Genomic DNA, 115,343 nt, shown 5'->3' with positions numbered 1-115,343 from the left:
ATAGCCGGCAGGAATTTTTATGTAATCCATGTTGAAGAACGTGGTGTCGAACGGAACATCATCGAATGGAAAATTCGCATACTCGAGTACATCGAAAGAACGGAGCGCTTCTTTTTTACTGTAAGACGATTGCATGAACAATTGAAATCCCTGCATGTCGGCTTCCAGTTCCTGTTCCTGATTATAAGAAAGTGCGGAACTCTGCAGGAGATAATAAGGAGTGTTGTCTTTGTTTTTTAATTCTTCGCGATTGAGATAACCTTTCAGCATGTGTTCATTGCGATAGTGCGTGATCTCGTGGCAAAGAATAAAAGCAAGTTGCGCTTCGTTCTCCAATTGCGCGAGAAGCCCTACTGTAATAAGAATAGTTCCGGTTGCAGAAGTGTAGGCATTCGGATCGGCAGATTTGTAAACGTAAAAGTGAAGCTGGCTCCTGGTTACCGAATCATTCTTCAGCACTTCATCGCCAACTTTCTGTACATAATTGCTGAGTGAATCATTGTAAAGCACGAAGCCGGAGAAAAATCTTTGCTGCGAATAATAACTCATCTCCCGCATGAATTCCTGTTCCATTTCTGTTGGCGGATCGCCATTCGCTTTACGCTGCGCGATCTGCTGATCGACGAGTGTATGGCTGGCACAACGATAAAAAACAGGAATGGGCCCGTTTGGCTGTAATGGAAGAATGTTCTGCGCGTTCGACACGTAAGCCGACAACACGATCATGATGGAGAGAGCAAATCTGCGCATGGGGGAGCGTTTTATGAAGTACCTAAGTTAATGAATTGAACGAAGAACGAGGGAAATAGTTATACGTCGGCCATTGTTGTTGTGAATTATTAAGACGCCAACTTAAAATTATTTTCATAAGATCTGATTCATAGCCCACCGATTAATCGGTGGACTCTACAGGATGCACCGAAGCCACATTTTTCATAATGCATTTACCGTATCAGGCGAATTTTTTCAGCGATCCGCCTTCCACAAATAAACGTTCAATTTTCTTTTCTATTGCAGGATCTTTTTCAAGTGCGGGTGCATGGTGTTTTTTTGTGCGGGAATCAATGATAAGTGGCCCGCGGCAACCCCAGTGTTTATGTTCGGTGAACGAATCAACGCCGTAAATGTCGTGCGATGGATTACTCTTCGTGAAAGTGGCCCATAGCCAGTTGTTCAGTGAAGCCGTTGTGAAATTCACATTATCGCACAGCACGATCATCATCACGCCGGAAAGTTTTTCTTTCTGCGAAGAAAGCGCCGAAGCAAGGCCTGAAATTTCTTTTTCTGCATTTTCATTTCCGGAATGCGGAGGGCTTTGCAAGCAGATAATTCCGGGAAGGATCAATTTCATTTCAGTAAATCCAACGGGTAAATTCAACGATGGAATATTTTCACTGAGCGTTCTTCTTTTTTCCCCCGCAGCGGCAAGAACTACTTTCGATCCGGTATTCAGTCCTGTTCCGCTGTAGTCGAGTGTGTCAATGCTCGTGTGCGTGTGAAAATGTATGTCGCGTGTGAGATCGGTGCGCTCCAGCACATGGCGGAAAAAGGCAGGAATATTTTTTGTGTCAATATTTTTATCCTCCTCTTTCGCTGTGATAAAAAGATATTTTGCTAATGAAAGTTGCCCGCTTCCGAGAATGTGATTGGCGATGGTGAGAATTTCTGAAGGAATTTTTTCTTTGAGGTAAGGCGTGTAACGTTCACTTCCCAAAGCAAGGAGCAGGGGATGAACACCGGCAGCATCCACGGCATTCACCGAATGCAATCCGGGAATTTCATCTGCGAGCGCATTACCCGCGAGCTCATGCACGAGCATGCCGAATAGCGTGTCTTCCTGCGGCGGACGGCCCACAACGGTGAATGGCCAGATCGCATTTTTTTTGTGCCACACTTTATGCACGCGCATCACGGGGAAAGGATGCTTCATGCTGTAATAACCGAAGTGATCGCCGAACGGGCCTTCGTTTTTATTTTCTCCGGTGTAAACCTCCCCGGTGATCACAAAATCCACGTCGCCAAGAATTGTAAAATCATCTTTCATTCCATAGCGGACTTTTCTTCCGCCGAGTACTCCCGCAAAAGTCAGTTCAGAAATTCCTTCGGGCAAAGGCATCACGGCAGCAAATGAAAGCGAAGGCGGGCCACCTGCGAACACAGAAACTTTCATCGGAATTCCTTTCGCATTGCATTTCGACTGGTGAACGCCAATACCGCGATGCAATTGATAATGCAAACCCACTTCTTTGTCCTGCAAATATTCGTTTCCACTCAATTGAATTCTGTACATGCCCACATTCGAATGCATAATGCCGGGCTGATCTATGTCTTCGGTGTAAACGATCGGCAGCGTGATGAACGCTCCTCCGTCTTGCGGCCAGTGTTTGATCTGCGGCAGATCGGAAATTTTTATTTCGTGGTAAAGAGAAGGAAGTGAATTTGTTTTTTCAGGGACCGCTTTCATTGCAGAAAATCCTGCGCTTATATTTCTGAACGGATGCCGCAGCGCTTCCATCGGATCTTTCCGCAGGCGGATCAGTTCTTTTACTTTATCCATTGTTCCTCGGAAAATAAATTCTACACGTTCTTTCGTTCCGAAAATATTGGAGGCAGCGCGGAACTTTGTTCCTTTCACATTTTCAAAAAGCAATGCCGGCCCTCCCGCTGCATGCACGCGCAGATGAATGGCGGCCATTTCGAGATGAGGATCCACTTCTTCTTTCACACGCACCAGGTGCCCGTGTTTTTCCAGGTCATTGAGGCAATCTTCCAGCGAGGAATAAAACATGAGACAAAGTTATCTTTTTAGGCATGGAGAATTGTAGTTCAGTTTGTATCGAGAGCCCCTGCGGGATGAAGAATACTATCAAACGGAGCCGCTATCGCACTGCAATTCTTCATTAGCCCTCATCATATTTATTCTAATTTTGAAACATCGTTCCAATGTTACGCCACTTATTTTTTTTCATTTTGTTATTGGCTGCCATCACTCTTGATGCGCAGAAAAACAAAGCCGACAGTCTTGAGAAGCTGCTCGCGCAGAAGTCGGACGATTCTTTACGTCTTACACGCCTTCTTTCACTGGCAAAATTCGAATTGAACCTCGATGGTGAAAAAAGCATGAAGTATGCGCGGGAAGCAATGACTCTCTCTGCACGCGTTGATGATGATTACAAAAAAGGGATGGCGCTTGTTTCTGTCGGGAATGTTTTCCTCGTCGTTAATGGAGATGCAGATTCGGCGCAGAAATATTTTTATGATGCATTGAAGCTGGCCAAATCATCGAACCTTCGTTTTCTGCAGGGGAATGTGCTCAACAATCTCGGAAGCGTGGCGAAAATGAAAAATAAATTATCGGATGCGCTCGATGATTACAATGACGCATTGTTTATCCGTGAAGAGTTGCATGATTCATCCGGCATGGCTGCCACGATGAGCAATCTCGGTTCCATTTACGAAGCGAAAGGGGAGTACAAAAAATCGCTGGAATATTATTTTCGTGCATTACCATTGAAGGAAAAAGAAGGAAATAAAAATTCAATTGCGAATACGCTTGTGAATATCGGCAACACCTACATCGACATGAACAAACCGGAAAAAGCGCTGGAGTTTTTTATGAAAGTAGATTTGTTGGAAACGGAAACAGGAAATCTCAGGATGCAGGCAGGTAATGTGAACAGTATGGGCATTGCGTATTATGAATTGCAGAAATTCGACAGCGCAGTTTACTCCTACGATCGGTCATTGAAAATAAGAGAAGAGTTGAACGATTCAGCGGGAATGGCGGAATGTTTTAATAATATCGGCAATGTTTACTACGCCCAGAAAAATGCAGCAAAGGCGCTTGAGTTTTACAGGAAGTCAATGGATCTTTCCGCTTACATCGACGATGACCACAAACTTGATTTCACCTGCAATTTTGCAACAGGGTTAAGTCTCGCCGGCAAAAATGATTCTGCGCTCGCGTTGATGGAAGACGCGAAAAAAATAAACAATGCGTTTTCTGTTCCCGGTTTTCGTCTTTCTATTCTTGGTGCTTATGTTGACATCTACGAAAATGCAGGACGATATAAAGATGCACTGAATACGCTCCGCGAACGGGTTTCGCTTAATGATTCCGTTTATAAAAGTGAAAGCATGCGCCAGGTAGATGAACTGGAAGTGAAATATGAATCGACAAAAAAACAAAGCACGATCGATATGTTGCAGAAGGAACAGGAATTATTGCAGAAGGACAAAGAGAAAGAAAAAGTTTTCAATTACGGGCTCACTGCAGGATCTTTGCTGCTTTTGTTCGTGATCCTTATCGTGCTGCGGAGCAACAGGCAGAAAAAGAAAACGAATAAAATGCTCGCCGGGCAGAATAAGATCATCGCAGAAAAAAATAAAGATATCACCGACAGCATCACGTACGCGCGCAGGATACAGCAATCCGTTCTTCCCGATGAAAAAATTCTGAAAGAAAACTGCAGCGACTATTTTATTTTCAATCGCCCGAGAGATATTGTGAGCGGCGATTTTTACTGGATGGCAAAAAAAGCAGAAAGAATTTATGTGGCTGTTGCCGATTGCACAGGGCACGGAGTTCCGGGTGCATTGGTTTCCGTAGTTGGATTGAACATGCTGAATAAGATCATCGAGGAAAATGAAATGCATGATCCGTCTGATATTCTCGGGAAGCTTCATGTGCTCGTGATCAATTCGCTGAACAAGGATGCAAGTGCGCGCGACACGCGCGATGGAATGGACGTTGCGCTGGTGTGCATCGATAAAAAAGCGGGGACAATATTATTTTCCGGGGCGTCACGCCCGTTCTATTATTCTGATAAAAACGGATTTCATTCCATTCGCGGCGATCGTTATTCCATAGCCGGCGAAAAAAAGACGGATGGGCCTCCATTCGAGCAACATGAAATTAAAATGGAAGAAAATTTCGAATGCTGGATATCTTCCGATGGTTACGCCGACCAGTTCGGTGAGAAAACGGGGAAGAAATTTCTCGCAAAAAAATTCGGACAGTTGCTGGTTTCCGTGAGTGGTTTACCAATGAAAGAACAGGGAGAGAAAATAGAGAACGCTTTTCTCGAATGGAAAGGAAGCGCGGAGCAGGTGGATGATGTTTGTGTAGTGGGAGTGAGGGTGTGATCATTCTCTCCCGCAGATTTTTTTATAATCGCAGTTCCTGCATCGCTTCAATCAAAAAAATGTAAAAGACGAGGTTGTATTATTTCACAATCACAATCTTCTCCTCATGCAAAATCTCTTTCCCCGAAATAATTCTGTAAAAATAAATTCCATCTGCAAGATTTAATTCCAAAGGAATGGTTTGATTCCCTTCGGGAATAGAAATAGTTTTTTCAACTTCCTCTCCGAGCAGATTATAAAAATGAATTTCTGACTGTGACGGAAAAACACCAGAAAGCTGAAAATTTCCATTGGAGGGATTGGGTGAAATATTGAATAATTCAGAAGAATAAAATTGAATTCCTGACCAGCCACAATCAATAACCGATACATCATCTATATAAAAGTAACACCAATGATTAGGTCCCAAATTACCCAAAGTATCTGTTTGATCATCCGGATAAAAATTACCTATCGTGAGATATTTTTCTCCTCCCCCCGATAAATAAATTCCTGAAATTCTTATCCAGTTGACTGTGTCTTGTATGACTGTCACTGAAGAATACTCAATTTGCGGCGTTGCAGTAATTGTGTCATTGAGAGTCTGAGTTATCTGTTGTGTGGATAATAATGCGCCAACTCTATTAACAGCCCAAAAAGAGCTATCTGCAAATGATATATAAAATTCAATGCAATAATTTTTTCCCTGCACCAATGTATCACTCAATTTTACTTCAATATACTCTCTCACATTATCACCATAGTTATAAGCAAAAGCAGCGAAGCCCGCATATCCATTTCCAGAATGAGGCATTTGGAACCCCGTCCAATTTTGTGGGATGGCCATTGAGTTCACAAGTGCACAAGTATTATATAGATCAGGCGAGGACCCCCCTGGTTGAAACCACGGTGTTGCAAAATTCAACTCTCCTTGATTATTAGGACAACTACTTAGAGTTTCAAAATCTCCGTTAGGTACAAGATTCATCTGCGCATTCATAACGGATGCAGAGAATAAAAAACAAACAAGTAAAACTTTTCTCATTTAATAAATTTAAGAAATCTGCCCTCATTCTTCGACTTCGTTTTAGAACAAAGGCGGGATATTCATTTATTCCTGTCTGATAATGATGAGCCGATTCGTTTCTAGTAACCGTCCCGAGATTTTCTAAAAAAATGAACCCGAAAAATATTATTTCACGATCACGATTTTCTCCTCATGCAAAATCTCTTTCCCCGAAATAATTCTGTAAAAATAAATTCCATCTGCAAGATTTAATGAAACAGAAACCGATTTATTTCCTTCTGGCATTTCAACAGGTTCAGAAACTTCTTGCCCCAACAAATCATAAACATGAAACACTGCATCCGCGGGAAAATTTCCGGTCAACTGAAAATTGCCTGAAGACGGATTCGGAAATAAAGTGAAGGAAGAATAAACAGGTTCTACAACGCTGTCAATAGAATCGCAGAAGAACAAAGAAATGTCATCAACGTAGTAGTAGCAAGGATTTCCTGATGTCACTCCAGTTGGAGCAAAAGTGGTTTGGGCATCTGATCTAATATTGCCGAACATGAGATACTTTTCTCCCCCAACAGCAATAAAACTGTCTCTAACCATCATCCAATTTGTAGTATCAGCCAACTGATTTCCTGTTGGATTGCCAGCGGTAAAAACTAAACCTGGGACAGGACTTGCTCCATACTGATAATAATGAATCGAATCATTACTAAGACTAATTCCTAAGCCATCGCTTGACATCTGCGAATTTTCAGTCAATGAAACGTAAAATTCCAAACAGTATTTTTTTCCGGGCATCAAACTATCTGCAAGTTTGACAGCCATGTATTCTCGTCCGTTCATTCCTGAATTAAAGCCTGCGTAATGAGTTCCTGAGTGTGGCCACTGATAACCATAGCCAAAAGGAATCCCCCCCCCCCCCCAAAATGTATTCGCCAACGTGCAACCTGCTATCGTAGTATAAATGCCATAATAATCAGGACTTCCAAATGAAGGAGGATACCAGTTAGCGGGCATTACTCCGCTACTCATTGTACAGATTACCGAATCCTCAAAATCTCCATTTGGAACAAGATTCATCTGCGCATTCATAACGGATGCAGAGAATAAAAAACAAACAAGTAAAACTTTTCTCATTTAATAAATTTAAGAAATTCCGCCCTTTTCTCAAAATGAAAAGGGCGGGACTCTGTTTTACTCTTGTCTTATTATCACCAATCGGCCTGTTGAAATAGCAACGCCGTTACAAATCACGGAATAGATATACGTTCCGCTTGGCAGATTTGATGCATCAAACGTGTAAGTTCTAATGCCACCTACCAATTGCCATGCCGCGACTCTCCTTCCTGTGAGATCATACAGATTCATTTGCCCGTCTTGTCCATCAGGAAGGTCAAGGTTAAAAGAAAACTTTCCTGTTGTAGGATTCGGAAACACATGACTTACGGCTATTTCCTGAGAATTTTCAATCGGTTGATAAGCAACACGAACATTACTGCTGTCGTGAATTTCTATTTCCAACATATTTCTTGCATCAGTTACACCCATTCCACCGGAAATCATTCCCTGTTTCGCAATGTTATAAAGCGTGCCTTGATCTGCGTCAGACAAATTGAAATCGTCATTCGCCCAGGTATTGAGAAACACACGCATCACAGTTGCGCGGTTGCGATCAAATATGCTCAGCGTTTGCGGATCGTAACTTTGTACTGCTGCAACATAAGCATCCGCAGTTGAATAATCTTCGGCAGCTATTGCATCTTCAGCATAAGCAAGATATTCGATGTTTGATTTAAACATGGTGTTCATGAAATTCTGATAGTAAACATCGTCGCTTGTTCCCAATGAAAGCCACGCTGGATTATCATGAAGCATTCTGTATGCGAAAACCTGCGCATCATAAATGTAGGCATCCGATAATGTGTCGTAAGTTCTCGGATTTTTGCAGATGCCTGAAAGCAAATAATCTCTCAATGCAATATTTCCAACAGGAGCCGGTGCAAGGAAACTGCTGCATTGATCAACACCACCTACACTTGTATTACTATTATAAAAACTACCCAAAACCACTTGACCAAAAGTAGGGCTGGTTGGATTGTAATACCAATGAATTCCATTTCCATTTATCTGTTGAATTTTTCCACCAAGATCAGTTTGAATTGAAGCTGTCCAAACATTTCCTGTTGAAGTTGGAATTTGAGAAGTTCCAAAAAGGATCTGATCGTTCAATGAAACAGGATTGTCGATGATGCCAACTCTGCCGAAATTAATTCCGTAGAAACAATTTTTCAGTTTGTTACAGGCAAGTAAGGAAGGATTATCTGAACCCTTGAGAAAAATTCCGCTTCCGACATTGATGCAGGAATCCTGCGTGATGGTATCGTTCTTGCAGTTCTCAATATAAATTCCATAAATAGTATTGTTCGTGTTTACTGCTGCCCCGGTATTTTTGATCCTGTTATTTCTCACTTTCGCATTTACGCATTGGTCTATGTGAATTCCTGTTGCAGGCAGCGCCACCGAATACGGTTGACCGGCAATAAAAGTAATAGGCCCGTTGTCAGTGATCTTCGCATTGTTCACGCGGCTCACCCAAATTCCATTTCGCATTTTTTTGATGCTGTTGTTTTGAATGGCAAGGTGAGTGGTTGCGACCATCGCGTTCGCGCAATAAATTCCGGTCTGCCCGAAATTACTTGCAATGAGATTCGCCGTTTCATTTATCACGTTGTTGGAAATCGTGATCGTGCTGTTGTTGGTTTGAACGCAACTGATATTCGTTCCTGTGCAATCGTGCAGTGTATCAAGATTCACAAGTATGGTGCGATTGTAATCTGCCAAAGAATAAATGCTGATCACGTAACAGGAATCAAACCTGTTACGCTCGCAACTCAAATTCATTCCTGCGGTTGCTTCAACGCCATAACTGCTCCACTTAAAAATATTCGCTGCTTTTTTTGTACCGGCTCTTCCCACCGTGAGTTTATTAGTTGATGTTCCGAACGAAGTATTCGTGGCATAAACTGCGATTCCTCCAATAGGCGCAACGTGCGCGAGCGTTGGCGCGGTGAAATAACGGAAATCATTATTCCACACATTCGTATTTGATCGTACGGCGTAAACTCCGAAAGTTGTGCGCTCAAATAAATTGCGGTAACTGTAAAGCGTACTATCACCAATAGTGAAATTCGTCACCGTGTCAATGACAATTCCAGCGTATCCAACCGAAGCCGAGAATGGTGAATCAAGAAAAGCGCTGTTATTCGACACACCGACAGTTGCTCCCGACTGGCCATTTTTATCACATGAAATTATTGTGTTGCGGATTGTCCCCGGATGAGTGCCATTATAAGGATGAATAAGAATAGCAATGTAATTCTTATTCAATTTTACCTGACCACTACTTCCATCAACAGTGAATTTTCCGCCGTGCGTAGAAACGATTGCATTCATTGCATCTTCAATCGTCGTTCCTTTATTCACTTTCAGTTCCGATAAAGGATTTGTTCCGTCAACATAAATTCCATCCCACATTTCCCCACACAATCCATCGTAAAGCCGCGTAGGATGAACACTGTTCCCTTGTTTGGTAAGCTCAAAACTTATTCCGGAACGAATAATAATTTTTGCATTCGGCCCCATCCATATATCGCAGCCAATGAATCTTGTTTTCTGATCAATGACTAAAACTCCGTTGATAGAAAAATTTCTGTTGACTGCATCCCATGATTGATTTACGACATTAAAAACAAGTAATCCCGGATGTGAAATCAGAAGATGCGAGGTGCTGTCATTTGAAATTGTGGAATCGAGATAACCTTTATATACACAGCACGGGGGAACATAAATCGTAGCATTTCCCATACAACCGTTAGAATCAGTTACACTTACAGAAACCGGCGCACTCACCTGATTAAAATTCTGCGGGTAACAAACCTGGAACGTGCTGCAAGTGTCACAAGAGTTAGAAGTATTCGCAGACCAACTGTAAGCAGAATAGCTTTGAGATGTTGTGAAGTTCAAACACCCTGCACACGTGGTGGCTCCGCCGACAGGAAGAATAATACTTGGGTGAAGCGGATTGACAATGATCCAAACACGATCAGTATCACTGCATCCGGTAACAGTATTTGTGGCAGTGAAAATATACTGCGTGGTCATTGAAGGATTAACGACTGTCGTCGTACAATTTGTACAAATGATCTGATTGTTCATCGTCGCCCAGGAAGTGGTGTTGTATGTTCCTTGCAGCGTTCCCATAAGAGTCGCAGATTTTCCGAGACAAATCGTTTGGTTGGTTCCGGCATTTACATTTTTCGGGCCGGGAAGCCAAATCAGTTTTGTCGTGTCGTTGATAGTACACCCGTAATAATTCGGAAGATGGATTATTGATTTATAAATTTCAGTATCTCCCGGAAGCGCATAAACAGTATCGTTATTATTCGTCAGCAATCCTCCGGTAGCAATGGGATCGGCGAGCCATGTGAAAAAATAAGCGTTAGCAACATTTGTTTGCGCGATCAACCGAACAGTATCTCCGTTACAGACCGGATTCGGAGTTACAGAAACGAAAATCGAATCGGGATACGGTTCAATTCTAACATCATCTATATAGTAGTATGAACCGTTTACTCCTGTGGTCTGAAAATGTGTAACGGAACCCGCATCTGAAGTAAATTGACCAATTGTAATCCATGATTCGGTTCCTGTTGCAGTATAAGTTCCACTAATAAGAACCCAATTCATTGTATCAGTAATGAATGAGGAATTTACAACTTGTGGTATGACATTGATGAAGTTCGCATTGTTTTGCGTTAGAATTCCAGAAGAAAGATACGCTCCGAGATTTTTTGAACCCCATTGAGCTTTATCGGCCAGACTTACACGAAAAGAAATTTTGTATTGTTTTCCTGCAAGCAGATTGGAGATTAACGGCTCCGATACGTATTCTCTATAATCAGGATCGGCAGGATTGTTGGAATCGCCACCCCAATAACACAGGATGCCCGCATAGCCGCTATCGCTTAACGCGCTGTTACTTGTGTACGAATTTTGCCAGCCAAAATTATTTGATGGAATATCAACGGGAGTTCCACCGTCACTGGAAAAATAATCCGGAGTGGAAATTATGGTGCCTGTAAAGGCAGGCCTTTGCCAGGGACAAGCGTAAAGAAGTTTATTAAGAGTCGTTGGATTGAAATAATTATACTCAAAGCCACCATTACAAACTAACTCGCACGTGTTGGTGCTATCATACAAAACCGACGGACATCCTGTTCCGCAAAATACAACCATAAAAGACGATTTGAAGGAAATACAATTATTCGCCGTACAACTTACCGTACCAACCTTGCGAACATAAATCCAATAAATACTGTCGGTAGATAATGCTGTATCAACTAACGTATTTTCATCGCCGGTTTTCACTCCTGAATTCACGAAAGTAATATCACCCCCGGTAGATTTCCAGAAGGCAACGCTATCGAAACCGGAAGAAGTGGTATTACTCAGATCAAATTCAAGCGCTGAAAGTGGAGCGGTAAACTTAAACCAGTTATCAGAATTTGAACTCGTAAATGCAAAACATGAATCGTTTTGTCCGAGAGTGATGTAAGATGAAGGAACAGACATGGTCTGCCCGAAATTCACTCGCGGCGACAATAACATTGTCGCAAGCAGGAATAAATACGTGTGTATTCTGATTTTTCGGGATCGGTTTTGTTTGAGGGTCATTGGTTTTATTTTTAATTATTGAAAGCAAACAAAAACAGCATAAGCTATTCATGCCTGTGAGAATTCTAATAAAATGCGATCCGACCACGTGAGAAAAATCCTCGTCAACTACCAAACATTTCCGGTTTTAAAGCGGAAGAACTTTGTTACTGTTTCATCCTGATTAAAAAATCAGAAAGAAAAAAAATCAGGTGAGCGCCAAAAGGGTCTTCTTAGCGTCACCCCTGAATCCCGCGTTTTAAGCGAGACAGGATCGGCCGCGCGGGGGATGCGCGCCTATCCTATTAAAAATATTTCTTGAACTGTTGTTTCTAATTGTGATGTTAACAAACATAATAAAAAAATAGAATATCAACGCATCCGTTGAAAATAATTTTTGACTTCTGACCTCCCTTTGATGTCTGCAATGACTGGCAATGAACAAAGAGAGGTTTCTGAAAAAACTTGGCAATAGAATTGTTGAACTAAGGGAAATGAAGGGATTTTCTCAAACTCAACTCGCACACGCGTGCGGGAAAGATCCCCAGAGTATAGAACGTGTTGAAAACGGTAAGATCAATCCGTCTGCGTATTACTTATTGGAAATTGCCAAAGCACTTGATATTCCCTTGAAAGATATTCTCGATTTTTAATATTCATTCCCTCCCACAAATATTTTTATAATCGCAGTTCCTGCATCGCTTCACTTCAGGGGTCTGCGCGAATGATCTGCCAGCATCCAGGATTTCACTGATAATTTCTTTCAGCATTTCCCCGAATTGATCGAGCATTGCAGAGTCTGGCAATTCTCCGGCGGCCGTCTGCACATGCATGAGTCCTTCTTTCAGGTTTCTGAACGAAATAATTCCGGAAATAATATTTTCTGTTTGCGGATTATTTTTCTTGTACAGCCATGCGTACGTCATGAGCTGGAAACTTTTCGCGAGAAGAATATCATTTTTCAGTTCGGAAGTTTCCTCAAACCTTAATTCTCTCCATTCTGTTTTTCCTGTTTTGTAATCAATGATGCGAACGGTGCAATCGTTTTTGTCAATGCGGTCAGCTTTACCGGTTACAAGTATTTTTTTTCCGTTGATCTCGAGTACTGCCTTAAGTTCTTTTTCCAGTCCCTCGAGTTTTAATTTTTCCGAAGCAGAATTCTCCAGTTCTTTTCCAAGAAAAGACTGAACGTAACGCAATGCAATTTTTTTCGCAAGCAAATTTTTCCCGGTAGAAGATCCTTCCGATCCGAATTCACGGCGGAATGCAGCATTGCAAACTTCTTCCGCACGTACAAGCGCCTGCGTGTAAAAAGCAGTGTCAAGATTTTTGCCGAGTGCCGGTTTGTACAATTCCTCCAGTGTCCGGTGAATGATCGTTCCCATCGTGTTATCACCAATGATCTCTTCCACATCATCGCTTTCTTTAATGTGCGCCACGTAACGGAAATAAAACCGGAGCGCACATTGCAGGTAAGTATTGAGCGAAGAAGGAGAAAATCCTTTCTGTGAAACAGCATCCAGCTTTTTCCGCACATCATTATCTTTCGGGATCACGATCGGCGCAAACACTGTTTCTCCTTCCGGATCTCCGGCAGCGAAAACAGTTTCATGAATTGTTACTTTTTTATTAACGAGCGGGAGTTCGTGCAGCAATTGCGTTACAAAACGGCTTTTCTCTTTATTCCCGAAAAGATCCGTGTCTGTATTATAAGTGATGAAAATATTTTCTGCACGCTGCAGGAGCCGGTAAAAATTATAAGCGGTCACGGCATCGCGGTCGTGGAAAGTGGGAAGGCCGAATGCTTTTCTCAATTCGTAAATAATGAAAGTGGAATTATTCTTTGCAGCAGGAAGAATATTCTCATTCGCGGAAAGTAAAACCACATTTTTGAAATCCAGCGTTCTTGTTTCAAGAAATCCCATGACCTGGAGCCCTTCCAGCGGCTCGCCATAGAAAGGAAGACTCGCCGCGGCAATCTGCTGTTCGAGCACAGCGCGAAAAACTTTTGTATCCTGCCCCATCGTGTAAGAAGAAAAAAGTGTTTGCACCCGGTGCAATAATTGCCAGAGCAGAAAAATATTTTCCAGTTCCACGTGTTTGTTCTCTTCTTCCCCTGCAAAAGCAACGCGCAGTTCCGAAATGATGCGGAGAAAAGCGAAAATCGCTTCCTGCACATTTTTCCAGGTGTGCAGGAAAAGTTCCGGAACACCGGAAGAAATATTTTTTTTCTGTAAAACTTCTTCCAGAGAAGAACGCGTACAGAAGACGGAATTACTTCGCGTGAGAAAAGAAGTAAGTTCCGACGGAATATTTTTATTGGCGCACAGCGAACGGAAATAAGGATGACGGAAAATGCGTTCGAGGTCTGCGTGATAAAATTTTAATTCTCCTTCGCGGGAATGAATATTGAACCGGTCCGCATTTTCGTGCAGGCGGAAAATGGCATTCACAAAACCCGCAACCGGCATATTCCTGAATGGAAATCCCATGGTGATATTGATGGGGCCATGGCCCGGAATATTATTAAGCAATGGAAGAAGAAGATTCTCGTCGGCGAGAACGATCGCGGTCTCCGGCGAGTAACGGATATTTTCCGGCACCTGGTCAATGAACCACGCCGCCGCTTTTGCCTGCGATACATTCCGCGCAACGCCCGCCACCGTAATTTTTTTTTCTGACGATGATAAATGGTCTTCCACGTGAATGAAATCCTGCGGTTGCCCGTTCTTTGCTGCAAAAAGATTTTTCCGGTGATCGCGCAGAAATTTTCCCGCTTCCTGTGTTTTATCTTCGAGGTAATAACGATCGGCATCCCAGAGAATTTCTGCAAGGCCGGCACCGCGCAGAACGGTGATCATTTTTTCTTCCGCAGGCGTTAGCGCATTGAACCCGGTGAAAATTATTTTTTTCCATTTGTCTCCGGGAATGAGCGAAGAAATATTTTCTGCTACATAACGCGAGGCAAGCCCGGTATTTGCAAGTTTCTTTTTTTCCAGCGCATTCCTGAATCCGCCATACCATTTCCCGATGGAAGCCCAGAAATGCACATATTGTTTTTGAAAATCGGTGAGTTCCGTTTGTCCGAGACTCCAGTTCTCAATATTCCTTATGTCGGAAAGATTTCCGAAAAGTTTTTTTGTATCGGCAAGATGGGCATCACATTCGTTGAAATCGGAAAGGAGGGAAGGCGCCCATTTGCAGAAAAGATCGAACGACTCTGCTTTTTCTTTTTCCGAATCACGATAAACTCCGTAGAGAATAAAAAGCTGTTCGGCAAGATCTGCTTTTTTCATTCCCGATAATTCCCAAACGAGATCTTCGATCGCATAAATGTCGGGCGACCATACGGGCTCTTTTATTTTCGAAGCAATTTTTTTTCCAAGGAAAAGTCCCGCACGGCGGTTAGTAGTAACCACGCAGGTATTTCCCGGATCTCCGTTGCTGATCCTGAGAATATATTCTGCGACCTTATCAAGAAAACTTTCCATCCGATAAACTGTACATTTGAAGAAGCAAGACAAAGCTAATTCAGACCTCTCAACATCGATCACATTGTAACGGGGAAATTTTCTTTTTTCATTCAACTTTTATTTTTATGCCGGTTCCCGAAATAAAATTTCCTGTTTACAGAAAATATCTCAACGGCAGATCCTTTTTCCGGATAGACAGTATGGAATCGTTCGAGGAGATCCGCCAGCTTGGTACAAAATGGATCATTGAAAAACATGAAGTGAAGATCCTTCCCGACCGGAATCTTGTTCACGACCTGGTTTATGATTTTGAGAAATTCGGTGTTGAAATAAAAGCGGGTGAGTATGAGCAAATGCGATTTAAGGCCGGTGAAAAATGAACAAAAAAGCCCGTTTATTGCCTTTGGCTCGTAATTTCTGCCATTCCCTAATCCACAAAAACTTCGTGCAACAATCTTCGTTAAATTTAATCAGAAAACGAACTTAAAATTTTCGGGCGGCAAGCACGGACACACCGAAAACCCCATTCACAAAACCCCTCGTGTCCCTACATCAAAATGTTCTGCAGCTCTGCGGAACATTTTGTTTTTAATCGTTTTGCCATTTATAAACCCGCTCGTAACGTGTGCTGTCTTTTTTCTTAGTCTCGAATTTTCCGTCGCCGGTGATCTTCGAAATGAATGTCACTGAATCTATAATCGAAGGGCGCGTGATATTGTCTTTGCTTTCGCGATCGTACACGTGCAGCACGTAGGAATCAACTTCTCCGTTCTTCATCGTGGAAAAAAGATAGGGGCAATTCAGCATCAGTGAATCGCCGATCTCATCGGGGCCACCGCATTCACCACCGCTAAGCGAAAGTTTGGAAGCGACGTTTCCTTTTTTATCAAGCAGTAACATCATCATTTCATCATAATCATCGCCGGAAGCTTTGATGATGATGGGTGTGAATCCATTCATGGTATCCTGTTTCGAAATAAAATAAGCATCTACATAAGAGATCACATAATGTTTATCCACATCGCCCATCACCGGCAGAAGATATTTTTCCTTCTGCGCCGAATCGAGACGAACGAATTTTATTTTTTTAGTTGAATCCTGGTAGCAGGAATAATTATCATCGGGATCGTACCAGAAATTAAACATGGGCATGGTGTTCGGCATATTTTTCATTCGGAAAAGACTGTCGGGAATGACCGGTGGAAGCGAAGCCGTTTTCTTTTCTTGCGGTTGCGAGCAGGAAAGAAATGAAAAGAAAATGACGGTGAAAAGTGAAAGTGCAGAGATGAATTTTTTCATGGAAATAAAATTAGTGAAGATTTTTGTCAATGAATTTATCGGCAGGTAAAATATTATGCGGAATAAAAACCTGAAGAGAGCAAAGTGAAAAACGTTGCGCATGAGCAGAGCAAATTAATCAAAAAACAGGTTTCCCCGGTTTTCCGGAATGTACAATCCAAATTCAAAAATCTAAAATTTCATTCCCATCCCTGCACGAGCACATCCACGAGGTGCATCAGTTTCATTTGTTTATTCTGTTTTTTGATGAGGCCATCGAGATGCAACAGGCAACTGAGATCGGTGGAAATAATAAGTTCTGCTCCGGCTTCTTCCGCATGTTTCAATTTTTGCTGTGCCATTCCGCTTGCGAGATTCTCATATTTGGTGGAGAACATTCCGCCGAAACCGCAACACACATCCCACTGATTCATCTCCCGCAATTCGAGCCCGCGGACTTTCGAAAGCAACAAACGTGGCTCGCGATGAATTCCCTGCGCACCTGCCGGCTCGGACAAGCCATTCGGACGGGGGACGGACGGGGATGCGCCGCCCAGACGGGCATCATTCGCGTGCGCATATTCGCGCAATGCGCTGCAGGAATCATGATAGACTGCAACGCCTTCCATCTTCGCACCGAGATCGGTTATCTTTAAAACATTCACGAGAAAATCAGAAAATTCAAATATGTTCTTCTGCACCTGTCTGCACTGATTATGAAGAACAGAATTCTGAAAAAGATCGCCGTAATGATTTTTCACGAAACCTGTGCAAGTTGCAGAAGGAGAAACAATATAACGGTCGTTCTGAAATTCTTTAATGAATTTTTCTCCCACTTCTTTGCAATGATCCCAGTAACCTGCGTTATGCGCCGGTTGTCCGCAACAGGTTTGTTCATGATCATAATTCACACCACAGCCCACGCGCTCTAAAACTTTCACCATGTTCAGCGCGGTGTCGGGAAAAAGCTGATCAACAAAACAAGGAATAAAAAGATCGACTATCATTTAGAATGGAGATGGGAGGGAGGAATTTTGATTTTAGAATTTTGATTTTGAATTTTCAATTCTATCTCACCGCTGCTGATTTCGGAACACGAAGTAAAAGTAAAAATCCGAGAACAAAAGTCACCACAATGGACAAAACAGAATTTCTTATTCCGCCGGTTACGCCTTCGATCAAACCGAAAGTAGTTGTTCCGATTGCGAGTCCTATTTTTTCACTTACATCGAAGAAACTGAAATAGGAAGCGTTGTCCTCTGTTTCGGGAAGCATTTTGGAATAAGTGGAGCGAGACATGGATTGAATTCCTCCCATCACGAGTCCAACGCTTGCTGCGATAACATAAAATCCCATTGGTGTGTAAACAAATTTCCAGGTGCAGAAACAGATAATGATCCAGAGGAGAATTACAAAACCAATTGTTTTCAAATTCCCGACCACGCGCGATAATCTCGACATGATGACGGCGCCGGCAATTCCGAGAAACTGGATGAGCAAGATGGAAATAATGAGACTTTGTGTTTTATGACTGTCGGCGAGATTCTCAGTACCATCATAAATTTCGTAGAGATAATCCTTGTATCCTTCCGACAGACGAAGATCGCCGGTGCCTTTACCGTCTTTGTCAATATCAGATTGCAACCGGCCGATGTTGGTTATTATCGCAGTTTTTTCGGAAGCAGGAGAAAGTGTGTCGGGCAATTTTCTGTTCAATTTGATCAGGGCAAGAACATCACCGTGAATATCTTTCGTGTCAATTTTTTCATAACCGCCGGTAAAAATATTTTTCGGATCGGTTTGCACCTGCTTAATTGCATTTTCAATATCTCCGGATGATTGCCAGTCGATCGCTTTCGTTGCGAAGAGAACCGCCATGATCATTACGGTTTGCACACCCATGTTGTACATGAAATACGATCCGAGAAATCTGCGCAATTGTTTTCGCGTGAGAATATCGCGGAATACGATCATGAGTTCTTTGTAACCTTTCGTCACAATATTTCCACGCCTGGAAGCCTCGTTTTCTCTTTTTGATTTCGGCAAGCGACGGAAAGTGATCTGCGCAAAACCGATCCACCAGATGCCTACGAGAAGAAAAGTATATTTCACTTGCGGAATAACATGCGTGAAAACGGCGAGAACAAGAATGAGAATGAGCAGCAGCGAACTTCCGATGTATCCCATGGAAAATCCTTTCGCACTTACGCGGTCCTGGTCTTCTGCCGGAGCAATCTCAGGGAGATAGGCATTATAAAAAACGAGACTTCCCCAATAGCCGACGCTTGCAAAAAGAAGCGCGAGCATGCTGAGGAGAATATGCGTGGTGCTGAAAAAACTCAACAACATGCAGCAACCTGCGCCGAGAAAACAGAAAAACTGGAGAAATCTTTTTTTGCTCCCGGAATAATCGGCAATGCCGGAAAGAACAGGAGAAGAAATTGCAACGAGCAGATAGGAAATTGCCGCCACGTAAGAATACAATTCGCTATTGGTGAAATGCCGCCCGAACACATCGATCATTCCGCCGAGATCTGCCTTCGTCACCTTATCATAATAGATCGGGAAGACGGCGGAAGAAATTACCAGTGGATAAACGGAATTCGCCCAGTCGTAAAATGTCCAGGCGCGAATAATTTTGGGATCTCCTTTTTCAGACATGGTTTCAAATGTAGCAAGACTAATTTTTTTATGGGAGGTATCGGAACAGAGTTATGAATTGGTTTTCAACGAAAGTGAGGTATTGAAGTATTGAGGTATTGAGGTATTGGGTTATTGAGTTATTAAGGAGTTACTCGGACACCTGATGACTAAATAACTCAATACCCCAATAACTTAATACCTGCTGGAAAAAAATCTGAAATGAAATAACACGATCATTCCTCTTCCTTCGGAAATTTATAATTCTTCACTGTTTCATAAGCAGTATCGGCCGCGCTGTGTTCCGTTTCTTCATAGTAAAGACAGAAGGTCCATTCATTGCCATTGTTGCCGGCAAGTTCACGTTTCGCCAGATCGATCCGGTCTTTATCGCGATAAAAATCCGCAATTCTCCAGCCCCTAATATTTTTTACGCAGATGATCGCCGATTCGAGGCGGAAATCATGCGACCACGCGTAGGACATTGATCCGCTCATGAAGATCACACGAACGTGTTCGTTTATTTCGAAAATATCATCCACGCTCCTATCGGTCATCATTCCATTGTAAGGATTGCTGTAAACCCGGCTTACATAACTCTTTTTTTCTTTTTCGATATCACGACTCCCGATCCAATACGTAGTGTCGGTGAATTTATAACTGCCGTACATCACTTTGAGAAGGGTGCTGTCGTCGAGATTGGGAAGAATGTAACCGACGAGATCTTCATCTTTTATTTTTTTTGAAAGTGAAATGGAATCATTGAGCGCTCTCCACGCCGAATCATTTTTTTCTTTTCGATCCTGCATGCTGAGAGAAAAATATTGCCAGTGAAAATCATGATTGGGGATCGGCGAATGAGAAGCAGACGTGGTGTCGCTGACGGAAGGATCATTCTTCGTTCGCAGTGCGCAAGCTGAAAGGAGTACTGCAAAAATGAAAAACGGAAGGAAATAATTTTTCATGACTGAATGAAATTACCATACCGCTTTAAAAAATATTTCCTGCCTTGATAAGTGTTGGTGGTTATTGATTAAGTGCGATTAAGGTGTTGGGTTATTGGGTTAACTCAATAACCCCAATACCCAATCAACTCAAAAGAACTCTTCTTTAAATCCAACCAGATATAATTTCTCCGTGGTCCTCGTCAAAGCCGTGTACAGCCATCTCAGAAATTCCGTGTTGATCATTTCATCGGTGAGATAACCCTGCTCCACAAAAACAGATTTCCATTGTCCACCCTGCGCTTTATGACATGTGACCGCGTAACCGAATTTCACCTGCAGCGCATTGTACCACGGATCTTCTTTCATTTTTTTATAACGTGCGCTTCGCGAAAGATCGGCGTAATCGGCAGCAACACTTTCAAATAGTTTCTGTTGCTGTTCCGTTGTGAGTGCAGAAGCTTCGGTGTAAATGGAATCGAGGATGATGCGCACATCGAGTTCCGGCTCATCGGGATAATCAAGCAATTGCAAAACAATATCCGCAAAACGGAATCCGTGCATGGAATGAAATTTTTTTATGCGGATAATTTTCGCGGCATCTCCATTGGCAATAAATCCTGCTTTCGATTCTTCCGGCAGCCAGAAATAATTATTCTTAACGATCATCAACTGATCGCCGGCCGCAATTTCTTCTTCGCGCCAGAGCAGGCGTGCGCGAATCTGTTGGTTGTAAATATTTGCGCGCTTGTTCGAACGGCAGATCACGATCGTTTCATCGTAACCATAATTCCGGTAACTCGCTTCGATATCTTCGATCAGTTCCTGCCCGTTCACGCGGATCATGTCGGGATAATTTTTGAGAATGAATTTCGGCAATGAGTTTTCACCTTTAGCGATGCTCAATCGCAGATTTGTTGCATTGAGTAAAACACCGGAATCAATTTCCTGCCGCACCACTTCATTTAATTCCACAATGTGCACCGGAATTTTAAAATTCTTTTTCAGGTATTCCGGATTCAAGGCCGGGCTTGTGTTCAAACCAACGGGAGGAAGCTGCGCCGTATCGCCGACAAAAAGTAAACGGCAATTCTCATCCTGATAAACGTAGTAGAAGAGATCTTCAAGTAAACTTTGCGGATAAAGATTTTTTTCATTGGCACTTTGCCCGATCATGGACGCTTCATCAATGATGAAAAGTGTATTCTTGTGAGGATTCGCCTGCAGAGAAAAAAAAGTTCCTTCTGAATTTCCCGAAGCGCGATAAATTTTTTTGTGAATGGTCCACGCTTCTTTTCCCGAATAAGAAGAGAGTACTTTTGCTGCGCGCCCGGTGGGTGCAAGTAAAATACTTTTTCTTTTTATTGCAGGCAACGCATGCACAAGCGCGCTCACGAGACTGGTCTTGCCCGTGCCCGCGTACCCGCGCAGGATCATGATGCGATGCGGATCGGGATCGAGAAGAAATTTTTCAAGTTCAAGTGCAGCTTCTCTCTGGCGCGTGGTGGCTTCGAAGGGAAGTTTTTTTAATATTTCAAGATGGAATTCCAATGAGTAGGATTACCGGTTTTTACGCTCGCCTGCTTGCCCGCGCATACGGGCGGGAATGACGCAGCCGGGTATGGAGAATACTGATTACGGATTGAACAAATGTACAGAACCATTCTTGTCATGCGCACCCATTTTTCAATCCCATTTGCTCATTACTTTCATCCGTAAATCAGTTTTCATTTGTAATCAGTAGTGTCCGTACTATCTGTAATCCTCCCTTTCTTATCTTCGCTGTCCAATGTCAACCCGCGTATTTTCTCCTTCCCTGTCTATTGCCGATCCGCAGTTCGATCCGGCGCATTGCGAAAAATATTGCCTTGTGCTCCAGGCGGGAGATGACCAGTTTGCTTTTGCGGTGCTCGATAATATTGCCAATGAATTCCTTGCATTCGAACACTATCGGTTTGCAAAAATAAATTCAGAAAAAAATCTCGCTGAGCAGATCGAAAAACTTGCAACAGAACATGAATGGCTTCACAACGGATTCAAACGCGCGGATGCGATGATCATCACCGAACGATTCACGCTTGTTCCTTCCGGATTTTATGATCGCTCAAAGCAAAAGGAATTTCTTTCTTTCAATCATCCGCCGGCAGAGAAGGATGTGTTGCTGCATGATGAGTTGAAAAATACAGATGCTGTGAATGTTTATTCCGTGGATGCTCCAATGGAAAAAGCGCTGGAAAAAATAGCGAAGGGAATCAGGATGCATCATCATCTCACGCCGCTGATCGAAAAAACAATTGCGGTGAATAAAAATAAAAAAGAGCGTCGCGCGCTTGCAAGTGTTCAGCCCGGGCGTTTTGATCTTGTTATTTCTGAAGGAGGAAAATTATTGCTCGCCAATACTTTTTCATTCCAGACCAGCGAAGATTTTATTTACTACCTGCTTTTTTCCTGCGAACAACTGAAAATGAATTCCGACCAGCTGGAACTGGAGATCGTGGGCGAAACCGAAAATGATTCGGCGATCGCACTCATGGCGCGCAAATACGTGCGCAATGTGAGTTTCGGCTCGCGGCCAGCCGGTGCAAATTTCGCAGCAGGATTTTCGCAGATCCCCGCACATTATTTTCATTCACTTTTTTCACTTCCTTATTTTTCATGATCCGTATTATCGGCGGTCAACATAAAGGAAGAAAAATTTCTGCGCCTTCGAATCTCCCGGTTCGCCCTACTACTGATTACGCGAAAGAAGGCTTGTTCAATTTGCTGAACAACCGAATTGATTTCGAAAAAACAAAAGCGCTCGATCTTTTTGCGGGCACGGGCAACATCACGTACGAACTCGCGTCGCGTGGATGTCCGGACATCGTAAGTGTCGATTCCGATTTTCACTGCGTTCGTTTCATTACAGAGACCGCCAGGAAACTGGAAATGCCACAGGTGAAAGTCACGAAGATGGATGCTTATGTTTTCATCCGGAAAAAATTCTCGAAGTGGGATCTCATTTTTGCCGATCCGCCATACGAGCAAAAAGAAACGGTTTCACTTCCGGAGCTGATCTTTAAAAATGAAATTCTTAATGAGAATGGATTACTGATCATCGAACATTCGGCCCGCATGGTGTTTCCACCCAATGAAAATCTCCTCGAAACGCGTTCTTACGGCAAGGTTAACTTCAGTATCTTCGGGTAAACCGTTCGAGGTTCAAGGTGCAGGTCATTACTATTTTTAATGGCGATCCTGTCCAATGAAAATTGAAAAATCCAAAATGAAAAATCCAAAATGAAAATAGCTGTCTTCCCCGGTTCATTCGATCCGTTCACACGCGGACACGAATCCATTGTGAAAAGAGTGCTGCCACTGTTCGACAAAGTGATCATTGCCATTGGCATCAACAGCCACAAATCTTATTATTTTCCATTGGAGAAAAGAAAGCAATGGATCTCACAGACTTTCAAAGGAGAATCAAAAGTTGTCGTCGATTCCTTCAACGGCCTGACCATCGATTATTGCAGGAAACAAAAAGCAAAATTCATTGTACGCGGATTGAGAACCACCACCGATCTTGAATTTGAAAAAGCCATCGCGCAAATGAACAAGAAGATGGCAGATGATATTGAGACCATTTTTATTTTACCGACGCCCGAACTTTCCGCAATAAATTCAACGATTGTGCGTGATATAGTGAGGAACGGGGCCGATGCTTCTGCTTTTGTTCCCGATGGAGTTAATCTTAAAGAATAACGGCACGTGCTTTGAATAATCGTCGTATGCAGTTTTCAGTTTTCAGTTTTCGGTCTTCGGTACTTCGCAGATGCTTTGCAATTTTCTGCGCAGTGCTATTCCCCGCAATGCTGATCGCGGATAACACCTGTACATTATTCGGCACGGCTCCCGGCCGCGATGGAAATGTGATCGGCGTTTACATGATGGACGATTACATCACGGGAACAGAAATAAAATTGGCGGAAGGAATTGTGGGCGACAGCGGAAAATTTTCACTCACCTTCGAACTGAATGAAATTTCGGATCTAACAATACGCGTAAAAAAAGTGCACGGATCAGTTTACGGTGAGCCGGGAAGAAAAGTGGAAATGATCGTTCCCGATCGCGATTATAAATCGCAGGTGAATCCTGATGTTGATTACACCATTCCAATCCAGGTTTTCATTGACGATTCGACCGACATGAATTTTCTTGCCGATGATTTTAATTCGCATTTCACCGAATTCTGGAAAAAAAATTACATGGCTTTCGTCACGAAAGATTCTACAACGGCGATCGACGGATTCCAGAAACAGATGGATGAGTATTACAAATGGGTAAAGAATCCGTATTTCAAACCGTGGATGGATTACCAGTTCGCTTCATTTGAAGATGCAACTTTTCACAGCCAGATCATCAGCGATAAAAAATATCTCGAAGGAAAAAAGATCTATTATCACAATTCCTCGTACATGGAATTCTTCAATAATTTTTTCAAAGATTATCTCTACAAATATTCTGTGACGAAACAAGGTGAAGGAATTCTTTACGCGATCAACGACATGGTGAGTTACGATTCGCTGATGGGCGCCATGAAACGATTGCCCTACCTGCATAATGATTCATTGCGCGAGCTCGTCATGCTTAAAGGTTTGTTCGAAGTGTATGACAATCCTGCTTTCAGTCCGCGCAACGTTATCGCGATCGCGCAGCAGGCGTCCACGCGCAGCAGGGTGAGCGAGCACAGGCGCATTGCGCGCGACATCGTGGCGCTTTACACCAAACTGAAACCTGGAACAGCAGCGCCGCATTTCATTGCGCTCGATAAAAAAGGAAGAGAAATAAATATTCTCGATACGCTGAAAGGAAAATATGTTTACCTCTATTTTTTCCAGACGTGGAATTCGCATTCTATGGATGAACTGGTTTACATGAGCGATCTCCAGAAAAAATACGGCAGGAAAATTATGTTCGTGAGTGTTTGTCTCGACGAGGATACGAACACGTGGAAACAATTCCTGAAAGCAAATCCGAAATACAACTGGACACTTTTGTATTACGATCATTTGCAGAAAACAAAAGACGATTACAATTTATTTGTTGCACCGGCAGGATTCATCATCGATCCCGATGGAAAATTATACCGTTCCCCGGCTGATAATCCAAGCGGCGATCTTGAGTATGATCTTTACCGCATAGCGAATCCCAAAGCGCCTGCTTTTGTAAAGCCGCCGGATAGATAGAATTGTGATGTGATTCATTCGGAGATTTGGAATTAGGAATTCTTCCTGCGTTGAAGTAACTTTCAGGACTGCTCATTGTGCATTATTCATCACCCCATTACCCAAAACTCAATAACCCAATAACCAATACTCATCACTCATAACTACCTTCACCGACTCATACGTATTCTCCATCGCTTTCTTCACTTCATTTTCATCCAGCCATTTTACATCGGTGATGCCTTCTTCTTTCTGCGGAATTAAATTTCTTTCATCATCACATTTCATTTCAAACCAGGAAGTTTTCTTGAGAACAATTTTTCCTTTGAGGAGGTACGTGTGGTAAGTAGGGGAGAGTTCCTTTGTAATTTTCAGATGAGCAATGCCACATTCTTCTTCCACCTCACGTATAGCTGCCTGTTCCGTGTCTTCCCCTTTTTCAATTTTTCCTTTTGGAAGATCCCATTTGTTATAGCGGAAAATGAATAATATTTTCCCATCTTTATTTTTTACACGTCCACCCGCTGCCTTTATATATTTCAATTCTTTCTTCAGTTGTTTGAGTATTTTTTCAGGATCGCCAGTTATGAACCATGCGCTTTTGTAAGAAAAATTCCCGGAGTGTGCTTTACGGATTATTTCCAGAAGTTCTTTTACATTTTCACTCTCGCAGCGAATAATATTTTTTTCAATGGAAAATGAATCCGATTTTTCAGCAATATGAAGCGGAATGTTGTTGATGAAGATTTTATACATTTGTCGCCAATGGTTACCAACTCAGGTATAGCAGCGAAAGTTGCAGAATTCCTTCTTCAAATCAAAGCCGTAAAACTTCAACCCAAAGAACCGTTCACCTGGGCTTCGGGATGGAAATCACCGATTTATTGCGATAACAGGAAAACACTTTCTTTTCCTAAAGTGCGCACCTACATCCGCCAGCAATTCGTGCAGGTGATCAACAGTAATTTTCCGAAACCCGATGTGATTGCAGGCGTGGCCACGGGCGCCATCGCGCACGGCGTACTCGTTGCAGAAGAAATGGGATTGCCCTTCGTTTACATTCGCCCCGAACCGAAAAAACACGGATTGGGAAATATCATTGAAGGAGAAATAAAAGCAGGGCAATCTGTAGTGGTCATTGAAGATCTTATTTCCACGGGTGGCAGCAGTTTGAAAGCAGTAGAAGCATTGCGCGATGCGAAATGTGAAGTGAAAGGAATGGCAGCCATTTTCACTTACGGATTTCAGAATGCTGCCGATAATTTCCGTGATAATGATATTCACCTCGTCACACTTTGTGATTATTCTTCTCTCATCCTGCAGGCGCTTAAAGATAATTTCGTGAATGAATCTGATCTTGAAACACTGGAAGCATGGAGAAAGGATCCGGCAAGATGGGGGTAGATTACAGATCTTCGGAATACAGATTACTGATCCGAAAGATCAATGAATAAAATCACGATTTATTTTTCATCATTCACAATCAAACAATCTGTAATCTGTAATCTGTATTCCCCAAAATCCGTAATCCTCCCAATGACAACTATAGAATCTGACACCACCGCAATAAATAATTCCCAGGAGAACGTTTTTAATTTTCTCTCCGACTTCAATAATTTTCAGAAGCTCATGCCTTCAACAGTCACTGACTGGAAATCCACGAAGGACACCTGCTCTTTCACAGTAAGCGGAATGGCGCAGGTAACGCTGAAAATTGTTTCCACCACTCCACATGAAAAAGTAGCAATGGCCAGCGACGGCGGAAAAATTCCATTCACATTCACACTCGATTCCATCATAAAAAAAACAGGCGACAATTCCTGCACCGGCCAACTCATTTTCAATGGCGATATTCCTATTTTCATAAAACCCATGGTCACTGGCCCGCTTACGAATTTCTTCAATGTGCTCTCGAAGAAAATGGCGGACATAAAATAGTTGTCAGTTGTCGGTATCAGTTTTCAGTGGTTCGTATTTACTTTATTTTTTTAATGACAACTGACAACTGACAACTGATACTGACAACTGATTTTTGGAGCAAGAACTGAAGTGTTTCAAAAGAAGTTTGCTCCGGCTATCGCTATTACTCCTCGCCAGGTGAGTGCGCATTGAACTTCCATCCGCTGCGGGGTAAAGCGCTTCTATCCGGGCTAAGAAATTCACTGCATCACTTTTAATTCACACTTTGCGCAAAAAAAAAACCTCGTAAATATTCGTTACTCGCATATTCGTCCCGAACATGTTCGGGATAATTCGATCCCCCGTAGTACCTTTGCCTTCTATAAAAACCACTCTCATGCCGAAAGGAATCTACCACGTCCCGAACCCGATCAATGAACCGATAAAAAGTTATGCGCCTGGTTCTGCAGAAAGAAAAGAATTGCAGGCCATGCTAAAAAATCTGCGTTCAAAAGAAATAGAAGTTCCCATGTACATCGGCGGAAAAGAAGTGAAGAGCGGAAATAAAGTTCGTATGGCGCCACCGCACGATCACAAACACACGCTTGGTTATTTTCATAAGAGCGATAAGAAACATGTGAAGCTCGCCATCAGCGCTGCAATGGCTGCAAAGAAAAAATGGGCTGATCTTTCCTGGGAACACCGCGCAAGTATTTTTCTGAAAGCCGCCGATCTCATTGCCGGACCCTATCGCGCAAAACTGAATGCAGCAACTATGCTCGGCCAGAGTAAAAATGCTTACCAGGCCGAAATCGATTCTGCCTGTGAGATCATCGATTTTCTGAGGTTCAATGTAAAGTACATGTCAGAAATTTATGCCGAGCAGCCCAACTCCGCTCCCGGAATGTGGAACCGGCTCGAATGGCGGCCGCTCGAAGGATTCATTTACGCACTCACTCCTTTCAACTTCTCCGCTATTGCAGGAAATCTTCCCACATCCTGCGCAATGATGGGAAATGTGGTGGTGTGGAAACCTTCCAACACCGCTGTGTATGCTGCGAATGTACTCATGGAAATTTTTACGAAAGCAGGTGTGCCCGACGGAGTCATTAATCTTATTTATCCCGGCGGACCCGATGCAGCTGACGTAATTTTTTCTCATCCCGATTTTGCCGGAATTCATTTTACAGGATCAACTTCTGTTTTTCAGAATATCTGGAAAACGATCGGAAATAATATTCACGTTTACAAAACTTATCCGCGCATCGTTGGAGAAACAGGAGGAAAAGATTTTATCCTCGCACATCCCAGTGCGGATCCCGCTGTTGTTGCCACCGCAATTTCGCGCGGAGCTTTCGAATACCAGGGACAGAAATGTTCTGCAGCATCGCGTGCATACGTACCGAAAAATATCTGGAATGAAGTGAAAGAAAAGGTTCTTGCCGATCTGAAATCGATGAAGATGGGACCGACAGAAGATTTTTCCAATTTCGTAAATGCAGTCATTGACGAAACTTCTTTCAATAAACTTGCTGCTTACATTGATCATGCGAAGAAAGATCGCAAGGCAGAAATTATTGCCGGCGGAAAATGCGATAAGAGCAAAGGATATTTTATTCAACCCACCATCATTCGCGCAAAAGATCCGATGTATGTAACGATGTGCGAAGAATTATTCGGGCCGGTACTCACGGTTTATGTTTACGATGATAAAAAATTCGAAGAGACAGTGAAGCTTGTTGATCGCACTTCCATTTACGCGCTCACGGGCGCAATCATTGCGCAGGACCGCTACGCGATTGAAAAAGCAACGAAGATGCTTTCGAATGCTGCAGGAAATTTTTACATCAACGATAAACCAACCGGAGCAGTTGTAGGGCAACAACCGTTCGGTGGCGCACGCGGATCGGGAACTAATGATAAAGCCGGTGCGAAGATCAATTTGCTTCGCTGGGTTTCACCGCGTACCATCAAGGAAACATGGGTTCCACCTACAGACTACAGGTATCCTTTTCTCTCGGCAGACTGATTTTCCAATGAAATTCAATTTCCCCGCCCTGTGGTGGGGATTTTTTTGTAAAAAACGTCAACTTAATATGTATATAATTAAATCCATATTATATTTGCCACTGTTCCCCCGTAACGAATGACAATCATGAAATGTCTTTTCACCTCGGAAACTGTATCAAAAAACATCTCAAACAAAACGGATTAAAAAAAACAGAGTTTGCAAAAAAGATCGGACAGTCGCCACGGCAGTTGTATCACCTGCTGGAATGCCGGTCGATGGACACCGAGATCCTGGCAAAGATCTCGAAAACGCTGGGAGTTGATTTTTTCAGTTTTTACCAGCATCCTGAATACAGTCCTGCAACAAACGAAAAAACTTCCGGCGAAATAATGAATGAGATTGGATCGCTTGAAAAAGAAATGGAAATGATCGCAAGGCACAATAATTATTTGCGTGAGATCATTCAGTTGTATGGTGAAATTCATGGAAGTCATTTACCATCCGGTTATGCATCAAGAAAAATAAAACAATTATCACCCCGATTTAAAAGCAGCGCGACATCAATAAAAAAGAAAAAACAAAAATTCAGTTTCAATTAACGCATCCTAAAAAAGACCCTAATGGCATTACACATCGGAAAATTAGTTCGTCAGCACCTTGAAGAGGTGGGAATGACGAAAAGTGAGTTTGCACGGCGCATCGGCACTTCACCCCAGAATATTTATGGAATATTCAAAAGAAAATCATGCGACACGGAATTACTCCGCGAAATTTCGCGCGTACTGAATTTTGATTTTTTCCAGTACTATTCCACCAACGCGCTGGTCGTAGAAGAAAAGAACGGAAATAAAACAAGTGTTTTCACCGCTGCCGATCTCAAAAAAGAACTCGAGTTAAAGACGCGTGAACTCGACGTCGTCAGAAGTGAAAATGAATATTTAAAAGAAATTCACCGGCTGATGAAAGAACGAACTCCGGTTCGTGCCAAATAAAAAAAAATCCCCGCGATTACTCACGGGGATTTTTCTTAATGATTAAGCCATTTTTTATCTCAGGTGAATCGTGTACACATGATTATTGATCGTCACGGTAGCAAGATCATCGCAGGCGCCCGTTCCGAAATCCACAGTACGCATCGGTTTGTTATCGGGCGTCAGTTCGAAAGTTCCCTGTGTAAAATACCTGCGGCATCCTAAAGACATATTGCGAATGAGCGGACTCGTAATGTTCACTGTGAAATTGTGTCCGTCGGCTCCCGTTCCGGTTGCTGATCCGGTTATAGAATACATATCGTCGCTCCAGTTCATGGTGCTTTCTCCAGCGGTCCATTCGCGAACACGATTGCTGTTCCATGTGATCGTTCCTCCGTTATTGGCAAGAATAATCTGTCCGTTCACGGTGATCGTGTAGGTGAGATGTCCGGCAGCATTATGTCCGTTATTCACTACAGTTTTTGTTCCGAGCACCTGATTGTCATTCACAAAATAATTATTGAACGTAATAGTATGCGTGGAAGCAGAATCGCGGTAATGGCCGGAATAAATTACAATGATCTCTCCCCTGCGGTTACGTCCGTCATTGCCGGTACAATTTGTTGATCCGAAATTGATGAAGATCGTGTCGGCATTTGCAGTGTTCAGTGAATCGAATGTTACGGTAGCGCAACTGGTGAGAATACCATCGTTGTCACCAATGCGGTAACTGCTCACACTTCCGTTCCAGCCCGCCTGGTCAGAAATATTAGTCACGTCATTGAAAGTAGTTTCTGCAAATGAATTATCTCCGGCTGCAGAAGTATCATTGTCTTCATCATTTTTTTGCATCCGAAAAATGCAACAACGGAGATCGTCGAAGCGAGGACGGCTAAAGAAATAAAACGATTGGCTTTCATGTGAAATGGTTTTTGTTTGAGTAAGTGTTGGTTTGCGTTATATAAGACGGTTAAGAGGGGCAAAGGTTTAATGATCCTGAAAAAAATTTCACTGAAAATTAAGAAAATTCATCCAATCGCCTGCATTTAACATTTGCGTCTCATCTCAGAAAGCGTGATAGCCGCCGCAATGGCAGCGTTCAGTGATTCAGGTCCGGCACGTTTTTCTCCACGCAAACTGAATGATGGAATGGTGATGTGATGCTGAATGAAAGATTCCGTTTCTTTCCTGATCCCCGAAGATTCATTGCCGATTACGATTATTCCTTTTGTTCCGAAATCTGTTTCATAAATGGATTTTCCTTCGAGAAAAGTGCCGTAAACCGGAAGATGTTGCGAAATATTCATTCCGTTTTTCCCGAAAAATTCTTCCGGAAGGATCTCGTGAATGTGAACGCGGATCAATGATCCCATAGACGCCTGTACCACTTTCGGATTCCATACATCAGCACAATCCGGTGAACAAATAATATGCTGAATTCCGAACCAGTCGGCAATTCGGATCAGGGTTCCCATATTGCCGGGATCGCGCACTCCGTCGAGATAAAGTGAGAAATTCTTTTTCAGTTTTTCTGAAGTGAGTTCCTGCGCGGGAATGCGCGCAACGGCGAGCACATCTTGTGCGGTAACGAGTGAAGATATTCTGGATAATTCCTCCTCATTCACAGTCACCACTTCGTCTGCGCGTTCAAGTTTCAAATGAAAATCTTTTTGCCATGCAACAGTTGCATACACACTTTCCACGTGAAAGGAAGAATCGAGTAACTCGGGTACAATCTTTCTTCCTTCGGCAACAAATAATTTTTGTTCGTTCCGGAATTTCTTTTGCCGGAGTGAACGTAAATGCGTTAAACGTGATCTGGAGAGCATGCGCTTTTACCTTATGGAATCGGGGGAATAAGTTCTTTCGTAACGGCGAGGCATTATCTTTGCGAATGTACGCCTAACATTCGGCATAAACCATTGTCCAGTATTTCCCGATATAAACTACTCCTCCTGTTCGCAGCCGGTGCTTGTCTTTTTTACCAATGCACTACGCGGCGCATTGGCGGACACGGTGTGTTGCTGAAAAAAGTGATCGTGAAATGCGAAGATCCGGACATCAATAAAGATGAATTGTACGGATATCTCAAACAGAAACCGAACAGGAAACTCGTCGGGGTGAATTTCAATTTACCCGAAGCACTTTCTTTTATTCACATTCTTCATCGCCGCGCAGTTGGAACGAAAGGATTATTCACCAATGGAGCAGGGTTCCCGTTTTATCTTCACATTCACAATCTTGTTGATTCCACACGCGAACTGAAAAGAGAAACACGGCGCGATCTGCGTTATGATAAAAGAAAAACGAAGTATGATAATACACCGAAGAAAAGTATCGGCCACCAGCGTAAACCTCCGAAAAAACACCAGACCATTGGAGAATTCCTCTGGAAAATAGGTGAGCCGCCGGTACTGATCGATGATGCGAAAACCGCGCGCTCCAATAAACAACTCGCACTTTACCTCGACAACAAAGGATATTTTCACAGCACGGTCACCGACACACTTATTTATCCCTGGATGCAGAGGAACCGGAAGAAAAAAGCAATTCTATGTTACCTGGTCAAACCTGCACCGCCATATACGATCAGGAATGTGGTTTGGGATATACGTGATCCGAATATTGCTTACGATATTCAAACCGATACTTCTGCTGCTGTTTGCCTGGTAAAACCGAATTCGAAATTCGATATTGATACCATGGAGGCCGAACGTGATCGCATCACGCGCATTTTACGCAACGATGGCTATTATCTTTTCACGAAAGATTATGTGCGCATCTCCAATGATTCCGCGCTCGGCACACATCAGGTGCGCACGAAGATCATCATCAGTAAACAGGAATTCCGTTTGTCCGACACTACGTGGGGAGAAGCCAATCACCAGCGATTCGATGTGCGCAACATCATTGTGAAGAATATGACAGGAACCGGTTTCACGAAAGAAGATACGATGCAGTATGATTCCACTTTGTTCCGTGAAATTTATTTTCTGCGCAACACAGGAATGCGGAATGGCATCCCCATAGAAAAACAATTGAAATTCAAACCGGAAGTTCTTGCATCGCGCATTGCATTTCACTCCACGCTTCTTTACCGGCAAAGCGATTATGAAGCGACTTACGGACAACTCACGCGGCTGAATGTTTTCAAACAAGTAGTAATAGACCCGGTGATGATTCCCGACACATCGAAAACAGGAAATGACAAGCTTGATATACTTGTGAAATTATATCCCGTGAAAAGGATGACTTTCATTGCGCAAACTGAGTTGACCAACACTGGCGGAAATTTCGGAATGGGCGGATCTTTTTCTTATGTGAACAATAATGTTTTTCATGGAGCAGAAATTCTCAACATCAGTTTAAAAGGAGGAACAGAAGCGCAACATTCTTTCGGCGATACACACGGAAGTTCCACCACCAACCAGCTTGCGTTCAATACTGTTTCTGCAGGATCGGAAGCAACGCTGAATATTCCGCGGGAATTTTTTCCGTTCAGTTATCTCGTGAATAAAAACAGGACCGAAGATCAGCGCAAAACTGTGGAAAGAAGAACTGTTTTCCAGTCGGCATTCAATTACCAGAAACGCCAGGATTATGATCGTTCACTCGGAAATCTTTCTTACGGTTACACTTTCCGCTATAAGAAATACAATAAGTTCGGATTGTTCCCGGTAGAAATGAATGTTGTTAAAGTTATTCCCGGCCCCGGGCTCACGGAATTACTTTCGCACAGTGATCAATTGCTGCGTTATCGTTTCACCGATCATTTTATTCTTGATTCAAGATATTCCTGGTTATATAATTCTCAAACTGCAGATCCGAACCAGAGAAGGACCACTTATTTTAAACTCGATCTTGAAGCTTCCGGAAATTATATGCGCGCCATTTACAAACTCACGAACCGTCCGCTGGATTCTAATAATTCGTATCATTTCGCAGGAATTCCTTTCTCGCAATACCTGCGCGCGTACGCTGATTTTCACAAGTACTGGCGCGTGGGCGATCATGAAGCGATCGTCATCCGCATGGCTTCGGGTTTCGGTTTACCACTGAAAAATTATCCGACGCTTCCTCTTGAAAAAAGTTTTTATGGCGGTGGTGCGAATGGTATCCGTGCGTGGGAAGCGAGAAGCCTGGGCCCCGGAACTTATTTCCCGCCTTCTGATCAGCGCTATGCACAGTTCGGCGATATCCAGATCGAATACAATGTGGAGATACGTGTGAAGATCACCAACTCACTCAACGGTGCAGCATTCGCCGATGGAGGAAATATCTGGATCCTGAAAAAAGATCCGCAACGGCCCGGCGCAGATTTTGATCCGAAAAAATTCATCAATGATCTTGCATTCGGCCCCGGTTTCGGTTTGCGTTATGATCTCGGATTTTTTGTGGTGCGTCTCGACTGGGCATTCCGCATCCGCGATCCTGCTTATCCTTATGGTGAACGCTGGTACATTCCCGGCCAGCGAAAACTCGGAAGTAATTTGAATTTCGGGATCGGTTATCCTTTTTAGAATTCGAATCAAAAAAATGTTCGTCTCCGGTTTTACAATTGTCTGCAATGCAATAAAGTTCGATTACCCGATCGTTGAAGCGATACGTTCCATTCTGCCTTTGTGTGATGAAGTGATCGTTGCCGTAGGAAAATCGGAAGATGAAACATTGCAGCTCATAAAAAATATCGGCGATAAAAAAATAAAGATCATTGAAACCGTGTGGGACGATTCTTTGCGCGAAGGCGGGCGCGTTCTCGCAGATGAAACGGATAAAGCGTACGGGGCAATTTCAAAAAATGCGGACTGGTGTTTTTATATACAGGGCGATGAAGTGATCCACGAAAAATTTCATCCTGCAATAAAAATGTCTATGGAAAAATGGAGAAGCGATAAAAGTGTGGAGGGATTGCTTTTCAACTATGTGCATTTTTATGGTTCTTATGATTATGTCGGCGATTCGAGAAAATGGTACAGGAAAGAAATTCGTGTTGTGCGTAAAAATGATGAAATAGTTTCTTATCGTGATGCGCAGGGATTCCGCAAAAAAAATAATTCAAAGTTGCTGGTGAAACAGATCGATGCTTCCGTTTACCATTACGGTTGGGTGAAACCTCCGCAGGCACAGCAGGCCAAGCAGGAATCATTTCATAAGATGTGGCACGATGATGAATGGATGAAAAAAAATATTCCTGTCGCCGGGATATTTGATTATTCAAAAATAGATTCGCTCGCAGAATTCCATGGCACACACCCGGAAGTGATGAAAGAAAGAATTCAGAAACAAAACTGGAAATTCAATTTCGATCCGGCGAAAAAAAAATGGGGAATGAAAATGCGCTTGTTGATGTGGATTGAAAAAACATCCGGCTGGAGAGTGGGGGAATATAAAAACTATATTCTGAAGTAGATTATGGGTATCTCTAAAGACCTAATTATTAAAAAAAATATATCGCCACAAAGGCACTAAGAAACACTAAGAGAAAAACTTTATTAATCTTTGTGTCTTGGTGCCTTAGTTGCAAAAAAACAGCTATTAGATATCCCCTTATTTTAGTTCGTAATTGACATTGGCATTTGTCATCAGGATTTTGTTTAAATATTATGACCAATGACTTAATCTACTGACGAACGTTCTCCCTGAAATAAATAATCATATCGGTCCTCGGCATTTCTCCTTTGAATCCAAGATTACGCAGCATCATCACGATCTGTCCGCGGTGAAAGGAACTGTGATTCATGATGTGCATCAGGATCTGATCATTGGGAGTATCGTAAGCTGTTCCGTCGAAAGTTTTAAAGGAAGTTTTCGCGGAGAAAAAATTTTCTTCCTGTTTTTCAATAAATGCAAGAAATTCCTGTGAACCATTGGTGAATTCTGCCGGATGAACTTCAGTGGAATATTTTTTCGAGGGAAAATCAGCGGGTGAAGTTCCACTCAGGCGCGACAACCAAACAAATTCTGCATCCCAGATATGAAAAGCAGTTTTTCTCAGCGATGGAAAACTACTCATCACCTCTTTATCGATCCATGTTTGATCAATCGTTTTCAGTAAACCCGCGAGTTGTTTATTTGCCCACAGGTTGTATTTCACGTAGTCATTGAGTAATTCCGATGAGTTCATTATTCATAAGTTTAATTTCCCTGTTATTGGGGCAATGAGGATGGAGGTATTCTGGCGTTGAGTATAGAGATTTCATGTAAAAAATATTCCAACCAACTTACCCCTGTACCTATATCCCCGTATAATTATGCGGAGAAATATTTTTCAATTCTTTTTTTACTTGCTCCGAAATTTTCAGTCCGTCGATGAATTTGTGAATGGAATCTTTCGTGACCGTTCCGTTTCCTCTCGTGAGTTCTTTCAGCGATTCGTATGGTTTTTCAAATCCTTCCCTTCGTAGAATGGTCTGTATCGCTTCCGCAACAACGGCCCAGTTTGATTCAAGATCATGATGAAGCGCCGGCTCATTGAGAATTAATTTCCCCAAACCTTTCTGCAGGCTTTTCAAAGCGATCATTGTGTGCGCAACGGGAACGCCTATATTCCGCAGCACGGTGGAGTCGGTGAGATCGCGTTGCAATCTTGAAACAGGAAGTTTTGCGCTCAGGTGTTCGAACAATGCATTCGCAATTCCCAGATTTCCTTCTGCATTTTCAAAATCGATCGGGTTCACTTTGTGCGGCATCGCCGATGAACCCACTTCGCCTTCTTTTATTTTCTGTTTAAAATAATTCATTGAAATATATTCCCACACATCACGCGAGAGATCAATGAGAATAGTGTTGATCCGTTTCAGCGAATCGAAAAATGCTGCCAGGTTATCGTAATGCTCGATCTGCGTGGTGGGATGCGAACGATGCAATCCAAGCGAAGCAACGAACTCATCACCGAATTTTTTCCAGTCCACAGAAGGATAGGCAACATGATGTGCGTTGAAATTTCCTGTTGCCCCGCCGAATTTTGCGCTGAACGGAATCTGCATCAGTAATTTCAATTGCGCATCAATGCGCGAAGTGAAAACGCCGATCTCTTTTCCCAGGCGCGTGGGCGACGCGGGCTGCCCGTGTGTGTGTGCGAGCATAGGCACATTCTCCCACGCGATGCTCATGCGCTTGAGTTCATCGAGTACTGTTTTCAATTCGGGCAATAAAATATTTTCAAACGCCTGCTTCAGCAGCAATGGTGTTGCCGTGTTATTGATGTCCTGCGAGGTCAGTCCGAAGTGAATGAATTCTTTTTGCGACTTTAATCCCAGTGCATCGAATTTTTCTTTCATGAGATATTCCACCGCTTTCACATCGTGATTCGTGGTCTTCTCAATCTCTTTCACACGCACGGCATCTTCGTGTTTGAAGTTTTGAAAAATATTTTCACGAATGGATGCAAAATTTTTTTCCGTTACATCTTTCAGTTGCGGAAGAGGAATCCTGCAGAGCGCAATAAAATATTCTGCTTCCACGAGCAGGCGATAGCGGATAAGCGCACGTTCGGAAAAATATTCAGCGAGTTCTTCCACCTGCCGTCGATAACGGCCGTCAATGGGAGAAATAGCGGAAAGCGGATCAGAATGCATAGGAATTCATAAGAGAGAAAGGCGAATTTACGAAGAAGCCAGCAATAGAAAGAACAGGAAATTCCCTTTGTTTTCATTGAGAATCCTATAAGTAGTTAAGAATCAGTTGTGGATAAAAGTAAATGGGTGTTAACAGGAGAAACACTCCGGTTGTTATCTTCGTTTAATCTATGCTCCCATGATGGGTGCACCGTATGAACGAAATGGTTTTGCTGGTAGATACCTACGATCGTGTGAAAGGCACGATGGATAAGTTGCAGGCTCATCAGGAAGGAAAGCTGCACCGGGCTTACTCTGTTTTTATTTTTAATTCCAAAGGAGAATTGCTCATGCAACGGCGTGCGCTCGATAAATATCATTCGAAAGGATTGTGGACGAATACGTGTTGCTCTCATCCGCGCCCGGGCGAACTCACGCATGAGTCGGCCGTGAAAAGACTGAAAGAGGAAATGGGAATCATTACGTCCATCACCAAATTATTTCACTTCGTTTACATGTCGCCGATGGAAGATGGATTATTCGAACACGAATTCGATCATGTTTTCATTGGCACATCTGACGCTGTTCCGAAAAAAAATGAGAGCGAAGTGGTGGACTGGAGATGGGCATCGCCCGAAGAGATCACTGCTGAAATGGATAAGAACCCGGGAGAATTTACACTCTGGTTCCAGCTTATTTTCAAAGAGGTGCTGAGAAGGATGAAAGAGAAATAAAAAAATCCCCACGATTACTCACGGGGATTTTTCTTTTCATCAAAATTATTTTACTGTATAATTAATTTCGAAGTGGTAACTGAACTTCCGGTTTTAACTGCAACTACATAAATTCCATTTGCAAATTCACTGGTGTTGATCGGAAGATAATTTGCGCCGCTCAGCATTCCGTAATCGCGCTGCGCAATAATTTTTCCGGTAACATCGGTGATCGTCATGGAAACATTTTCCGGTTTGCTTAACACCACACTTGCATTAGTAGATCCGTTGGTTGCCGGATTCGGATAAAGTTCCACTGCTGCATCGGGCTGATCAGGAGAAGTGATTCCAGTAACTGTTGTACCGTTCAGAAATCCGTTTGAGATAGCTTGTGTAACTGTAGAAACAGAACCGTTATCCACATTTGCACTGGGCAACACCAGCATTCCTATGATATGCATCTTCGCAGGATTCCAGTTTGCAGGAACAGCAAATTTGAAATCGAAAGTAATATTCTGATTTGCTGTTATTGATGATGGAAATCCGGCGAAGCCCAGGAACGAAGGTGAAATAGCGCGTGCAACGTGATTGTATTGTATTTGTGAGTAAGGAACAGGATTCGTCAAAGCTTCGAATCCGCCCATTGGCCCGTTTGCCCCACCTGCATACGCGTTGTTTTGGCTCCATGTTCCGCCGGTTCCTGAAACAGAATCTTCGGTGAGCACGCAAACAACTTTGTAACCAGTTCCCGACATTGCATTCGGAAAATTGTAAGTGAGAGAAACATTCAACGTATCGTTCGTTGCATTCCACATTGCACCATTGGTGAGTGTTGCTTTCGGCGTGATCACAACGCGCGTGAGGAAATTGGTTTCTACAACAGAAGGATCTACAGGCGCAGTCCGGTCAACAAAAACTTTTGGGAAAGCAGTTGACGCAAGTCCTGCATCGTAAGGAGGAACGGTCATCGGATCATTCGCACTGTTGTGCACTGCAATTCCAGCCCAGTATCCGTCGAAATCGTTGCTCATGTAATCCATGTAAACAGTTCCGCGTACGCACCACGGACACCATGTTCCGGTTGCCTCTTCACCTATTACAACTTTTCCCGGTGCAGGAACGGTTGTAATATTTGCATTCGTCCACGTGGTATCATCACTGTTATCATTATCGGCACCCATTGCATTTACATTCGAGATCACTGCATACATCGGCAAATTTCCTGCAACCAAAGTCGCCGGCGAATTGAAAACAAAAGTCCGTGATCCGAGTGAAGGAATATTTACACTCGACACCGATTGATTATGATTGATGCTGTTGTAATTGTAAGAAAGATCGAATGAAGTGATCGCAGTAGTTCCGAGATTGCGAACAGTAACAGCCATCGGACGTGTTTGTCCAACGAGGCCGGTAATATTCACCGGAGTTTTCGTTGCAGGATTCAGTACACCTATTGCAGAAAGTCCGGCGTTGAGCACAGGAAGTGTGTAAGGTGTGTAAGCATAACTCACATCGTCAACATAATATCCGGCCTGATTATTTCCACCATTCGCTCCGTTGTAAGCGAAAATATCAATGGCAGCAACATGATCGATCGTATTGTGGAAGGAACCCTGCAGAACATTATTTATGTAAAGCGCCCAAACGTTTGTATTGAGATTGATATCCCAGCGCATATTGAACCATTGGTTCGTCGGATAAGTTCCGGTGAGGAAAGTTCCGCTTGTATTGGAAACGATCAGTGTTCCGGTCTGGATCATGTAGCACTCGAATGCAAATTCATTGCCGAGTGTAACAGCGCCCTGGAAATTATAATAAGCGCCTTTACCTGATTCAACAAAAATATTCATCTGGTAAGTGAAATTTCCGGAAGTGTATTGTCCGCCGAAAGGAAGAACGCAATCCTGCGGACCGCCCGTGGAAGTATCGGACTGCCAATAACAGGATTTAGATCCCGATACAGTGGTATTCATCAGATTTTCTACCTGTGTGTCTTCTGTTCCTCCGGTAACTCCATTCCACGTTGTCCAATTAGGTGAAACAGCACCGATATAATCGCCCACATTATAACTTTCAAAATCTTCGGAGAATGATGCTTGTGCCGACATCACTGTGCCCACAGTGAGTGTAGCGATAAGGGTGTAGATTTTTTTCATGATTTTGTTTAAATTTCATCCTTCTGTTTTGTTATGCGCCATTTTTGTCCATCCTTCCCTGCCCGCCCACGCACGACCCATTTTCCTTTAGCAGGCGGGGTTGCATTTCTTGGCCGTAGTCGCTCCACTATGGCCTGCAAAATGCGCCTCGGCTGAACAAAAATGGCATCATAACAATTCCAAAAAATGAATTTTAAACAGCCTCTAAAGAAAAGTTCAATTAAATATTACACTGATACTTTCGGTTTGCTTCGGGGGCATTCATTTTTCCACAATGATCTTTCCATTTGTTGAAAAACTATCCGGGCATTTATTGATGCAAAAACAATTTCACTGACTTATTGAATTACTTTTACATCCCTGCATCACCCGATGGAAAATTTTGTAGTCTCAGCCCGCAAGTATCGCCCCGCAACTTTCAATACAGTTGTCGGTCAATCTTCCATTACCAATACGCTGAAGAACGCGATCCGCAATAATCATCTTGCCCAATCATTTTTATTCTGCGGCCCGCGTGGCGTAGGCAAGACCACGTGTGCGCGCATTCTCGCGAAGACCATCAATTGCACCAATCTTACTAAAGAAACCGAAGCGTGTGATAAATGTGAGAATTGCACTTCGTTCAACAGCGGACAAACAATGAATGTGTTTGAATTGGATGCTGCATCGAACAATGGTGTTGAAGATATCCGGAATCTTGTGGACCAGGTTCGCATTCCACCGCAAATGGGAATGTACAAAGTGTATATCATCGACGAGGTGCACATGTTGTCGGCAGGAGCTTTCAATGCTTTCCTGAAAACGCTCGAAGAACCGCCGAAGTATGCGATCTTCATTCTTGCAACAACAGAACGACATAAGATCATTCCAACTATTCTTTCACGTTGCCAGGTTTTTAATTTCAACCGCATACAGATCGATGATATTGCAAATCACCTCGCGTTCATTGCGAAAAATGAAAATGTAAAAGCAGAACAGGATGCATTGCACATCATAGCGCAGAAAGCAGACGGTGCTTTGCGGGATGCCTGTTCCATTTTCGACCAGGTGGTGAGTTTTTCAGGAAATGAACTCACTTATAAAAATGTGATCGAGAACCTGAATGTGCTCGACTATGATTATTATTTCAAAGCCGTCGATCTTCTTCTTGCTGAAAATATTCCGGGAACGTTGCTGTTGTTCAACGAAATTCTTTCCAATGGATTCGATGGACATAATTTCATTTCGGGAATGGCGGAACATTTCAGGAATCTTCTCGTGTGCAAAGATCAGCAGACACTGGAGTTGCTGGAAGTGGGGCAGAATATCCGTGAGAAATACAAAGTGCAATCGGTGAATTGCAGCGTCGATTTTCTTCTGCGCGCGCTCGGACTCACCAACAAATGCGATGTGGCCTACCGGAGTTCGCGCAATCCCAGGTTGCTGGTTGAATTCTGCCTGATGCAGCTCACCGCGATCAACAGGGTTACCGCCACTGCAGAAAAAAAAAATGACGATCCCGAGTTGATCTTTGGTACACGCGCTGCAGGATCCCCGAAAAAGAAAGCAGCGATCCCCTTAACTGATAATATTCCGGAAGCTGAAAAAGTTCAGCCGGTTGTGTTACAACACAAACAGGAAGCAGAGCCGCCCGCTGAAACGCAAACAACTTCCCGGAAAATAAATCTTCGAGCTACATCGAGTATTGCCGGAATGCTCAATGCCAGCCAGGAGAAGACGGAAAAGAAGGTGGTGGAAGAAATAAAGACCGGTGGTGTTCAGCAGGATTTCTCCCAGGAAGAACTTGAAAAAGTATGGAAATCCTACGCCGGTTTTCTCCGTAATAAAGGCAAAGAGTCGGATTATGCTTTTCTTACCATGAACAAGCCGGTGAAAGTAAATGCAGCGCTTATTTCTTTCACGGTGTTCAACAAAGCGGCAGAGACCAACATCAATGAGGATAAAACAGAATTGATGGGATACCTGAGGCGCATGCTGAAAAATAATTCTTTCAATCTCGAGATCATCGTGACTAAAGACGAGAGTGGTTCAAAAATTTATACGTCGGCCGATAAATACAAACATTTTGTAAAAATAAATCCGGCGCTTGATAAATTGAGGACGCAGTTCGATCTTGATGTGGAGTATTAGGAGTACGAAATACCAAAAGGTACTAAAAGTTACGAAATGCAGATGAATACGAAATCGATTTCATCCTGTACAGATTTAGTACACATTAGTATTTCGTAACTTTTAGTAGAGTTTTCGTATTTCGTACTATAACATGATGACCGCCCACATTCTTCCCGTTTTGCCTTTATCTCTCCGGTAAGAAAAAAAATCTTTTCCGGTTGTACATTTTTCCAATGCCCAGGTATTTTCACTGGTAATTCCGCATTCAGCAAGCACAAATTTATTAGCAGCAAGAAGATCGAGATTTTTTCCTGTATGAATTTCATCCGGAAACCCCGCGTCAAGAAATTGCTGAACGATCTCTTCGCTCACTTCATAATTTTCACAGGAAATTCCGGGGCCGATCGCCGCACATATATTTTTTCTTTCGGCGCCGAGTTTTTCCATCTCAATCACCGTGTTCCGCGCAACGCGTGCGAGTGTTCCGCGCCATCCCGCATGTGCAGCGCCGATGATATTTTTTTCTGCATCGTGAAAAAGAATCGGGTAACAATCGGCTGCACCGATCGCAAGTGTAATTCCTTTTTCATGCGTAACAAGTGCGTCTCCCGTTTGATTTCCTTTTTTTGCGAAACAAACTTCATTGCCATGAACCTGGTTGAGTCGCGCCACATTTTCCGGATCCATTCCTGCATGAAGCAATGCCCGTTTCCTGTTCTCCGAAATATTTCCGGGATCGTCATCGCTTCCCCCGAAGTTGAGTGAATCGAATGGTTGAGGAGAAACTCCACCATGACGCGTGAAAAAAGCATGAGTAGTTCGAAGGAGAGGCGATGTGTAATATTTCATTGTGCGAAGTTGAAAAAAAACTTCGGAGACAAATGACCGGATATCGGGCCATAAAATTTTCCGTATAGGAGAGCAGGCGCAGGATATCGAAGAATAAAGACAGGCCGTTAACCAATAATTTATAAATAATCGATTAAATTGTAGCATTAATTCAAAAACACACTTCGAAATAATAAATTAAAATAAATGATAACATTAAAATAGTAAATTACATTAGTTTTGTAATAATATCTTATTGTAGCGCTAAACCGCACATCATCGGTCCTGGTAATTCAAACCCGTCAAATACTCATTGACAGATGATAGTTCTGGAATTCAATTTTCAATTTACATTCTGCATTATTCTGGTAGTGCTTTGCGTTACTCTGGCGATTTTATTGATCAATGAAATGAGAAACCGGAAAAATGCTGAAGATGAATGGCCGCGATTGAAAGCCGATCTTGAAAACAGAATCGCCGAACGAACAGATGAACTCAGAAAAAATGAAGGGCGTTTCCGCACGCTGATTGAAAATAATTACGATGCGATCACGCTCAACGATAGCAGGGGGATGCCTTTATACCAGAGCCCTTCAACAGAAAGAATGCTCGGATGGACACTGGAAGAGCGAAAGGAAATTCCAGGATTTTCTTTCATGCATCCTGATGATCGTGAACGGTTGCTGAAAATATTCAACGAAGCTGTAGCCAATCCCGGACAATCAGTTCACAGTACACACCGCCTGCAACATAAGGATGGTCATTATATCTGGACAGAAGGATTCATCACAAATATGCTGCACAATAAAGATGTTCGTGCGCTCGTGTCGAATTTCCGCGACATCACTGAAAGGAAAAATGCAGAAGAGGAAATTCGCACGATGAATGAAAAGCTGGAACAGAAAGTTGCGGAGCGAACAGCTGAACTCGAAAAAAAGATCCGGGAGTTGCAGGAAAGTGAAGAGAAATTTGAAAAAGCTTTTCGGGCAAGCGCAGCAGGCATCACCATTACACGTATGTCAGACACCACTTATCTTGATGTGAACGATGCGTTCGCGAAAATGACCGGCTATTCACGCGAGGAACTCATCGGCCACACTTCTACTGAACTCCGGCTTGTTGCAAATTTACCAAAGCGCGAAGAAGTGCTAAAGCAATTGAAGGAAACCGGTTCTGTGAAAAATTCTGAAATGACTGTTCGCAATCGAAATGGAGAACTTATTGAAGTAATGACAGCCATTGAAACAATTTTTTACAATGGAGAAAAATATACGATCAATATTATTTACGATATCACCGACCGGAAAAAAGCAGAGGAACAATTGGAAGCAGTGAATAAAGAGCTGGAAGCATTTACTTTTTCCGTTTCGCACGATCTTCGCGCGCCCCTTCGCGCGGTGAATGGTTATGCGCAGATGCTGAAAGAAGATTACGGATCAAAGCTTGACGAGGAAGGAAACCGCATCATCGATACGATGCGTTACAACGCCGCAAAAATGGGATCGCTTATTGATGACCTTCTTGCTTTTTCGCGACTGGGAAGAAAAGAAATACAGCGGGCAGATGTTGACATGAATGAACTGGTGGAAGGTGTGCTTCTCGAAGTCGGGAAAGCAAATCATTACAAAGCGTCGGTAACCACCGGGAAACTTCATCATTTGAATACCGATTATGGTTTGATGCACCAGGTGATGTTCAACCTTGTTTCGAATGCATTCAAATATTCTTCGAAAAAAGAAAATCCTGCAGTAGAGATTTCTTCCGGAGAAAAAAACAATGAAATTATTTTTTCGGTGAAAGACAATGGAGCCGGATTCAATATGAAATATGCTGAAAAACTTTTCGGCGTTTTCCAGCGTTTGCATTCGGAAGAAGAATTTGAAGGCACCGGTGTTGGCCTTGCTATTGTTCAGCGGATCATTTTCCGTCAGGGTGGCCGTGTATGGGCCGAAGGTGAAACCGGCAAAGGAGCCACATTTTATTTTTCATTACCAAAAAACGGGCAACATGCAACAGAATATTGAAATAATTCTCATCGAAGACAACAAGAGTGACGCCGAACTGATCCTTCGAGCGTTGAAAAAAAATAATCTCATCAACCGGATCATTCACCTGAAAGACGGAGAGGAAGCGCTCAATTATTTTTTCGGGAATGAAAATTCACCGGCTAAAAATGATGCAACGCCAAAAGTTATTTTACTTGACCTGAAAATGCCGAAAGTGAATGGAATAGAAGTGTTGAAGAAAATGAAAAGTAATGAGCGCACAAAAAAAATTCCTGTCGTGGTACTCACTTCTTCGCGCGAAGATCCCGATATCCGCGTATGCTACGAACTGGGAGTGAACAGCTACGTGGTGAAGCCCGTGCAATTCGATCAGTTCGTAAAAGCAGTAAGTGAATTAGGATTATACTGGACGCTCATCAATCAACCGCCAAATTGAATCGCTATGAAAGAAAAAATAAAAATACTTGCTGTCGAGGATAATCCTACTGACGCTGAATTGCTGAAACGCCATCTTGAAAAAGCCGGATTCAATTTCGATTGGATGCACGTTACCACAAGAAAGGAATATGAAAGAGCGCTGCCCGAATTCAAGCCGGATCTTGTTCTTGCCGATTATCACCTGCCATCGCTTAATGGCCTTGAAGCTTTCCGCATTCAGCAGAAAAAATTACCAGGTATTCCTTTCATCATTGTTTCTGCAACCATCGGTGAAGAAAAGGCAGTGGAACTGATCAAGTCCGGTGTTACTGATTATGCATTAAAGGATAAAATTTTCACACTCGGGCCAAAGATCGAAAGAGCAATAAAAGAACATGAAGAAGAGATTGAAAAGAAAAATGCCGACAGGAAAATAAAAGTGCAGCATGAAAAACTGAATGAGATCGCTTTCCTTCAGTCGCACCAGGTGCGCAGCCCGCTTGCGAGCATTCTCGGGCTCATCGAACTCATTGACTTCGGGAACCAGAAAAATCCGAAGAATGAAAAAGTATTCAGTAACCTGAAAGTAGCCCTAAAAGATTTTGATAAAGTCGTGCGCAAGATCGTTGACAAGACCAATGATATTGAAAATACTGAGTACGATTCATAATTTTATTTCACTTTCTTCTTTTTATCAATTCCAAAACTCCATTGATGAAAGTAAGAGGATGAACAGGATTTCCAGGCACATACAGATCGATTTTATAGTTATCGAGGAAACTCCTGTTCAACGCAGGACTGTCAATGAAAATTCCGCCACTGATAGCATCTGTTCCCGCAAGAATTATGATTTTAGGTTCAGGAATTGCGTCATAACAATTCTGTAACGGAGCCGCCATATTTTCAGTGATGGGCCCGGTGATCACAATACCATCGGCATGACGCGGTGAAGCAACAAATTCAATTCCGAATCTTCCCATATCAAAATTCACATTGCCGCATGCATTCAATTCCAGTTCACAGCTATTATCCCCTCCTGCAGAAACCTGCCGCAGTTTCAATGAACCACTGAAATATTCTGAGATCTCTTTCCGCACAATTTCCCGATTTAGCGTAATTAATTTATCGTCTCCTTCTTTTACAATTAATCGTTCACGATCATTCGTGGATAGTTTGTAATCTTTCGTGAATTTTATTTTGTCGGGGAAAGCGATCGCACATTCTCCGCAGAAAGTACATTTTCCGAGATCAATGCTCACAGGATTAAGTGAAATAGCTTCAGTAGGACAAATTTCTGCGAGAGCTGTAGTATCGGTTTTTTCATTGGAGATTTGTGGCCTTCCCCTGAAAATTCCGGGCACTTCTGCTTTTGTTACATCGGGAATGTATTGCTTTCCCTGGTGGATCAGTATTTTAAAATTTCCAAACATTTTTTTCTTTTTTAAAGATCATGGCCGCAATAACTCAGGTCAAAACTTTTATTGCAAATGGGAAAATCAGAGATCTCATTATTGCGAACGGCTAAAGCCAAGGCAAGCCAGTTATGCTGCGATGGATCTTTTATTTTATAATGCAGTAATTCTCCTTTTTCATCGGTGATGGCGCAATGGCAAATTTCACCTCTCCATCCTTCGACAAGTGAAAGCGAGAAAGAAGATGGCGAAGGTGATTTTAATTCCTGCCGGCTTTTATTTTCTGTAGGAATATTTTTCAGCATTTCTTTTATGTAACCGATCGATTGTAATATTTCTTCCCTGCGTATCTGTGTGCGCGAGTAAACATCGCCGTGATTTTTTATTGCGGGATCGTGATTCAATTGCGGATACAGGTCGTGCGGATGCGTGCTGCGTATATCACGTACAATCCCCGACATTCTTGCCGACATGCCAACTGTTCCTGTAGCAAGGGCCTGCTCATTACTTACCATTCCTGTCTTTTCCAATCGCGATAAGACACTCGGCAATGTTTTGAATTCACGATACATTTCATTGAAATCGGGCTCAAATTCTTCAAAAAGATTTTTCAGTTGTTCCCCGTTTTCTTTTGTGAATGGGAAATTATTTTTTCCCGCACGTATCAGTCCTTTCGATAACCGGTTCCCGCACCACAACTGTAAAAAATTAATAACCGGCGTTCGCAATCTTCCGAAAACTGAACTGCCAAGCTGGTAAGCGATGTCTGTGCAAATCGCGCTCAGGTCGCCGGTGTGGATAGCAATGCGTTCCAGTTCCAGCGCCAGCGTGCGCACGAATTGAAGATCTTCTTCTGCACGGTAGCCGCACAAACTTTCCCGGAGATTTACAAATGCAGTAGTGTGTCCAGCCACGGTATCGCCGGCAATATTTTCTGCAAGGGTCGTTCGTTGCAAGAGTTTTTTCTTTTTCAGAAATAATTTTTCAATTCCACGATGCTGGTATCCGAGTTGAATTTCCAGGTGGAGGATCTGTTCTCCATTGCAGGTGAAACGAAAATGCCCGGGTTCAATTATTCCGGCGTGAATTGGGCCAACTCCTACTTCATGCAGTTCTTCGCTGTCTATCGAATAGAACGGATAATTATCAATCCGGGAATTTTTATCAGCGCGGTCAAATGGAAAACGCAGCGGTTTCAGCCAGGGATGATCGCTGTAATTGATGCCATAGTTTTCGTGGATCTCTCTCTCGAATGAGTGAAAAGCAAGATGATGTTTTGTAAGTGAGGGCAATGTGGAATCGGAAAGTACAACGGTGGAAAAAACAGCAATGGTATGTTCCATGTCATTCGCGATGCAGGAAATCAGTTTGAGTTTATTTCCTTCGGGGAAAGCAAAATAATTTACACAATGATTGTATTCCTGCTGAAGGAGAGAAATATTGTGTGCTGAAAATTGTGCGTAATCGAGCACAGGTATCTCACCGAGAGCAATGGTTTGATTGTTTTTAATGCTTGTATCTTCTGTCATGTTCAATGTGGTAAATGGGTGATTGCACTATTGATAAGTTGTACAAATTCCGCCGGGGGATGGAGCCCGAGATAGATCACGAGTGCGAGTAAAATAAAATGGCTGTACGATTCAACGGCAGGAATTTTTTCCACTTTCTCGTCATTAAAACCAACCGGAGGAATAAAAAGTATTTTTAAAATATTTTTTCCGAACGACCAGATGATCAGTGTAAGAAGAAGCAGGATAAAAGCGAGTATCCACCAGTTTCCTGATTCGAACAAAGAACGGAAGACGAGGAATTCACTTACGAACATTCCTGATGGAGGCATTGCGGTGACAATGAAAAAAGCAAACAACAACACCAGCGCACCGGTGAGATTGTATTTGAAATAATTTCCAATGTCGTAAATGCTTTTGCTTTTATAAATCCGGTAGATCTGACCGGTTTGAAAAAATAAAGTCGGCTTGGTGAAAGAGTGAAGAACAAGATGAAGGATCGCAGCATAACGGCCTATTCCCCCTGCAGCCAGGCCGATCACCACCAATCCCATGTGATACACGCCCGAGTACGCGAGCATGCGTTTGATGTTTTTTACACGGAGCATGTACACCGTCGCAACAAAAACAGAAAGAACTCCGGAGATGAGAATAATTTTATTCGACCAACTGTAGATGGAAGTGTGACTGATGATTTCGTAAAAACGAAAGATGCCGAAAAATCCTACAGTCATGAGTACACTTCCTATCAGCGCTCCTGCAGGCGAAGGCGCTTTGTCTTTTGCATCAATGCCCGCTGTGTACATCGGAACCAATCCGGCTTTCGCTGTGTAACCGGTGAAGATGAAAAGGAAAGCGAGTTTTAACCAGAAGACATTTAGAACCGGGGCTTTTTCGATCAGCGACTGGTAAGAAAGATTTTTCAATCCTGCTTCCTGTAAAGCAAGCGTCAGAAAAAGAATACCGATGAAAACAAGTGTAATGCTGATCGAGCAGACAAAAATATATTTCCAGGTGCCTTCCAGCGTGCGCACATTTCTCCTGTGATAAATAAGAGCGGAAGCACTCAGCGTGGTGAGCTCAACAAAAACCCAGGTAACACCAATGTGGCTGGCAAGATAAGCCGCACTCAGCGACGCAATGAGCAACACTGTTGCCGCATGATAAATTCCGCGCTCACGCGGAATGTCGCGGTTATGTTTGAAATAAATATAACTGTGATAAAAAGCGGGAATGCACACAATACTCAATACGACGAGGAAAATAACGGCCAGCGAATCCGGCATAAAATATCCCGAATCTTCAATGTTCAGGTGCCTGTATTCGTAAATAGTAAAGATCCATTGCAACAATAAAAAAATTCCGGATAGCAGGTAGTTCACGGTTTTATTCCGGTTGTAGAATAATAACACGCCGATGACAAATGCTCCAATAAGATAAATTCCAATCATAATTTCAGTTCATTAGTCTTTTAAATTTCTGAGTTGCTCTACATCCTGTTCTTTCAGAACATCGCCGATCTTATTTACAAAAATTCCGAGCAGGAGCACCCCCACAAAGATGTCGAGCAGGATTCCGGTATTCACCAGCATTGGCATTTCATTTCCTACTGCAAGAGAAAGAACAAATACACCATTCTCGATGACCAGGAATCCCATGACGTGTGTGATGATCTTTCTTCTGGTTGTGATGATGAAAAGCCCGGTAAAAAGCGCGGACAAAGCCACTACGAAAAATATTTTCCGGAGATGAGGATCATGAATTGTATTCGACAGCAGGAATGAACCGAGGATGATGATGGTGATGATGACGAGTGAAATAAAATTGGGAAGAAAAGGTTCTGCCTCCCGGGTGATATTGTTCTTGTTGATGATATAATTCAGGAACAATGGAATAACTATAGCTTTAAATACAATAGTTTCCATCAGGACAAAAACAAGGTTAATGGTATTTATTTCTATCAGCTCAATAAAAGCCACGCCGAAAAGCAACACCCCCTGTATCGCAAGAATGGAAATGTACGTATAGAGCCGCTTCGCCACACCGATATAGATGAGCGTGATCAGGAAAGTAATCAGCAGGATGTTGGTCATTGCATTTAAGTATTAAATAATTTTCCCGAGCATCAGTAATACACCCAGGAAAATGAGCAGTGAAATGGAAGTGAGTGTGAAAATGAACTGTGGGTTGTGGTTCATCCTGAAACGCGCCATGAACGATTCGATGATCCCTACCCCGATAGCGAACAGCGCCTGCGTGGCAATGAAAATGGGAATGGAATAATACAATTCATGACCGGGTGTAAGAAAAAAATTGGCGATGATGGCGCCGTACATGGCGAATTTCAGGTTGGTGGTATAAAAAATCAGTCCGAGATCGAATCCGCTGTTATCAAGGATCATCACTTCGTGGATCATCGTTAATTCCAGGTGTGTTTTCGGATCATCTACCGGCATTCGGCTGTTCTCTACCATCGCGATGATGACAATGACAAAAGCAGCCAGCGTTCCCACAGCATAAGAAATGTAGGAGCCAAAATGGAGAGTGCTGAAAATTTCAAAAAAGGAAGTGTGCCCGGTCAGCAAGGCAAATGATCCCATGAGAATAAAAAATGCGGGTTCCACCAGCAAGGAATAAAGCGCCTCACGGCTCGCTCCCATTCCTTCAAAACTGCTGCCGGTGTCGAGCGAAGAAATGATCATGAAAAATTTTCCGAGTGCCAGTGTGTAAGCGAAAAAAACAAAATCTCCGTTGAAAGAAATCAATCCACGCTGGTCGCCGAAAGGAATGAACAGCACTGCTACCAGCACCGATGAAAAATAAACAGAAGGTGCAACCTGAAAAACAAAACTGGTTGTCTTGCTGTACACGGCGCCTTTCCTGAACAGGCGCCAGATATCTTTCAGCGGCTGAAAAATTCCCGGACCTTTGCGCCCCGACAAAATACTTTTTGTGCGGATGATGATTCCCGTAAAAAACAAACTGGTAATGATGATCAGAAGCAAACTCGTGACAGGCATGGTTAAATCTGTTTAAATAGTTGAATTATGTAATGAGCCACATTCAGCAGCAATGGAATTACAATTGCAATAAAAATGAAGATTACTCCATAAAGGATATAGAATTGAGGATTTCCATTCTGTAAAAAACGAAATCTTCTCATAAAACCTTTCAGGTACCTGATCGGAGTATCTATCAGTAAAGCCTCCATCCGGTCATAAGGATGTGTAACGGTGTGAACCGGTTCCGGAAATATGCCCTTCATTTCAGTTTCCTTTTTATTCATCATCAGAACTGGTTTTACCAGCTTACGGTAGGAACGAACAAAAGAATTAGCGGTGTACTGGAGTTTCGGTGTCGGGGCAACATATCCGCAACCCCACGTAGGAGCGCTTGAAATATTTTTCGAAGCTGTTATTTTTTTTCGCACTAAGAAGGTGAGCGCAGAGAGAAGGATCAATCCTGCAACCGAAATGCTGATCTTCTGCAGCGTGGAAATAAATGCAGAAACGGAAGCATCAGCAGGTAGCCCGCTTGTAAAAAGTGCAAGTGGTTTTTCAATAACGCCAACGAAAAATTGTGGAACTATCCCGATGAGAATAATAAGAACTGCAACAAGATATTTCGGAAAAAGTTTTGAAAACTCAGCTTCTTGAACCTGCGCTTGATGCGGATGGCGTTCAGTTCCGAGAAAAATAACGCCGAATGCTTTTGTGAAACAGAGCAGCGCCAGTCCGCCGATGAGTACGAGCCCGCAAATGGAAACGATCATATTCATCGCCAGCGAAAGTTTGTCGAGATGAATGGCGTGGAATAAACCTGAGTAAATAAGAAATTCAGAAATAAATCCGTTGAATGGGGGAAGGCCGCAGATGGCCAATGCAGCAACTAAGAAAAGAAAAGCCGTATGCGGCATTTTCCTGATCAATCCACCGAGGTGTTCAATATCCATTGTATGCGTGGCCTGGTAAACCGTTCCTGCGCAGTAAAACAAAAGTGATTTGAAAAGAGAATGATTCAGTGTGTGCAGGAGCGCGCCCGCAAAACCTGCAAATGCCAGATAAGAATTATGCATTCCAATTCCTATTGCACCCAACCCGATTCCTATTCCGATAATGCCGATGTTCTCGATGCTGTGATACGCCAGCAATTTTTTTACGTTGTGCTGCACAATCGCAAGCATCACCCCATACACTCCTGAAATTACTGAAATGATGAGCACCGTGTAACCCATCACGAGATAATTTCCTTTTATCAGCAACAGCATTCGCAGGATCCCGAAAATCCCGAGTTTGATAATTACACCCGACATTATTCCTGAAATGTGTGCCGGTGCTGCAGGGTGCGCATACGGAAGCCAGGTGTGAAACGGAACAAAACCGGCTTTGATCCCGAATCCAATGAAAAAGCAGGAAAATAAAACAAAACTTACAGCGTGTGTCACTGCAGAACTGTACTGTGTGATCGCGTTGAAATCATAAGAGCCGGTATGAAAATGAATCCAGATAAAACCGATCATCAGGAAAACAATTCCTATGTGCGCCTGCACGAGATAGTTGATCCCCGCTTTTATCGTTTCAATTTTGTGGTGTTCAAAAATTACCAGAAGGAAAGAGCAGATCGCCATCATTTCCCACACGCAGAGAAAAGCAAGAAAATTCTGAACGCAGAAAATCCCGATCATAGAAAAATGGATCACTATATAGCTCACGAAATGCAAAGAAAGATTGGCCCGCTGTCCTTTATACTGTTTCATATAACGCCTTCCGTACAGGATGCCGGTAAGCAAAGTGAAATTCGTCAGTAAAATAAACCACGCGGCAAGCGCATCCACTCTCACGGGGATATTCCCGAAAATATATCCTCCATAAATATTTTCCTGGCAGGGTTGTCCGCAAAAAACTTTAATAGCGATAAATGAACTCAATCCTGCATTTACCAATACACCAAGCGCAGCCATGCTCCCTTTCCATCCTTCGTTCACGAAGATCGTGAGGAAGAGAAAAAGAACGGTCACCAGGAATATCCAGTTACTGAAACTCATTTATAACCAGTTAAAGAATGTTGCTGCGATCAGCGCCACAATAAAGAAAAATCCGTAAAGCACGTACGTCTGAATTTTTCCATTATGGATGAACGCGAAATAGTTGAAGAAACCGATGATGCGGTTGTTTGCTTTGTGAATAATATTGGCCTCAAAAAATTCGATGTAGTGCGAAGTGAATTTTCTTTTTCCGGGGAAAACAGTCTGTGCATCCATTTCGGCATATTTCTTTTTTTCCGAAGTAATGAAACTCAGAAGTTTTGCCAGCGATTTGGAAAATGATTTGCCCGTGTATTGCATTCTCCTGTTTTGTGCAACATATCCGCAACCCCACGTGTTATAATAAGAGGATATTCTGCGTGCAGTAATATTTTTTCTCGCCAGGAAAATCAGGAATACAATTCCTGCCATGATCAACGAAACTTTTCCGACCATGGTCATCGTTTGCAGGGAAAGCGAAACAAAATTCCCCGGGGAAAAAGCAGGATCAAATACGCTCACGATTGAAGTTACCGAGTGCAGAACAATACCCGGAAAAATTCCGATGAAAAGCATGACCGAAAAAATAAGATAGAGCGGCAAACGCATGATAAAAGAAACTTCTTCCGGCTCATGTTGTAATTCCGTACGTGGCGAACCGAGAAATATTGTTCCGAATGTTTTTGTAAAGGTGAGCAGGGAAATTCCTCCAACGATCGCAAGTCCCGATATGCTAAGGATCATGAGCGAACTGAATTGAATATTATCGGATTTGATTCCCTCGATCAACCCGGAATAAATAAGGAATTCAGAAATAAATCCATTCAACGGTGGAAGCCCGCAGATGGCGAGCGCTCCCACGAGAAAGAAAAAAGCAGTGGAAGGCATTTTTTTTATCAGACCGCCCAGTTGCTCCATGTTTCTCGTGTTCGTTTGACGATAAATATTTCCTGCCGCGAAAAACAGCAGCGATTTATAAAGTGAATGATTCAGCGTATGAAGCAAAGCGCCGGCAAATCCGATATACATGATAAAATTATTCCCGCTTCCTTTCCCGATCAATCCAAGTCCGATGCCCGTACCAATGATCCCGATATTTTCTATTGTGCAGAAAGCAAGCATGCGTTTGAAATCGGAATGTACAGCGGCATTGAGAATCCCGTAAAAAGCAGTGAGTACAGATAACACGAGGATAATTTCTCCGGCTCTCAGCAAATCGGAACATAGATAGGCGCTCATTCGAAGCAAACCATAAATGCCCATCTTGACAATGACTCCCGACATCACGCCCGATATGTGCGAGGGCGCTGCAGGGTGCGCGTGCGGCAGCCAGGTGTGTAAGGGAACAAATCCTGCTTTGATGCCGAACCCGAGAAAAAAAAGTACACACAACCATCCTGCACGGTGATGATGAAAAAATGAGGCGACGGAATTAAAATCAAAAGATCCTTCTGAAAAATAAATCCAGATGAAGGCGATGGAAAGAAACACCACTGCAAGATGCATCTGCACAAAATAATTTACACCTGCTTTAATAGTTTGATAACGCTCGTGTTCAAACAGGATCAGCAGCAAGGAAGTCAGCGACATGATCTCCCACGCAATTAAAAAAGCAAGTCCGTGCTGCAGCATGCAAACCCATAGCATGGAAACCTGGAACAACACAAATAATATCCAGTGTAAAGAAATATTTGCTTTTTGATCTTTATAAGGTTTCATGTAACCGATTCCGTACAATGCACCATTCACGCAAGTGAAATTAATAATGAGCATGAACCAGGCGGAAAGCCCGTCGATCCTAAGCGGAACATCACTGAAAAAAGAAATTCCATAAAGGTGAATTTCCAAAGGTTTACCGGCCAATGCATGTATGGCAGGAACAGAGGTTACCACTGCATTCAGAAGTACCAGCACAAAACCTGCAACAGAGCGATAAGCTGCGGGAAGGAACGGGATCAGCACGATTCCCGCTCCGCAAAAGATCAATGACCAGGAAATAAATTGAAAGTTTTCCACACAAAATATTTTACCGGAGTTTTTCTGTTGACATTAAGTATGGATGGATGTGGAATTAAAACAAGCGAATGTACAGGCGAAAATTATTTGTCAGAGACAAATTCGCAGAAAATTAGGAACTGTATATGGTTGATAAAGCAATTTACGCTGTCAATGTGTCACCGTTTTCCTATTGGCATTACCTTTGATCTTGCAATAACTCAATTCTGCATGTTGTGATCAACAATGAATTATCACAACTGAAAACCGGAAACAGTAAACACAAAACACCATGTCAACAGGAACCATCAACGTACAAACGGAAAATATTTTTCCGATCATCAAGAAATTCCTCTACTCCGACCACGAAATTTTTATGAGAGAATTGGTTTCGAATGCCGTTGATGCTTCGAAAAAACTGAAAGCGCTGAATTCACTCGGGGAATTCGCCGGCGAATTAGGATCGCTTGCAGTTACCATTAACATTGATAAAGAAAATAAAACGATCACGGTTTCGGATAACGGAATCGGGATGACAGAAGAAGAGGTGGAAAAATACATCACACAGGTTGCATTTTCCGGCGCCGAAGAATTTGTGCAGAAATACAAAGACAAAACCGATGCGGTGCAGGGAATCATCGGGCACTTCGGCCTCGGATTTTATTCGGCATTCATGGTGGCGGCGAAAGTCGAACTCGTTACAAAAAGTTATAAAGACGATTCTTCTGCCGTGAAATGGAGTTGCGATGGAAGCCCTAATTACACGATAGAACCTTCGGAAAGATCCGGGAGAGGAACCGATGTGATCCTGCATATTGCTGATGATTCAGCGGAATTTCTCGAAGAGAACCGCATTGAAGAAATTCTCACAAAGTATTGCCGGTTTCTTCCGGTGGAAATCCGTTTCGGAACGCATGAAATTGAAATTGTTCCTGCTGAAAAGGATAAGGACGGGAAAGAACTAAAACCAGCGGAAAAAGAAACGGTTCCTGCCGTGATCAATAATCCGAATCCGGCGTGGACTAAAAAACCTGCTGAACTTACCGACGATGATTATAAAAAATTCTATCGCGAATTGTACCCGATGAATTTTGAAGAACCGCTTTTCTGGATCCATCTCAATGTAGATTATCCTTTTCATCTCACAGGCGTACTTTATTTTCCAAAAATCAAAAAGAGTTTCGAAGTTCAGAAAGAAAAAATTCAACTCTACAGCAATCAGGTTTTTGTAACGGATAATGTGGGCGAGATCGTTCCCGATTTTCTTACGCTGCTCCGCGGCGTCATCGATTCGCCCGATATTCCGCTCAACGTTTCCCGCTCTTATCTTCAAAGCGATTCGAACGTGAAGAAAATTTCTTCACACATCACAAAAAAAGTAGCGGATAAACTGGAAGAACTTTTCAAAAAAGACAGAACGGATTTTGAAACGAAATGGGAAGACATCCGCATTTTCGTTCAATACGGAATGATCAGCGATGAAAAATTCTACGAGAAAGCATTGAAATTCGCATTGCTGAAAAATACAGAAGGAAAATGTTTTACGCTGGAGGAATACCGTGAAAAAATTTCTGCCACGCAAACCGATAAAGACGGCAAACAGGTTTTCCTCTATGCATCGAATGCCGATGAGCAACACAGTTTTATTGACGCGGCGGGATCAAGAGGATACGATGTGCTCATTCTCGACAGCATGATCGACGCGCATTTCATCAATCACGTCGAATCGAAAATGGAAAAAGTTTCTTTCGTGCGCGTGGACAGTGACACGGTGGACCGGCTCATTAAAAAATCGGACGATCTTCCTTCGAAACTTTCCGACAAAGAACAGGAAGAAATAAAAAACGTGATCGAAGCGGTGATGCCAAAAGAAAAATTCAACGTCACATTCGAAAGTCTTCTGGACACAGACGCACCCATGCTCGTTACGCGACCTGAATTCATGCGCCGCATGAAGGACATGAGCGCGCTCTCGGGCGGGAGCAGGAATATGTTCGGCAACTTTCCCGACATGCATAATCTTGTGGTGAATGCCAATCATCCACTCGCTTCAAAAATTCTCAATGAAAAAGATGAAGTGAAAAAAAAGGAAATTGTAAAACAGGCAACCGATCTTGCTTTGCTCGCGCAAGGATTACTAAAGGGAGAAGAGCTGACGAATTTTATCAAACGAAGTGCGGAGAGGATTTGAGTAAGCAGTGGCAGTTGTCAGTGGCAGAAAGTAGTCGAAAAAAATTTCTCAATACGCATAACCCATGACTCAATACCCATAACCAGGCACATGCAAATTATTTTCCGGAGGATTTTTCTCTCAGCAGCAATAATATTTTTCTCCTGCAATTTATGCGCTCAATTCTGGAAACACACCGGCAATTTCGGGCTTCGTGCAAGCTACAACTACGATGGCCACTGGAGTTCCATTGGCATTGCTCCAATATATTTTCAGCGTTTCAAACAGGCAAGTGATACTTCAGCCGACATGACGATCGCTTCAAGGATATTCGGAATAGGAGCGGAGTACAGGATAGGCGCTCCGAAAATGATCCAGGAATATTATGCCGATGCTTCTTTTCATTTCCTGATTGCAGGCGTGCGCGCGAAAGCTGCGGTTTTTATTTCCGGAACCAACATCACGTATGCGTTCGTGCCCGCGATAGGTTTGAGTATTTGCGGATATATTTTTGTGAGCGGGGAATATGTTTTTCCAATGCAGAATATTGATCCCGTCGGTGTGAAAGGATCACGGTTGGAAGTGGAATTCAATTATCCTTTTCACAAACCCAATAAAAAATTCTGGCACCCTTACCCGGTTCGTGAATGAAAATTCCAAACAACAAATCCCAACAAACAAAAGCAACACAACAAACACAAGCAACCAACATGTACCGTCGCGATTACATTCTGAAAATGATCGAAGAATTTGCAAGAGCGATCGCAGTTTCCATTGGTTTGAAAGATTCCGGAAGAGACAGTGAAGCGCTGGAAGAATTGCGGAAAGCTTACAGTACGTGGTACGGACTGAACTCCGGAGATTTTTTGTCGATGAGTGAAAAAGAATTTCTGGAGTTGCTGGTGAACGAAAAAAAACTTTCTGTTTCGCAGCTGGAAATTCTTGCGAAAGCGCTGATGACGGAAGGAAATATTCTTGGAGTTCACCCGTTGTCATTGGAGAAAGACCGTTTCAGGAAAGCGTTGTGCCTTTATGAATTCGCCGATAAAACTGACACCGCCACTTTTTCTGCAGAGCGAAAACAAACGATCCTGTTGCTGAAAGAAAAGGTGTACAATGAAAAACCGTGATTTTATCCTGAAGGAGTTATCATTGGCGACCGGATTAATATTGCCACAGATTAAATTCTCATAACTCATAACCCGCAACCCATAACCAATCTTTTTCCCTATTTTTGTTTTAACCCTCACAAAAAAGTATTTATGAAAAAAATTCATCTCCTGCTTCCTGCTGTTTTATTGCTTTTCACCGGAAAGATCCATGCGCAAATGGATGTAGAACTTGTCAATTCCGGTACGATCCTCTTCGAAGGTGCGCTCGATTATGCGCTCGGAAGTTATTCCAAAGCAGAAGAAGTTTATAAGAAAGTCGGCGCGAACGATACGAATTATGCCGAGGTCTCGCGTGATCTTGCACTCGCTTACAGCGCCGATAAGGAAGATAGTTTGTGCGCATACACCTGTAAATACGGACTCGATCTTCATACGGAATATGATCCCGATTTTTATAATCTCCTCGGAAATTCGCTGAAGGAAATGGGTAAATATGATTCTGCTTTTCATGTACTCGATCGTGCAATTAAACTTTATCCCTACTATTATCTTTTTCATTACACCAAGGGAATGGCTTATGTGAAAATGAATAAGTATAAAGAAGCACAGGAATGTTTTCAGGATGCGGTGAAGTTGAATCCTTTTCACGCCGACAGTCATTTCATGTTGGGAAAAACATGTTCTGAACAGGGGCGAATGATCCCTGCAATTCTTTCCTATGAATTTTACCTGTTGCTCGATGCCCAATCGGAACGTTCGCAGAAAGTGGTTTCTTCACTCGAAGATATGACCACGGGAGATTATCAGCCCGACCCGGATCTGAAACTCAGCATCAGTGAAGCAGGCGACGATTGTTTCAGCGACATCAATGACATGATCGCTTCCGGAAAAGCGTACGATAAATCGTACAAGAATAAAACGAAGATCAATTTGAAATTAGTGAAGCAGATGCAAATGCTTTTTGAACAATTGAAATATAAAGACGGAACCGGCAACTGGTGGATGGAAAATTATGTTCCGTTCTTTAATGCCCTGCAGGCGCAGAATTATTTTACGCCGTTCATTACTTTATCGCTTGCTCCTGTTGCATCGAACAATACGACGGTGATGAAATCATTCAAGAAGAACAAAAAGAAGATCACTGAATTCTCCAAGTGGGCGGTAAAATATCTCAAGCAGAATATGAAACATCCTGTGGTCGACCTGCTCAGCGATAAAACGAATCCCGATTATACGTTCAATGATGATTATTCCATTGGAGGAGTCGGCCATTCCGATGCGAAAGATAATCCGGTAGGCGAATGGATTTTCTTCTGGGAAAAATGCGGAGCTGTTTTTTCAAAAGGAAGTTACAACGCGCAGGGCAATAGAGAAGGAGAATGGAATACGTATTATCGAAACGGGCAACTCATGGAAAAAGCAACGTATGTGAATGGCTTGAAGGAAGGGCCCAGCGAACAGTACCATGAAAATGGATTGCTCGCATTCAAGTGCACGTACACGAAGGATATGGTCGATGGAGAATACACGACTTACGCGATCCACGGTGGAATAAAAGAAAAAGCAAGCATGAACAAAGGTGTTTTCGAAGGAGACGCGTTCACTTATTTCAGCAATGGAGCGGTGCGCGCTTCTATGCACTATAAAGCGGGAAATCTCACTGGCGAATTCGATCTCTATACGCTCGACGGAAAAATTTCTTCGAAAACAAATTACCTCATGGGCAAGCGAAACGGAACCGCTACGGAGTATTTCTCCAATGGAAAAACAAAAAGCGAAGGCGATTACAAGAATGATGATGCCATTGACGAATGGAAAATTTATTTTGAGAATGGGAACATTCAGCGCGAGGGAATGTTCAAGGAAGCCGGCAACCGAGAAGGTGTATGGAAAGAATATTACCGCAATGGAAAAGTTTCTGCCGACGCAACTTACAAGAGCGGAAAATACAATGGGAAAGTAAATCAATTTGACACCGACGGCGTCCTCTATGAGACCGATCTGTATTCTTCCGGCACACTGAAAACGGTCACTTACTTCGACAAATCTGGAGGAACCATTGCAGAATACGAGATGAAGGAAACCACCACGGTGAAAGAATATTTTCCGAATGGTGCTGTGTCGGGAGAAGGAGATTACGTGGACGGGCACCGCGATGGCGACTGGAAAATTTATTCTGCCAATGGCGGATGGCTCAGGGCGAAAGAACATTATCGTTATGGTTTTCTGAGCGGCACACGTAAAGAATATTTCCCGAATGGAACTGAAAAAGAAGAATCCGATTATTTCTACGATTCGCAGGATGGGTATTACAAATCCTGGTACTCCAATGGAAAACTCGAATCGGAAGGAAATTATTCCGGCGGAGAAAAAGCCGGCGACTGGTATTATTACAATGAGCGCGGAGGATTCAATTCGCATAAATATTACATCAATGGAAGTGAACACGGACTGCAGATCTTCTTCGATAAAAAAGGAAGAAAGAATGAAGAAGATTTTATCAAGGAAACTTTTCTCTGGTCACGCACGCGTTTCGATTCTACCGGCGCTGTGATTTATAAATGGGAATCTGATAATGGTACAGGCAAATTCGATTTCCCTTACCCGGGCGGAAAAGATTTTGTGGTCACGAATTATAAGGACGGTTACCGCGAAGGAGAATTACACAAGTACGCTTTTGACGGGCAGGACCTGATCCTTTCAAATTATATCAATGGTGTTCAGTTCGGCGTTCGCAAGGAATTTTACCCGGTCACCGGAAAACCTTTCCTCGAAACAAATATGGATTACGACAATCGCAATGGCAGTAGCAATGCATGGTGGGAGAATGGAAACAAACGATGGGAAGAAAATTATTACGACGGCGATCTCAATGGCATGCAGAAATATTATCACGAGAACGGGCAGATCTTCAAACAGGGAACCTGGGAAATGGGAAATGTGAATGGTGAACTGGAATATTATTCCGACAACGGTTCGCTGCAATATGCGAGGTATTACAAAGATGGAAATGTACTCGGCTATTCTTATCCTGATAAGGACGGAAATTTATTAGCCCCGATGATCAAACTGAAAGATGGCAGTGGCGATTTCACCGGCTACTACCAGAATGGCGATACTTCCATCTGCGGAAAATATGACAATGGAAAATTAACCGGCCACGTGGTCACGTATTATCCGAATGGAAAAATTTCTGACGACGAGAATTATGATCATTACGATTATGTGGGTTCACAGAAATACTATTATTCCAATGGAAACCTCCACAAAGAACTCAACTACTTCTGCGATCAGCTCGATGGCGTTCAGAAATATTATTATGAGAACGGGCAACTCGAGCACACGGAGTATTATATCCTCGGTGATAATTTTGGCGTGTGGAAATTTTATTCTCCGGCCGGCCAGGAGATCCGCTCGCAAACCTGGTATGACGATATGCAACTCGCAGAAACCATTACGCGTATAGACACGCAGGCCGATCATCCGAAAAAAGATATCAAAAAGGGCGGCGGAAAATAATTGCCGCACGTGCGCGACTAAGAAGTTGTTGTAATTTTTTTTTCAATGGTAAAATTCGGAAAGTGGATCGGTGGCGGATTGGGTTGGGCGTTCGGCGGGCCTATCGGCGCTTTGCTTGGATTTACTGTCGGCGCCATTCTTGATTCAGCAACCATCACTGTTTCTTCCGGAAATTTTACAGGAACAGATGCAGACATGCATTATGATCCTACTGCCGCACGCGGCGATTTTGCAGTGAGTCTTCTCGTACTCACCGCAGCCGTAATGAAGAGCGATGGAAAAGTTTTAAAATCAGAACTCGATTTTGTAAAACGTTTTCTCGTTGCACAGTTCGGCAATGAACAGGCGCAGCGTTTGCTTCCTGTTCTGAAAGATCTGCTCAACCGCGATATTCCCGTGCACGAGGTGTGCGCGCAGATCAGGCGCTACATGCCCGAGCCGCAGCGTTTGCAATTGCTGCATTACCTTTTCGGAATTTCAAAAGCAGACGGAGAAGTTCACCCGAAAGAAATTTCCGCCATTTCCGATATTGCTTCATCTCTCGGAATTTCGAATGACGATTTTCTTTCCGTGAAGTCCATGTATGCGCGCGATGCCGGTAACGATTACAGCATTCTCGAAGTGGATGCGGAGGCAACGGATGAAGAAGTGAAAAAAGCATATCGCAAAATGGCCGTGAAATATCATCCCGATAAAGTGGCCGACCTCGGAGAAGAAGCTCAGAAAAATGCGAAAGAACAATTTCAGAAAGTGCAGGAAGCGTATGAGAATATCAAGAAGGTAAGGGATTTAAAGTAGTGAGTTATGAGTTCTGAGTTATGGGTTTGAGATAACTCATAACCCATCACTTCATCAGCAGATCTATTCCATCCACCAGTTCCGGTTCTACAATGGTAATGCAGTCATGGGAATAAGATTCGAACCATTCACTGAGTTTCTCATGCGGAATGAATTTCACCCCGTCGTCAAATGGTTCCGGTTGTTCCACATCATTCAATAATAATCCCATCTGTTGTTTCCCTGTTTTGAAAAATATTCTCGCCGGTGATCCGGCATACAAGACTTCTGTCATAATTATTTGTTTTACGATACAATATTAAAAATGTAGTATTATGTCATCGTTATGGAAAAATGAACCCCTCATTATGAATTCATCTGACAGTCCGTCACCAAAATCAATTCTGGAACAACAATTGACAACTTAGCACATGCCCGGATTGAAAAAACATCTTGTACTTCTCAACGGATTATTTCCATTCACATTCGTTGTGTTGCTCTGGCTCATTCAACTCGCCCAGGGATTTCTCCAGCAGGATTGGGGAATTTATTCCGTGAATCCAAGAACAGCAGGCGGCCTCATCGGCATTTTCACTTCACCATTGCTGCATGCCGGATGGAAACATCTCATCGGCAATACGGTTCCATTACTCGTCCTCGGATTTTTGCTTTTTAATTCTTACCGCGAAATTGCCGGAAAAGTTTTCTGGCTCATTTATCTTCTCAATGGAATTCTGCTCTGGCTCTTTGCGCGCAGCGCCATTCATCTCGGTGCGAGTGGAGTGGTTTACGGCATGGCCTCCTTTCTTCTCTTCAGTGGATTCATTCGCCGTCACCAGCAACTGGCCATGCTTTCTTTTCTTGTCATCTTTCTTTACGGAAGCCTGGTGTGGGGAATTTTTCCGTTCGATCCGCACGTTTCCTGGGAAGCACATCTCTACGGCGGACTCACGGGGCTGGTTCTTGCAATTGTATTGCGGAAAGAAGGACCGCAACCGAAAAAATATTTCCAGGAAGAAGAAGAAGAAACTGAAACAAATCCGGAAAATGAGGCCGGCACCAATGAAAAATTCCCTTCTGAAAATGATAATAATTCACAAATGAAGATCATTTATTCTTACAAAGAAAAAAATGAAAATACGAATGCGGACGAGGATGCGTTATAGTTTCATTAACTTAGTGAAACACTAAAGGAGAAACATGTTCGTGGTAAATATTTTTCATCGGAAAGTTTTGTGGTGTTGTTTTATTTTTTTTATTCCATTTAATTTTAATGCGCAGGAATTCAAAAACGGTAATCTCGAAGGTGAAGTGCATGAAAAATCGGAATTGCCGAACAACTGGGAGAATATTCCATACGATGATCCTGTTTGTCTTGCCAATGAGCCCGGGCGCGATTCCCCCGATCTTACGAGTGAGGATCAACCGAGTGTAGAATACGGCATCAATGGAAAACCATATTCAGGAAAAACTTTTGTGAGCGGGTTGCATGGCCTCGCCGGAACTTCTTATTTCCAGGAAGGCATCATGCAGCAAGTAGATGGATTCATTCCCGGTGAAAAATACACGATCACTTTTTACCAGGGAATTGTTCAGCAGGATAATGCACTTGATCAGAGCGGCTCCTGGGAAATTTATATTGATACAGCACTCGGAGGTATTTCTGAAAGATCGAAAACCAATGATTCCTGGAAGGAACTTGCATTCGCCTGGGAAAAAAGGCAGATCACTTTCACAGCCACAAAAGAATCGCATCTCATAAAATTTCTTCCCCTCGATGATGATAGCGATCACGAACTTTCGGAGAAAAATGAGAATGGCGCATTACGAATGGGGATTGATCTCATCAGTATTTCTCCGGCAAAAACACTTCCGATCACCGTGAGCGAAAGCCCTGTCGCCGGATTTGTAACCATTCACAACAAAGGAAAACTTCCGGCCGATCTCGGGATTTACAATGAGAACGGAGAAATGATCCTGGAAAAAGACAAACTGCCGCAAGGGGATAGCGATGTTGATGTTTCCATTCTTACACCGGGAAAATATGATCTTCAATTCACACAGAATTCGATTGTTTTCAAGATCAGTTATTTGAAAAACTGAGGCGTATCTTTTTCCATGAAAAACGTTATAGCAGTAAATTCACACCGGATGAAAAAAATTCTACTTACTTCCCTTTTTATTCCCGCTCATTTTTTTGCACAGGTTTACGGAACAGATGTGCGCTATGCTTCCGATTACGTTAAAAAAAACAATATCGGCGAACAGAAAACCACAGTGCTCGTTACGTATTATAAAAAAAGATCTCAGCGCGATTCCACTTTGCTCGATACGGCGGTTATCCAAACGGGAAAGTATGATAAGAATGGTAATATCGCTTCCGCTGATTACCGCAGCATTCTCGACAAGGCGAATTACCACTCACATTCCGATTATTTTTATTTGAATGGAAAATTGACAAAGTCCGTTACAAAAGAGAATGATGTTTTTAGTGACAGTACTCTTTTTTTTAATTCAGGAAATACGGATTACTCTTATCGTCCCGGTTATTTGGTCATTCATGAAAGATATGGTGATACGCTGCTTGTCGAAAAAAGAATTACCGGAAACGATACGGTCATTCACCGTCATACAGAACCGTCTGAAAAAAACAAAACGCATTGGGATGAAGAATACACCGGAGCTTATTCATCACGAATAATTCATTCCGACAGCCTTCATCATTGTGATTCTTGTTTTTTCTATGATGAAAAATCAAAATTGATTTTAACGATCATTGATTATTATGACAAGCAGGGAAGAGTAACCTGTTCCGATTATTATAATCGCGGAGTGAAAAATTTATTGATTTACTCAGCGAGATATAATTTAAATTATAACATGGCCACTTATATAGGCAGAAACAAAAATGGAGAACGCTCTTGCCGGATCACGAGAAGTTATAATGAGAAAGGGCAGCTAACGGAGATCAAACATACTCCGTCGAAACAATCGCAGGGAATTACAGATATCCGTTATTCTTATAAGTATTATTGAAAGCGGCCACCATTTTATTCTTCGCGTCATTGCGCCTTATACCAATATACGAAGGCGCAAAGGCAAAACGAAATTTTAATAACCGCCACCACCAATTATTTGATCTTCACTCTACCTTGATCTATAATCGTAATTTCACGCCCTGTGAATTTACTCTCGGTAGAAAATATTTCGAAATCTTATGGCGAACGCGTTCTTTTTAAGGAAGTGAGTTTCGGCCTTGAAGAGGGTGAACGTGTGGCGCTCATTGCAAAAAACGGTGCAGGAAAATCTACGCTGCTGAATATTCTCTGCGGAAAAGATACTCCTGACAGGGGGAAAGTGGTGCTGCGGAAAGATCTGCGCATCGGGATGCTGGACCAGGAACCGGAATTCGATGAAACAAAAACGGTGATCGAATCTGCGTTGCTCGGTGAATCGGAAGTTTCGAAAATGGTGCGCGAATACGAGATCGTGCTTGAAAAAACCAGGCACGATGAATCTGTTTCTGCACAGAAACGTTTGCATGAATTGAATGAACTCATTACCGCACTGAACGGATGGGATCACGAGAATGATGTGCGCACGCTGCTTTCAAAATTGGGATTCACGGATCTCGCTCAGAAAGCAGGAACGCTTTCCGGCGGACAGAAAAAACGTCTCGCGCTTGCGCAGTTGCTCATTTCCGAACCGGAATTTCTCATTCTCGATGAACCGACGAATCATCTCGACTTCGATATGATCGAGTGGCTCGAAGGTTATCTCACTTCGCGCGGGCACACGCTCCTGCTCGTTACGCACGACCGGTATTTTCTCGACCGTGTGTGTGAACGCATTATCGAGATCGACAATGAACAGCTTTACAATTACGATGGTGACTTTTCTTTTTTCATTGAGCGAAAAGCAGAACGGGAAGAGCAGGAAGCAAGTTCGCTGGAGAAAGCAAGAAATCTTTACCGGCGTGAGCTTGTGTGGGTGCGCAAGATGCCGCGTGCGCGCGGAACAAAACAGAAAGCAAGAAAAGATGCGTTCAAAACTGTTGCTGAAAAAGCACGAGGGAAGTTGCCAGAAGAAGAATTGAAACTCGAAGTGAAAATGTCGCGCATGGGCGGGAAGATCATTGAGATGATACGCGTGAATAAAAGTTTCGGCGAAAAAAAAATACTTCAGCAATTCGATTACACTTTCAAGCGTGGAGAGAAGATTGGCGTTATCGGAAAGAACGGATCGGGAAAATCCACTTTTCTCAATATGATACTTGGAGCAGAACCGCTCGATTCCGGAAAAATACAACCGGGAGAAACAATCGTGTTCGGTTATTATTCGCAATCAGGAATGGTATTGAAAGAAGACAAAAGAGTGATCGAAGTGGTGAAAGATATTGCAGAATATTTCCCGTTGGCGGATGGCGCGAAACTTTCTGCCTCGCAGATGCTGCAGCGATTTCTTTTCACACCGCATTCGCATTTCAGTTTTGTTTCTTCATTGAGCGGCGGAGAAAAAAGAAGATTATATCTTCTCACGATTCTCATGAAGAACCCGAATTTTCTTATTCTCGATGAGCCAACAAATGATCTCGATATTCTTACCCTCGGAATTCTCGAGGAATTTATTGCAGATTTTCCGGGATGTGTACTTATTGTTTCGCACGATCGTTATTTCATGGATAAGCTCGTCGATCATCTTTTTGTTTTTGAAGGCGATGGTGTGGTAAAAGATTTTCCGGGAAATTATTCGCAGTGGAGGGAATTCAATAATTCAAGGATTCCCGTCGTGGCGGCCAGGCAGGATTCAAAGATTGAGAAAGAAACGGATGTTGAAAAGGAAGTTGCCGCGAAAGCCGGGAATACCGATCTCTCTTCCAGGAAGAAACCCTCTTTTAAGGAAAAATTCGAATTTGAGAAGCTGGAGAAGGAAATTCCATTGCTGGAAAAAGAAAAAAAATCGATCACTGAAAAACTTTCTGTAATTTCCGATCATGAAGAACTGATAAAACTTTCAGAACGATTTGCAGTTATCGAAAAAGAACTGGAAGAAAAAAGTTTCCGCTGGATGGAATTATCAGAATTAATGCCATAAAAAAATAAAAATGAAAAAAATTCTCCCCTTATTTTTATGTATCGGATTTATCCGCTGTTCCGACGCACCGAAAACAAATGCAACAACCGGCTCCTCCACTGAGATCGAGAAAGCAACGCTTGCCTGCTGGAGTAGCAACTGGTCGCGCGAACCGGGCTATGATATTTCCATTGGATTGAACCTGATGGACGATTATCTTTTTGCAAAAGGATATCTCGGCAAAAGAACCGTGGCCGATTACAAAAGATTCCTGACCAGCGACCAGGTAATTGAAATTCCGGATTCCGTTGCAGGAAGCGAAAAAATGCGCCTCGCGCTGAACAGTGATTTCGGAAGTGAACCGAATGTTGCCGGAATGATCGCCTGCTGGAAAGCAAACTGGTTCGGGAAAATAAGCACGATCGATTCCACAGACGTGATCGCGCGTACAGGTAAACTCGTGCAGGAACTTTCGGAGTCCGGCCCGCCCGATGTGACCACCGCTGCACAGAAATTTTTCACAGGGCTCACCGACGCCGATATGAAACGACAGCTGGTAAAAAATATTTCCTATTTCATTTTCTGGAAAAATCAAAGCGGGCAAACGCACATTATCATTTCACATCCTGATGTGATGAGTGGTGATAGTGCGACGATAGATCTCGATAGAAAGATCAAATGAGATTTTGAATTTGGTTTTTAATTTTTTCCAGCAATGCCATCCATCAAATGGACATCACGCGAATTTATTTTTGATTTTCCGCCGGGGAATTTTCCTTTTATTCTCGAACGCCTGTACGGGACAGCAGCGAGAATTGAAGAGATGACAAAAAACAGCTCATTGGAAATTCTCAGGAAGAAAAATAATAATTCGTGGAGCATACTCGAACATATAGGCCATCTCATCGGCCTCGATGAATTGCATGACGGGCGCATCGATGATTTTACCAGTGAAAAAAAAGAATTACGGCCTGCCGACATGACGAATAAAAAAACGCAGGAAGCAGATCACAACAAACGCGATCTTGCAGAATTGATCAAAGAATTCCGCGAAGAACGGCTTAAATTTATTTCTCGATTGAAAAAACTTTCTCCCGCGCAATCCGCGCTGCACCCGCGCCTGAAAAAAAATATGCGCGTCGTCGATATGGCGTATTTCATTGCAGAGCACGACGATCATCATCTTTCCATCATCAGGGAATTGATCAATTCGTGAAGACGATTTTTAATTTGAGCAAAAAAAATCCGGCATCACAAATTGTAATGTCGGATTTTTCATAAAATTTCTCAATCAGAAAAAATGCAAGATCAATTACAACTTCACTTTTTTTATCATAGAATAATTGTAATGGCCATTCATTGCAGGACGGAACCCGATCATTGGTGATGCATCTGTAAATCCGACATATTGTTCCGGTGCTTCTATCCTGATATTATCCACATAAGAATTCCAGTTTCCGCCCATAGCACGTGGAGCACCGTGTTGATCGGAGCCGGCTTCAAGTGTCCAGACCATTTCCGAAACATCTCCAAGCATGCAGTATTGTCCGGTTGAATTCGGGTTGTAAGAATACACAGGGCAGGTGAGCAGGCTGTCGATCGCGAGTCCGGCTGTAGTAATAATTTCCCTGTTAAATCCGGCTTGTTTTAGTTTCTGATAACCTGCGCAAATGTGTTTACCCGCAAAATAATCTTTTGAAGAAGTATAATTGAAATCGCAGAGGAAGCATCCGTTCTTATTCTGCACACTGTCCGGCACAAATTTTCCCCACGGATATTTCATCGCAGTAGAATCGCATCCTCGTGCTGCGTAGATCCATTCGGCATCCGAAGGCAACCGGAAATCGGGCAACGCATCTCCGCTCCACTTTACCTGTTTTGAATTAATGGCTCCCTTCATTGATTCTGTCAGCCACTCGCAATAAAGTTCGGCTCCTTTTCGCGTCATGCTCACCGCGGGAAAATCATTGTACTTCGCGCTTGTGAAATACACCTCTTCAAATTCGGGAATGCCTGCAGTTTTCCATTGGCCTTTTACCGGGGCCGCCAATAAATATTCGTCATCCTTTCCTTCCACAAGAAGATCATTCAAAAATGTCCTGTATTCAAGATTAGAAACTTCCGAGTTCTCAATGGAAAAACCATCGACGTTCACCATTTTTCCGTTCACGATGGTTTTTCCCGGCGGTAAATTTCCGTACGTTTTTTTTCTTGCAATGTTTTTCATCATTTTCATTTTGTCTTTCCCGGTTTGAATTTTCTGTTCCTCGGTGAGTGTTGGAATATCTATATACTGCAGAGAATAATCTTCCTTCATGTGCGAATCGTTCATCACGTAATGTTGTTCGCCATGCTGCGGTATCTGTTCGGGAACATCGGTGCTGTCTTCCAATGAATCGAACAGCGCAAGAATTTGCGGATTCGTGACCGGAAGAGGATTCTCTGTGATCGGTGGTTCCGGTGTTTGGTGATCCGTTGCAGCGCCTGATGACAGGATCAGTCCTTTGTTCAGTGAATCGTTGTGAGAGATCGCTGCATTATTTCCGTGATGAAAGAAAAAGAAAATCGTCGTCGCCGTCAATAAAATTGCGATGAGAATAAAAATATTCATTCTCCATTTGTTTCCGCCTTTACGGAGATCATTTACAAGTTTTTCAATGATCGCGCGGTTATCAGCTACAGAAATCTCTTCTGCCGGCTGACTGAAAACTGAGTTTGCCATTTTTTCAATATTTTTTTCGTTGAACAATTCTTCTTTACCGAGCAGCGCATGGCGGAGCAGGACATCGAATTGATGATCGCTGATAAAATTATTTTCCGTGGTTTCCATGTGTGCCTGTTTTAGAAGTGTAGATTTTTCCGATTAATTTTTCCGAAAGTTTTTTCTTCAGCCGTTGATAGTAAACTTTCAATTGTTCTTCCGGTTTGTCAATGAATTTTGCGATCTCCGCATACGGAACATCCTGGCTCCGCATCAGCAGCAGGATTCTCTCCCAGTCTTCGAGTTGATCAAGCTCGCACACGAGGAGATGCAGGACCGGAGAAATACTCGTTTCGCTTTCGATCACCGCTTCAGAAAAATTCTCATCCAGCTCTGTTATTTCTCCGGGAAGATTTTTCCTGTCACGGTAAAAATTCCTCAGATAATTGATGAAAATAGTGAAGACAAATGCCGAGAATTTTTCTTCGGAAGCAAATTTGTAACCGGGATAAGTATCGATCACACGATAGAGCGTTTTGTACACAACGTCCCACGAGTCGTCCTCATTCATTTTCCATTTATGCTTCGCGAATAAGAAAAGTTTTTTCCCGTAACGCTCGTAAATAGTTTTTACAGACGCTTCACTTCTTCCGGACAGAAGCTGATAGGTGGGATTTTGTTCTTTCATGCTAATATGCCTTCAATATAAGAACACGATTGGGTAACAGGGGAATATTGCTAATGAGGAAATGTGCTGATGTGGTAATGGTTTCCCTGGAGTTGTAATATTGGCACATTACCACATTACTTTGTATCTTCGTTTTCCACCTCAATTTTTTTTTCCTTTTAAAAGATGGCCTCTCCCGTGAGTGAACAACGTGCAAAAGCAGCTGTGCCGGTATCTGTAGCGCTGAAAGCTTTCGAGCTTATGTGTACCGCAAAAGCAATGACCGAAATTTATGAAGCGCACAAAGAAGTAACCGCAAAATATGTACACGCTACTTCACGCGGACATGAAGCCATTCAGCTCGCTCTTGGATTGCAACTGAAAAAACAGGATTTTCTTTCTGCGTATTATCGTGACGACAGTATTCTTCTCGGAATAGGAATGGAACCGTATGAGTTGATGCTGCAATTAATGGCGAAACGCGACGATCCTTTTTCCGGTGGAAGAACTTATTATTCGCATCCTGCATTGCGCCGTGATGATAAACCGAAAATTCCAATGCAGAGTTCCGCTACAGGAATGCAGGCCATTCCGAGTACAGGTGTTGCGATGGGATTGAAATATCTTGAAGAACAAAAGATCGCCGAAGATTTCAAAGGAGAAAATCCCATCATCGCGTGCTCGCTCGGGGATGCGTGCATTACCGAAGGAGAGGTGGCCGAAGCTTTCCAGATGGCGGTGCTGAAAAAATTACCGATACTCTACATTGTGCAGGATAATGAATGGGATATTTCTGCTACCGCGAAAGAAACGCGCGCCATGGATGCGAGCGAATACGCGCGCGGATTCAAAGGGCTCGAAACAAAAACCATTGACGGAACAGATTTCATGCGCTCGTATGAAACCTTGCGCGATGTGATCGCGGTCATGCGCAAAGAGCGTCGGCCGTTTCTTATTCACGCACGAGTTCCATTGCTGAATCATCATACATCAGGCGTGAGAAAAGAATGGTACCGCAATGATCTCGATGAAGCTGCACGGCGCGATCCTTTTCCCAAACTGAGAAATCAACTTATAGTTGCCGGGCTTGATGCAAAAGATCTTGATGAAATAAAATTAAAAGCAGAAAAAAAAGTTGCTGAAGATTATGATCGCGCATTGGCAGCAGAAGATCCGCGTCCCGAAGATCTTTTCAATTTTGATTTTGCTCCAACACCGGTGACAGAAGAAAAAGGTGTGCGTGAACCGGCAGGAAAAGAAAAAACAGTGATGGTGGATTGCGCACTTTTCGCTGTGCAGGAAATTCTTGCCAAACACCCGGAAGCATTGCTGTACGGACAGGATGTGGGCGGAAGATTGGGCGGAGTTTTCCGTGAAGCAGCAACACTTGCGCAAAAATTCGGAGACAATCGTGTTTTCAATACGCCGATACAGGAAGCGTTCATCATTGGTTCTACAGTGGGAATGTCGGCAACAGGATGCAAACCCATTGTAGAAGTTCAGTTCGCAGATTATATCTGGCCGGGATTGAATCAGCTTTTTACGGAAGTGAGTCGATCGAATTATCTGTCGAATGGAAAATGGCCGGTGAATTGCGTGATACGTGTGCCCATAGGCGCGTACGGAAGCGGCGGGCCTTATCACAGTTCTTCCGTTGAATCTGTTCTGTGCAATATCCGCGGAATTAAAATTGCTTATCCTTCTACCGGCGCCGACCTGAAAGGACTTTTGAAAGCGGCGTTCTATGATCCGAACCCGGTGGTTGTGTTGGAACACAAAGGACTTTATTGGTCCAAAATAAAAGGAACAGAAGAAGCGAAAACGATTGAGCCCGACGAAGAATACATTATTCCATTCGGAAAAGCGAGAATGGTACAGGAAGTTTCTGCTTCGGAAAAAAATTCCACACTCACGATCATCACTTACGGAATGGGCGTTTACTGGGCTAAGAATGCTTCGAAGAATTTTCCGGGAAAAATCGAGATCGTCGATCTGCGTACACTTGTTCCGCTTGATGAAGAAACGGTTTTCAATTCCGTGCGCAAACATTCACGTTGCCTGGTATTGACAGAAGAATCCTACAACAATAGTTTCGCGCAGGCGCTCGCAGGAAGAATTTCTAAATTCTGTTTCGAATCGCTCGATGCTCCTGTGGAACTTGTGGGCGCCGAAAATCTTCCCGCTATTCCGCTTAATTCTATACTCGAACACACGATGCTTCCGAATGAAGAAAAAGTTTCTGCGGCGATTGAAAAGATCCTTGCGTATTAAAAAAATTATTCTCTAAAATTTTCTCTGTGTTCAATAAAATAAAGATCGATCGGAAATTCTGGATCAACGTCACCTTCTTTGCTCTCGGTGGAATTCTATTGGTTTATCTCTGGTTCAAGTATCGGGTTCCACCGGCCATTACAACAGATATGGAATTCAAAACCCTCGATGGCACACCGGTGAAGCTGAGCGCCTTTAAGGGAAAAACAGTCTTCGTGAATTTCTGGGAAACCTGGTGCGGCCCATGCGTGGAAGAATTGCCCACTATAGAAGCGGCGCGCATGCAACTCGATTCTTCAAAAATTATTTTTATTACCGTTTCAGAAGAGGATCCGGCGAAGATCAAAAACTTTTCTGCACAACACGATTATCATTTTCAATATCTCATCTCGCAGAAAAAATTTCATGAACTGAATATCAATACGTATCCTACCACTTACATCATTGACAAACACGGGCACGTGGCGTTCTCAGAGATCGGCGCGGCTGACTGGAGTGATGTGTCAACACTTGCGCGGATAGAAGAGATCATGCAGTAAGCAGAAGGCGGCAGCAGCATTGAAAATAATCTGTGCGTAATCTGTGGGAATCCCCGCCTGCCGAAGCAAAAGCCAATGAGCAGGAGGGCAAGAGTGGCAATATTATTTTTCGTGTACCAATCATTATTTGGGAAAGAATGCTTTCAGCAGAATACTGCATCAATAGTTTTTGTTCAATTACATCCGATAATTACCACTTATCAACTCCATTGGCGGCTTAACAGAACTTAAGAAAAAACAGCACGCTTTTTGAGTAATTTCGTTGTTATACAATAAACAATTTCATGAAAAAGTTCCGTGTAGTCATTTTCGCAGTCCCGGTCGTTCTCGGCCTTGCAGCATATACTTTTCTCGGTACGCGTTGTGCGAATGCTTTCAAACCTGCTGATGAAATAAATTCACCGAAAGAAAAAGCCATTCTCGATATCTCGATGAAAGTGCTGGAAACATTTCACTACAACCCCGTAGCGATCAACGACGATTATTCACACAAAGTTTTCGACACGTACATCAAGCGCACCGATTACAGCAAAAAAATATTCCTGCAAAGTGATATTGATGAGATGAAGAATAAATATTACAGCGACATTGATGATGAGGTGAAGAGTGAGACGTTCGATTTTTTCAATCGCGAAATCGATATTGTAAAACAGCGCGTGAAAGATGACCGCACTTACTACACTGACATTCTTTCCCGTCCTTTTGATTTTACAGCCAAAGAAAATGTAGAACTCGATCCCGACAAATCCGGTTTTCCGAAAGATCAGAATGATATGAAAGAAGCGTGGAGAAAATATCTCAAGTACCAGGTGATGGTTCGCTTCGTCGATTCAAAAAAAGAACAGGATAAAAATATCGCCGACGGGAAAAAAGATTTTACTCCGAAAGCCGATTCAACAATGGAACGTGAATCGCGCAATAATCTTCTGAAAACAGAGAACGATATTTTCGATCGCCTCGATAAAGTGGATCGCGATGACCGCATGTCGGTTTATCTCAATGTCGTTGTCGGTGTTTTCGATCCGCACACGGAATTTTTTGCTCCCGCTGCGAAAGATGATTTCGACATCAGCATGTCGGGCCAACTCGAAGGAATAGGTGCAACGCTCCAGGAAAAAGACGGTTACATTAAAGTCACGAGCATAGTTACCGGAAGTCCTTGCTGGAAAGAAGGAGAACTGAAAGTGAATGATCTCATTCTGAAAGTTGCGCAAGGCGATAAAGATCCTGTTGACATCAGCGGCATGCGCGTGGATCAGGCGGTGAAACTCATTCGCGGAAAAAAAGGAACTGAAGTGCGGCTCACTGTGAAAAAACCGGACGGATCCATTGTCGTCATTCCACTGGTGCGCGATGTGGTGATTCTCGATGAAACTTTTGCGCAGAGTATGATCATCGACCAGGGAAAAAAGATCGGCTACATCCGGCTTCCTTCTTTCTATGCCGATTTTACAAAAGACAAAAGCGCCGGCCACCAGTGTTCCGATGATGTGAAAGCAGAATTGCTGAAACTGGAAGATGCAAAAGTTACCGGTGTAATTCTTGATCTGCGTGACAATGGCGGTGGTTCACTTTCCGAAGTGATCAAGATGATGGGGCTTTTCATTCCCGACGGACCGGTTGTGCAGGTAAAATCGCGCGACCAGGGCGTTACTCCTTACGATGATCCTGATAAAGGAAAAATAGTTTATGATGGGCCACTCGTAGTGCTCATCAATGACAACAGTGCATCGGCTTCTGAAATTCTTGCTGCAGCAATACAGGATTATCATCGCGGCGTGATCATTGGTTCTTCCTCTTCTTCATTCGGAAAAGGAACGGTGCAGAATTTCTATGATCTTGATCGCGGGCTGGCAAAAGGAAGTGAAAATCTCATGCCACTCGGTTCATTGAAAGTAACGATCCAGAAATTCTATCGCGTGAATGGAGGATCTACTCAACTGCGCGGCGTTACTCCCGACATTCGTCTTCCCGGTTATTATGATTATGATGAACAGGGAGAAAAAGATCTCGACTACCCGCTCGACTGGGACCAGATTCCTCCGGCGATCTACATGATGTGGAAAAAAGAACCCGATTACAACAAACTGAAAAATAACAGTTCTTCCCGCGTGGCCGCGAGCCCCGAATTCACGCTCATCAAAGAAAAATCGGATCAGTTGAAGGGAGAGAAAGACAATACACTCAAGTCACTTTATCTTCCCGATTATCAGGCGTCGCGACAGGCGATGGAGGAGGCGAATAAAAAATTCAAACCGCTCGAAGATCCGATCAAAGGATTGAATGTGTACATGCTCGATGTGGATAAAGCAGCGCTGGCCGGCGATACGGCAAAAATGGCGCGCAAGAATGATGCGATCGATAAAATGAAAAAAGATCCGTACATCAGCGAAGGAGCGAATGTGATCCGCGATATGAAATGAGTCTTTGGTCATTTGTCATTGGTGTTAATATTTAAACAAGTCACTAATGACAAACAACAAATGACCATTCTCTAATGACCAGTAACAAATCTCAGATTTACAGGCAACTTTTCACTCTTATTTCGCATCTTTAGTAGTAGAAGAAGCTATCCGACTTGGCAACCGATGATCACATTCTGGAAGGATGTATTTCGGGCAAACGCGAATTCCAGGAGATGTTATACAAAAAACACTCAGGAAAAATGTTTGCTTTATGTTTAAGGTATTGCCGTAATCGTGAAGAAGCGGAAGATGTGTTGCAGGAAGGTTTCGTCACGGTTTTCAAAAGTATTCATTCGTTCCGCCGCGATGGTTCGCTCGAAGGATGGATAAGGCGTGTGATCGTGAATACAGCGCTCATGCACCTGCGCACGAAAAAACGGGAACCCGATTTCCGCGACATTGATGATCTTTCTTCCAATTATCATCCTGAAAGTTATTCTAACACTGCTGATGAAATAAATGCAAAAGAACTGAAGAAAATGCTCAACACACTTCCCGAAGGTTACCGCGTCGTGTTCAATCTCTTTGCGATCGAAGGTTATTCGCACAAAGAGATCGGGGAGATGCTTGGCATCAGTGAAGGAACATCAAAAAGCCAGTTGTCAAAAGCACGCGGTTTCCTCCAGGAAATGCTGCGTAAGATCATGAAAGAAAAAATCACAGAAAATCCAGCGCGATGAAAGAAAAAAACTACACACATGAAACTGACCGGCTCTTCGGACAGAAATTATCGGAGGAGGAAGTAACCCCGCCTGATTCGGCCTGGAAAAAAATCGAATCGCGGATGGATGATACGCAGAAAAAACCTTCGGCATGGGTCTGGTGGTTATCGGGAATATTGTTGGTGGCCGGCATTTCCGCAATTTTTTATTCCGGTGAAATAAAAAAATATTTTTCCGGCGATAAAGTTTCTTCTCTTGCCGGCTGGAATTACAATGATCCCGGGACCGGCGTTACTTCAAAACAGGATCTTCCATCCGGTCAAACAAAACCGGGTGACATTACCACAACAAATAATAATGATGCCCGTAACGTGAACGCAAATAACGATGCAGTTAATTCTTCCAATGGAAATAATGTCAGCGGAAATAATTCAGTTCACAACAATGACAAGCCTTCGCTTCCTGCTAATGATGCTTCATTGGTTTCGAACGATAAGAAGAATCATAAGTATGCGCAACCTACTTCGAATAAAAGGAAATTCGATCCGAGTGATGAAGATTCCGATGCGCTTACTCCTGGAAAAAATCACAGACATACAAATACGGCCGATTCAAATTCCCCGGGCAATTCTTTCGCTTCTTCTGCCAATGCACATTCCATTTCTTCGGGCGATAATTCAAAATCAAATTCGGACCAGGAAAACCAGGTGAGAATAAGAATGACACTCGGCGCGCAGGAAAGGCGTGAAGACAGCCTGAAAAAAATAACGCAGATGGAACAGCAGCAGAAAATGTATGCGAGGCAGCAGCACATTGCTGATTCAATTTCAAATTCAGTATTGCACCGCGACAGTCTCCTGCGCGCAGCCGCGAATAAGGACAGCATTCCTAAGTGAAATTCTTCTGCGGCTTAGAATAATTCCAATGCTTCAAATAATAAGATGAATATTTCGTTCCCGGAATTTTTTCTCAATCGGTGATCCCTGCCCGACTTCGTTATTCCCGCCCGTATGCGCGGGCAAGCAGGCGGGTGTATTTCCGCAGCATTCGTAATCAGTACCCTGTTTTTTTTTCACGGAGTTGCTCGTGCAGCACGTTCATAAGTTCCTGCGTGAATTGTTCAAGATCATCGGAAGCATTTTTCAGGTAGGAGAAGATTTTTTCCTGTTCCTTCGGACTCAGTTGATGCATATTCTTTAGATAATCGCTTACTAATCCTTTAATGGTGGAGATGGGTGCACGCACGCGATGCGAGATCATGGTGATCATGTCTTCCAGCGAACGCAGGTATTGTTCGCGTTCCATTTCCATTTGCTTTTTATCGTTGATGAGTTGGCGAAGAAATAAAAACCTTGCTATAGAACCACTGTGGTCAACCACGGGGATGATCATCGTATCTACCCAGAAAAAACTTCCATCCTTCGCCCTGTTTCGGATCTCTCCGTGCCAGATCTTCCCACTCCGGAGTGAATTCCACATTTCGATAAAAAATTCCGGGGGATGAAAACCGGAGTTCAGGATATTGTGATCTTTCCCGATGAGTTCTTCCCTCGTGAATTTGGTGGTGCTGCAGAAAAGTTCATTCGCGTAAATGATGATCCCGTTAATGTCAGTGATCGAACAGATCATGCTGGAATCTACCGCACGGTCCAGTGCGCGAAGATTTTTAAGAATTTCTAGTGAAGAAAGTTTATCCACAAATCGTCATTAAGATGTCAGTTCCGGTCAGTGCTTTCAAAAACAAACCATTTGATAAATGGTGTGTATATCTGTTTGACATCTCTTTCAGCTTTCATAAATTGTAGAATAAATGTGAGCGTGAAATTAATAAAATACCTCATAAAAGTTGTATTAACTGATAGATACCATATATGTGGTAACACGTGTCGCGTTTCTTTAGGAATTTTCGGGAATGGATAAGCACCACATCATTCTTCTTTCTATAGGAAATAAACTGACTCAGCTGAGGAAGAAAAAAGGATATAAAAGTTACGAATCATTTGCAGTAGAAAATAATCTTTCCCGGATGCAATACTGGAGAATAGAAAAAGGAAAAACCAACATCACCATAAAAAGTCTCGCCCGCATCCTGGAAATACACGGTATTACGATGGAGGAGTTTTTCAGGAGAGATAAATTCTGAGTAGTACGAAATACGAAAAATTTACTAAAAGTTACCAAATTGTCTCGCGCAAGATTGCTTCGGGTAGTGGGTTAGTTTGAAAATTCTTAGCGCCTTAGCGTCTTTGCGGTTTAATAAAAGAATGGTTTAGGAACCGCCCTTCAATTCTTCAGGGCAGGCTGCGGCGCCAAGGCGCGAAGTGGAATCGGAAAAGAGCAAACTGAGCCACTACCTTGCTTCGTGTTGCTCGCAATGACTCCGCACGTTTTCGTATTTTGCCTGCCTGCGGTAGGCAGGTAACTTTTAGTAAATTTTTCGTATTTCGTATTTCATCAATTTCGTAGTTCGTACACATAAAGAACGCCCGATCTGTTCTCCCAAGCAGATCAGGCGTTACACACCGATTTATTCCTTCAGCAGCGTCAAAGAGAAGAAGGCTACCCTTTTTGCCCGCCACTTTCCGGTAAGCCAACCGGTTTGTTAAACACACGTAAACAGAGTACTTTTTTTACAGTTATTTCTAATTGTGTTGCCCTGTTTAATTAGTAGATGCAGGAAATTGGGTATAGGTTGCATGGGTTTGAAAAAAAATCAGGAATTTTTACAAAAAACAAGCACGGCCTTAGCCGGATAATTCCCATTGAACCCGTTTCATCTCGTTTCCCTACTTTTATAGAGGCAAAATCAACCTCATGAAACTTTTCACTTCTTTTTTCCTCGCGGGAATATTTCTTGTCCCCCTTTTTTCGCCGGCTCAAATGGCTTTTCAGAAAAATTTTGATGTCGCCAATGATGATGAATTCCTTTGTGGAATTTCTACCCTCGATGGCGGTTACCTCGCTTGCGGATATTCATCCGGTTCACCTTATGGCGGACTCGCTGTGAAGATGGATAATTCAGGAGCAGTGCAATGGTCGAGAACGGTGGGCGGTGTAAAAATTTCTCATGCGTTGCAAACCAATTGGGGGGCCTATTATCTCGGTGGCGGAAATGTCGTGAGCAGCAATTACCAGTTTTATCTTACCAAGATCGATGCAAATGGAATGATCCTTTGGTCGAAATGTTATGGAAAAAATGCAGAGCCCGATGAATTGCATTCACTCGCCCGCACACCCGATGGCGGACTCATCATGTCGGGTTATGCCGATACTATCAATGGCGCAGGATTTAAACCGATCGCGTACGTTATAAAAGTCGATTCGAATGGTGTTTTGCAATGGTCGAAATATATAGGAGGAACTCAGGGCGAAGAATTTTTTGCGGCGAAACCTGTTTCTACCGGCGGCTATTTGTGCGCAGGTTATACGGCATCTTACGCATCAGGTGTGGGAACGGAAGCGTATCTCGTGCGGCTCGATAACAATGGAAATATTCTCTGGGCGAAATCGTTCGGGCAGAATCAGCGGTTCGATCGCATTTATGATTTCCAGGAATATCCCGGCGTTGGATTTTATTTTTCCGGCGAAGGATTGTACAATGCCACGATCGATAATATTTTTCTCGCGAAGACCGACACTTCCGGGAATTTCCGCTGGCAAAAAAATTACGAGGAATATGATGGCGCCTGGACGTTACTGAAAACACAGGATAATAATTTACTCATCGGCGGATATTATATCAATCAGTCGCTGGGATTGTATAACGATAGTTATCTCATTAAAACAGATACGAGCGGAAATATTTCATGGAGTAAAGAATATGGTGCGCCCGGTGTGGACGATAAATTATTTACGGTTGCCGAATGTGCCGATGCAGGTTTTTTCATTGCAGGAAGTAATTATGGTGCAAGCAACGGCCGGTCGAGCTGGTGCGTGAAAACAAATTCACTCGGGCAAAGCGGCTGCCGCGATTCTGTTGTTACCATTCCTGTTACAACAATTCCTATTGTTACGTACACCGGTGGAAATGCAAATGCAGAATATTATTCCACTAATCTCGGAATACCGGGGCAACTCACCGCGAATATGGCCGCGACCGTTTATTGTTCGGGGCCTACCGGGGAAGACGGGTTTAATGTTCAGGGTTCTGAGTTCAATGTTTTTCCAAATCCGGCAAATGATGTTGTGAATATTTTTGCCGGAGAAAATTCTGAAATTACAATCGTTGATATGCAGGGAAGAGTAGTGATGAGAAAAAATATTCCTGCCGGGAAAAATGAAATTGACATTGCGGAATTTTCAGAAGGGATTTATTTTTTGATAATGCGGAATGGGAATAAAATGGAAGAAGAAAAATTGTTGATTGTCTCTAAGTAAAAAATTATTCCAGGAATAAATTCAGTACCCGGAATTCATCGAATACGCCTTTTGCCGTATCAGTCTTCACAAAATAATCTCATCGCTGCACCGTTATTTCTATATAGCTTTCACCGTAAAACGAAATAAAACTTTTCAGCGATGCGTATCTCCCGGAATATTTTTATGCTCTGCACAGGCAGCATTACTTTTTTTTCCTTCACCGGATCGAATGCACCGGTTCCCTTCCGGCAGGTACTCGATGAAAAAAAGATCACGATGAAGATCATTCCTACAGGAACTTTCGAGGGGAATTCCATCAATTTACAAGTGACCAATATTTCCGGCGGATTGCTGAATGTGGAATTGCCCCGCGGAACAACTTTTGTTCCCGATGATAGTAATGAACAAACACTCGTGATGCCGGATCAACAGGTTTTCGTGCTCGGAAAATCAGAAACAAAAATGATCAACATCAATGCGTTCTGTACCGAGGCAAATGATAATTGCCCTTCTTTACAATCCACGTTCACCATTTCAAACACGCAGAATTCCAGTCTTCAGAAACTTGTTCATTATCTCGATTCCGCAAAAGTGAATGATATCGGTCTTATTCAGTCAGGCATCTGGTGTGTGACCGACAGTGAAAGTGTGTCGGATATTTCCGGTGATGAAGAAACAGCCGGTGCCTTGCGGAAATATGTTTGCTCACTAACGGGGCAGAAAGAAACCTGGTACAATACCAAAGAGTATATCACCACGAATGAAGAGAACCAGATTGTGCGTGTGCCGGATGAAGTGAAAGGCACAATAGAATTCCATTCTGATGATGATGTGGAATTGCAGGGAAAAATTGTGGACGCCACCGGCCGCGTACTTTTTCAGAATCCAAATAAAACACATTGTGAAGCAGGCGACATCACTTTTGATTTTGAATTGAAAGTGCAGGGATGGAAACCGGGAACGTACGCTGTTGTTTATACCAGCAGCACCGGGAAAGAAATGCTGCGACAGGAATTCACCATCTGATCGGGGCTAAATCTTTCATCGTTCGATCGCGAGATTCTTCAGCACAAAAATATTATCATCAACATTTTCGAGTGAAAGATTATAGAATCCTGCCCGCAGTTCGGCAACACTGATCGTCATTTCAGTTCCCTTCATTCCGAAAGAAGCGATCATATTTCCTCTCGCATCAAAAATAGTAATCGTACTTTCTGTATTCGCATTTCCTGTTCTGGTTATTTTCAGCGAATCCTTTTTCGGAGAAAGTGAAAGCAGAATATCATTATCCGCAAGAAGCATTTGTGTTCCTTTCGCCGTATCATTTTTTGTGAGCACGTTTTGTTTTGGTTTCGCAAGATGTTTGTAAACCATGATCTCAGTTCCTAGATCATCCACTTGATTTGTTTTCCTGTTCCATGTAAATTTTTCGATCCGGATATTGTCTCCATATTCATCGTAATAATATTTCCGCGTTTCATTTCCATACAATGCAATAGATGAGTCAGGGTAAATTCCGCAAACTAATTTCTCAACTCTTCCTTTAGGATCATAATATCTCGTGGTGAATCCTTCATCATGCCAGCCGATGCCTCCATAATTCAGATCAGATTCATGAACGGTTATTGAATTGCTGGCAGAATCAAAAGTTGTAGTGATCTTTTCTACTGCTGTCCATCCGTTGTTTTCCCATTTATAAGTTGTCTTCGGATCCCACGGATTGAAAGTTTTACCAAGTCCCTTCCCGGTTTTTGTGTACTGTCTGTCTTCCCATTCGGATTTATCACTGTACCAAACCTTCATCGTATCACACAGAATAGTTCCTGAACTATCGACGAGATAAAAATCGGAGTAATCTTTTTTCCATGATTGCGTGTCCTTATCCCAGAGCGAGTAAGTGCTTTCGGATAAAAAACCATTCCGGTTATAAAAATTTTCAAGCCGCCCTTCCGGGATCATGCCTGTTGTTCCATTATAATCGCGGTAATGGATTTTCAAAGATTGTTTCCCGGTCGAATTGTAAGAATAATTGTCAATGGCAAATTGAATCCACGCTCCCGTTTTTGGATCCTGTTTTTTTGTAGTCTCCGTTGTTTTTCTTCCGAGAGAATCGTATTCGTTCTCATAGGAAAAAGCAGCTTCCCACCATTGCTGGTAGTCGGCGGGCTTAACGTAAGTTTTTTTAATGAGTAAAGATTGTGCAGAAAAATTCCCGCCTGCAAGGAAAGTGAAAAGTGTAACGAGAGAAGTGAGTATGAATTTATTGCGCATTATTATTTTTGAATCTAAAATCAAAAATCCATAATCAAAAATTTTAGTCCTTCGGTAAACTCTTTTCATCATTCATCTTCGCTACAATAAAATCTCCCATCACTAAATAATCCATATCCGCTGCTGCAAAACTTTTCACCGCATCTTCCGGCGATGCAACGATCGGTTCTCCTTTGATGTTGAATGAAGTGTTGAGCAATACAGAACAATCCGTTTCTTTTTTGAAAGCTTCGAGCAAGTTTCTTAATTGCGGATTTTCATTTTCATTCACCGTTTGTATGCGCACGCTGTGATCCACGTGCGTGATCGCCGGCATTTTTCCGAGATATTCTTTTTTTACATTGTAAACGAAAAGCATATACGGATTTGGAAAATCGTTGTCGAAATATTTCCCGCAATCTTCTTCGGGAACGATCGCAGCGAACGGACGGAATGCTTCGCGGAATTTGACGCGCGCGTTCACGATCGCTTTCATATCGGGATGAAGCGGAGAAGTGATGATGCTGCGGTTTCCCAATGCACGCGGACCGAATTCCATTCTGCCCTGGAACCAACCGAGAATTTTATTTTCAGAAAGTTTTTTCGCTGCAAATTCATTGAATCGTGATGAGCGAACAAAAGGTAAACCGGAATTTTTTATTGCACGCTCGTATTCTTCGCTGGAATATTCCGGCCCGAGAAAAGCCGTCTTCATGATCCACTTTCTCTTCCGGTTAAATTCCCGGTGATTCAAAAGCAACGCAGCTCCCATTGCTGTTCCTGAATCGCCGGCTGCAGGTTGAATGAAAATATTTTTAAAAAGATTTTCTTTTGCGATCAGTCCGTTTGTAACACTGTTCAGCGCAACACCGCCGGCCATGCAGAGATTTTCGGAATTTGTTTTTTTCTTCAGCGTGCGCACCATGTGCAGAATTACATCTTCCACAATATGCTGCGCTGCTGCGGCAACATTCAGTTCATGATCGCTCCAATCAGCGCCTTTATCTTTCGACGGACCGAAAGCATCGGTGAATTTTTTTGTCACTCCTGTTTTTCTCGTGTAATGATAACTCAGGTACGACATGTTGAATTTAAATCCGCCGTCGCCGGTAAGTTTTATGATCTCGCGCATTTTTTTGTACACGTCAGTATCCGGATTTCCGTATGAAGCAAGCCCCATTAATTTTCCGGGGCCTTCGATGAGTTTGAATCCGAGATGGCGTGACACTGCCTGGTAAAATGCGCCGAGTGAATAAGGTGTGTTCACTCCACCAATACGCGTGATGGAATTTCCTTTTCCGTGCGCGAGCATACTCGTCGTCCACTCGCCCGCGCCGTCTATTGTGAGAATGGCTGCGTCTTCGAATGGAGTAGGATAGAAGCAACTTGCGGCGTGACAGAAATGATGTTCGAGTAAATGAAATTTGAATTTTGCCGGACGCTCCGTCGGAAACATTTTTCTCAGCGTCTCCGGAAGTTTTTTCATATCCTTCAGATAATTCAGCATGCCGAGATTTTCCTCGACAGAAAAAGTTTTTTGTTCGCGGAGAAGCGTGGGGACTTTGTGCCAGTATTTCAGAAGGTAAACGGGAATTTTAGAATAAGAGATCGAGGGCTTCCAGAAAAATCCGATGTGATCAATATCGGCGAGCGTGAGATTCGCGTGCGCGAGACAGGCGCGTATGGCGTGCTCAGGAATTCCGCCGAAATGTTTTTTCCGGTTCAACCGCTCTTCTTCCACGGCAAAAACAACTTCATCATTCACCACCAGCACCGCTGCAGAATCGTGACCGTAACAATTGAAACCGAGAATATTCACTGTGGTTGGTTATTGGGTTATTGAGTTAATGAAGTTTGAAAAAACCACTCACCAATTAATATTATTTTGTCCATTTTAAATTAGCACATTATTTCGCGCCCGCTTTTCCTTTTTGTGCTTCCGCTAAATTATTTTTCGCAAGTATATTATCCGGTGCAAGCGCCACTGCTTTTTCTCCTGCCGCGATCGCTTTGTCCCATTCTTTCAGTTGATTTTCCGATGCGCATATATTCGTGTAAGCATCATAATTTTTCGGATTGATCTTCAACGCTTCATTGGCCGCATCGATCGCTTTGTGATAAATTCCGGATTCATACCAGGTAGTGCTGGTGATCAACCACTGAGAATCGGAATGCATTTTCACCGCTTTGCTTATCAATGAATCAAATTTCATCTGGCTGGTTTTTGCAACAAGAAGATTGGCGTGTACTCTTTGGTTTTTCGGATCTTTCAGCAGTGCTTTTTCACCGGCAGCAACTGCTTTATCCCACTCGCCGAGTTTATTGTAAGCAGCGCAGATATTATTATAAGCAAGTGCATAATTGCTATCGATCTTCGCGGCTTGCAACGCGGCGTCTGCACTTTCCTGGTAACGCGCTGCATTGTAATACTGCAAACTCAGGTTCACATAATTATCTGCAGTCGGATTATTTTTCGCAAGAAGTTCTGCAGAAATTATGGGTGTAGCATTGTTTGAATTAACAGGCGTTACATTCTGCAGCGTTGCGAGAAAGGTGTTAATCCCATCGTGTTGCGGACTCACCTTATGTCCGAGATTAAAAAGACGCATTGCTTCTGCATCTCTGCCGCGTGACACGAGGAATTTTCCGTACCAATAATAACATTCCGGGTTCAGTGTATCCTGGTGCAAAGCGAATTTGTAATGAAATTCCGCTTCTGAATCAAAACCCTCTCTTGCTTTTGCAATTGCCAGATTGATGTGGAGGTAAGAATAGTAAGGATAGAATTCCAATCCTTTATTAAAACAAATAATTGCACTGTCGAGTTTTATTTTCGACGTGTCGCCCATCAGTGCGATCCCGTACTGCATCCACCCACGCCCGTTACCCGGACTTTTTTCTGTCACATCTTTCCAGAGTGAATTCGGCGATTGCCAGATAATATTCCGGCGATGCGTTCCTATGGCGTGTGCAACGAGAACAATTCCTGTGAACGCGATGAGTAATTGTTTTACAATTTTAGTTTTCTGAAATTCTTTTGCTTTCTCAAGAAGCAGTGCAGCGCAACAAACCACCACAATTACCAAACCGATGTAAGCGAAGAACGGCCGATGATCATTGAGCACTTCGGCGAGCGGAAAAACAGAAGAGGTAGGAGCGAGTGCAAGAAAGAACCAAAGGATTCCGAAGGTGATCGGTTTTGTGCGCTGATGTTTCGAGCATTTCCACGCGAGTAAAAATAAAAGCAGGATCACAGCGGCACCTGCCATCACGCGATCATCCGTAAAACTATTCACCGGGCCCCAGTCGGTATCGGCACTGAGTTTCAGGGGAAGAATGAAATTATTAATGTAATGTACAATGACGAAAGCCTGCGTTGCGAGATAGTAATACCATTCACCGCCACCCGGTTTCCAATTGGGAGGAGTCATGGATCGCGACAGAAGAAATAATATTGCCCCGAGTGCAAATGCCATGAAGAGATGAAATGTATTCGGTTTCTTTTTCCATCCTTCGCCAAAAAGCCAGATCCAAACCAACAACATCGGTGCGAACATAATGGTCGGCTCCTTCACAAAAAATCCGATGAAGACGGGAATGAGAAATAATAATTTTTTTCCGGCCATTTCGGAATAGAAATACAAATTGAATGCGGCAAGAACTGCCATCGTGGAAAAAGAATCGTCGCGGGAAATAATATAGTTGATGGTTTCTGCATTCGCGGTGTGCAGCATAAAAAACCCGGTTCCCGCGAGCGCAAGCCAGTGCGCATAATTTATTTCAGGAAAACTTATTCTGAAAATGTGAAGAAGAAATCCGAAAAATAAAAATCCAAGAACGACATACGTGATAAAAATATCGATGTGAAATATTTTTGCATTCGGAGTTCCTCCGCTCAGTTTTGTGTCAATGGCATTGAGCGTGGTAAGCCCGGGCCGGTACGCCTGATTCGCAGGAAGCGTGCTGAAGGTAGATGCGTCAGTGAAAAAACGGGGAATATTACTCAGGTGGCGGATCGCAGTGTTGTTCTCGATCGTATGTGCATCGTCGAAATAAAACGGATTATTGAAATGATTGCTGTAACTCCAGATGAGAAGCAACAGAACAATTAGCGAGCTGATGAGGAAGGCGGGCTGTTTGTGAAGCTTCAGTTCCGGCCCCACATTTTTTTTTGTCGTTGCAGTACGGCGAACCGTTTTCATAAGTAACGAAGATAGGAAAGAGTTAGGAGTGATGAGTTGTGGGTTATTGGTTGGTAGTGGGTCAGTTTGAAAATTCTTAGCGCCTTAGCGTCTTTGCGGTTTAATAAAAGAACGGTTTAGGAACCGCCCTTCAATTCTTCAGGGCAAGCTCCGGCGTGAAGTTGAATCGGAAAAGAGCAAACTGAGCCACTACCTATTGGTTAGAAATGGTTAATACGAAATTCCAAATTCTCATAACTCAGTACTCAATACGTATCTTTGCCGGCTCACAATGGGATTATTTTCATCCAGCAGCGGCGATAAAAAAAAACAGGGCGAGATGTCTTTTCTCGGCCACCTGAATGCATTGCGCTGGCACCTGGTGCGGTCGGCTGCGGTGATCGTGGTCTTAGCCGGTGTTGCATTCTGTTTTCCTGAAATTCTTTTCGGAAAAATAATTCTCGGCCCGAAGGATCCGAATTTTTTCACTTACACTTTTCTCTGTGATCTTTCTCACAAATGGGGGATGGGAGAGTCGCTTTGCTTCAAGGATTTCAATTTTAAATTTCAGAATATAGAGGTCACCGGGCAATTCACACTCGCCATGTGGGGCTCATTCGTTGCCGGATTAGTGGTGGGATTTCCATATTTGCTCTGGGAATTATGGCGATTCATTAAACCTGCGCTGAAACAAAAAGAAGTGAAAGCTGCAAAAGGATTCATCGTCTATGCAAGCGCACTTTTTCTCACCGGGATTCTTTTCGGTTATTACATCGTTACGCCAATGGCAATTTATTTTCTCGGGAATTACCAGGTAGATCCTTCCATCAAAAATAATTTTACGATCGACTCTTACATTTCTGTCGTCACCACACTCGTGTTGCTGATGGGACTTGTTTTCGAATTACCGATCATCATTTATTTTCTTGCGAAACTCGGGATCATCACGGCAGCATTCATGCGCAAATACAGGAAACACGCACTTATAGTTATTCTCATTGTAGCAGCGGTCATCACACCCACCACAGATATTTTCACACAAATGCTTGTAGCCGTTCCGCTGTACATGCTTTTCGAAGTGAGCATTTTTGTTGCGAAACGAGTGGAGAAGAAGAGAGTTGTTTAGATCGGGGACAATGAATTTTAAACAGGATCTGGAAAATATTCTTAATTACACTGTAAACTTCTTTCGCTTTCCTGCGTCTATTAATACCGGCAGGCGCCTGTTTTTCTGAAAAAGATTTTAATTCTTACTTTCGTAAAGAGCCAATAAATTACAATGCGCATTCGACTTCCGCTATTCATCTTCCTTACTTCGGTTCTGAATGTTTTCTCTCAAACCACCCATATTACGGGGAAGGTTTATAATTCTGCTACCAATGAGCCGATGCCTTTCGTGAATATCATTGCGGTTGGAACTTCGCAGGGAACAGTGAGCGATATTGATGGAAATTACGAGATCGACATTATCGGAAAAATAGATTCCATTCGCGGCGTGTACGTAGGTTACAACCAAACCACGCTGAAAGTGAAAGAGGGGCAAACGCAGATCATCAATATCCCGATGGCCTCTTTCGATGTGGAGCGTGAACCGGTGGTAATTCTTCCCGGCGAAAATCCGGCGATCACTATTCTCAAACAGGTGTGGAAGAATGAAGATGTGAATGATAAACGCTATGTCGATTTCTACCAGTACGAAGTGTATAACAAACTGGAATTTGATCTCAATGATATTTCTCCTGAAATGCAGCAGCGCAAAGTGATGAAACCGGTGCAGTTTATTTTCAATAATATCGATTCCACCAACCCGAGTGAGAAACCACATCTGCCTTTGTTCTTTTCTGAATCGGTTTCCGATTTTTATTATCGCGCAAATCCGCGTACACAGAAAGAAGTGATTCTCGGATCGAAGGTGAGCGGACTCGACAACGCAAGTGTATCGCAGTTCACCGGCGACATGTACCAGAACGTGGACGTTTATAAAAATAATTTACTGGTATTCGGAAAAACATTTGAGAGCCCCATTTCTACCAATGGAGAATTGTATTACAAATATTATCTCGTCGACAGTATGACCATCGACGGGCACTGGTGCCACCAGATCGCTTTCAAACCACGAAGAAAACAGGAAGCAACTTTTGTGGGCAACGTGTGGATCGCAGATACTTCATTTGCGGTGAAGCGTGTGGAGATGAATATTTCTGCCGACGCCAATATCAACTACATCCGGAGTTTTTATGTGATCCAGGAATTCGATAATGCTTCCGGAGCGTGGATGATGACGAAAGAAAGAGTGATCGGCGATTTCGAGATCGTGGGAAGAAAAGAAGGTTTGTACGGAAGAAAAACAACTTCGTACAAAAATATTGTCGTGAACAAACCGATGGACGATGCTTTTTACCAGCGCACCGATAATCTCATCGTAACAAATGGCGCCGATAACAGGAACGATTCTTTCTGGGTGGCCATGCGTCACGACACGCTGAACAAACAGGAACAGGGAATTTATACGATGGTCGATTCGGTGCAGAAACTTCCGATCTATCATACGTGGGAACAGGTGGTGCTTACTGCATACACCGGTTACAAAACTTTAGGCCCCGTGGAATATGGGCCGTGGTACAAAACTTTAAGTTTTAATCCCATCGAAGGTGCGCGCCTGCGTGTGGGTGGGCGCACGAGTAATAATTTTTCGAAGTGGTATGAACTCAGCGGGTATGCAGCTTACGGAACAAAAGATCAGCAATTCAAATACGGCGCAGGATTTAAAACATTCATTACAAAAACGCCGCACCGGCAACTGACCGGTGTGAATTATAAAAATGACAATGAAATTCTCGGGCTCAGTAATAATCAATTCACGAGTGATAATATTCTCGCTACAATTTTCCGCCGCACACCGTTCAGCAATTTCACGCACGTAGAACAATTGGAAGTGTGGTATGAACGCGATTGGTTTTTAGGATTCACTACGCGGTTTTCTGTCATCAACAGGAACATGTATCCCATTGGAGGATTAACGTATCAGCATCTCAACGCCGATAATTCCATTACGAGCATTCAGCGCATTTCTTCGAGTGAAGCGCAATTGAATATCCGTTTTGCGTTCAATGAAAAATATGTGCAGGCAGTTTTCTCGCGCGTGAGCGTAGGAACAAAATGGCCGATCGTTCAATTCAATTATACCGAAGGAATAAAAGGAGTTTTCATGAGTGATTATGCATATCACAGGATGAGCATCAACATCGATGACCGTTTGCGGTTCGGGCCATTCGGTTATCTCAATTATATTCTTGAAGCCGGAAAAACGTGGGGACTTGTTCCTTATCCGCTCATGGTGCTGCATCCGGGAAATGAAACGTACGTGTATGACTGGTCGGCGTTCAACATGATGAGTTATTATGAATTTGTGAGTGATCAGTACGCGCAAGCCACATTCATTCACCACTTCGATGGCTTTTTTCTGAATCACATTCCGCTCATGAGAAAACTGAAATGGAGAGAAGTTGCTTCGTTCAAATGGCTCATAGGAAGTGTGAATGAAAAAAACCGGGCAGAGATGATCTTCCCTGCGAATCTTCATTCACTCAGCCGCGGCCCGTACATGGAAGCAGGAGCGGGAATCGAAAACATTTTTAAATTTTTCCGTGTTGATGTTTTCTGGAGATTGAGTTATCTCGATAATGTGAATGCAAAACCGGTGGGAGTGAGGATATCGATGCAGGTGCTTTTTTAGGGAGTACGAAAAACGAAAAGTTTACTAAAAGTTACGAAATACGAATGCGTACTGAATTCGAAACGTGCGGTGGTCATTGCGATCCCGATTTTAATCGGGAGAAGCAATCTTGCGCGAGGCAATTTCGTATTCATCTGCATTTCGTAACTTTTTCCCGAATTAATTCGGGATTTAGTATTTCGTACTCCGCCCTTACATAATTTAGTAGCGTATGATACTCGGAGCAGAAAATATTGTAAAGAAATACAAGAAGCGAACTGTCGTTGATGGCGTTTCGGTGAATGTGAAGCAGGGCGAGATCGTGGGATTACTCGGGCCGAATGGCGCAGGAAAAACTACTTCGTTCTACATGATTGTGGGAATGATAAAACCGAACGCAGGAAAAATTTATCTCGACGAAAAAGAAATTACCAATGAGCCCATGTACAAGCGTGCGCAGCTGGGCGTGGGCTACCTCGCGCAGGAACCATCGGTGTTCCGGAAACTTTCGGTGGAAGATAATATCAGGGCGGTGCTTGAATTGACAAAACTTCCGAAGCAGGAACAGAAAGATAAACTCGAACAGTTGTTGCATGAATTCGGATTGGAACACATCCGTACAAATTTGGGCGATTCACTTTCCGGTGGAGAACGCCGCCGCACGGAGATCGCACGCTGTCTCGCCACCAGCCCGAATTTTATTTTACTCGATGAACCTTTTGCCGGTGTCGATCCTATTGCCGTAGAAGATATTCAGGAAGTGGTGAGTAATCTGAAGAAAAAAAATATTGGTATTCTCATTACCGATCATAACGTGCACGAAACACTTTCCATCACCGATCGTGCGTATCTTTTATTTGAAGGAAAAATTTTAAAAGCCGGAACCGCAGAAGAATTGGCGAATGACGAACAGGTGAGAAGAGTTTACCTGGGAAAGAATTTTGTGCTGCGTACTCCGTAAATGTTCAGCGCCAGTAAAAAATATTTTTTTCATTCGATTCTATAACCCACTGTCTCGTGAAAGGAATCGTCGCCGCTTTATTTTTTTATTTGGTTTTCCTCAACATTAGCAAAGCACAAACTAATCTTGTCCCAAACAGCTGTAAGATGTACTTGGTCGATGGGATACTTAGCACGAGCTTGATTTTTTGTCAAGGGAGATAAAGAAAAAATAAATTGCCTCGGAACGATAAAAGTTAGTTCACTTTTTCCCAAAGCAGGCTTCCAGGAGGAATGACTGACTTAAGTTCAGAATATGGAATTGTCATCCAAAAATCCGATTGCCCATCAAGTGATTCATGAATTGTTATCGGATCAATGAGAAATGAAATCGCGGTGTCTTCGAGTACAAAATCATTATTCGTATAATAACCTGCTGCTTCGAAAAGGATTGTACCTGAAGGTTTGAATCCAAGACTTTCCTCAAGGTAACCTTGCCGTGCTTTTGTCGCAATTACCTTTGCCCATGCAGAATCCCTATTGTTGAAAATATTTTTCAACGTTAGCGGTTTACCGGTATTCAAATCAATTGTTCTGAAATCATAACTGTGAAATGAATGTGGAGCGCAAAAAGCAGTTCCTGTTTTTTCTATTGAATAAGAAATGCAATAAGGCGTTAATAATCCGGGAGTAATTCTGAACGCAAAATCTTCTTCCGAACTCCGACAATCTTCATAATTGGAATATAATTTATCAGCCTCTTGAGTCAATGATTTCCTGGTTTGTGTGGCCTCAGCAAGAAACTCAGCATTTCTAATTCTCTCAAGAGAATCCATATCCATTCCGGAAAGAACAACATAGTCAATTGAAAGTTTACAGCTTGGGGTATCGCTGGAATAATTCAAAGTGTGAATTTGAATAGTGTCTTTTTCTACCGATACCTTTTTATTAACTGGAAAATTGTTTTGGCAATTGATAAAGGCAAGAATCAATAGAAGAACGGGCATTGCCAATATCAACGCGGGTACTCTACGGAGTTTGTAATTACTCTTTCTCATATTACTTAAGCACACACCGAACTTAGTTGAAACTTTTTATAATTATGCCTTCGCCACGCATAACGAGGGCTTCGGAAGGATTAATTATGCCTTCGCCACGCATAACGATGCCTTCGGAACGCATAATTATGGCCTCGCCACGCATAACGAGGGCTTCGGAAGGCATAATTATGTACTCGCCACGCATAACGATGCCTTCGGAACGCATAATTATGCCTTCGCCACGCATCGCGAGGGCATCGGAAGGCATAATTATGTACTCGCCACGCATAACGAGGGCTTCGGAAGGAATGGTAACAGAAGGATGAAATTTAGACAGCCTCTTACCTCACCGAATCTTTCTCCGGCCGCTTCGCGAATTCAGCACTTCCCGATTTCAGATATTTTGCATACGGTTCTATCGGCGTATATCCGTAAGCAGAATCGGTCAGCATCTTTTCATTGTTATCAAGCAAAACATAAAGCGGCTGCGAATTCGATCCGTAACGATCAATCTGCATCTGGCTCCATTTATTTCCCCACGTTTTTATTTTGATGCCGTCTTTCGTGATGTATTGCTTGTCGGCAGGAAGAGGATCCTTATCATCACAATAAAGTGAAACCACCACGTAATCTTTTCTCAGTTGATTGAGCACAGTAGGATCAGGCCAAACAAAATCTTCCATTCTCCTGCAGTTCGCACAATTGTAACCCGTGAAATCTACGAAGAGCGGTTTCTTTTGTTTGCGCGCATACGCAAGCGCGAGATCATAATCGTGAAAACAACTCAGGTTCTGCGGACATTCATCTTTCAACATTCCCGGAACAACAGCAGTATCGGCAGCAGAAATATTACTTCCTCCACCGGAAAAGAATTTTGCATTCTCGCTGTAATAAGACGGTGGCAAAAGTCCGCTGAGCATGCGCACAGGCGCGCCGAATAATCCCGGGATCATGTAAACGACAAATGCAAAAGAAATAATGGAGAGTAAAGCCCGCGGAACAGAAACATGCGGAACATCTTCGTCGTGCGCAAATTTTATTTTTCCCATCAGGTAAAAACCAATGAGCGCGAAACAAACGATCCAGATGGAAAGAAAAATTTCGCGCGTTATTATTCCCCAATGGTAGGAGAGATCGATATTCGAAATGAATTTCATCGCTAACGCAAATTCCAGCAAACCGAAAACAACTTTCATCGAAGTCATCCAGCTTCCTGATTTCGGAAGTGATTTCAGCCACGTCGGAAACATCGCGAAGAGTGCGAATGGCAAGGCGAGTGCCAATGAAAATCCGAGCATCACATACAGCGGGCCCGTGAATCCTACTTTCAGCGCTTCAACAAGAGCGGTGCCAATGATGGGGCCGGTGCAGGAAAAAGAAACGAGCGCAAGTGTGAACGCCATGAAAAAAATTCCGATGAGTCCGCCTTGGTCTGCAGCTTTATCCGATCGGTTCACGAGCCACGAAGGCATATTTATTTCGAAGCCGCCAATAAAAGAAATTCCGAATAAAATAAATACAGCGAAGAAAACAAGATTCACAATGATGTTCGAAGAAAGTTGATTCAGTGTTTGCGCATCACCCGTTGCAAGTGTTACGATCAATCCGAGAATGACGTAAATGGCTACGATGGAAAATGCGTACATCATTCCATCGCGTATCGCCTGCTTCCTGTTCTTCGCGCGTTTGGTAAAAAAACTTACCGTCATTGGTATCATGGGTAAAACACAAGGCATGAAAAGTGCGATGAGTCCGCCGCCGAAACCACCGCCGAATGCCGGCCAGAATTCTGTTTTTTTCGGAGCAGGCGCTTTTGCAGTTGAACCGGGTTGAACTGTACAATTGGAATTTGAAGTGGTTCCTGTATTTGCAATTAATCCCGTACTTCCTGTTGCAGCAGAAATTCCTGTGCTTCCGGTTGCGCCAATATTTCCGGTTGCGTTTGCTGTTCCTGTTGAACCCGTGCTTCCCGTTGTTCCCGTTGCACCGGTACTTCCCGTTGCACCGCTCGCGCCGCATAATGTTGCATCCACATCAAATGAAAAAGCAGGACGCGGATAAAAATTAAAACAACCTCCGTCGTTGCAAACCATTCCGTCGATCTCGCCGGTGACTTTAAATTTTTTCGCATGAATAACGTGGATCTTCTGGCGGAATGTAGCAGAGTTCTCAAAATATTTTATGATCGCGCCGTCGAATGCAGGTTCTGCTTTTTCAATGGGTTTTGGTTCTGATGTTCTTCCCACGAATTTAAAATCGGCAGAATCGTTCCAGAGAAAAGCAGTAGGAAGCGGGCCTTCATCTTTAGGCGGGATCTGCGAATAAAGATGAAATCCTTTATCGAGTTTGCACGTGAAGACGAGAACGAAATTACAATCGTCAGTTTTTTCTGTGCTGTACGTCCAGGAATAATGCTGCGCTAATTTCTGCTGTGCGGAAATATTATTGCCGAACAAAAAGATCAGCGTAATGAAAAAAAGTTTCAGGAATTTATTCTTCGGCATTTTCATAAATAAATCGGTCGTGAAGTTTCCCAAAATTAAAGGGAATAAATTCACGACCGACTAAAAGTTAAAAGAGGTCAACTATTTGTGGGAATCCGATTACGGCATAACGGTGATGGTAAAATCCTCATCATCGGGCGGAAGAATTTCTCCGCTTCGTTCCAGCATATAATTGATCATGCATTTAATGGCGAATGCTTTATTCTCAGTGTAAGTGATATGTTGCACGTACTGCACTTTATTCTCAAGGCAACTTACATCCATTCCGAGATCGTCCTCATAGAAACTCACAGCATCACCGCTCTCCGCCGGTGCTCCAACTATTTTAAAAGTAGGATCGGGATCGAATTCAATATTGGCTCCGAGCGGCCCGTCCACTCCTGCCATTTTCTGAGAATACATTCTCCATCCACCCGGAATTTCTCCTGTGAAATGAATGTCGGCTTCTCCGTCGGCAGTGTGCATGACGTAAGCATTCCATTTTACTCTCACAGAATTTCCTGAACTGCGGAAGCCGAGAAAAAGCCCCGCGAGGGAGATAGCGATCACTACAGCCGAAAGCCGAGCGACCATAGGTCTTGTTTTCATGGTTTGTGTGTAAGTGTGCAATGTAAAATGCAGGTGTGTGGCTGCACCACTAATTCTAACTCAACTAAACGCTAAAAGCCATAGTTGGGTTACACTTTTAATAAGGAATTCGACGAAAAGGCATATTCAGGTTACAATTTCGGTGATCCTGTTTATAGGAATCACCATTCCTGACTTTAATACCACCCTTAACTCAGTTACAGCCCAAATAGTAGTTTCCACCATTTTGGGGCCTTCGGTGTCTACAAACAAAATCCTCACCTTGGAATGATCCACATTTCCGAGGACGAGTGCGCGCGATAATTCGTTTTTCCTGCGGATTATTTCGTCGGTAGAAGTGAGTACTTCAGAAGAAGGGAACCGCAGTTCACTTACCTGTTCCTTTTGAATAAGGACAGCATTGCCGTGTGTAGCGTTCATTGGCGGGAGATGTAACTGTTAGATCATGGGAGGGAATATCAGAGATGTTTACGAGAATAAAAGAATAAAGGTTGTATTAAAACACAAAATGGAACTTCGCACAGTTTTTCAAACGCCGATGAACAGGATTGGTAACAGTTAATGAAAATGAAATGAACGGCTTTTGAACATTTCATCGGTTATCACGTAACCGGTTTATTTATTGCCGCAAGAAATTCCTCCGGCCGTTGCGTGCCTATGCGGTAAATAAGTCCGTCGCGCGTGGTGAGTTCTACCGCTTCATTTCCGTACGTATAAAAACGAACTCTTCCTTTTGAATGAAGATTGTAAACCGGACGATTAATAAAGGAAGGTTTGAATCGTACTTTTCTTGCAGAAACAATTCCGTTCAGATCAATGCGCACTTTCCGCGAGGTCCATATTCCATCAATGATCACTGCTTTGGCGGTAATGTGCGTTTTCATGTGAATGATAAAAAGCAGAATGGCCGAGAGCGCAAGAATGCAGATGCCGAGCACAAAAAAAAGTTGCCCGGAGTGATCTCTTCCCGGGTAACTTCCCAACCGGAAAAGTTCGAAGTTCACCGGCTTCGGATTTTCTGACCAGTAATAAGCGACGAAACAAAAAACAGAAAACAGTAATCGCCGCACAATGGAATGACGGTTCAATCCGTGAAACTGCCGCTCTTCGAAAAGTTTTTTTTCCGTTTCCATTATTTGAACGAGATCTTCATGACTCGTTTCGTTTCAGGCGTGATGCGGAATTTATCGGCTATCCTGTATCCGGGTATCCACACCAGCTCATCGCCGCTCAGCACCACGAAAAGTTCTTTTTTTTCGTGAGCCGGCAACTTTAATTCATTAAGAATATCACTTACTTTTTTTCTTCCCTTCATTCCGTATGGCGTCATCGAATCGCCACTTTGCCAGTTACGGTGAGAAATATTTCCCAGTCGGTCCGCATCCACGAAAGCGCAAGTGGGTACAAGATCGCTGCGTGTGGGAAAGGAGGAGAGTTCAATGATCAGTTGTGGTTTCGCTTTTGTTTGTTCGCGGCTTCCTATCCAGAAATTATCGCGATCACGATTGATGAAATGATTCTTCGTTGTGATCGTGAACGAACTTCTTCCACTGATCACATTATCTTTTACCATTCCTGCCTGTGAACCGTTGAATCCGAGTTTTCGAAGCCATTGAGAGAAAAAGGTCATACCCGCTTTGTCGGTAATACTTTTCAAAGAGATCAGTTGCATTCCGTTCGCAGTACTGATCTTGTCATTTACCCATTGATTCATAGCCAGCGTGATCAGTTGCTCGGATTCATTCAATCTTCTCATCGAGGAGATCATTCCCTTTCGCCCTTGCGGAACATGTTTTGACAGCTCACCAAGAAATCGGTTTCGAATGATGTTGCGGGTATATTTATCCTCCTGGTTGCTGCTGTCTTCTCTCCATTTCAACTTATTCTTTTTTGCATAAGCGAGAATATCGTTCCTGGAATAATTCAGTAGCGGACGAATGATCTTACCCGACTTCGTACGCATGCCTGTCAATCCTCTGATGCCTGTTCCCCGAATGAAATTGAGTAAAACAGTTTCAATATTATCGTCCTGCTGATGGGCTGTGGCGATGTGCCGTATTCTTTCTTTTCCGGCGATTTCATTAAAGAATGTGTACCGGAGATCGCGCGCTTTCTCCTGCAGATTAGAATCTTTTTTTGTGATCTCTTTCTTCATGCATTTCTTCACGTGAAATCTTATTTCCAGTTTCGAGGCAAAATCTTTAACGAATTTTTCATCGCCATCTGATTCCTTACCACGCAGGCCGTAATTGACATGGGCAATTTCGAAGGGAATTTCAAGCGAATGAAACAAATGTGCAAGCACAATGGAATCAACTCCGCCGCTCACGGCCAGAAGAATTTTTTCGTTCATCCTGTAATTGCAGGAGACGAGTAACCCCGAGAAAAAAATTTTCTTATCTATCACAGATCAAAGTTAGTGATGTCACTTCATTCAGGCACCGCGTTCAATACTTTAAGCAATGGAGCCACCTTCACCATACATTCCTCGTATTCTTTTTCTGCATCGCAATTTGCGGTGATCGCACTGCCGGCTTTTATCGAGAGGAAACCGGTAGCTGCATTGTACTCGATGCTCCTGATCACGACATTGAAATCAAAATTTCCCTGTGGATCCAGGTATCCCACGCTGCCGGAAAATATTCCGCGCGAAAAATTTTCAGTTTCACCAATGAGTTTCATCGCACTGATCTTCGGCGCGCCGGTCATAGATCCCATCGGGAACGATGCGCGCATGAGTTCGCGGAAACCGGTGCCGTGTTTCAGTTCTGCGCTAACCGTGGAGATCATCTGGTGAACGGAAGGAAAAGAATACAAGCCGAAAAGTTCATCCACTTTCACTGAACCCTTTTCTGCAATACGTGAAAGATCATTTCTTACAAGATCTACGATCATCACATTCTCACTTTTTTCTTTGGGATCATTTTTCAGTTCGCTCAATAAAAGCAAATCGTCACGATCATTTTTTCCGCGCGGTCGAGTTCCTTTTATCGGTTGGGAAATAATATGATCTCCGTTTTTCCGCAGAAATCTTTCCGGGCTTGCACACAACAACCACGAACTTCCTTTTTTGTAAAGCGCGGAGAACGGAGCTTTTGTTTCTGCATAAAGCCGCGAAAAAGTCCGTACCGGATCAATGTGTATTTTCTCAGCGAAAAATTCAATGCAATAATTGATCTCATAAATATTCCCGAGATGAATATGCTGCTTAAGCTTTCTTACATTTTCCAGGTACTCTGCTTTCGTGGTGCGCGAATGAAGAAAGATTTTTTCGGGCGGAGTTTCGTTTTTTCCGCCTGGGAAAACAGCATCGCGGTGAATCTGTTGAATGTTTGCAGAGTTGAAAAATGAAATGCAACCGAATCCCGAATGATCAGGGAAATTTGTACAGAGATCTTCAAATTCATTTTTAAGATCGTAACCCAAATGGCCGAAGCACCATTTCTCTTCGCTGTTTTTTTCCGGAAATCCCGGGAGATCATCTGAAGAATCATCTGCTCCACAAAATATCCAGTGATCATTCCCCGTAAATCCCGGGGCAAGAGCAATCGTATTTTCTTTTAAAAAAAATAATTCCGGTGAAGGATCAGAAACATCCAAAACAAGATGCAAATTTTTTTCAGCAGAAGGGGTTTCCATTATCGGATGGCGCAAAACAGGACGACAAAGTTGTAAAACATTAGCAGCATTGAAACTTTATTCATGAATTTGCGTAATGTAATTTCGGGAAAGTATGCAGGAAATGTTCTTTTATCGGGCAAAAATAGTGATTCGTCGACAGTGAATTTCTTGTTCAAAATAACATACCACATATTGCCCGCTGATCACTTGGTAATTCAGGATTTTTGATTTACATTTCGTAAGGCAAATCAAATACATAATTCAACTTTTAATAAATAAATCTCATGACGGCTAAACCAGCAGTACTTTTAATTGGAACTGTAGCAATTGCAACATTGGCTTATTTCGCAATCGGTCACAACAAAGATCATAACGGCAAGCACGATTCTTCTGCCGTATCATCTTCGAATGTGCAGAATTCGCTTAATGATGTGAATGGTAATAGCACAACTTCCAAAGCGGATAACAATAACGGATCTGATGTTCAGCATAACGGTAATGCTACCGGCGGAAATCAGGTTCAGGATGTTCATGGCCCAACTCTGAACAGAGCCGACGGGCCCGCAGTAATTCCCCCCGCACCGGACAGAAGCGCCGGCAATCCATACATGACCACAGCTAATAATCCTAAATAAATTCCAGCTAAATCGCTATGAAAAAATACTTAACTCTCAGAATCTTCGTCGCTCTTTTTTCGCTTCTTCTTTTTAGTGAAAAAGGTTTTTGTGTAGCACGCACATGGACTGGCGCTGTAAATCTTGATTTCAATAACGGTGGTAACTGGACCGGCGCCGGCGGACTTCTTGCAACAGATGTTCTCACTTATACCGGAACAGTAACTCAAACCATTACTGTAAGCGCAAGTGTAACTATTGGAGGCCTCACTTTTGTTGCCAACAGTGCAGGCGCTGTTACAGACAGGTTGGATGTTGGTGCATTTACACTCACCATCAATGGTTCTTCTTTGTTCAATGCGGTTCACATTCAGAATCCGCTCAATTATGATGTTGTTCAAGTTAACGTAAATACCGGTGGAAATATCATTTTCAACGGCTCCTGTCTTTTCCATACCAATGGAAGCGGAGACACGTATCTCACCACCGGAAATTTTGCAACCGGCGCTACTACCAATCCTGGAACCGTTTGGTTCAACGGTTACCTTGGCGTTGGAGCGTATGGTAGAACAGTCGGACTGTATGAGCCGCACATGATTTTCGATGCTGCAGGTGCACAAACTTTGAACATCAAGTGCAATGGCGGTGCTTATATGTTCAAGTCGGAGAACATGACTTTTGGTTCTGCTAATACACCTACGGTAACAGTTGACGGAAAGGGGGCGGTGTATTTCGACTCTTACGATGGAAATATGACGATCTCGGCAAATACAACCGTTATTGTTCCTGATTCTTCTCTTGTAGGTTATATGTGTCGTATGGACAGGTACAATGCTACCGGAGGAACATTCACGATGGGCGCAAATTCACTTCTTAAAACAGGATGCCCCAATGGACTTGCACCTTTCAATGGGTGGAACGTTCTTCAGAATTTTACCACCTACACATTGGCAACAACGAGTACAGTTTGGTATAATTCTACCGGCTACCAGGGAATTCATAACAATACTTATGGTAATCTGATAGTGGATGGCAATGGAAACCCGGGATGGAAATATTCCTATGGTGGTGCATATACTGTTGCCAGCGCTATGACTGCACAGGGCACATGCATTTATGGCCCATACAACGCAAGTAATCTTACTGTAGTGGGCAATACACTCATTCAAACTGCTGCGACCTGGAATGCTTCTGCAGATAATGCTGTTGCTAACCAAACATATACTTTGCAGGGAGACTATACCAACAACGCAACGTTCACCTCAGGTTCTCCTGTTGGCGTAAATACTTTCCTTTTCAATAGTGGAGCTGTCGGGCAGAATATTGGCGGATCGTCAGTAACGACTTTCTACAATTTAACCAATAATAATATTTCCGGATTCGGTTGCACGCTTACTCAGAACGAAAATGTTTCAAATGTGTGGACGCTCACAAACGGACCGGTGCATTTGAATTCTAAAACAATCACCGTTCAGAATAATGCAGCAGCCGCTATTGTTCGCACAAGTGGTTATGCAATTAGCGAAACCAGCTTAGCTACTAATCCAAGTATCATCGCCTGGGATATGGGAGCTACTACCGGAAACCACATTTTCCCATTTGGTGTAGCGGGTGTTTATATCCCGATTACTTTTAATAAAATTCCTGCTACTGCTGCTATTGTTTCAATAGCAACGCGTGCAACTGCTGCAAATGATAATCTTCCATGGGCTACAGGTGTTACACAAATGTATGATCCGAATCTCGCAGCGAGCGGTGCAATTCCGGCAACAGTCGATAGATGGTGGGATTTTAATTCAACAGCATCCATTACCGCCAATGTAACATTCTCGTATCGTGGAATTGAAAATACATTGTCGGCACCGTATAACACCGGAAATCTTGGTGCGCAATACTGGTCGGGAGGATGGTTGCCAAATAATTCCAACATAGGAAGTGCGGCTGCCGTTGGAGCGGGTGTAGGCACCGTTACAGCTAATGGAATTACAGTAGCTGCATCTTTTATGCCGTGGGTACTTTCTTCTACAACAGTTCCACTTCCAATTGAACTCGTAAATCTTGTTGCTGTTTGCACAGGAACAGGGAATGATATTCAGTGGGCTACTGCTTCAGAAACGAATAATCATTTCTTCACAGTAGAAAGGTCCGATGATGGAAATACTTTCAGTGAAGTTGCACATCTCGATGGCGCAGGAACTTCTTCCGCAGAACATCATTATTCCTACACCGATGATTATAAGAAATCAGGAACGATCTATTATCGCATCCGCCAAACGGATTATAACGGACAGTCAACAACTTCGAAGATCGTCACTGTTTCTCCGTGCATGAATACAGATGCGATGAGCGTTTACTCTTCCGAGTCCACGATCAATATCAATCTGAATGTTTCTGACGGAAATACTTACCTGATGAACATCATGGACATGAGTGGTAATCTCATCAGTTCAGATTATCTCACTGCACAATCTGGAACGAATCTTTTCCAGGTAGATAATAAAGTACCAAGCACCGGAATTTATTTCATAACGCTCACCGGTGAAAACGGAAAACGATTTACACAGCGTTTGTACCTCACGCACTAAGAATTCCGCAGAATAATTTTTTTCAACTCGTCCACCCACTCCTCGTTACTGTTGAGTGATGGGACGAGTTGAATTTTTTCACCCCCATGGGTACGGAACAATTCATGGTATTCCGTTCCTATCTCATAAATTGTTTCAAGACAATCGGCAACGAATGCCGGTGAGAACGTGAGGATTTTTTTCTTTCCTTCTTTCGCAAGACGCACGATCTCGTGATCCGAATAAGGTTTGATCCACGGATCTTTACCGAGACGCGACTGAAACGCAATAGAATATTTTTCTTTCGGAATAGAAAGCCGCTCAGCAAGATCATTTGCAGTTTGAAAACAATTGGCACGATAACAGAATTGATTTCCTGTCGTTGAAGTTTCACAACATTTTCCGAAAGAACAATTTCCGCCGCCAAGATGCGCATCACTCTTCAGGATGTGACGTTCCGGTAATCCGTGAAAACTGAAAAGCACGTGATCGTATTCACGATGGTCATATTTTTTTCCGACCGTTGTTGCTGCATCCAGGAATCCGGGAAGATGATGAAATTTCGAAATAATTTTCAATTCAGGCATCACTTCCCATTCGCGCAATTCGTTCATCAGTTTTTCCACAGAAGATCCGGTGGAAGAAGAAGCGTATTGCGGATAAAGCGGAATTGCAATAATGCGACCGACTTTTGCCCGGCTCAATTTTTCCAGCGCTAAACCGATCGATGGCGACTGATAACGCATTCCCAATTCAACAACAAATTTTTCACCAAGCGCCGACTGAAGTTTTTCTTTCAGAGTAATTCCATGAAAAAGTAACGGAGAACCATTCTCAGTCCAGATCTTGCGATATAATTTTGCCGACTTAGGTGCGCGGAACGGAGCAATGATAAGATTGATCAATAACCATCGGTTCAGAAAATTAATATCGATCACTCTCCGGTCCATCAGGAATTCGCGCAGGTATTTGCGCACATCACGCGTAGAAGGACTATCGGGCGTTCCGAGATTGATCAGTAGAACTCCTGTTTTCATGAGGATACAAATGTAGTTGCCGCGCCGGATTAATTATGTCAGGCATGTGTCGGGAAAAAGTAAATTTGGCTCTTCAATATGAAACTTCAACATCGCGAACTCACGAATCTCCTCCGGACCGCTTATTCTGCCGAGAAAGCAGCTGCATTCGCTTACCAGGGACATGCAGGCGCAGTGAAGAATGCAGATGAAAAAAAAGCAATTGCGCAGATAGAAACCGATGAGTGGGCGCATCGTAAAGAAGTGCTGAGCATCATGGAGCAGTACGGAATTCTTCCTTCGAAGTATTATGAATTCCGTTTTCATTTTGTGGGAAAAATAATTTCCGGAAGTTGTTATGTGATCGGCTGGTTCATGCCGTATTATTTTGCAGGGCGATTAGAGAGTGGTAATGTGTGTGAATATTTCCGAATGATGCAGTTCTTCCATTCGCTCGGAATTCATGATCACGATGAAATTCTGTATGAAATGGGAATGAAGGAAAAAGAACACGAAATTTATTTTCTCGATCGGATCCGCAATAAAAAAATGCTTCCGTTTTTTGAAAAACTTTTTTCATGGGGAGGAAGAAAAAGTTTCAACGATATTGATCTTGAAAAAAAATATCCTGTGGATATTTCCGACAGGTATTGCAGAAAATAATTTTCTCTTTTCTTAACCCCCGGATATTTAATATTCACAAATGACACATTCCAGGACAATCGTTTTCATTCACGGACTTTTTCAAAATCCGCATAGCTGGAAAAAATGGATAGACTATTTTTCTTCGAAAGGATATTCCTGCCACGCTCCTGCTTATCCATTTCATGCAGGCGAACCAACAGCACTTAGAAAAAATCCGGATCCCGCATTGGGAAAACTTACATTCGGCGAAGTCATCAAACATCTTTCGGATTTCATAGACAAGCTTCCGGAAAAACCAATTCTCATTGGCCATTCGATGGGCGGACTCGCCGTGCAGAAATTAATTTCACTTGATAAAGGAGTTGCAGCCGTTGCAATAGACACGGCTCCGCCAAAAGGAATTTTCAGTTTCAAATGGAGTTTCCTCAAAGCAAACCTTCCTACAGTGAATCCACTCAAAGGCGATTCCATTTGCCTGCCGGATGTATCCTGGTTTCATTATGCGTTCTGCAATACGATGACGATGATGCAAACGCAGAAAGAATTCGAAGGATATGTTGTTCCCGAGAGCAGGAATATTCCACGCAGCAGTACGAAGAAAGACGGCTTCATTGATTTTTCAAAACCACACGTGCCTTTACTTTTTATTGCTGGAGAAAAAGATCACATCATTCCTGCATCATTGAACAGAAAAAATTTCAATGCTTATTCCGACAAGAGCAGTAAAAAAGATTTCCGTGAATTTTCCGGGCGCACGCATTACATCTGCGGGCAGGAGAACTGGGAAGAAGTGGCTGAATTTGTTGCAGGATGGATCGGTGAACTGAACTGAAAAATAATTTTTCTGAAATTATCTCCTCGGTATCTGGTTGAATTTATCAGCGGGATAAGCCTGCAGATAATTCCTTACAATTTGTTTCATCATCGGGGAGTCCACCACGGAATAAAAAACCATGTCGGTGGGCGGCGCTGCAGGTTTCGATTCGGGAATTTGTTTTTTCAGTACAGCGTGCAGATTTTTTTTATTTGCAAGATTGTAGGAACTCTCCGGAACTGTATTTGCAATTTCACTCAGGTCGGCATTTTTCTGATCACCGAATTGCACGATACAAATTGTCGCATTGTTTCTGTCCATGCAGGAATCGATAAGCGCTTTTGTTCCTTTACTCAATTCAAAAATTCCATCGGTGGCCATGATCACGTGACATCGCCCGTCAACATGCAGCGAGTCGAGTGTGTGTACCACTTTCCGCAAAGCAAGATCGCCATTAGTGGCACCTTTACCTTTCAGTTTTGAAATGGCGGCATCGATGTTGTCAAAATCATACGGTTTACAGAATGGAAGTGCAATGGAAGTGTGATCGGAAAAAGTCATGATGCCAACGTAAGAATCATTCGGAAGCCCGTCGATAAAATCATACATTTCTTTTTTCATCAGTTTTAATTTTCCTTTGTCATTCATTGAATTCGAAACATCGAGCATGAAAAGAAAATAATCGGTCTTCGGTTTTTTCACTTCGTCTTCTTTTTTGCATTTGCAACTGTTATTATCGTCTTCCGAAACGCAAACATCATCGAGATAATAATAAGCGTGCATGTAAATATGTGAAGTGGAAATTGCGGTGAGCGGCCCATCGCCGAGGGCAAACGTATTTAATGAAGTGGTATCAGAAAAACTTCCGATGATGATGTAAGCTTCGTTTCCTTCTGCAGTGAATGTTCCTGAAATTCTTGTCCACCCGTCTTTCTCTGTAATGTGGCGGAATGACTGCACCTGCGGTTTCAATTCCAGTTTTTCTTTTGTTTCATTCAGGATAAGATCTTTCGAAAAATAAGCGCCGATACCGGTGGAAGCGATCTCTGCAGAGCAATCGAGCGCCACATAAAAACTCACCTGGTATTTTTTCCCCGGCTTCAAGGGTTCAGTAAGAATTCCTTCCACGTATTCTTTATAATTGCTCACACCCGGAAGTTGTACATCCATTCCGCTGATGATCGCGCACCTGCCCTGGCCTGTGTGTGCAAGTGCGATGGGAAATCCGTCGCAGGTAGAGTGATCGGAATTATAATAATCGGGAGTTGCGGGAGTGGGAGTGAACCATCCTTTTACCACTTGCCGGCCCGGAACATTTGCAGTAGGCCACGTGGTGATCGCAGGAAAAGTATCGGATTCGAACGAAGGATTGATAACAAGATTTCCGTTTTGCGCTGATGCCGCTGAAAAAAAATTCAGCAGAAAAAAAAGAAAGAGAAAAAAGAAAAATCTCATTGTGAATTTGTACGCAAATAAGATGCCGCACCTGTAAAGATTGCACAAAAAAAGAGGAGTTGCCTCCTCCTGAAAAATGAATTTATTTCAATTATCATTTCTTAACAAGCTTCGATACGCCCCAGGCAATGCCGCCTTGTATGATACCGAAAGCAATTCCGATAATAGGTCCCATAATAAGCATCATCAGGCGCGGATGTGTGGGCAGGGGCATGTGCGCATTCATGGCTAACATTTCGGGATTCAGTTTCATGTACTGCGCGTAAAAAAGAATGTGCGCCGGTGTAACCCATACACAATTTGCAAGACTCACAACGAGTCCGTGCATGAAATATTTTCCGGAACATTTTTTTACGATCACTGTTACGTTGAAAGCGATGATCGCTATCCAGACAAACAATTCGTACTTGCCGGGAAGAACGAATACAGTTGCGAAGGCCATTGCGAGGCCGATGAGCGAGAGAAGAAAAATAAGTTTCCAGTTCATGGATTTTGAATTTGTTTTATCAAATATAATTTATTTCCGGTAAATCAAAAGGTAAACGCAAGCCACAAGGTTCACAGGAAGACACAGCAGGAATTTTAAAGCGATGAAGCAACAACGCATAGCCCCGATGTGCACGCCTGCTCCGTCAGCGGGCGCAGCGGGACAGGAGTTGTTTTATAGCACAACAGATGCTGCTCCATAAAAAATTTCAGCCATTTTTTTCTTCCTTTCTGAATTTTTTCATCGCGTAACGATAGAGTGCAAATAAAAATCCGGCGAGTGTGAACCACAACATGATCTTCGCAAGGTAATCGCCGTGGCGTGTGTAGAACGTCATTCCCGCAGTGGAATTGAGCGTTGCTTTGATCACTGCCGGTTTCCAGAATTCCTGTTCCTGGTGAAAATCGCCACGCTGATCGATGAAGCAGGATGTTCCCGTGTTCGCACTTCTTGCAATACTTTTCCTGGTTTCGATAGCGCGCAATCTGCCGTAAAGTAAATGTTGCCGGTAGCCGGGAGAATTTCCCCACCATCCGTCGTTGGTGATGATGAAAATATAATCGGCGCCATTGCGCACATACTGATTCACGTAATCGCCGTAAATGGATTCGTAACAAATGACGGGGGCAATTTTTATTCCGTCGTTCTTCGAAATGAAAACTGTGCGCTCCTCCTGCATTCCGAGACTACCGGTTGAACCGCCCATGTCTATCGCATATTTTTCGAGGAAGTGTAAATATTTCGGGAATGGCATTTTTTCTACACCTGGAACGAGTTTTGATTTATGATACGATTGAATTTCTTTTGTTGCGTCGAATTGCAGCGCCGTATTGAAAATGTCGTAGTAACTATTGTCTCCTTTGTATTGCCGCGCGGTTGCAGATAATTTTTCCCCGGTTTTGAAATCATGTCCTGTTGTAGCGCCGGTTACAATTTTCAGTTTCGGATAAATAGAACTGAATGCACGAAGACGGTTTACGCTCCACGACGTTGCGATCTGGTCGTCCCACAGCGTTTCTGTCAATGCAGTTTCGGGCAGGACTACATAATCAGTAGAAGAATCTGTTTTGATCTGCGCGAGAGCGATCATGTTCTCGAGCTGCGACTGGTAATCGCCGTTGAATTTTTTGTAAGGATCCACATTCGGTTGCACGACGACGACGTTGATCGGTTTCACAATATTTTCTCTGGTGTTGAAATGATTGTATCGGAAAAGTGAAAGCACGATCGGCAAAAGAAAAATAACAAGAGCCGAAATAATAAAAGTGAGACGAAGATTCGGATGACGCAATAAAGTATTCCGGTGAACATACAATTCAAAAAGAATGGCGTTGATGATGAGGATCCATAAACTTCCGCCGAAAACGCCGGTGTACTCATACCACTGTATCCACGTGTATTGTTTTGCGAGCCCGTTTCCGAGCGTGAGCCACGGCCAGGAAAGATCCCAGTCGAGATGAAGATATTCGAAAGATATCCATACCGGGATAAAAATAAATGCGCCAATGCGTTCAGGAAGATTTCTTTTGATCTTATGATAAACGAGAAAAACAAAAGCCATGAGCAGCGCATTGCATAAAATGGCCAGCACTGCCCCGCCGGCCGATGCGTTCCATATCCACCACGTAGTGCAAACATTCCACAATAAAAAAATGAGACAGGCGTAAAAAAATAAATGCCGCGCACGAAGACGATTGTCGTTGCTGATGATGTGCTGAATCTGCAGCAGCGGAATGAATGCAATAAAAAGCAAAGGGCTGAATCCCCATGGAGGCCATGCGGCTATGAGCGCAACAACACTAAGAAAAGTGAGCAGGAATAATTTTCCGCGCATGCGGCAAAGATAGGCAGGAGTTGGGAGTTTTGGATTTTGCGTTTTGGAATAAAAAAAAACTCATTCCTTAAAATATTGATCTATGAACTTTTTTTTGAAATGGAAACAAAGTGAACCCTGCTTAAGAATACAAACGCTCATTTCCATTTTAAATTTTCTTTCGAATCCTGTCTGCTGATTTTTAAATTTTTTCAGCCGATGAAATTCGTTCGCTCTTTGTTTCCGGAATAAAATGTTTGTGTTGGTTGAGTCCGGTGCAAGAACGGGGTCAGCATTCGAATAGAAAAAGATTTTGTGGTGAACGTATTCCCATTTTCCTGAGTCGGCAAGTGCCGGTAATTTTTCTGAAGAATTGGTATAATATAAATAGGTTGAATCCGGATTGAGCTGATAATAACTTCGCAGGGTGTCATCCTGTCGAAAGCACCATTTCCCTATTGCAACAGAATTCTGACAATACACGGATGAAAAAAGAAAATCAATGCCTATAAGCAGTAAAATATTTTTAATAAAAAATTTCATCTCAGGATAAAGACGAATATTTTATGAAAAGTTGTCGCACTGAATAAATAATCTGAGGGATTTCGTATTTCGTACTATCTCATCAAATACATTTTTCCCCAACCATGATCGATGTAAGTATCCGCACCACTTTCCCTGTGATCAATCGCATCTCCGTTCAATCTTGTTATAACACGATAAAGATAAATTCCATTCGCAAGCTGATCGCCGTACTGGTCTTTTCCGTCCCATGCATATTCCGTTACATTTCTTCCGATGTGAAGATCGCCGAGTTCATCGCGGTTTATTTCGCGCACCACTTTTCCTGTGATGGTCATGATCTGTATGGTAAAAATATCAGGCACTTCATCGCCGGTGAGTGTGAAAACAAAACGTGTGGAAGTAGAAAATGGATTCGGATAATTCATCACGTTCGTGATCGTGGCGTGATTGATCACTTCGAATGAAATTTTATAATCCATGATTCCCGACTGATTGTTCGAGCGGTCCTTTGCCTGCACGATAAGATCGTACGTTCCGTCTTCGGGACATTGCGGCGTGAAAAGAATTTTGCAACTATTGTTCGGAAGTACTGCCGGTGTGAAACTAACAACTCCTGCTGTCCAACTGATGAGTTGTGCTGTACTCTGTGATGGTGTGCGCAGGAAAATATTGAAATCATTCGGATCATTCAGCGCGAGAAACTGGTTCTCATCTTTCAGTGTAACGAGGATCTGGGGTTTGCCGCTCACAATATCATTGTTCATGATGTGCACGCCATCGAACGTCACATCCAGCAAAGGATTCGTTTTATCGCTCGTTACATTGAACGGAACCATGATCACGTTATTGAAGTGATATTGCTCGGGTTGTGTTGTAGCATAACCCACAGGATTTACTTCCATCCACAATTCATTGGCGCCTACATAAGTGGTGGTGCTGAACGTAACAGTATCCGCTTTCCAGCTGTACGGATTGAACGGGCCCGCCTTCAGTTGCTGTGGAAGATTGTGAGTATTGTGATTTGCATCAACGATCCAGTATTTGTAAAGGAAAGTGTCGTTTGCAAAAGCCCACGGTGTAAGGTTCTGCACGGCAACAATTAATTTTCCGTTTTCACCTTCCTGCATCGTGTCGCGGTAAAAACTGAAATCAACAGGAGGATTCAATGCAAGATCGGGCGCGGGCGAGTACAACACGTGCCAGCGGTCGAGTTGCGGGGGCGTGTGCGACGTATCATCACGCATGCGTGCAACGAGCCGGATGTAAGGATACGTTTGCGCGTCAACAATTGAATTCAGGTTAAGAACAGAAGTTGTCGTTTGTGAAAATCGCGTAATGTAAGTTTCTGTTCCCGCAGCGTTGTAACCGTAAAGATCAACATAAGCGCTGTCGTAATCGGGAGTTTCGAATGCGTGTTCTTTCCAATAGAAAGCGCCCCAGTTCGATGCCGGGCCAATTTTTGGCGACTGAACAAATCCTGTATTCCAGTGTGTCTGAAAATTTGTGTTGAAATTCAAAACAGAATTCTGCGCTGTGCCAACGGCTTCCTGTGTTGGAGTACTGGCTCCTTTTTTTCCCCAGATAATATAGGCAACGGTGTCAGGAATTATTCCTGCGCTGAGTGAAGAAGGGCCGATCTGTGAAATAGAATTCCTTACTCCATTTTCAAATTCCATGGCGTGATGATAATACTGGCTGTAAATAAGCACGTAATCTCCATTGGGAATACTGTCAATGAATCGCCGGATATTATCGCGCGATGTGGAATCTCCATCACCGAAATCATAAGCATTCAAGGTCTGATCCGGTACACAAACACAATTATTGTAAGGAGGAATGGGGCCAAGAACCGGTGAAGAAAAATTCCACGGTTGCCCGCTCACAGAATCGATCACCGCCACCGTTACCCCTCCGCCTGCGCAAGCGAATACGCAGGAAAAAATATGTTGCGTACTTCCGTTGAGTTTATACCACACTTCATTCCACGGCACCGCCACATTGTAAATTCCATCTTTCACACTCAGGTTGACCATGTTGTTCACGAAATCAAATTCACGCAGGTTCCGGTTGAGCGTCACATACTGGTAGCCGTCATTCGTGAATTGAAAAATATGATCCTGTCCCCATCCCACCTGGTTAGGAATGCACTGGAATGAACTTTGTCTCCACATGAAAATGTCATTCGCATTCAGCGAATCGGGACTCACTCTCCAGAAATAAACCACGCTGTCTGTTGCAGGGGAGAATGAAAAAAGATTCGGTTGTTGCCAACTGATCACGCCGCCTCTTGCCGTCACGGTATAAGATTGTTTGAAGAGAGAATTGAAAAGATCGGTGGTGTCAAGCTCAAAACGATAAGTGGTAAGTGGCTCCAGCGGATTTACAGAGCATGCTTTTAAAGTGATCGTATCCGAGGGAACAACTGCGAATTCATAAGGATACACAGGGAGAATTGCACTTCCGTGAATGAGCAGATCCACATCGGGAATTGTAGTGTTGTTGTCTTCACGCATTTCATCAATGTGTCCGAAGAAATCGACGGTGATCTTTATTGTGTTCAATCCTACGCCGCGTGAATTGTCAACGGGAATCCGGAACATGATCGTATCGCGGAATTTAGGCGCTGCTATTTGCTGAAAATAAGAAACCGTATCTCCATTGGGAAAACGGCGTTTCATTTCCACGATGAAAGAATCATTGATAGCGCGGCCAATGTTGGTGATCTGTGCATACACGTAAACAGAATCGGGTTGTGTGAGCTGATCGAACCACACGTTGGCATTCGTAATTTCATAATCGGGTTTCGGAAATGAATTGATCACGACAGCAGGATCTCCCTGCAAAGTCATGTTGAGTAAAGTGGTGCGCAATGAAACTCCATCGGTGTAATTATTCTCCGCATTGTTTACCGTCCACTGCATACATTTTCCAATGGGCTGTCCATACTCTGTTTTACCAATGGCTTCGTATAATCTGCGTGAGTACACATCGAGAAATGTAGAAATGCCAATACTCACCGTGGCAATGTAACCGATGGTTCCTTTGTGGTCGAGAAAAGTAAATGCTTCACTCGAACTTATTGTGGGTTGATGAATATCTCCTGCGAAACAACTGTTCGCGATCACGAGCGGATATTTTCCATTGTTGTTGTAAGTGGATGGATCATCAATGCTCTGATCGAAACCGGTGCCGGATGCGTGGCCGAAAAATGTCATGATGGAAACGCCGTCTTCAATGCGCTGACGAAGTGTATCGGACTGGTTGATTTGTATTGGTGCAGTGGAAGTTTTCAGATAGGTCTGCACAATTCCACCGAACAAAGTATCAGTGATCGTGTCGGCATACGCTGCAAGATAAGTTGCGAACTGTTGTTGTTCCCCGGTTGTTGTTCCTCCTCCGAAATGCAAAACATATTTCATCCAGTCGGCAGGCGTATTGCTTTCATACTGGATCACTTTCTGCAGGTACATATTCACCGAAGCAGAATCTCGTGCGGCAATTCTGCCGGTGGCGATCGCAGGTTCGTATCGTGTTCCGTTCAAACCGGCCGTGATCATATTATCACTCGACGGATATCCGAAAGTGGGAACAAGACTCTGCTGAAAATATCCGTTGATGCGTTGTATTTCCATCGACATGGATTTCCCGATGAGCAGAAGATCCTGGGGCGGACTCGGATAATTGTGAATGAGAAAATCGCAGAAGCGGCGCATTCCCAATGGAGAACCGGCAACTCCATAACCGAACTGATCATAAAGATCACTCACATTTGCCATCACCACGTTGTGCGCACCGCCTGCACCCGCGCGATACGTGCGGTACTGATCGGCTGCATTCCACAAGGAATAGTTCGTGATGATAATGTAAACAGAATCGGCGGCGCTGAGCGAATAATCCACAAAACTTCCGTTTCCATTCACAGCAGTAATCGAAGAAATAAAAACAGCGCCGGAATTTGGGGCAGCTACAAATGGTTTTTCACTGCCGTTTCCATTGGCCACGAGAACAGAATAAGTGCCGGAATTATTTACAGCGTCAATGCGCTGGTGATTGAACAGATCGTAAAAACGAACGGTTCCCGATCCGCCCATGTTGGTCATCGGAACGAGCGCTTTCGGCCCGCTCATATTATCCGGCAAAAACCCTTCGAAAATAATTCTTCCTTCCATATCGAACGTGTGCGGATATTTCAGATCCACGTAAGCAACTCCTGTACGTCCCGAAGAAACAGAGGCAACACTGTTGATGCTGCTC

Annotated in this window: 89 protein-coding genes (2 of these 89 cut by a window edge); 45 read left to right on the top strand and 44 right to left on the bottom strand. The window is 43.1% G+C overall.

The genetic code is table 11. From position 1 onward, the window contains the following. On the bottom strand, positions 1-750 hold the 5' end (the start) of the coding sequence (locus HY064_01640; GenBank protein MBI3509338.1) for a M48 family metalloprotease. It extends 1,596 nt beyond the left edge of the window; 750 of the gene's 2,346 nt are visible here — the first part of the coding sequence; the start codon lies at positions 748-750; the stop codon falls past the left edge of the window. Positions 751-952: 202 nt separating this feature from the next. Then, complete coding sequence (locus HY064_01635; protein MBI3509337.1) at positions 953-2,788, bottom strand: UbiD family decarboxylase; 1,836 nt, start codon at positions 2,786-2,788, stop codon at positions 953-955. A gap of 188 nt (positions 2,789-2,976) precedes the next feature. On the opposite strand from HY064_01635, the gene HY064_01630 reads away from it, so the two are divergent. Next, a complete protein-coding gene (locus HY064_01630) occupies positions 2,977-5,145 on the top strand; it encodes a tetratricopeptide repeat protein (GenBank protein ID MBI3509336.1) in 2,169 nt (722 codons plus the stop codon). Between the two features lie 79 nt (positions 5,146-5,224). Here the strand turns inward: HY064_01630 and HY064_01625 are convergent, their stop codons facing one another. The 3 genes from HY064_01625 to HY064_01615 form a co-directional block, all read right to left on the bottom strand. Continuing rightward, a complete protein-coding gene (locus HY064_01625) occupies positions 5,225-6,169 on the bottom strand; it encodes a T9SS type A sorting domain-containing protein (protein MBI3509335.1) in 945 nt (314 codons plus the stop codon). Positions 6,170-6,316: 147 nt separating this feature from the next. Further along, on the bottom strand, positions 6,317-7,282 hold the full coding sequence (locus tag HY064_01620; GenBank protein MBI3509334.1) for a T9SS type A sorting domain-containing protein: 966 nt from the start codon (positions 7,280-7,282) through the stop codon (positions 6,317-6,319). Positions 7,283-7,339: 57 nt separating this feature from the next. Beyond that, a complete protein-coding gene (locus tag HY064_01615) occupies positions 7,340-11,776 on the bottom strand; it encodes a T9SS type A sorting domain-containing protein (GenBank protein ID MBI3509333.1) in 4,437 nt (1,478 codons plus the stop codon). Positions 11,777-12,294: 518 nt separating this feature from the next. On the opposite strand from HY064_01615, the gene HY064_01610 reads away from it, so the two are divergent. Further along, positions 12,295-12,510, top strand: a complete 216-nt coding sequence (locus HY064_01610; protein ID MBI3509332.1) for a helix-turn-helix transcriptional regulator — start codon at positions 12,295-12,297, stop codon at positions 12,508-12,510. Between the two features lie 3 nt (positions 12,511-12,513). Here the strand turns inward: HY064_01610 and HY064_01605 are convergent, their stop codons facing one another. Next, the gene (locus tag HY064_01605; protein MBI3509331.1) at positions 12,514-15,348 is read right to left on the bottom strand and encodes a PD-(D/E)XK nuclease family protein; all 2,835 of its coding nucleotides are present in this window, start codon (positions 15,346-15,348) and stop codon (positions 12,514-12,516) included. A 107-nt stretch (positions 15,349-15,455) separates the two neighbouring features. Between HY064_01605 and HY064_01600 the strand changes: the two genes are divergently transcribed. Continuing rightward, a complete protein-coding gene (locus tag HY064_01600) occupies positions 15,456-15,710 on the top strand; it encodes a hypothetical protein (GenBank protein MBI3509330.1) in 255 nt (84 codons plus the stop codon). 208 nt (positions 15,711-15,918) lie between these two features. Here the strand turns inward: HY064_01600 and HY064_01595 are convergent, their stop codons facing one another. The 5 genes from HY064_01595 to HY064_01575 form a co-directional block, all read right to left on the bottom strand. Continuing rightward, positions 15,919-16,629, bottom strand: coding sequence for a hypothetical protein (locus tag HY064_01595; GenBank protein ID MBI3509329.1), 711 nt, complete (start codon positions 16,627-16,629; stop codon positions 15,919-15,921). 179 nt (positions 16,630-16,808) lie between these two features. Next, positions 16,809-17,615: a (Fe-S)-binding protein gene (locus HY064_01590; GenBank protein ID MBI3509328.1), complete on the bottom strand. Its 807-nt coding sequence runs from the start codon at positions 17,613-17,615 to the stop codon at positions 16,809-16,811. Positions 17,616-17,676: 61 nt separating this feature from the next. Continuing rightward, positions 17,677-19,269, bottom strand: coding sequence for an MFS transporter (locus HY064_01585; protein MBI3509327.1), 1,593 nt, complete (start codon positions 19,267-19,269; stop codon positions 17,677-17,679). Positions 19,270-19,484: 215 nt separating this feature from the next. Next, positions 19,485-20,213, bottom strand: a complete 729-nt coding sequence (locus HY064_01580) for a hypothetical protein (protein ID MBI3509326.1) — start codon at positions 20,211-20,213, stop codon at positions 19,485-19,487. A gap of 129 nt (positions 20,214-20,342) precedes the next feature. After that, positions 20,343-21,743 carry an AAA family ATPase gene (locus tag HY064_01575; protein MBI3509325.1) on the bottom strand — a complete coding sequence of 467 codons (1,401 nt, stop codon included), beginning with the start codon at positions 21,741-21,743 and terminating at the stop codon, positions 20,343-20,345. A 238-nt stretch (positions 21,744-21,981) separates the two neighbouring features. Here HY064_01575 and HY064_01570 point away from each other — a divergent pair, with 238 nt between their 5' ends. The 4 genes from HY064_01570 (at position 21,982) to HY064_01555 (ending at position 25,417) form a co-directional block, all read left to right on the top strand. Continuing rightward, entirely contained in the window at positions 21,982-22,851 is an 870-nt protein-coding gene (locus HY064_01570) for a DUF3822 family protein (GenBank protein ID MBI3509324.1), read from the top strand. Further along, positions 22,851-23,381 carry an RsmD family RNA methyltransferase gene (locus tag HY064_01565; GenBank protein MBI3509323.1) on the top strand — a complete coding sequence of 177 codons (531 nt, stop codon included), beginning with the start codon at positions 22,851-22,853 and terminating at the stop codon, positions 23,379-23,381. The genes HY064_01570 and HY064_01565 overlap by 1 nt, the downstream gene beginning before the upstream one ends. Positions 23,382-23,471: 90 nt before the next feature. After that, complete coding sequence (gene coaD, locus HY064_01560) at positions 23,472-23,933, top strand: pantetheine-phosphate adenylyltransferase (protein ID MBI3509322.1); 462 nt, start codon at positions 23,472-23,474, stop codon at positions 23,931-23,933. 107 nt (positions 23,934-24,040) lie between these two features. Beyond that, on the top strand, positions 24,041-25,417 hold the full coding sequence (locus tag HY064_01555) for a redoxin domain-containing protein (protein MBI3509321.1): 1,377 nt from the start codon (positions 24,041-24,043) through the stop codon (positions 25,415-25,417). A gap of 108 nt (positions 25,418-25,525) precedes the next feature. Here the strand turns inward: HY064_01555 and HY064_01550 are convergent, their stop codons facing one another. Then, positions 25,526-26,152, bottom strand: coding sequence for an NUDIX domain-containing protein (locus HY064_01550; protein MBI3509320.1), 627 nt, complete (start codon positions 26,150-26,152; stop codon positions 25,526-25,528). 9 nt (positions 26,153-26,161) lie between these two features. On the opposite strand from HY064_01550, the gene HY064_01545 reads away from it, so the two are divergent. The 5 genes from HY064_01545 (at position 26,162) to HY064_01525 (ending at position 30,298) form a co-directional block, all read left to right on the top strand. Continuing rightward, positions 26,162-26,800, top strand: a complete 639-nt coding sequence (locus tag HY064_01545) for an orotate phosphoribosyltransferase (GenBank protein MBI3509319.1) — start codon at positions 26,162-26,164, stop codon at positions 26,798-26,800. Between the two features lie 132 nt (positions 26,801-26,932). After that, positions 26,933-27,334 (top strand): hypothetical protein, encoded by a 402-nt coding sequence (locus HY064_01540; protein MBI3509318.1) that lies wholly within the window; start codon positions 26,933-26,935, stop codon positions 27,332-27,334. A gap of 358 nt (positions 27,335-27,692) precedes the next feature. After that, entirely contained in the window at positions 27,693-29,324 is a 1,632-nt protein-coding gene (gene pruA / locus HY064_01535; protein ID MBI3509317.1) for an L-glutamate gamma-semialdehyde dehydrogenase, read from the top strand. Between the two features lie 131 nt (positions 29,325-29,455). After that, on the top strand, positions 29,456-29,905 hold the full coding sequence (locus HY064_01530) for a helix-turn-helix transcriptional regulator (protein MBI3509316.1): 450 nt from the start codon (positions 29,456-29,458) through the stop codon (positions 29,903-29,905). Between the two features lie 21 nt (positions 29,906-29,926). After that, positions 29,927-30,298 carry a helix-turn-helix transcriptional regulator gene (locus HY064_01525; protein ID MBI3509315.1) on the top strand — a complete coding sequence of 124 codons (372 nt, stop codon included), beginning with the start codon at positions 29,927-29,929 and terminating at the stop codon, positions 30,296-30,298. Between the two features lie 54 nt (positions 30,299-30,352). Here the strand turns inward: HY064_01525 and HY064_01520 are convergent, their stop codons facing one another. After that, complete coding sequence (locus HY064_01520; GenBank protein MBI3509314.1) at positions 30,353-31,129, bottom strand: hypothetical protein; 777 nt, start codon at positions 31,127-31,129, stop codon at positions 30,353-30,355. 194 nt (positions 31,130-31,323) lie between these two features. Then, the gene (locus HY064_01515; GenBank protein ID MBI3509313.1) at positions 31,324-32,106 is read right to left on the bottom strand and encodes an RNA methyltransferase; all 783 of its coding nucleotides are present in this window, start codon (positions 32,104-32,106) and stop codon (positions 31,324-31,326) included. A gap of 93 nt (positions 32,107-32,199) precedes the next feature. Between HY064_01515 and HY064_01510 the strand changes: the two genes are divergently transcribed. Together HY064_01510 and HY064_01505 are read left to right on the top strand one after the other, a co-directional pair. Further along, complete coding sequence (locus HY064_01510; protein MBI3509312.1) at positions 32,200-34,797, top strand: BamA/TamA family outer membrane protein; 2,598 nt, start codon at positions 32,200-32,202, stop codon at positions 34,795-34,797. Positions 34,798-34,813: 16 nt separating this feature from the next. Beyond that, positions 34,814-35,686, top strand: a complete 873-nt coding sequence (locus HY064_01505) for a glycosyltransferase family 2 protein (protein ID MBI3509311.1) — start codon at positions 34,814-34,816, stop codon at positions 35,684-35,686. 211 nt (positions 35,687-35,897) lie between these two features. Here the strand turns inward: HY064_01505 and HY064_01500 are convergent, their stop codons facing one another. After that, the gene (locus HY064_01500) at positions 35,898-36,401 is read right to left on the bottom strand and encodes a hypothetical protein (GenBank protein ID MBI3509310.1); all 504 of its coding nucleotides are present in this window, start codon (positions 36,399-36,401) and stop codon (positions 35,898-35,900) included. A gap of 109 nt (positions 36,402-36,510) precedes the next feature. After that, on the bottom strand, positions 36,511-37,854 hold the full coding sequence (gene purB, locus HY064_01495) for an adenylosuccinate lyase (protein MBI3509309.1): 1,344 nt from the start codon (positions 37,852-37,854) through the stop codon (positions 36,511-36,513). Between the two features lie 194 nt (positions 37,855-38,048). On the opposite strand from purB, the gene idi reads away from it, so the two are divergent. Next, positions 38,049-38,567, top strand: a complete 519-nt coding sequence (gene idi / locus HY064_01490; protein MBI3509308.1) for an isopentenyl-diphosphate Delta-isomerase — start codon at positions 38,049-38,051, stop codon at positions 38,565-38,567. 50 nt (positions 38,568-38,617) lie between these two features. Here idi and HY064_01485 read toward each other — a convergent pair whose 3' ends face one another. Then, positions 38,618-40,702: an Omp28-related outer membrane protein gene (locus HY064_01485; GenBank protein MBI3509307.1), complete on the bottom strand. Its 2,085-nt coding sequence runs from the start codon at positions 40,700-40,702 to the stop codon at positions 38,618-38,620. Between the two features lie 372 nt (positions 40,703-41,074). Between HY064_01485 and HY064_01480 the strand changes: the two genes are divergently transcribed. Further along, positions 41,075-42,832 carry a DNA polymerase III subunit gamma/tau gene (locus HY064_01480; protein ID MBI3509306.1) on the top strand — a complete coding sequence of 586 codons (1,758 nt, stop codon included), beginning with the start codon at positions 41,075-41,077 and terminating at the stop codon, positions 42,830-42,832. 126 nt (positions 42,833-42,958) lie between these two features. Here the strand turns inward: HY064_01480 and pgeF are convergent, their stop codons facing one another. After that, entirely contained in the window at positions 42,959-43,663 is a 705-nt protein-coding gene (pgeF, locus tag HY064_01475; GenBank protein MBI3509305.1) for a peptidoglycan editing factor PgeF, read from the bottom strand. A gap of 389 nt (positions 43,664-44,052) precedes the next feature. Between pgeF and HY064_01470 the strand changes: the two genes are divergently transcribed. From HY064_01470 to HY064_01460, 3 genes are read left to right on the top strand one after another with little or no spacing between them, the layout of a single operon-like run. Beyond that, on the top strand, positions 44,053-45,666 hold the full coding sequence (locus HY064_01470) for a PAS domain S-box protein (protein ID MBI3509304.1): 1,614 nt from the start codon (positions 44,053-44,055) through the stop codon (positions 45,664-45,666). Continuing rightward, positions 45,650-46,084 (top strand): response regulator, encoded by a 435-nt coding sequence (locus tag HY064_01465; protein ID MBI3509303.1) that lies wholly within the window; start codon positions 45,650-45,652, stop codon positions 46,082-46,084. Before HY064_01470 ends, HY064_01465 begins: the two co-directional genes overlap by 17 nt. A gap of 6 nt (positions 46,085-46,090) precedes the next feature. Further along, positions 46,091-46,735, top strand: coding sequence for a response regulator (locus HY064_01460; protein MBI3509302.1), 645 nt, complete (start codon positions 46,091-46,093; stop codon positions 46,733-46,735). A gap of 7 nt (positions 46,736-46,742) precedes the next feature. Here the strand turns inward: HY064_01460 and HY064_01455 are convergent, their stop codons facing one another. Genes HY064_01455 through HY064_01425 form a run of 7 tightly spaced genes read right to left on the bottom strand, consistent with a single transcriptional unit; the run spans position 46,743 to position 56,024 of the window. Then, on the bottom strand, positions 46,743-47,495 hold the full coding sequence (locus HY064_01455; protein ID MBI3509301.1) for an NADH:ubiquinone oxidoreductase: 753 nt from the start codon (positions 47,493-47,495) through the stop codon (positions 46,743-46,745). An 11-nt stretch (positions 47,496-47,506) separates the two neighbouring features. Further along, positions 47,507-49,006 (bottom strand): NADH-quinone oxidoreductase subunit C, encoded by a 1,500-nt coding sequence (locus HY064_01450; protein ID MBI3509300.1) that lies wholly within the window; start codon positions 49,004-49,006, stop codon positions 47,507-47,509. Positions 49,007-49,008: 2 nt separating this feature from the next. Beyond that, positions 49,009-50,436, bottom strand: coding sequence for a hypothetical protein (locus HY064_01445; GenBank protein MBI3509299.1), 1,428 nt, complete (start codon positions 50,434-50,436; stop codon positions 49,009-49,011). 12 nt (positions 50,437-50,448) lie between these two features. Continuing rightward, entirely contained in the window at positions 50,449-51,078 is a 630-nt protein-coding gene (locus tag HY064_01440) for a hypothetical protein (GenBank protein MBI3509298.1), read from the bottom strand. A 12-nt stretch (positions 51,079-51,090) separates the two neighbouring features. Beyond that, entirely contained in the window at positions 51,091-52,005 is a 915-nt protein-coding gene (locus tag HY064_01435) for an NADH-quinone oxidoreductase subunit H (protein MBI3509297.1), read from the bottom strand. A 2-nt stretch (positions 52,006-52,007) separates the two neighbouring features. Beyond that, positions 52,008-54,029, bottom strand: a complete 2,022-nt coding sequence (locus HY064_01430) for a hypothetical protein (protein MBI3509296.1) — start codon at positions 54,027-54,029, stop codon at positions 52,008-52,010. Continuing rightward, positions 54,030-56,024: a hypothetical protein gene (locus HY064_01425; GenBank protein ID MBI3509295.1), complete on the bottom strand. Its 1,995-nt coding sequence runs from the start codon at positions 56,022-56,024 to the stop codon at positions 54,030-54,032. A gap of 271 nt (positions 56,025-56,295) precedes the next feature. Here HY064_01425 and htpG point away from each other — a divergent pair, with 271 nt between their 5' ends. From htpG to HY064_01400, 5 genes are all read left to right on the top strand, one after another. Further along, positions 56,296-58,194, top strand: coding sequence for a molecular chaperone HtpG (gene htpG, locus HY064_01420; protein MBI3509294.1), 1,899 nt, complete (start codon positions 56,296-56,298; stop codon positions 58,192-58,194). 90 nt (positions 58,195-58,284) lie between these two features. Further along, positions 58,285-58,824 (top strand): hypothetical protein, encoded by a 540-nt coding sequence (locus HY064_01415; protein MBI3509293.1) that lies wholly within the window; start codon positions 58,285-58,287, stop codon positions 58,822-58,824. Continuing rightward, positions 58,821-59,303: a hypothetical protein gene (locus HY064_01410; protein ID MBI3509292.1), complete on the top strand. Its 483-nt coding sequence runs from the start codon at positions 58,821-58,823 to the stop codon at positions 59,301-59,303. Before HY064_01415 ends, HY064_01410 begins: the two co-directional genes overlap by 4 nt. A gap of 132 nt (positions 59,304-59,435) precedes the next feature. Next, a complete protein-coding gene (locus HY064_01405) occupies positions 59,436-62,804 on the top strand; it encodes a tetratricopeptide repeat protein (GenBank protein MBI3509291.1) in 3,369 nt (1,122 codons plus the stop codon). Between the two features lie 45 nt (positions 62,805-62,849). Next, entirely contained in the window at positions 62,850-63,602 is a 753-nt protein-coding gene (locus HY064_01400; GenBank protein ID MBI3509290.1) for a TerB family tellurite resistance protein, read from the top strand. Between the two features lie 46 nt (positions 63,603-63,648). On the opposite strand, the gene HY064_01395 is transcribed toward HY064_01400, so the two are convergent. Further along, positions 63,649-63,876 carry a hypothetical protein gene (locus tag HY064_01395; protein ID MBI3509289.1) on the bottom strand — a complete coding sequence of 76 codons (228 nt, stop codon included), beginning with the start codon at positions 63,874-63,876 and terminating at the stop codon, positions 63,649-63,651. A 136-nt stretch (positions 63,877-64,012) separates the two neighbouring features. On the opposite strand from HY064_01395, the gene HY064_01390 reads away from it, so the two are divergent. From HY064_01390 to HY064_01365, 6 genes are all read left to right on the top strand, one after another. Further along, entirely contained in the window at positions 64,013-64,747 is a 735-nt protein-coding gene (locus HY064_01390) for a rhomboid family intramembrane serine protease (GenBank protein MBI3509288.1), read from the top strand. A gap of 40 nt (positions 64,748-64,787) precedes the next feature. Further along, the gene (locus HY064_01385) at positions 64,788-65,684 is read left to right on the top strand and encodes a hypothetical protein (GenBank protein MBI3509287.1); all 897 of its coding nucleotides are present in this window, start codon (positions 64,788-64,790) and stop codon (positions 65,682-65,684) included. A gap of 48 nt (positions 65,685-65,732) precedes the next feature. Further along, the gene (locus HY064_01380) at positions 65,733-66,617 is read left to right on the top strand and encodes a hypothetical protein (GenBank protein ID MBI3509286.1); all 885 of its coding nucleotides are present in this window, start codon (positions 65,733-65,735) and stop codon (positions 66,615-66,617) included. Positions 66,618-66,761: 144 nt separating this feature from the next. Further along, positions 66,762-68,675: an ABC-F family ATP-binding cassette domain-containing protein gene (locus HY064_01375; protein ID MBI3509285.1), complete on the top strand. Its 1,914-nt coding sequence runs from the start codon at positions 66,762-66,764 to the stop codon at positions 68,673-68,675. A 10-nt stretch (positions 68,676-68,685) separates the two neighbouring features. After that, positions 68,686-69,336, top strand: a complete 651-nt coding sequence (locus HY064_01370) for a hypothetical protein (protein MBI3509284.1) — start codon at positions 68,686-68,688, stop codon at positions 69,334-69,336. A gap of 33 nt (positions 69,337-69,369) precedes the next feature. Beyond that, the gene (locus HY064_01365) at positions 69,370-69,870 is read left to right on the top strand and encodes a DinB family protein (protein ID MBI3509283.1); all 501 of its coding nucleotides are present in this window, start codon (positions 69,370-69,372) and stop codon (positions 69,868-69,870) included. Positions 69,871-69,966: 96 nt separating this feature from the next. On the opposite strand, the gene HY064_01360 is transcribed toward HY064_01365, so the two are convergent. Then, positions 69,967-71,484: an SUMF1/EgtB/PvdO family nonheme iron enzyme gene (locus HY064_01360; GenBank protein ID MBI3509282.1), complete on the bottom strand. Its 1,518-nt coding sequence runs from the start codon at positions 71,482-71,484 to the stop codon at positions 69,967-69,969. Then, the gene (locus HY064_01355; protein MBI3509281.1) at positions 71,465-72,043 is read right to left on the bottom strand and encodes a sigma-70 family RNA polymerase sigma factor; all 579 of its coding nucleotides are present in this window, start codon (positions 72,041-72,043) and stop codon (positions 71,465-71,467) included. Before HY064_01355 ends, HY064_01360 begins: the two co-directional genes overlap by 20 nt. Positions 72,044-72,208: 165 nt before the next feature. Between HY064_01355 and HY064_01350 the strand changes: the two genes are divergently transcribed. The 5 genes from HY064_01350 to HY064_01330 all read left to right on the top strand — a co-directional run bounded on the left by HY064_01350 (position 72,209) and on the right by HY064_01330 (position 78,855). Next, complete coding sequence (locus HY064_01350; GenBank protein ID MBI3509280.1) at positions 72,209-74,293, top strand: tungsten formylmethanofuran dehydrogenase; 2,085 nt, start codon at positions 72,209-72,211, stop codon at positions 74,291-74,293. Positions 74,294-74,319: 26 nt separating this feature from the next. Beyond that, the gene (locus HY064_01345) at positions 74,320-74,832 is read left to right on the top strand and encodes a TlpA family protein disulfide reductase (protein ID MBI3509279.1); all 513 of its coding nucleotides are present in this window, start codon (positions 74,320-74,322) and stop codon (positions 74,830-74,832) included. Between the two features lie 284 nt (positions 74,833-75,116). Continuing rightward, positions 75,117-77,255, top strand: coding sequence for a carboxy terminal-processing peptidase (locus tag HY064_01340; protein MBI3509278.1), 2,139 nt, complete (start codon positions 75,117-75,119; stop codon positions 77,253-77,255). A gap of 215 nt (positions 77,256-77,470) precedes the next feature. After that, entirely contained in the window at positions 77,471-77,977 is a 507-nt protein-coding gene (locus tag HY064_01335; protein ID MBI3509277.1) for a sigma-70 family RNA polymerase sigma factor, read from the top strand. Continuing rightward, positions 77,974-78,855: a hypothetical protein gene (locus tag HY064_01330; GenBank protein ID MBI3509276.1), complete on the top strand. Its 882-nt coding sequence runs from the start codon at positions 77,974-77,976 to the stop codon at positions 78,853-78,855. Before HY064_01335 ends, HY064_01330 begins: the two co-directional genes overlap by 4 nt. Before the next feature lie 157 nt (positions 78,856-79,012). Here the strand turns inward: HY064_01330 and HY064_01325 are convergent, their stop codons facing one another. Beyond that, positions 79,013-79,657 (bottom strand): PAS domain-containing protein, encoded by a 645-nt coding sequence (locus HY064_01325; protein ID MBI3509275.1) that lies wholly within the window; start codon positions 79,655-79,657, stop codon positions 79,013-79,015. A 214-nt stretch (positions 79,658-79,871) separates the two neighbouring features. On the opposite strand from HY064_01325, the gene HY064_01320 reads away from it, so the two are divergent. The 3 genes from HY064_01320 to HY064_01310 all read left to right on the top strand — a co-directional run bounded on the left by HY064_01320 (position 79,872) and on the right by HY064_01310 (position 83,344). Continuing rightward, a complete protein-coding gene (locus HY064_01320; GenBank protein ID MBI3509274.1) occupies positions 79,872-80,102 on the top strand; it encodes a helix-turn-helix transcriptional regulator in 231 nt (76 codons plus the stop codon). A 671-nt stretch (positions 80,103-80,773) separates the two neighbouring features. Beyond that, positions 80,774-82,336 (top strand): T9SS type A sorting domain-containing protein, encoded by a 1,563-nt coding sequence (locus HY064_01315; GenBank protein ID MBI3509273.1) that lies wholly within the window; start codon positions 80,774-80,776, stop codon positions 82,334-82,336. 141 nt (positions 82,337-82,477) lie between these two features. After that, positions 82,478-83,344, top strand: coding sequence for a hypothetical protein (locus tag HY064_01310; GenBank protein ID MBI3509272.1), 867 nt, complete (start codon positions 82,478-82,480; stop codon positions 83,342-83,344). Between the two features lie 15 nt (positions 83,345-83,359). Here the strand turns inward: HY064_01310 and HY064_01305 are convergent, their stop codons facing one another. The 3 genes from HY064_01305 to HY064_01295 form a co-directional block, all read right to left on the bottom strand. Continuing rightward, the gene (locus HY064_01305) at positions 83,360-84,589 is read right to left on the bottom strand and encodes a hypothetical protein (protein ID MBI3509271.1); all 1,230 of its coding nucleotides are present in this window, start codon (positions 84,587-84,589) and stop codon (positions 83,360-83,362) included. A 43-nt stretch (positions 84,590-84,632) separates the two neighbouring features. Further along, positions 84,633-86,387: a carbamoyl transferase gene (locus HY064_01300; protein ID MBI3509270.1), complete on the bottom strand. Its 1,755-nt coding sequence runs from the start codon at positions 86,385-86,387 to the stop codon at positions 84,633-84,635. A gap of 88 nt (positions 86,388-86,475) precedes the next feature. After that, complete coding sequence (locus HY064_01295; GenBank protein MBI3509269.1) at positions 86,476-88,770, bottom strand: tetratricopeptide repeat protein; 2,295 nt, start codon at positions 88,768-88,770, stop codon at positions 86,476-86,478. A 271-nt stretch (positions 88,771-89,041) separates the two neighbouring features. On the opposite strand from HY064_01295, the gene tatC reads away from it, so the two are divergent. The 3 genes from tatC (at position 89,042) to lptB (ending at position 93,425) form a co-directional block, all read left to right on the top strand. Then, positions 89,042-89,875 (top strand): twin-arginine translocase subunit TatC, encoded by an 834-nt coding sequence (gene tatC / locus HY064_01290; protein MBI3509268.1) that lies wholly within the window; start codon positions 89,042-89,044, stop codon positions 89,873-89,875. A 153-nt stretch (positions 89,876-90,028) separates the two neighbouring features. Beyond that, a complete protein-coding gene (locus HY064_01285) occupies positions 90,029-92,485 on the top strand; it encodes a carboxypeptidase-like regulatory domain-containing protein (GenBank protein ID MBI3509267.1) in 2,457 nt (818 codons plus the stop codon). A 211-nt stretch (positions 92,486-92,696) separates the two neighbouring features. Next, positions 92,697-93,425, top strand: coding sequence for an LPS export ABC transporter ATP-binding protein (gene lptB / locus HY064_01280; GenBank protein MBI3509266.1), 729 nt, complete (start codon positions 92,697-92,699; stop codon positions 93,423-93,425). A 235-nt stretch (positions 93,426-93,660) separates the two neighbouring features. On the opposite strand, the gene HY064_01275 is transcribed toward lptB, so the two are convergent. The 7 genes from HY064_01275 to HY064_01245 all read right to left on the bottom strand — a co-directional run bounded on the left by HY064_01275 (position 93,661) and on the right by HY064_01245 (position 101,174). After that, positions 93,661-94,410: a hypothetical protein gene (locus HY064_01275; protein ID MBI3509265.1), complete on the bottom strand. Its 750-nt coding sequence runs from the start codon at positions 94,408-94,410 to the stop codon at positions 93,661-93,663. Between the two features lie 374 nt (positions 94,411-94,784). Then, positions 94,785-96,947, bottom strand: coding sequence for a thioredoxin family protein (locus HY064_01270; protein ID MBI3509264.1), 2,163 nt, complete (start codon positions 96,945-96,947; stop codon positions 94,785-94,787). A gap of 99 nt (positions 96,948-97,046) precedes the next feature. After that, a complete protein-coding gene (locus tag HY064_01265) occupies positions 97,047-97,520 on the bottom strand; it encodes a hypothetical protein (GenBank protein ID MBI3509263.1) in 474 nt (157 codons plus the stop codon). A 141-nt stretch (positions 97,521-97,661) separates the two neighbouring features. Continuing rightward, the gene (locus HY064_01260; protein ID MBI3509262.1) at positions 97,662-97,955 is read right to left on the bottom strand and encodes a hypothetical protein; all 294 of its coding nucleotides are present in this window, start codon (positions 97,953-97,955) and stop codon (positions 97,662-97,664) included. A 182-nt stretch (positions 97,956-98,137) separates the two neighbouring features. Continuing rightward, the gene (locus HY064_01255) at positions 98,138-98,668 is read right to left on the bottom strand and encodes a hypothetical protein (GenBank protein ID MBI3509261.1); all 531 of its coding nucleotides are present in this window, start codon (positions 98,666-98,668) and stop codon (positions 98,138-98,140) included. Next, the gene (gene tilS / locus HY064_01250) at positions 98,668-99,888 is read right to left on the bottom strand and encodes a tRNA lysidine(34) synthetase TilS (protein MBI3509260.1); all 1,221 of its coding nucleotides are present in this window, start codon (positions 99,886-99,888) and stop codon (positions 98,668-98,670) included. The genes HY064_01255 and tilS overlap by 1 nt, the downstream gene beginning before the upstream one ends. A gap of 77 nt (positions 99,889-99,965) precedes the next feature. After that, positions 99,966-101,174 (bottom strand): anthranilate synthase component I family protein, encoded by a 1,209-nt coding sequence (locus HY064_01245; GenBank protein MBI3509259.1) that lies wholly within the window; start codon positions 101,172-101,174, stop codon positions 99,966-99,968. Between the two features lie 266 nt (positions 101,175-101,440). Between HY064_01245 and HY064_01240 the strand changes: the two genes are divergently transcribed. Both HY064_01240 and HY064_01235 read left to right on the top strand, forming a co-directional pair. Then, entirely contained in the window at positions 101,441-101,791 is a 351-nt protein-coding gene (locus HY064_01240) for a hypothetical protein (GenBank protein MBI3509258.1), read from the top strand. A gap of 17 nt (positions 101,792-101,808) precedes the next feature. Continuing rightward, positions 101,809-104,355, top strand: a complete 2,547-nt coding sequence (locus HY064_01235; GenBank protein MBI3509257.1) for a T9SS type A sorting domain-containing protein — start codon at positions 101,809-101,811, stop codon at positions 104,353-104,355. Here HY064_01235 and hemH read toward each other — a convergent pair. Beyond that, on the bottom strand, positions 104,352-105,371 hold the full coding sequence (hemH, locus tag HY064_01230; protein ID MBI3509256.1) for a ferrochelatase: 1,020 nt from the start codon (positions 105,369-105,371) through the stop codon (positions 104,352-104,354). The genes HY064_01235 and hemH overlap by 4 nt on opposite strands. Positions 105,372-105,449: 78 nt before the next feature. Between hemH and HY064_01225 the strand changes: the two genes are divergently transcribed. Further along, positions 105,450-106,013, top strand: coding sequence for a ferritin-like domain-containing protein (locus HY064_01225; GenBank protein MBI3509255.1), 564 nt, complete (start codon positions 105,450-105,452; stop codon positions 106,011-106,013). Between the two features lie 40 nt (positions 106,014-106,053). Beyond that, the gene (locus HY064_01220) at positions 106,054-106,827 is read left to right on the top strand and encodes an alpha/beta hydrolase (GenBank protein ID MBI3509254.1); all 774 of its coding nucleotides are present in this window, start codon (positions 106,054-106,056) and stop codon (positions 106,825-106,827) included. A gap of 18 nt (positions 106,828-106,845) precedes the next feature. Here HY064_01220 and HY064_01215 read toward each other — a convergent pair whose 3' ends face one another. The 4 genes from HY064_01215 to HY064_01200 form a co-directional block, all read right to left on the bottom strand. After that, entirely contained in the window at positions 106,846-108,264 is a 1,419-nt protein-coding gene (locus HY064_01215) for a VWA domain-containing protein (protein ID MBI3509253.1), read from the bottom strand. 94 nt (positions 108,265-108,358) lie between these two features. Next, complete coding sequence (locus HY064_01210) at positions 108,359-108,751, bottom strand: hypothetical protein (GenBank protein ID MBI3509252.1); 393 nt, start codon at positions 108,749-108,751, stop codon at positions 108,359-108,361. 208 nt (positions 108,752-108,959) lie between these two features. Next, positions 108,960-110,585 carry an apolipoprotein N-acyltransferase gene (gene lnt / locus HY064_01205; protein MBI3509251.1) on the bottom strand — a complete coding sequence of 542 codons (1,626 nt, stop codon included), beginning with the start codon at positions 110,583-110,585 and terminating at the stop codon, positions 108,960-108,962. A gap of 596 nt (positions 110,586-111,181) precedes the next feature. Continuing rightward, positions 111,182-115,343 carry the 3' portion of a hypothetical protein gene (locus tag HY064_01200; GenBank protein ID MBI3509250.1) on the bottom strand. The gene runs 857 nt beyond the window's last position, so 4,162 of the gene's 5,019 nt are visible here — the last part of the coding sequence; its start codon lies beyond the right edge, outside the window; its stop codon occupies positions 111,182-111,184.

Source organism: Bacteroidota bacterium, from assembly GCA_016194975.1.
In the GTDB taxonomy this organism is placed as follows: domain Bacteria; phylum Bacteroidota; class Bacteroidia; order Palsa-965; family Palsa-965.
The sequence above is the reverse complement of the archived record's forward strand: the minus strand, read 5'-3'. Positions and strand labels throughout refer to the sequence as shown.

Excerpts from the sequence above, each read along its gene's own strand:
- HY064_01635 (MBI3509337.1), bottom strand. The coding sequence starts at position 2,788 with ATGTTTTATTCCTCGCTGGAAGATTGCCTCAATGACCTGGAAAAACAC.
- HY064_01625 (MBI3509335.1), bottom strand. The coding sequence starts at position 6,169 with ATGAGAAAAGTTTTACTTGTTTGTTTTTTATTCTCTGCATCCGTTATG.
- HY064_01620 (MBI3509334.1), bottom strand. The coding sequence starts at position 7,282 with ATGAGAAAAGTTTTACTTGTTTGTTTTTTATTCTCTGCATCCGTTATG.
- HY064_01615 (MBI3509333.1), bottom strand. The coding sequence starts at position 11,776 with ATGTCTGTTCCTTCATCTTACATCACTCTCGGACAAAACGATTCATGT.
- HY064_01610 (MBI3509332.1), top strand. The coding sequence starts at position 12,295 with ATGAACAAAGAGAGGTTTCTGAAAAAACTTGGCAATAGAATTGTTGAA.
- HY064_01605 (MBI3509331.1), bottom strand. The coding sequence starts at position 15,348 with ATGGAAAGTTTTCTTGATAAGGTCGCAGAATATATTCTCAGGATCAGC.
- HY064_01600 (MBI3509330.1), top strand. The coding sequence starts at position 15,456 with ATGCCGGTTCCCGAAATAAAATTTCCTGTTTACAGAAAATATCTCAAC.
- HY064_01595 (MBI3509329.1), bottom strand. The coding sequence starts at position 16,629 with ATGAAAAAATTCATCTCTGCACTTTCACTTTTCACCGTCATTTTCTTT.
- HY064_01590 (MBI3509328.1), bottom strand. The coding sequence starts at position 17,615 with ATGATAGTCGATCTTTTTATTCCTTGTTTTGTTGATCAGCTTTTTCCC.
- HY064_01585 (MBI3509327.1), bottom strand. The coding sequence starts at position 19,269 with ATGTCTGAAAAAGGAGATCCCAAAATTATTCGCGCCTGGACATTTTAC.
- HY064_01580 (MBI3509326.1), bottom strand. The coding sequence starts at position 20,213 with ATGAAAAATTATTTCCTTCCGTTTTTCATTTTTGCAGTACTCCTTTCA.
- HY064_01570 (MBI3509324.1), top strand. The coding sequence starts at position 21,982 with ATGTCAACCCGCGTATTTTCTCCTTCCCTGTCTATTGCCGATCCGCAG.
- coaD (MBI3509322.1), top strand. The coding sequence starts at position 23,472 with ATGAAAATAGCTGTCTTCCCCGGTTCATTCGATCCGTTCACACGCGGA.
- HY064_01555 (MBI3509321.1), top strand. The coding sequence starts at position 24,041 with ATGCTGATCGCGGATAACACCTGTACATTATTCGGCACGGCTCCCGGC.
- HY064_01550 (MBI3509320.1), bottom strand. The coding sequence starts at position 26,152 with ATGTATAAAATCTTCATCAACAACATTCCGCTTCATATTGCTGAAAAA.
- HY064_01545 (MBI3509319.1), top strand. The coding sequence starts at position 26,162 with ATGGTTACCAACTCAGGTATAGCAGCGAAAGTTGCAGAATTCCTTCTT.
- HY064_01540 (MBI3509318.1), top strand. The coding sequence starts at position 26,933 with ATGACAACTATAGAATCTGACACCACCGCAATAAATAATTCCCAGGAG.
- pruA (MBI3509317.1), top strand. The coding sequence starts at position 27,693 with ATGCCGAAAGGAATCTACCACGTCCCGAACCCGATCAATGAACCGATA.
- HY064_01530 (MBI3509316.1), top strand. The coding sequence starts at position 29,456 with ATGTCTTTTCACCTCGGAAACTGTATCAAAAAACATCTCAAACAAAAC.
- HY064_01525 (MBI3509315.1), top strand. The coding sequence starts at position 29,927 with ATGGCATTACACATCGGAAAATTAGTTCGTCAGCACCTTGAAGAGGTG.
- HY064_01520 (MBI3509314.1), bottom strand. The coding sequence starts at position 31,129 with ATGCAAAAAAATGATGAAGACAATGATACTTCTGCAGCCGGAGATAAT.
- HY064_01515 (MBI3509313.1), bottom strand. The coding sequence starts at position 32,106 with ATGCTCTCCAGATCACGTTTAACGCATTTACGTTCACTCCGGCAAAAG.
- HY064_01505 (MBI3509311.1), top strand. The coding sequence starts at position 34,814 with ATGTTCGTCTCCGGTTTTACAATTGTCTGCAATGCAATAAAGTTCGAT.
- HY064_01500 (MBI3509310.1), bottom strand. The coding sequence starts at position 36,401 with ATGAACTCATCGGAATTACTCAATGACTACGTGAAATACAACCTGTGG.
- purB (MBI3509309.1), bottom strand. The coding sequence starts at position 37,854 with ATGCATTCTGATCCGCTTTCCGCTATTTCTCCCATTGACGGCCGTTAT.
- idi (MBI3509308.1), top strand. The coding sequence starts at position 38,049 with ATGAACGAAATGGTTTTGCTGGTAGATACCTACGATCGTGTGAAAGGC.
- HY064_01485 (MBI3509307.1), bottom strand. The coding sequence starts at position 40,702 with ATGAAAAAAATCTACACCCTTATCGCTACACTCACTGTGGGCACAGTG.
- HY064_01480 (MBI3509306.1), top strand. The coding sequence starts at position 41,075 with ATGGAAAATTTTGTAGTCTCAGCCCGCAAGTATCGCCCCGCAACTTTC.
- pgeF (MBI3509305.1), bottom strand. The coding sequence starts at position 43,663 with ATGAAATATTACACATCGCCTCTCCTTCGAACTACTCATGCTTTTTTC.
- HY064_01470 (MBI3509304.1), top strand. The coding sequence starts at position 44,053 with ATGAGAAACCGGAAAAATGCTGAAGATGAATGGCCGCGATTGAAAGCC.
- HY064_01465 (MBI3509303.1), top strand. The coding sequence starts at position 45,650 with ATGCAACAGAATATTGAAATAATTCTCATCGAAGACAACAAGAGTGAC.
- HY064_01460 (MBI3509302.1), top strand. The coding sequence starts at position 46,091 with ATGAAAGAAAAAATAAAAATACTTGCTGTCGAGGATAATCCTACTGAC.
- HY064_01455 (MBI3509301.1), bottom strand. The coding sequence starts at position 47,495 with ATGTTTGGAAATTTTAAAATACTGATCCACCAGGGAAAGCAATACATT.
- HY064_01450 (MBI3509300.1), bottom strand. The coding sequence starts at position 49,006 with ATGACAGAAGATACAAGCATTAAAAACAATCAAACCATTGCTCTCGGT.
- HY064_01445 (MBI3509299.1), bottom strand. The coding sequence starts at position 50,436 with ATGATTGGAATTTATCTTATTGGAGCATTTGTCATCGGCGTGTTATTA.
- HY064_01440 (MBI3509298.1), bottom strand. The coding sequence starts at position 51,078 with ATGACCAACATCCTGCTGATTACTTTCCTGATCACGCTCATCTATATC.
- HY064_01435 (MBI3509297.1), bottom strand. The coding sequence starts at position 52,005 with ATGCCTGTCACGAGTTTGCTTCTGATCATCATTACCAGTTTGTTTTTT.
- HY064_01430 (MBI3509296.1), bottom strand. The coding sequence starts at position 54,029 with ATGAGTTTCAGTAACTGGATATTCCTGGTGACCGTTCTTTTTCTCTTC.
- htpG (MBI3509294.1), top strand. The coding sequence starts at position 56,296 with ATGTCAACAGGAACCATCAACGTACAAACGGAAAATATTTTTCCGATC.
- HY064_01415 (MBI3509293.1), top strand. The coding sequence starts at position 58,285 with ATGCAAATTATTTTCCGGAGGATTTTTCTCTCAGCAGCAATAATATTT.
- HY064_01410 (MBI3509292.1), top strand. The coding sequence starts at position 58,821 with ATGAAAATTCCAAACAACAAATCCCAACAAACAAAAGCAACACAACAA.
- HY064_01405 (MBI3509291.1), top strand. The coding sequence starts at position 59,436 with ATGAAAAAAATTCATCTCCTGCTTCCTGCTGTTTTATTGCTTTTCACC.
- HY064_01400 (MBI3509290.1), top strand. The coding sequence starts at position 62,850 with ATGGTAAAATTCGGAAAGTGGATCGGTGGCGGATTGGGTTGGGCGTTC.
- HY064_01395 (MBI3509289.1), bottom strand. The coding sequence starts at position 63,876 with ATGACAGAAGTCTTGTATGCCGGATCACCGGCGAGAATATTTTTCAAA.
- HY064_01390 (MBI3509288.1), top strand. The coding sequence starts at position 64,013 with ATGCCCGGATTGAAAAAACATCTTGTACTTCTCAACGGATTATTTCCA.
- HY064_01380 (MBI3509286.1), top strand. The coding sequence starts at position 65,733 with ATGAAAAAAATTCTACTTACTTCCCTTTTTATTCCCGCTCATTTTTTT.
- HY064_01370 (MBI3509284.1), top strand. The coding sequence starts at position 68,686 with ATGAAAAAAATTCTCCCCTTATTTTTATGTATCGGATTTATCCGCTGT.
- HY064_01365 (MBI3509283.1), top strand. The coding sequence starts at position 69,370 with ATGCCATCCATCAAATGGACATCACGCGAATTTATTTTTGATTTTCCG.
- HY064_01360 (MBI3509282.1), bottom strand. The coding sequence starts at position 71,484 with ATGGAAACCACGGAAAATAATTTTATCAGCGATCATCAATTCGATGTC.
- HY064_01355 (MBI3509281.1), bottom strand. The coding sequence starts at position 72,043 with ATGAAAGAACAAAATCCCACCTATCAGCTTCTGTCCGGAAGAAGTGAA.
- HY064_01350 (MBI3509280.1), top strand. The coding sequence starts at position 72,209 with ATGGCCTCTCCCGTGAGTGAACAACGTGCAAAAGCAGCTGTGCCGGTA.
- HY064_01340 (MBI3509278.1), top strand. The coding sequence starts at position 75,117 with ATGAAAAAGTTCCGTGTAGTCATTTTCGCAGTCCCGGTCGTTCTCGGC.
- HY064_01335 (MBI3509277.1), top strand. The coding sequence starts at position 77,471 with ATGTTATACAAAAAACACTCAGGAAAAATGTTTGCTTTATGTTTAAGG.
- HY064_01330 (MBI3509276.1), top strand. The coding sequence starts at position 77,974 with ATGAAAGAAAAAAACTACACACATGAAACTGACCGGCTCTTCGGACAG.
- HY064_01320 (MBI3509274.1), top strand. The coding sequence starts at position 79,872 with ATGGATAAGCACCACATCATTCTTCTTTCTATAGGAAATAAACTGACT.
- HY064_01315 (MBI3509273.1), top strand. The coding sequence starts at position 80,774 with ATGAAACTTTTCACTTCTTTTTTCCTCGCGGGAATATTTCTTGTCCCC.
- HY064_01310 (MBI3509272.1), top strand. The coding sequence starts at position 82,478 with ATGCGTATCTCCCGGAATATTTTTATGCTCTGCACAGGCAGCATTACT.
- HY064_01305 (MBI3509271.1), bottom strand. The coding sequence starts at position 84,589 with ATGCGCAATAAATTCATACTCACTTCTCTCGTTACACTTTTCACTTTC.
- HY064_01295 (MBI3509269.1), bottom strand. The coding sequence starts at position 88,770 with ATGAAAACGGTTCGCCGTACTGCAACGACAAAAAAAAATGTGGGGCCG.
- tatC (MBI3509268.1), top strand. The coding sequence starts at position 89,042 with ATGGGATTATTTTCATCCAGCAGCGGCGATAAAAAAAAACAGGGCGAG.
- HY064_01285 (MBI3509267.1), top strand. The coding sequence starts at position 90,029 with ATGCGCATTCGACTTCCGCTATTCATCTTCCTTACTTCGGTTCTGAAT.
- lptB (MBI3509266.1), top strand. The coding sequence starts at position 92,697 with ATGATACTCGGAGCAGAAAATATTGTAAAGAAATACAAGAAGCGAACT.
- HY064_01275 (MBI3509265.1), bottom strand. The coding sequence starts at position 94,410 with ATGCCCGTTCTTCTATTGATTCTTGCCTTTATCAATTGCCAAAACAAT.
- HY064_01270 (MBI3509264.1), bottom strand. The coding sequence starts at position 96,947 with ATGCCGAAGAATAAATTCCTGAAACTTTTTTTCATTACGCTGATCTTT.
- HY064_01265 (MBI3509263.1), bottom strand. The coding sequence starts at position 97,520 with ATGGTCGCTCGGCTTTCGGCTGTAGTGATCGCTATCTCCCTCGCGGGG.
- HY064_01260 (MBI3509262.1), bottom strand. The coding sequence starts at position 97,955 with ATGAACGCTACACACGGCAATGCTGTCCTTATTCAAAAGGAACAGGTA.
- HY064_01255 (MBI3509261.1), bottom strand. The coding sequence starts at position 98,668 with ATGGAAACGGAAAAAAAACTTTTCGAAGAGCGGCAGTTTCACGGATTG.
- tilS (MBI3509260.1), bottom strand. The coding sequence starts at position 99,888 with ATGAACGAAAAAATTCTTCTGGCCGTGAGCGGCGGAGTTGATTCCATT.
- HY064_01245 (MBI3509259.1), bottom strand. The coding sequence starts at position 101,174 with ATGGAAACCCCTTCTGCTGAAAAAAATTTGCATCTTGTTTTGGATGTT.
- HY064_01240 (MBI3509258.1), top strand. The coding sequence starts at position 101,441 with ATGACGGCTAAACCAGCAGTACTTTTAATTGGAACTGTAGCAATTGCA.
- HY064_01235 (MBI3509257.1), top strand. The coding sequence starts at position 101,809 with ATGAAAAAATACTTAACTCTCAGAATCTTCGTCGCTCTTTTTTCGCTT.
- hemH (MBI3509256.1), bottom strand. The coding sequence starts at position 105,371 with ATGAAAACAGGAGTTCTACTGATCAATCTCGGAACGCCCGATAGTCCT.
- HY064_01225 (MBI3509255.1), top strand. The coding sequence starts at position 105,450 with ATGAAACTTCAACATCGCGAACTCACGAATCTCCTCCGGACCGCTTAT.
- HY064_01220 (MBI3509254.1), top strand. The coding sequence starts at position 106,054 with ATGACACATTCCAGGACAATCGTTTTCATTCACGGACTTTTTCAAAAT.
- HY064_01215 (MBI3509253.1), bottom strand. The coding sequence starts at position 108,264 with ATGAGATTTTTCTTTTTTCTCTTTCTTTTTTTTCTGCTGAATTTTTTT.
- HY064_01210 (MBI3509252.1), bottom strand. The coding sequence starts at position 108,751 with ATGAACTGGAAACTTATTTTTCTTCTCTCGCTCATCGGCCTCGCAATG.
- lnt (MBI3509251.1), bottom strand. The coding sequence starts at position 110,585 with ATGCGCGGAAAATTATTCCTGCTCACTTTTCTTAGTGTTGTTGCGCTC.